The sequence below is a fragment of the Nitrospirota bacterium genome, assembly GCA_016195565.1.
Classification (GTDB): domain Bacteria; phylum Nitrospirota; class Thermodesulfovibrionia; order Thermodesulfovibrionales; family UBA1546; genus UBA1546.
The window spans coordinates 1-100,873 of the sequence record JACPZK010000011.1 but is presented as its reverse complement, the minus strand read 5'-3'; the positions used below and the strand labels follow the sequence as shown (position 1 = coordinate 100,873).

General features: G+C 43.8%; 98 protein-coding genes, 1 tRNA gene and 1 pseudogene. 39 read left to right on the top strand and 61 right to left on the bottom strand.

From position 1 onward, the window contains the following. From pilB to HY035_04905, 7 genes are all read left to right on the top strand, one after another. A partial coding sequence (gene pilB / locus HY035_04935) for a type IV-A pilus assembly ATPase PilB (protein ID MBI3377735.1) occupies nt 1-1,576 on the top strand: 1,576 nt, incomplete at its 5' end. A gap of 79 nt (nt 1,577-1,655) precedes the next feature. Beyond that, a complete protein-coding gene (locus HY035_04930; protein ID MBI3377734.1) occupies nt 1,656-2,747 on the top strand; it encodes a type IV pilus twitching motility protein PilT in 1,092 nt (363 codons plus the stop codon). A gap of 3 nt (nt 2,748-2,750) precedes the next feature. Further along, nucleotides 2,751-3,965 carry a type II secretion system F family protein gene (locus HY035_04925; protein MBI3377733.1) on the top strand — a complete coding sequence of 405 codons (1,215 nt, stop codon included), beginning with the start codon at nt 2,751-2,753 and terminating at the stop codon, nt 3,963-3,965. A gap of 196 nt (nt 3,966-4,161) precedes the next feature. Next, on the top strand, nt 4,162-5,907 hold the full coding sequence (locus HY035_04920) for a PAS domain-containing protein (GenBank protein ID MBI3377732.1): 1,746 nt from the start codon (nt 4,162-4,164) through the stop codon (nt 5,905-5,907). Beyond that, the gene (locus HY035_04915) at nt 5,894-7,261 is read left to right on the top strand and encodes a sigma-54-dependent Fis family transcriptional regulator (protein MBI3377731.1); all 1,368 of its coding nucleotides are present in this window, start codon (nt 5,894-5,896) and stop codon (nt 7,259-7,261) included. Before HY035_04920 ends, HY035_04915 begins: the two co-directional genes overlap by 14 nt. Before the next feature lie 4 nt (nt 7,262-7,265). Further along, entirely contained in the window at nt 7,266-8,237 is a 972-nt protein-coding gene (locus HY035_04910; protein MBI3377730.1) for a hypothetical protein, read from the top strand. 268 nt (nt 8,238-8,505) lie between these two features. Further along, entirely contained in the window at nt 8,506-8,778 is a 273-nt protein-coding gene (locus HY035_04905; protein MBI3377729.1) for an HU family DNA-binding protein, read from the top strand. 169 nt (nt 8,779-8,947) lie between these two features. On the opposite strand, the gene HY035_04900 is transcribed toward HY035_04905, so the two are convergent. Genes HY035_04900 through HY035_04870 form a run of 7 tightly spaced genes read right to left on the bottom strand, consistent with a single transcriptional unit; the run spans nt 8,948 to nt 17,589 of the window. After that, nucleotides 8,948-11,560, bottom strand: coding sequence for a CBS domain-containing protein (locus HY035_04900; protein ID MBI3377728.1), 2,613 nt, complete (start codon nt 11,558-11,560; stop codon nt 8,948-8,950). Nucleotides 11,561-11,613: 53 nt separating this feature from the next. Continuing rightward, nucleotides 11,614-13,020, bottom strand: a complete 1,407-nt coding sequence (locus HY035_04895) for a sensor domain-containing diguanylate cyclase (GenBank protein MBI3377727.1) — start codon at nt 13,018-13,020, stop codon at nt 11,614-11,616. Continuing rightward, entirely contained in the window at nt 13,017-13,865 is an 849-nt protein-coding gene (sppA, locus tag HY035_04890; GenBank protein ID MBI3377726.1) for a signal peptide peptidase SppA, read from the bottom strand. Before sppA ends, HY035_04895 begins: the two co-directional genes overlap by 4 nt. Next, entirely contained in the window at nt 13,862-15,433 is a 1,572-nt protein-coding gene (locus tag HY035_04885; GenBank protein MBI3377725.1) for a 30S ribosomal protein S1, read from the bottom strand. Before HY035_04885 ends, sppA begins: the two co-directional genes overlap by 4 nt. 7 nt (nt 15,434-15,440) lie before the next feature. Further along, complete coding sequence (gene ispH, locus HY035_04880; GenBank protein MBI3377724.1) at nt 15,441-16,274, bottom strand: 4-hydroxy-3-methylbut-2-enyl diphosphate reductase; 834 nt, start codon at nt 16,272-16,274, stop codon at nt 15,441-15,443. 5 nt (nt 16,275-16,279) lie between these two features. Then, nucleotides 16,280-16,894: a 1-acyl-sn-glycerol-3-phosphate acyltransferase gene (locus HY035_04875; GenBank protein ID MBI3377723.1), complete on the bottom strand. Its 615-nt coding sequence runs from the start codon at nt 16,892-16,894 to the stop codon at nt 16,280-16,282. After that, nucleotides 16,891-17,589: a (d)CMP kinase gene (locus HY035_04870; GenBank protein ID MBI3377722.1), complete on the bottom strand. Its 699-nt coding sequence runs from the start codon at nt 17,587-17,589 to the stop codon at nt 16,891-16,893. Before HY035_04870 ends, HY035_04875 begins: the two co-directional genes overlap by 4 nt. A gap of 150 nt (nt 17,590-17,739) precedes the next feature. Between HY035_04870 and ettA the strand changes: the two genes are divergently transcribed. The 3 genes from ettA (at nt 17,740) to HY035_04855 (ending at nt 20,397) form a co-directional block, all read left to right on the top strand. Beyond that, on the top strand, nt 17,740-19,425 hold the full coding sequence (gene ettA / locus HY035_04865; GenBank protein ID MBI3377721.1) for an energy-dependent translational throttle protein EttA: 1,686 nt from the start codon (nt 17,740-17,742) through the stop codon (nt 19,423-19,425). Nucleotides 19,426-19,880: 455 nt separating this feature from the next. Then, the gene (locus HY035_04860; protein ID MBI3377720.1) at nt 19,881-20,171 is read left to right on the top strand and encodes a BrnT family toxin; all 291 of its coding nucleotides are present in this window, start codon (nt 19,881-19,883) and stop codon (nt 20,169-20,171) included. Beyond that, nucleotides 20,158-20,397 (top strand): hypothetical protein, encoded by a 240-nt coding sequence (locus HY035_04855; GenBank protein ID MBI3377719.1) that lies wholly within the window; start codon nt 20,158-20,160, stop codon nt 20,395-20,397. The genes HY035_04860 and HY035_04855 overlap by 14 nt, the downstream gene beginning before the upstream one ends. 310 nt (nt 20,398-20,707) lie before the next feature. On the opposite strand, the gene HY035_04850 is transcribed toward HY035_04855, so the two are convergent. From HY035_04850 to HY035_04720, 27 genes are all read right to left on the bottom strand, one after another. After that, the gene (locus HY035_04850; GenBank protein ID MBI3377718.1) at nt 20,708-21,265 is read right to left on the bottom strand and encodes a hypothetical protein; all 558 of its coding nucleotides are present in this window, start codon (nt 21,263-21,265) and stop codon (nt 20,708-20,710) included. 105 nt (nt 21,266-21,370) lie between these two features. After that, nucleotides 21,371-21,751 (bottom strand): helix-turn-helix domain-containing protein, encoded by a 381-nt coding sequence (locus HY035_04845; GenBank protein ID MBI3377717.1) that lies wholly within the window; start codon nt 21,749-21,751, stop codon nt 21,371-21,373. Nucleotide 21,752: 1 nt separating this feature from the next. Beyond that, nucleotides 21,753-22,106, bottom strand: coding sequence for a type II toxin-antitoxin system RelE/ParE family toxin (locus HY035_04840; GenBank protein MBI3377716.1), 354 nt, complete (start codon nt 22,104-22,106; stop codon nt 21,753-21,755). Between the two features lie 213 nt (nt 22,107-22,319). After that, nucleotides 22,320-22,811 (bottom strand): ORF6N domain-containing protein, encoded by a 492-nt coding sequence (locus HY035_04835; protein MBI3377715.1) that lies wholly within the window; start codon nt 22,809-22,811, stop codon nt 22,320-22,322. Nucleotides 22,812-22,946: 135 nt separating this feature from the next. Further along, nucleotides 22,947-24,278: a 3-phosphoshikimate 1-carboxyvinyltransferase gene (gene aroA / locus HY035_04830; protein ID MBI3377714.1), complete on the bottom strand. Its 1,332-nt coding sequence runs from the start codon at nt 24,276-24,278 to the stop codon at nt 22,947-22,949. Next, nucleotides 24,268-25,125, bottom strand: coding sequence for a prephenate dehydrogenase/arogenate dehydrogenase family protein (locus HY035_04825; protein MBI3377713.1), 858 nt, complete (start codon nt 25,123-25,125; stop codon nt 24,268-24,270). The genes aroA and HY035_04825 overlap by 11 nt, the downstream gene beginning before the upstream one ends. Nucleotides 25,126-25,162: 37 nt before the next feature. After that, nucleotides 25,163-26,188 carry a 3-deoxy-7-phosphoheptulonate synthase gene (gene aroF, locus HY035_04820; protein MBI3377712.1) on the bottom strand — a complete coding sequence of 342 codons (1,026 nt, stop codon included), beginning with the start codon at nt 26,186-26,188 and terminating at the stop codon, nt 25,163-25,165. A gap of 65 nt (nt 26,189-26,253) precedes the next feature. Continuing rightward, a complete protein-coding gene (locus tag HY035_04815) occupies nt 26,254-27,333 on the bottom strand; it encodes a histidinol-phosphate transaminase (protein ID MBI3377711.1) in 1,080 nt (359 codons plus the stop codon). After that, entirely contained in the window at nt 27,333-28,403 is a 1,071-nt protein-coding gene (pheA, locus tag HY035_04810) for a prephenate dehydratase (protein MBI3377710.1), read from the bottom strand. Before pheA ends, HY035_04815 begins: the two co-directional genes overlap by 1 nt. A gap of 170 nt (nt 28,404-28,573) precedes the next feature. Next, nucleotides 28,574-29,059 carry a DUF3368 domain-containing protein gene (locus tag HY035_04805; protein ID MBI3377709.1) on the bottom strand — a complete coding sequence of 162 codons (486 nt, stop codon included), beginning with the start codon at nt 29,057-29,059 and terminating at the stop codon, nt 28,574-28,576. After that, nucleotides 29,046-29,288: a UPF0175 family protein gene (locus HY035_04800; GenBank protein ID MBI3377708.1), complete on the bottom strand. Its 243-nt coding sequence runs from the start codon at nt 29,286-29,288 to the stop codon at nt 29,046-29,048. The genes HY035_04805 and HY035_04800 overlap by 14 nt, the downstream gene beginning before the upstream one ends. A 103-nt stretch (nt 29,289-29,391) precedes the next feature. Further along, nucleotides 29,392-29,838, bottom strand: a complete 447-nt coding sequence (locus HY035_04795; protein MBI3377707.1) for a four helix bundle protein — start codon at nt 29,836-29,838, stop codon at nt 29,392-29,394. Nucleotides 29,839-29,899: 61 nt separating this feature from the next. Next, entirely contained in the window at nt 29,900-32,959 is a 3,060-nt protein-coding gene (locus tag HY035_04790; protein MBI3377706.1) for an Eco57I restriction-modification methylase domain-containing protein, read from the bottom strand. 109 nt (nt 32,960-33,068) lie between these two features. After that, nucleotides 33,069-33,371, bottom strand: coding sequence for a P-II family nitrogen regulator (locus tag HY035_04785; GenBank protein MBI3377705.1), 303 nt, complete (start codon nt 33,369-33,371; stop codon nt 33,069-33,071). A 28-nt stretch (nt 33,372-33,399) separates the two neighbouring features. Beyond that, nucleotides 33,400-36,603: an efflux RND transporter permease subunit gene (locus HY035_04780; GenBank protein ID MBI3377704.1), complete on the bottom strand. Its 3,204-nt coding sequence runs from the start codon at nt 36,601-36,603 to the stop codon at nt 33,400-33,402. Nucleotides 36,604-36,710: 107 nt separating this feature from the next. After that, nucleotides 36,711-37,946 (bottom strand): efflux RND transporter periplasmic adaptor subunit, encoded by a 1,236-nt coding sequence (locus tag HY035_04775; GenBank protein MBI3377703.1) that lies wholly within the window; start codon nt 37,944-37,946, stop codon nt 36,711-36,713. After that, nucleotides 37,943-39,307, bottom strand: a complete 1,365-nt coding sequence (locus HY035_04770; protein MBI3377702.1) for a TolC family protein — start codon at nt 39,305-39,307, stop codon at nt 37,943-37,945. Before HY035_04770 ends, HY035_04775 begins: the two co-directional genes overlap by 4 nt. 25 nt (nt 39,308-39,332) lie before the next feature. Next, nucleotides 39,333-39,725 carry a FixH family protein gene (locus tag HY035_04765; protein ID MBI3377701.1) on the bottom strand — a complete coding sequence of 131 codons (393 nt, stop codon included), beginning with the start codon at nt 39,723-39,725 and terminating at the stop codon, nt 39,333-39,335. Beyond that, the gene (locus HY035_04760; protein MBI3377700.1) at nt 39,722-39,997 is read right to left on the bottom strand and encodes a YHS domain-containing protein; all 276 of its coding nucleotides are present in this window, start codon (nt 39,995-39,997) and stop codon (nt 39,722-39,724) included. The genes HY035_04765 and HY035_04760 overlap by 4 nt, the downstream gene beginning before the upstream one ends. A 202-nt stretch (nt 39,998-40,199) precedes the next feature. Beyond that, nucleotides 40,200-40,502 carry a hypothetical protein gene (locus HY035_04755; protein ID MBI3377699.1) on the bottom strand — a complete coding sequence of 101 codons (303 nt, stop codon included), beginning with the start codon at nt 40,500-40,502 and terminating at the stop codon, nt 40,200-40,202. A gap of 13 nt (nt 40,503-40,515) precedes the next feature. Beyond that, nucleotides 40,516-40,842, bottom strand: a complete 327-nt coding sequence (locus tag HY035_04750) for a hypothetical protein (protein MBI3377698.1) — start codon at nt 40,840-40,842, stop codon at nt 40,516-40,518. 248 nt (nt 40,843-41,090) lie between these two features. After that, on the bottom strand, nt 41,091-42,449 hold the full coding sequence (locus HY035_04745) for a HAMP domain-containing histidine kinase (protein MBI3377697.1): 1,359 nt from the start codon (nt 42,447-42,449) through the stop codon (nt 41,091-41,093). Between the two features lie 100 nt (nt 42,450-42,549). After that, the gene (locus HY035_04740) at nt 42,550-43,239 is read right to left on the bottom strand and encodes a response regulator transcription factor (protein MBI3377696.1); all 690 of its coding nucleotides are present in this window, start codon (nt 43,237-43,239) and stop codon (nt 42,550-42,552) included. Nucleotides 43,240-43,449: 210 nt separating this feature from the next. Further along, nucleotides 43,450-44,835, bottom strand: coding sequence for a sigma-54-dependent Fis family transcriptional regulator (locus HY035_04735; GenBank protein MBI3377695.1), 1,386 nt, complete (start codon nt 44,833-44,835; stop codon nt 43,450-43,452). Between the two features lie 21 nt (nt 44,836-44,856). Then, nucleotides 44,857-45,900: a PAS domain S-box protein gene (locus HY035_04730; protein ID MBI3377694.1), complete on the bottom strand. Its 1,044-nt coding sequence runs from the start codon at nt 45,898-45,900 to the stop codon at nt 44,857-44,859. A 71-nt stretch (nt 45,901-45,971) separates the two neighbouring features. Continuing rightward, nucleotides 45,972-46,736, bottom strand: coding sequence for a formate dehydrogenase accessory sulfurtransferase FdhD (fdhD, locus tag HY035_04725; GenBank protein MBI3377693.1), 765 nt, complete (start codon nt 46,734-46,736; stop codon nt 45,972-45,974). 1,104 nt (nt 46,737-47,840) lie between these two features. Beyond that, nucleotides 47,841-48,746 carry a lipoate--protein ligase family protein gene (locus HY035_04720; GenBank protein MBI3377692.1) on the bottom strand — a complete coding sequence of 302 codons (906 nt, stop codon included), beginning with the start codon at nt 48,744-48,746 and terminating at the stop codon, nt 47,841-47,843. 161 nt (nt 48,747-48,907) lie between these two features. On the opposite strand from HY035_04720, the gene HY035_04715 reads away from it, so the two are divergent. The 9 genes from HY035_04715 to HY035_04675 all read left to right on the top strand — a co-directional run bounded on the left by HY035_04715 (nt 48,908) and on the right by HY035_04675 (nt 57,271). Continuing rightward, nucleotides 48,908-49,309, top strand: coding sequence for a YjbQ family protein (locus HY035_04715; GenBank protein MBI3377691.1), 402 nt, complete (start codon nt 48,908-48,910; stop codon nt 49,307-49,309). 10 nt (nt 49,310-49,319) lie between these two features. Continuing rightward, on the top strand, nt 49,320-50,156 hold the full coding sequence (locus HY035_04710; GenBank protein ID MBI3377690.1) for a hypothetical protein: 837 nt from the start codon (nt 49,320-49,322) through the stop codon (nt 50,154-50,156). 139 nt (nt 50,157-50,295) lie between these two features. Further along, nucleotides 50,296-50,463, top strand: coding sequence for a hypothetical protein (locus HY035_04705; GenBank protein ID MBI3377689.1), 168 nt, complete (start codon nt 50,296-50,298; stop codon nt 50,461-50,463). Further along, nucleotides 50,450-51,988 (top strand): AAA family ATPase, encoded by a 1,539-nt coding sequence (locus HY035_04700; protein ID MBI3377688.1) that lies wholly within the window; start codon nt 50,450-50,452, stop codon nt 51,986-51,988. The genes HY035_04705 and HY035_04700 overlap by 14 nt, the downstream gene beginning before the upstream one ends. A 56-nt stretch (nt 51,989-52,044) precedes the next feature. Next, nucleotides 52,045-53,406, top strand: coding sequence for a class II fructose-bisphosphate aldolase (locus tag HY035_04695; protein ID MBI3377687.1), 1,362 nt, complete (start codon nt 52,045-52,047; stop codon nt 53,404-53,406). A 259-nt stretch (nt 53,407-53,665) separates the two neighbouring features. Further along, nucleotides 53,666-54,901, top strand: coding sequence for a 6-phosphofructokinase (locus HY035_04690; protein MBI3377686.1), 1,236 nt, complete (start codon nt 53,666-53,668; stop codon nt 54,899-54,901). Between the two features lie 3 nt (nt 54,902-54,904). Then, the gene (locus HY035_04685) at nt 54,905-55,942 is read left to right on the top strand and encodes a deoxyguanosinetriphosphate triphosphohydrolase (protein MBI3377685.1); all 1,038 of its coding nucleotides are present in this window, start codon (nt 54,905-54,907) and stop codon (nt 55,940-55,942) included. Between the two features lie 29 nt (nt 55,943-55,971). Next, a complete protein-coding gene (locus HY035_04680; GenBank protein ID MBI3377684.1) occupies nt 55,972-56,241 on the top strand; it encodes a hypothetical protein in 270 nt (89 codons plus the stop codon). Continuing rightward, nucleotides 56,234-57,271, top strand: a complete 1,038-nt coding sequence (locus HY035_04675) for a Fic family protein (protein ID MBI3377683.1) — start codon at nt 56,234-56,236, stop codon at nt 57,269-57,271. The genes HY035_04680 and HY035_04675 overlap by 8 nt, the downstream gene beginning before the upstream one ends. 138 nt (nt 57,272-57,409) lie before the next feature. On the opposite strand, the gene HY035_04670 is transcribed toward HY035_04675, so the two are convergent. From HY035_04670 to HY035_04630, 9 genes are all read right to left on the bottom strand, one after another. Then, nucleotides 57,410-58,675: a glutamyl-tRNA reductase gene (locus tag HY035_04670; GenBank protein ID MBI3377682.1), complete on the bottom strand. Its 1,266-nt coding sequence runs from the start codon at nt 58,673-58,675 to the stop codon at nt 57,410-57,412. Beyond that, entirely contained in the window at nt 58,672-59,487 is an 816-nt protein-coding gene (gene ccsB / locus HY035_04665; protein ID MBI3377681.1) for a c-type cytochrome biogenesis protein CcsB, read from the bottom strand. The genes HY035_04670 and ccsB overlap by 4 nt, the downstream gene beginning before the upstream one ends. Continuing rightward, the gene (locus tag HY035_04660; GenBank protein ID MBI3377680.1) at nt 59,487-59,663 is read right to left on the bottom strand and encodes a hypothetical protein; all 177 of its coding nucleotides are present in this window, start codon (nt 59,661-59,663) and stop codon (nt 59,487-59,489) included. The genes ccsB and HY035_04660 overlap by 1 nt, the downstream gene beginning before the upstream one ends. A 7-nt stretch (nt 59,664-59,670) precedes the next feature. After that, nucleotides 59,671-60,216 (bottom strand): hypothetical protein, encoded by a 546-nt coding sequence (locus HY035_04655; protein ID MBI3377679.1) that lies wholly within the window; start codon nt 60,214-60,216, stop codon nt 59,671-59,673. Nucleotides 60,217-60,432: 216 nt separating this feature from the next. Then, nucleotides 60,433-62,940, bottom strand: a complete 2,508-nt coding sequence (gene topA / locus HY035_04650) for a type I DNA topoisomerase (GenBank protein ID MBI3377678.1) — start codon at nt 62,938-62,940, stop codon at nt 60,433-60,435. A gap of 156 nt (nt 62,941-63,096) precedes the next feature. After that, the gene (gene dprA, locus HY035_04645) at nt 63,097-64,182 is read right to left on the bottom strand and encodes a DNA-protecting protein DprA (GenBank protein ID MBI3377677.1); all 1,086 of its coding nucleotides are present in this window, start codon (nt 64,180-64,182) and stop codon (nt 63,097-63,099) included. Nucleotides 64,183-64,262: 80 nt separating this feature from the next. Beyond that, on the bottom strand, nt 64,263-65,456 hold the full coding sequence (locus tag HY035_04640; protein ID MBI3377676.1) for an argininosuccinate synthase: 1,194 nt from the start codon (nt 65,454-65,456) through the stop codon (nt 64,263-64,265). A 39-nt stretch (nt 65,457-65,495) separates the two neighbouring features. After that, the gene (locus tag HY035_04635) at nt 65,496-65,747 is read right to left on the bottom strand and encodes a hypothetical protein (GenBank protein MBI3377675.1); all 252 of its coding nucleotides are present in this window, start codon (nt 65,745-65,747) and stop codon (nt 65,496-65,498) included. A gap of 202 nt (nt 65,748-65,949) precedes the next feature. Then, nucleotides 65,950-66,025, bottom strand: a tRNA-Ala gene (locus tag HY035_04630). A gap of 448 nt (nt 66,026-66,473) precedes the next feature. On the opposite strand from HY035_04630, the gene HY035_04625 reads away from it, so the two are divergent. From HY035_04625 to HY035_04595, 7 genes are read left to right on the top strand one after another with little or no spacing between them, the layout of a single operon-like run. Continuing rightward, nucleotides 66,474-66,704 carry a hypothetical protein gene (locus HY035_04625; GenBank protein ID MBI3377674.1) on the top strand — a complete coding sequence of 77 codons (231 nt, stop codon included), beginning with the start codon at nt 66,474-66,476 and terminating at the stop codon, nt 66,702-66,704. After that, complete coding sequence (gene pilM / locus HY035_04620) at nt 66,704-67,657, top strand: pilus assembly protein PilM (GenBank protein MBI3377673.1); 954 nt, start codon at nt 66,704-66,706, stop codon at nt 67,655-67,657. The genes HY035_04625 and pilM overlap by 1 nt, the downstream gene beginning before the upstream one ends. After that, complete coding sequence (locus tag HY035_04615) at nt 67,654-68,193, top strand: PilN domain-containing protein (protein ID MBI3377672.1); 540 nt, start codon at nt 67,654-67,656, stop codon at nt 68,191-68,193. The genes pilM and HY035_04615 overlap by 4 nt, the downstream gene beginning before the upstream one ends. Nucleotides 68,194-68,222: 29 nt before the next feature. Further along, nucleotides 68,223-68,771, top strand: coding sequence for a type 4a pilus biogenesis protein PilO (gene pilO / locus HY035_04610; GenBank protein MBI3377671.1), 549 nt, complete (start codon nt 68,223-68,225; stop codon nt 68,769-68,771). After that, nucleotides 68,768-69,331 carry a hypothetical protein gene (locus HY035_04605; GenBank protein MBI3377670.1) on the top strand — a complete coding sequence of 188 codons (564 nt, stop codon included), beginning with the start codon at nt 68,768-68,770 and terminating at the stop codon, nt 69,329-69,331. Before pilO ends, HY035_04605 begins: the two co-directional genes overlap by 4 nt. Continuing rightward, nucleotides 69,328-70,755, top strand: a complete 1,428-nt coding sequence (gene pilQ / locus HY035_04600; protein ID MBI3377669.1) for a type IV pilus secretin PilQ — start codon at nt 69,328-69,330, stop codon at nt 70,753-70,755. The genes HY035_04605 and pilQ overlap by 4 nt, the downstream gene beginning before the upstream one ends. Then, the gene (locus HY035_04595; protein MBI3377668.1) at nt 70,752-71,885 is read left to right on the top strand and encodes an aminopeptidase; all 1,134 of its coding nucleotides are present in this window, start codon (nt 70,752-70,754) and stop codon (nt 71,883-71,885) included. Before pilQ ends, HY035_04595 begins: the two co-directional genes overlap by 4 nt. Nucleotides 71,886-72,176: 291 nt before the next feature. On the opposite strand, the gene HY035_04590 is transcribed toward HY035_04595, so the two are convergent. The 8 genes from HY035_04590 to HY035_04555 form a co-directional block, all read right to left on the bottom strand. Then, complete coding sequence (locus HY035_04590; protein MBI3377667.1) at nt 72,177-72,626, bottom strand: DUF86 domain-containing protein; 450 nt, start codon at nt 72,624-72,626, stop codon at nt 72,177-72,179. Further along, a complete protein-coding gene (locus tag HY035_04585) occupies nt 72,623-73,036 on the bottom strand; it encodes a nucleotidyltransferase domain-containing protein (protein MBI3377666.1) in 414 nt (137 codons plus the stop codon). The genes HY035_04590 and HY035_04585 overlap by 4 nt, the downstream gene beginning before the upstream one ends. A 44-nt stretch (nt 73,037-73,080) precedes the next feature. Continuing rightward, entirely contained in the window at nt 73,081-74,772 is a 1,692-nt protein-coding gene (locus HY035_04580; GenBank protein ID MBI3377665.1) for a hypothetical protein, read from the bottom strand. A gap of 148 nt (nt 74,773-74,920) precedes the next feature. After that, entirely contained in the window at nt 74,921-75,208 is a 288-nt protein-coding gene (locus HY035_04575; GenBank protein MBI3377664.1) for a GIY-YIG nuclease family protein, read from the bottom strand. Between the two features lie 124 nt (nt 75,209-75,332). Then, a complete protein-coding gene (locus HY035_04570) occupies nt 75,333-76,352 on the bottom strand; it encodes a hypothetical protein (protein MBI3377663.1) in 1,020 nt (339 codons plus the stop codon). 12 nt (nt 76,353-76,364) lie between these two features. Then, the gene (locus tag HY035_04565; GenBank protein MBI3377662.1) at nt 76,365-76,940 is read right to left on the bottom strand and encodes a prepilin-type N-terminal cleavage/methylation domain-containing protein; all 576 of its coding nucleotides are present in this window, start codon (nt 76,938-76,940) and stop codon (nt 76,365-76,367) included. Nucleotide 76,941: 1 nt separating this feature from the next. Continuing rightward, the gene (locus tag HY035_04560; protein MBI3377661.1) at nt 76,942-77,595 is read right to left on the bottom strand and encodes a hypothetical protein; all 654 of its coding nucleotides are present in this window, start codon (nt 77,593-77,595) and stop codon (nt 76,942-76,944) included. Then, nucleotides 77,595-78,194, bottom strand: coding sequence for a prepilin-type N-terminal cleavage/methylation domain-containing protein (locus HY035_04555; GenBank protein ID MBI3377660.1), 600 nt, complete (start codon nt 78,192-78,194; stop codon nt 77,595-77,597). The genes HY035_04560 and HY035_04555 overlap by 1 nt, the downstream gene beginning before the upstream one ends. A 269-nt stretch (nt 78,195-78,463) precedes the next feature. Here HY035_04555 and HY035_04550 point away from each other — a divergent pair, with 269 nt between their 5' ends. Together HY035_04550 and HY035_04545 are read left to right on the top strand one after the other, a co-directional pair. After that, nucleotides 78,464-78,778: a divalent-cation tolerance protein CutA gene (locus HY035_04550; GenBank protein ID MBI3377659.1), complete on the top strand. Its 315-nt coding sequence runs from the start codon at nt 78,464-78,466 to the stop codon at nt 78,776-78,778. 183 nt (nt 78,779-78,961) lie between these two features. Beyond that, nucleotides 78,962-79,882 (top strand): peptidoglycan endopeptidase, encoded by a 921-nt coding sequence (locus tag HY035_04545; protein MBI3377658.1) that lies wholly within the window; start codon nt 78,962-78,964, stop codon nt 79,880-79,882. Here HY035_04545 and HY035_04540 read toward each other — a convergent pair. From HY035_04540 to HY035_04525, 4 genes are all read right to left on the bottom strand, one after another. Continuing rightward, nucleotides 79,841-80,236, bottom strand: a complete 396-nt coding sequence (locus HY035_04540) for a polymer-forming cytoskeletal protein (GenBank protein ID MBI3377657.1) — start codon at nt 80,234-80,236, stop codon at nt 79,841-79,843. The two genes, HY035_04545 and HY035_04540, sit on opposite strands and share 42 nt — an antisense overlap. A gap of 3 nt (nt 80,237-80,239) precedes the next feature. Continuing rightward, a complete protein-coding gene (locus HY035_04535) occupies nt 80,240-81,076 on the bottom strand; it encodes a M23 family metallopeptidase (GenBank protein MBI3377656.1) in 837 nt (278 codons plus the stop codon). Next, nucleotides 81,069-82,100, bottom strand: a complete 1,032-nt coding sequence (locus HY035_04530) for a phosphoribosylformylglycinamidine cyclo-ligase (protein ID MBI3377655.1) — start codon at nt 82,098-82,100, stop codon at nt 81,069-81,071. The genes HY035_04535 and HY035_04530 overlap by 8 nt, the downstream gene beginning before the upstream one ends. Before the next feature lie 236 nt (nt 82,101-82,336). Then, nucleotides 82,337-83,953: an AMP-binding protein gene (locus HY035_04525; protein MBI3377654.1), complete on the bottom strand. Its 1,617-nt coding sequence runs from the start codon at nt 83,951-83,953 to the stop codon at nt 82,337-82,339. A 253-nt stretch (nt 83,954-84,206) separates the two neighbouring features. Here HY035_04525 and HY035_04520 point away from each other — a divergent pair, with 253 nt between their 5' ends. The 7 genes from HY035_04520 to nrfD (HY035_04490) all read left to right on the top strand — a co-directional run bounded on the left by HY035_04520 (nt 84,207) and on the right by nrfD (HY035_04490) (nt 90,922). After that, nucleotides 84,207-85,091, top strand: a complete 885-nt coding sequence (locus HY035_04520; protein ID MBI3377653.1) for a cytochrome c3 family protein — start codon at nt 84,207-84,209, stop codon at nt 85,089-85,091. A gap of 44 nt (nt 85,092-85,135) precedes the next feature. Beyond that, nucleotides 85,136-85,609, top strand: coding sequence for a cytochrome c3 family protein (locus HY035_04515; GenBank protein MBI3377652.1), 474 nt, complete (start codon nt 85,136-85,138; stop codon nt 85,607-85,609). Beyond that, entirely contained in the window at nt 85,606-86,394 is a 789-nt protein-coding gene (locus HY035_04510) for a 4Fe-4S dicluster domain-containing protein (GenBank protein MBI3377651.1), read from the top strand. The genes HY035_04515 and HY035_04510 overlap by 4 nt, the downstream gene beginning before the upstream one ends. A 2-nt stretch (nt 86,395-86,396) precedes the next feature. Continuing rightward, on the top strand, nt 86,397-87,653 hold the full coding sequence (gene nrfD / locus HY035_04505) for a polysulfide reductase NrfD (GenBank protein MBI3377650.1): 1,257 nt from the start codon (nt 86,397-86,399) through the stop codon (nt 87,651-87,653). Nucleotides 87,654-87,790: 137 nt separating this feature from the next. After that, on the top strand, nt 87,791-88,303 hold the full coding sequence (locus HY035_04500; GenBank protein ID MBI3377649.1) for a hypothetical protein: 513 nt from the start codon (nt 87,791-87,793) through the stop codon (nt 88,301-88,303). Nucleotides 88,304-88,312: 9 nt separating this feature from the next. Beyond that, on the top strand, nt 88,313-89,227 hold the full coding sequence (locus HY035_04495; protein MBI3377648.1) for a 4Fe-4S dicluster domain-containing protein: 915 nt from the start codon (nt 88,313-88,315) through the stop codon (nt 89,225-89,227). Between the two features lie 9 nt (nt 89,228-89,236). Next, complete coding sequence (gene nrfD, locus HY035_04490; protein ID MBI3377647.1) at nt 89,237-90,922, top strand: polysulfide reductase NrfD; 1,686 nt, start codon at nt 89,237-89,239, stop codon at nt 90,920-90,922. Between the two features lie 94 nt (nt 90,923-91,016). Here the strand turns inward: nrfD (HY035_04490) and HY035_04485 are convergent, their stop codons facing one another. From HY035_04485 to HY035_04475, 3 genes are read right to left on the bottom strand one after another with little or no spacing between them, the layout of a single operon-like run. Then, the gene (locus HY035_04485; GenBank protein ID MBI3377646.1) at nt 91,017-91,880 is read right to left on the bottom strand and encodes a cytochrome C; all 864 of its coding nucleotides are present in this window, start codon (nt 91,878-91,880) and stop codon (nt 91,017-91,019) included. After that, nucleotides 91,880-92,971, bottom strand: coding sequence for a cytochrome bc complex cytochrome b subunit (locus HY035_04480; protein MBI3377645.1), 1,092 nt, complete (start codon nt 92,969-92,971; stop codon nt 91,880-91,882). The genes HY035_04485 and HY035_04480 overlap by 1 nt, the downstream gene beginning before the upstream one ends. A 4-nt stretch (nt 92,972-92,975) precedes the next feature. Continuing rightward, entirely contained in the window at nt 92,976-93,386 is a 411-nt protein-coding gene (locus tag HY035_04475; GenBank protein ID MBI3377644.1) for a ubiquinol-cytochrome c reductase iron-sulfur subunit, read from the bottom strand. A 150-nt stretch (nt 93,387-93,536) separates the two neighbouring features. Between HY035_04475 and surE the strand changes: the two genes are divergently transcribed. The 4 genes from surE (at nt 93,537) to HY035_04455 (ending at nt 99,024) form a co-directional block, all read left to right on the top strand. Next, a complete protein-coding gene (surE, locus tag HY035_04470; protein MBI3377643.1) occupies nt 93,537-94,358 on the top strand; it encodes a 5'/3'-nucleotidase SurE in 822 nt (273 codons plus the stop codon). A 26-nt stretch (nt 94,359-94,384) separates the two neighbouring features. Beyond that, nucleotides 94,385-95,770, top strand: coding sequence for an NAD(P)/FAD-dependent oxidoreductase (locus HY035_04465; protein ID MBI3377642.1), 1,386 nt, complete (start codon nt 94,385-94,387; stop codon nt 95,768-95,770). A gap of 16 nt (nt 95,771-95,786) precedes the next feature. After that, entirely contained in the window at nt 95,787-96,446 is a 660-nt protein-coding gene (locus tag HY035_04460) for a protein-L-isoaspartate(D-aspartate) O-methyltransferase (GenBank protein MBI3377641.1), read from the top strand. 193 nt (nt 96,447-96,639) lie between these two features. After that, a complete protein-coding gene (locus tag HY035_04455; protein ID MBI3377640.1) occupies nt 96,640-99,024 on the top strand; it encodes a DEAD/DEAH box helicase in 2,385 nt (794 codons plus the stop codon). A gap of 36 nt (nt 99,025-99,060) precedes the next feature. Here HY035_04455 and HY035_04450 read toward each other — a convergent pair whose 3' ends face one another. The 3 genes and pseudogenes from HY035_04450 to HY035_04440 form a co-directional block, all read right to left on the bottom strand. Beyond that, entirely contained in the window at nt 99,061-99,513 is a 453-nt protein-coding gene (locus HY035_04450) for a HEPN domain-containing protein (GenBank protein MBI3377639.1), read from the bottom strand. Beyond that, nucleotides 99,494-100,081, bottom strand: a complete 588-nt coding sequence (locus HY035_04445; protein MBI3377638.1) for a nucleotidyltransferase domain-containing protein — start codon at nt 100,079-100,081, stop codon at nt 99,494-99,496. The genes HY035_04450 and HY035_04445 overlap by 20 nt, the downstream gene beginning before the upstream one ends. A gap of 402 nt (nt 100,082-100,483) precedes the next feature. Further along, nucleotides 100,484-100,732: pseudogene (locus tag HY035_04440) on the bottom strand (HNH endonuclease). Between the last annotated feature and the right edge of the window lie 141 nt (nt 100,733-100,873).

The following is a 100,873-nucleotide window of genomic DNA, read 5'->3' as shown; positions in this document are numbered from 1 at the left end:
TATGATAATGCCTCTTACGAGGATAGGCGCGACATTGACGGTAGCGATGGCAGACCCCTCAAATGTGTTTGCGGTGGATGACATAAAGTTTATGACCGGGTATAACGTTGAAGTTGTTATAGCAACGGAATCTGCGCTGATAAATGCCATAACAACTTCTTACGGAGGCAAAGTTGCCGGGGTTGTGCCTGCCCAGCCTCAGTCGCAGGCGGCACAAAAGGCGATGAAGTTTGAGGCGAAAGATTATACCCTGTCAGATACTGACATTACAGGAGAAGAAGAGGCGGGAGCTTTTGGTGAAGGTCCTACGGTTGATGTTGATGAATTCGACAGGATTGTCGGTGATGCGCTTGATGACGTTGAGCATGTCACTGAAGATGATATGCTGGGCGCAAGAGGTGAGATTGAAGAGCCGATTGTAAAACTTGTGAGTGGTATTCTTATAAACGCAATAAAAATAGGCGCAAGCGATATTCATATAGAGCCTTACGAGAACTCTGTGAGAGTTAGATACAGGGTTGACGGCGTTCTGGCCCTGGCAATGAATCTGCCTCTGAGGATTAAAAACTCCGTAGTCTCAAGGCTGAAGATAATGGCTAAACTTGATATCTCGGAGAGGCGGCTTCCGCAGGACGGCAGGATTAAGCTCAGGCTGGGCAAGAAGAAGGAGGTGGATTTCCGTGTTTCTATCCTCCCCTGTCTTTTCGGAGAAAAGACAGTTATGAGAATCCTGGATAAAGCATCATTGCAGGTAGACCTTACAAGGCTCGGCTTTGAAGAAGAGTCGCTGCAGAGATTTCTGGAGTGTCTTAATAAACCTTACGGCATGATACTGGTTACAGGGCCCACGGGAAGCGGAAAGACAACGACGCTCTATTCCGCATTAAATTATTTGAATAAACCCAATATAAACATAATGACCGCCGAAGACCCTATTGAATATAATTTCCTTGGGATAAATCAGGTGCAGATGAAAGAGGAAATAGGTCTCACATTTGCATCTGCCCTGCGCTCTTTTTTAAGGCAGAGCCCTGATATTATACTGGTCGGCGAGATACGTGATTTTGAGACCGCTGAAATAGCGGTTAAGGCTGCCTTAACAGGACATCTTGTTCTGAGCACCCTGCATACTAACGATGCTCCGAGCAGTGTAAGCAGATTGATGAATATGGGTATCGAGCCATTTTTAGTGTCATCATCTGTTATACTTATAATGGCTCAAAGATTGGCAAGAAAAATATGCAAGGAGTGCGAGAAGGAGGACGAGAAAATTCCTTTGCCGACGCTTATAAGCCTGGGGTTTTCGGAAGAAGATGCGAAGACTGTTAAGTGTTACAGGGGCAAGGGGTGCTCAGTATGCAGCAATTCAGGTTACAAGGGCAGGATAGCGCTTTATGAAATAATGGTTGTCAATGAGGAGATAAGAAAACTTATACTGGAAGGGGCGTCGGCGGTTGAACTTAAAAATGCTGCTGTAAGAGGAGGCATGAAGACTTTGAGGATGAGCGGGCTGACAAAAGTAAAAGAAGGCGTCACTACAATCGAAGAAGTGTTAAGAGTTACTTTCGGAGATTGAAGAAAATTTAAAATTCAAGATTCAAGATAAATCTCACGATTTTAAATTTTGAATTCTCACAGAGTGAGCGGAGGGATAGATGGCAACACTGTATGACTTGCTTAAGGTAATGATAGAAAAAGGGGCGTCTGATCTTCACATAACAACAGGAAGCCCGCCGCGTCTAAGGATTGACGGGAAACTCATCCTGCTGGATCAGCCGCAATTAGCCCCGGCCGAGACAAAAGCGCTCTGCTACAGCGTTCTTACAGACGCCCAGAAACATAAATTTGAAGAAAACAATGAACTGGACCTGTCATTCGGGGTGAAGGGGCTGAGCAGATTCAGGGGGAATGTCTTTATGCAGAGGGGAGCTGTTGCCGGCGCGTTCAGGACCATTCCTTTTCAGATAAAGACCTTTCAGGAGTTAGGACTGCCTGAAATTGTTAACGATCTTGTCAAGAAGCCGCGCGGCCTGATTCTTGTTACCGGGCCGACAGGAAGCGGTAAGTCTACGACTCTTGCCAGTATGGTTGACAGGATAAATTCCGAGAGGCAGGATCATATAATAACAGTAGAAGACCCGATAGAATATCTTCACCCTCACAAAAAAAGTCTTGTCAACCAGAGAGAGGTAAATGCTGATACATCATCTTTCAAAAATGCATTGAAGTATGTTCTCAGACAGGACCCTAATGTCGTGCTGATAGGCGAGATGCGTGACCTTGAAACAATAGAAGCAGCGCTTACCGTGTCGGAGACAGGGCACTTAACGCTTGCAACACTCCATACAAATTCTGCTGTCCAGACGATAAACCGTGTAATAGATGTATTCCCGCCGCATCAGCAGGAACAGATAAGAACTCAGTTGTCCTTTGTCCTGGAAGGGATACTGGCGCAGCAGCTTATAGCCAGGAAATTCGGGCAGGGAAGGGTTCTTGCAATGGAGCTGCTTGTGCCAAACCCCGCTATAAGAAACCTGATAAGAGAAGACAAGGTGCATCAGATATATTCCATGATGCAGACCGGACAGGCGAGATTCGGAATGCAGACGATGAATCAGTCTTTATTTGATCTCTACACCAGGGGACTTTTATCCTATGAGGATGCAATAGGGCGTTCGTCGGTTCCAGAGGAGTTAATAACAATGATACAGAGGGTGCCGGGAACTGCGGCAAAAGGAAGGGGGTAACAAATGGCAACAGTGTTTCAGTGGTCAGGCAAGACTACAAGAGGCGTTATAGAATCAGGCGAGATTACTGCGGCTGCTAAAGAAGAAGTTGCAGCTCAGCTCAGAAGAAGAAATATAACACCAACTTTGATTACTGAAAAAAAGGCCGGGAAGAAATTATTCGGCGGCTTTGGCGAGGGTAAAGTAAATGACAAGGACATAGTTGTATTTACAAGGCAATTTTCTACGATGATAGATGCAGGGCTTCCGCTTGTGCAGGCGCTTGATATTCTTTCAACTCAGGTTGAAAATAAGACACTTTCCAGAGTGCTGGGAGAGATTAAGGAGAGTGTTGAGGCCGGTTCTACTTATGCTGATGCGTTGAAAAAACATCCGAGGGTCTTTTCAGAACTGTATGCAAATATGGTGGCGGCAGGCGAGGCAGGCGGTATCCTGGATACAATCCTTAACAGGCTTGCAGCGTATATCGAAAAGGCAATGAAATTAAAGAAGAAGGTTAAAGGCGCAATGGTATATCCGATAGTTGTTACAACTGTTGCTGTTTTGGTAATTGCGGTCATAATGATATTTGTGGTCCCGACATTTTCTAAGATGTTTGCACAGCTTGGCGGAACACTGCCGCTTCCCACGCTGATGATTATCGGCCTGAGTCATTTTCTGGCGGGAATAGGCGGCCTTCTGACAGGAGTCGCAATAGTCGGGTTTGTTGTTGCTCTAAAGCAGTTCAGGCGCACGGAAAAGGGTACGCATATAACAGACAAGATACTATTGAAACTGCCGATATTCGGGGTTCTTTTGAATAAAGTTGCCGTGGCAAAGTTTACGCGGACACTCGGAACGCTTGTCAGCAGCGGGGTGCCGATACTGGATGGGCTTGAGATAACAGCGAAGACTTCAGGGAATAAGGTGATTGAATATGCAATCATGGAGGTAAGAAAGCAGGTTACAGGAGGAAAGACCCTTGCTGATCCATTGACCAAAGCCAAGGTATTCCCTCCAATGGTTACCCACATGATTTCTGTAGGTGAAACAACAGGCGCGCTGGATACAATGCTCAATAAGATAGCTGATTTTTATGATGATGAGGTTGACGCGGCAGTCAACGCCCTGACATCTATGATGGAGCCTATGTTGATGGTATTCCTCGGTGGGTCGGTAGGTTTTATAGTAATTGCAATGTATCTGCCGATATTTAAACTCATTACGCTAATAAAGTAGTTATGAGTTAAAAGTTAGAAGTTAAGAGTGGAGGATTTTAAAATTTTAACTTTTAACTTCTAATACAAACACAATAAATGTTGTTACACTGTCATTGCGAGCGACCGAAGGGAGCGTGGCAATCTCAAAGCAGAGATTGCTTCGGCTACGCCTCGCAATGACACCTTACTTAATGCGTTTGTATTAACTTTGTAGAATGAATGATATCCTGCTTAAAAAGGTAAAAGCCCTTATTTCCATAAGGGTTGTTTTTATCACACTCCTTCTGGGTTCGTTTTTCTTGCTTCAGGTCGGATACAGGAGTTTTCCTTATCCACGCGCCACTTCAAATCTTATAGTAGCGCTCTATTCCCTGACAATAATTTATTCTTTTCTCATTGACAGGATAAAAACGTATTTTACATTTGCATACTTCCAGATTTTTATGGATGTTGCGGCCGTAAATGTCCTTATATATCTTACAGGCGGGATTGAAAGCTGGTTTTCGTTCATTATGCTTCTGGCAGTAATATCAGCAAGCGCAGTCCTTAACAGGAAAGCAGGTTATGTTATTGCCACATTCAGCAGTATTCTCTATGGAGTCATGATAGATCTTCAGTATTATAAACTCCTTCCGATAAAGTACGACCCTGCGCTTAATGAAAAAGATTTTCTTTACAATATTTTTGTGCACATAGCTGCTTTTTATATGATGGCCTTCCTGAGCGGTTATCTCTCTTCAAGGCTTGAGAAGACAACGATAGCCCTTGAACAGACTGATTCTGACCTGAAGGAGCTTTCGCTTTTCAACAAAGAGCTTATTGAGAGCATTCCGAGCGGGATATTTACAACTGATATTGATGGCAGTATTCTGATATTTAATAAAGCGGCAGAGGATATAACGGGCATTCCGAGAGAAACAGCGGTGAGCCGAAAGATAACTGCGATATTCCCTTTTATTAATCCCCCCATCCCCCCTCACCCTAACCCTCTCCCACAAGGGGAGAGGGCATATAAGAATTACCCCTCTTTCAAGGAGATGGAGGACCTTCAAATTTCCCCCCCTCCCTTGATGGGAGGGGGCGAGGGGGAGGGTGTTATAAAAGCATTTTCGGAGCAATTGCTTGAAATAGAACGTATAGAGGGTGTGATAAGTCATCCAAGGGAAGGCAGCAGGATTATTAACCTGACCATCTCGCCGCATATGGATGTTACCCGCAGAAGAACAGGTTTTACCGGTATATTTCATGACATCACCATGCTTAAAAAAATGGAGATGGATATAAAGCATAAGGAAAAATGGGCTGCCATAGGCGAACTTTCTGCGAATATAGCGCATGAGATAAGAAATCCGTTAGCCTCTCTTAAAGGAGCGATAGAAATGCTGAGAGAGGACAGGGCGGCAAAGGAACAAAAAGAAAGGCTGACAGAAATAGCATTGAAAGAGATGGAGAGGCTGAATGAGATAATCACAGATTTTCTTATGTATTCAACCCCGAGGGCTGCCGAGTTCAGCGCTTTTGACCTCAATCTTGTGCTTGATGACACGCTTGAATTGCTAAAAAATACAGCATCCGCAAGGAAGGATATTTCTATTATAAAGGATTTCGACATGCCGCTTTTTGTTAATGCCGACCATCAGAAAATGCATCAGGTCTTCTTGAATCTTGGGATGAACGCCATAGAGGCAATGCCTGACGGAGGAGAACTTTCTGTCAGCGCAAAGCGGTCGGGCAATTCTTTTGAGGTTGTTTTTAAAGATACAGGCATCGGTGTCTCTCAGAAAAATCTTGAAAAAATATTTTATCCTTTTTTTACTACGAAAGATGAGGGCACTGGCCTCGGACTGGCTATTGCATACAGAATCATTGAAGAGCATAAAGGGAAGATAGATGTTATCAGTAATCCCGGCGAGGGCACGGCCTTTAAAGTTATAATACCTGACGGCAATGGAAAATCTTAATAAAGGTAAAATTCTGATTGTAGAAGATGAAAAAAGCATGCGGGAGGTGCTTGGAATCCTCCTTGAAGGGGAGGGTTACGATGTTACTCTTGCGGCAGGCGGCATTGACGGCATAAGCCTTCTCAATAAAGACATATTTGACATGGTAATCACAGACATCAACATGCCGAAGGTTAACGGCTTTGAAATACTCAAAAAAGTGCGTGAGACTTCTCCTGATACCCTTGTAATCATGATAACGGCATTCGGCACAACAGAATCTGCGGTAGAGGCCATGCAGCTTGGCGCTTATGATTATATACACAAGCCGTTCAAGATAGATGAAATAAGGCTTGTAGTAAAAAAAGCGCTTGAAAAGCGCAAGCTGAGCGAAGAGGTTTCGATACTCCGCGAAAAGATAAAGACAACATACGAATTCGGCAATATTTTCTGGAAGAACCCTAAGATGCAGGAACTGCTTAACATCATACCGAGGATTGCGCAGAGCAATTCCAATGTCATAATAACAGGTGAAAGCGGCACAGGCAAGGAATTAGTTGCGACAGCTGTTCATAACCTCAGCCCAAGAAAAGGGAAAAAGTTTATTGATATAAACTGCGCTGCATTTCCTGAAGGTCTTTTGGAGAGCGAACTCTTCGGGCATATGAAAGGCGCATTCACAGGCGCGGCATATAATAAACAGGGCCTTTTTGAAATAGCTGACGGCGGGAGTGTTTTTCTTGACGAGATATGCGAGATGTCAATTAACCTTCAGGCGAAACTCCTGAGAGTGCTTGAGAACAGTACGTTCAGGAGGGTAGGCGGCACTGCTGATATAAAGGTGGACGTGAGAATAATATCCGCTACAAATCAGGACATTAAAGAAGAAATTTCCGCAGGCAGATTCAGAGAGGATTTATATTACAGGTTGAATGTTGTCCCCCTGCATATTCCCCCTTTGAGAGAGAGAAAAGAAGACATTCCGATGCTTGTGGAGCATTTTCTGAAAAAGTTCTCATTTGCAGAGCGGAAGGTCTCTCCCCAGGTCATGAAGCTTTTCATGGAATACCCTTGGAAAGGAAACGTAAGAGAGCTTGAAAATGTCATAGAGAGAATAGCGCTTTTAACGGATAGGGATGAGATAACCGTTGAGGATGTGCCTCATGAGATACTGATGTTTTCGGAAGGCGCTGAATATACGTCGGATATCACTAAGGAAGGTGTAGACCTTGACAGCATTATTGAAGATGTTGAAAAAAAATATCTTTTGAATGCGCTGAAGATTACAGGCGGAAATAAGACAGAAGCGGCAAGGCTGTTGAGCCTTTCTTTTCGTTCGTTCAGGCACAGGCTGTCAAAGTATGGTATAAAATAAGTATATGAAACTTGGCGAAGTATTAGTTAAAGAAGGACTTATTACAAAGGAGCACCTGAGGCTTGCGCTTGAAAGACAGGTTATTTTCGGAGGCAGGATAGGGACCAATATTGTTGAACTCGGCATTCTTAAAGAAGACGAATTCGCAAAATTCCTTAGCCGCCATCTCAAGATTCCGGTTGCTGAGCCTTCGCAACTAACGAATATAGATGAAGAGACTATATCTGCAATAAGCAAGGAGCTGGCTGAAAAATACAAAGCAATTCCGTTTAAGAAAGATAAAAACAGGCTGCATATGGCAATGCTGGATCCTAAGGATATGAAGGCGGTGGATGAGTTCAGGTTTATCAGCGGCTATGACATAATACCTTATGCCGCCTCGGAACTGAGGATTCTCTATGCGCTCGAGAAATACTACGGGATAAAAAGAGACCTCAGATATATAAGCATTTTTGACCGCATTGAGGAAGAAAAACAGGTTGTTGTCACGGATTCAGAGGAACTCAAGAAAATAAAAGAGGCGTTTGCAAATGTGGCCGAAAAAGAAGAGCTTGCAGGAATTCTCATAAGTGAGGCACAGAAGGCTGCAAAAAGAGTGGCGCTGTTTATAGTGAAGGGCAATGGTGTTTCAGGGTGGAAGGCTAAGGGCTTAACAGTTGAAGGAGTTGATATCAACGCATCTTCTTCAAAGGGGGCCGCAATATTTAACGATGTTCTTGTGAAGAAGGCTTATTACAGGGGCCCTGTACTCAATGTCCCGGGCAATGAAGAGCTTATAAAAATACTGTCAGGAACACCGCAGGACAGCCTCACAATTCCGATAAGCATAAGAGACAGGGCCGTGGCTCTGCTTTATGCGGACAACGGGGTCGATGCGGTTCTTGATGCTAATGTGAATTATCTCAACACACTGGGTTCACTGGCTTCCATTGCTTTTGAGATATTGATACTGAGAAAGAAGATGATGGATATGTAGAAATCAAAAGAAAATGAACTGTATCCCAAATCCCGATATTGAAATTGTCATTGCGAGCGAAACGAAGCAATCTCAAGCTTTTGCAGAAAGATTACCACGAACCCTTCGGGTTCTCGCAATGACAGAAAAGGCGAGACGTTAGCAAGTCTATATCGGGATTTGGGTGCATTTCTTGGCTTGACAAAATATATTCTTCTTGATAGTGTTACTGCATTCAGTTATTAATCATCATATGGCCATAACCAGTTAAGAGAAAGGGGGGAAGTTAATGACAAAGGCGGAGCTTATTGACAAGATAGCTTCGGGTGCGGGGCTGAGCAAGGCAGATGCTTCAAAGGCGCTCGATTCAACTTTAAACGCAATAAAGTTATCATTAAAAAAAGGACAGAAGGTTACGCTTGTCGGCTTCGGAGCATTCTCAACCGTGAAGCGTAAAGCCAGAAAAGGGCGTAATCCTAAAACAGGGCAGGTTATCAATATTCCGGCTGCAAGAGCGCCGAAATTTATATCAGGCAAAGCGCTTAAAGATGCAGTAAAATAATTTGAGAGTGCTGAAAAACCACACATTCTAATGTCATTGCGAGGAGCGGTAGCGACGTGGCAATCTCTAACATATTGATTTATATAAAAGTGAGATTGCGGAGTTTATCCCGAGCGGCAAAATTGAGATTGCTTCGCCTTCAGCTCGCAATGACAGTTTTTAAGGGGTCTTAAATTAGATATTTCTCTGTGACAAACCTTTCTTCATCTTCTTTGGTTTTCAGTCTGCCGTTTAGTTTTTCGTCAAGCAGCTCTGAAAAAAGTTTAGAGTAAACAGGGCCTGGCTTAATGCCTATCTTTTGCAGGTCTTTACCCTTCAGAAGCGGCTTTATTTTTCTTAATTCAATCAGGTATTGAGATATTGCTTTCTGTTTCTGTTTGCTTTTGCTCTGAGCCATTGAGAACAGAAGGATTTCAAGGTTAACGCCATTCAGAAGATGGTATAGGCCGGCGGGATCGTTTGAGGGAAGTTTATTCAGCATATCCTTTGACTGTGTTATGCCTTTTGTTATCAGCTCTCTTACCCTGGGCGGCGGCGCCAGTCTTTCAATTGCAGTGTTCCTTTCTTCCTCTTTGAGAGTGGACAGCAGAGCCATCAGGTACAGCGCTCCTCTGTCAGGACTTTCCTCAAGGAAAAGCAGATTGAACCATGCGAAAGTCTCAAACATGGATTGCAATGCTGACTCGAGCTCATTATTGAATAAGAGGCCCGGATGTATCACCTTTAACAGCCCGAATTCAGAAAGTGTTTTAAGAGTCTTGACAGGTTCTGTTTCGTTGAATGCAAGCAGAAGTTCCTCATAGAGCCTTGCTCCGGAAAGCCTGCTGAAGAGATCCAATTTGAGAGTTGACTTTATAAGGGTTTCCGTATGTTTGCTGAGCTTAAAGCCGAATCTTTCTGAAAATCTTATGGCCCTGAAGGCCCTTGTGGGATCCTCGATGAAACTCAGATTGTGTATAACCCTTATGATTTTCTCTCTCAGGTCACGCTGCCCTCCAAAGAAGTCTATAAGAAGTCCGAAGTCCTTCAGGTTAAGTTTCACGGCAAGTGTGTTGATTGTGAAATCCCTCCTGTAAAGGTCTTTTTTTATTGAGGAAGTTTCCACCGTAGGAAGGGATGCCGGGGATTCATAATACTCTGTCCTTGCAGTTGCCACATCAAGTTTCAGATTGTCTGTGATTATTTTTGCCGTGCCGAACCTCTCATGCGTTCTTATCTTTGCATTCAGTTTCCTGCCAAATGTTTTTGCAAAGGCAATTCCGTCTCCCTCAACAACAATGTCAATGTCAAGATTTTCCTCGCCCCTGAGCAAATCTCTTACCGAACCGCCGACAAGATATGCGTTAATCCCGAGCTGATCCGCAATCTCTCCTGCAAGTTTGAGGATGGCGTATATTTCAGCCGGAAATTTTTCTTTTAGAAGTACGGCTATGTTTCTCCCTATGGATGGCGTCTCTCTTGCATCTGATTTATCAAGCCTGCGCCGTTTTAAAAATTCCTCATAGATGGTTCTTAAAAGGTCTGTTCTTGTTATTGCTCCGGCGATAATGTCTTTCTCTATTACTGGCATAAATCTTTGGTTATGTTCTATCATCATCTGTTCTATTTGCCTGATAGATGTGTCAGGGCTGACGGTTGCCGCATCAGTTGTGCAGAAATCTATGGCTTTGCTTTTGCCAAATCCGTGAAAAAGCGCTTTTTCAACAATTTCCCTTGATATTAAGCCTGTATACTTTGTGTCCTTCATAACAGGGAGAACGTTCACGCCGTATTTGATCATTATTGTTTCTATTTCCTTTACAGTGCTGTCCCAGTTTATGCTTACGACAGGGCTTGTCATAATATCCGATGCAACCTTGCCCGGCTTTACATTGGCAAGTATAACTCTCGTCAGCCTCTCTTCAACTATCTCAAGAGATTCCTCTTTTACAGTAGCCGCGGCTGCCGTAGAATGGCCTCCGCCGCGGCCGTTGAGCTCTCTCATTACGTCTGCGACATTGAGTTCAGGCGCACGGCTTCTTGCCACTATAAGTATTTTCCCTTCCATCCTGAGGAGTACGAATAATGCATCAATGTCTTCCATGTCCATTATCCTGTGTGCGAGATGCGCAGCGTCGCCAAGATAACTCTCATTGGAAGCCTTTGCTACTTTTATCCTTATCCCGCTGCTGACTATTTCTTTTGCCGACTGGAGCAGTTCATTAAGGATGTCAAGTTCTTCACGGCTCATTTCCAATCTGAGAAAACTCGAGACTATATTCAGATTAGCACCGCGTTTGATAAGATATGCGGCGGCAAGGAGGTCCCGCTCTGTCGTGGATGGGAACAGCAGCGAGCCTGTCTCTTCATATATGCCGAGACACAGGATGGTTGCCTCCATTGGCGAGGGGTGCAGCTTTTTGTCTTTCAATATCTCAGAAAATATAGTCGCTGTAGCGCCGACTTCCTCAATAGCCTCGACGCTGCCTTGTATATCCCCTTTTGCAAAAGGGTGATGGTCGTATACATGTATGACTATTCCTGGTTTGGAGATTAATTCTGCAAACTGTCCTATTCTCTGCGGATTCTTTGTATCAACAATAATCAGGCGGGTAATCTTTGACAGGGCAATGTCTTTAATGCGTTTGATCTCAACAGGCTCAAATGCCTCTATGAAATCCCTGAGTTTTTTTTCCTGAGAGCCTGCAAAGACGAGCTCTGCCTCAGGGTAGAGTTTCTTTGCAGCGACCATTGAAGCGAGGGAATCAAAATCAGCGTTTATGTGGGAAGTTATTATATCCATCTGAGAATACCTCTTTCACCCTCCCCCTCGCCCCCTCCCATCAAGGGCGGGGATTACATACGGCTGTTGTAGAGAGCTACCGTATCTCTGCCCATGGCTTTTGCTTTGTAAAGGGCTGTGTCTGCAAGTGTTATAATATCATCTTTGTCCTTTATAGTATGGGTGGGATATGATGATACGCCGATACTGACGGTAAGGCTGCTCTTTCCTTGAATACTGCGAAATTTGTGTTTTTTGATAAAGTCTCCCAATACCGCAGCTTTTAAAACAGCCGCCTGTGGTGACGTCTGCGGGAGAAGCACGATGAACTCTTCGCCTCCATATCTTGCAAGCACGTCGCTTTTTCTTGTATGTTTTTTCAACAGTTGTGCAAATTCGGTAAGGACAACATCTCCGGTTCTGTGCCCGTAGGTATCGTTTATTTTCTTGAAGTAGTCAAGATCAATCATAAGGCAGCTCAAATGGAATTTATACCTCTGGGCGCGGCTGAACTCTTCAGCCAGACGGTGAGAGAAGTATCTGACATTATGAAGTCCTGTCAGGTAATCGGTTATGGCAAGCTTTTCAAAAAGTGATTTTTCGTTTTCTATCTTCTCATGGAGAAAAGCGTTACAGAGGAAATTTGTGGATGCGTTTGCGATTGCCGTGCAGAGCCTTATCTCCCTCTCCGTAAAGGTATGATTGGACCTTGAAGTTCTCAAGAATAAGGTGCCGATAACCTCATTCCTGAAGATTATGGGAATAACAACAATGGATCGGATATTGAGAGGCGCAATAATATTCCTGACTTCTTTCAGCAATGGGTCTTTTGATGCGTCTCTTATAACAACTGTCTTTTTGGTGCGGAGTGATTTTCTTATCTCAGGGTATTTCTTTAGATCTAATTTCAGATTTACTATCGTAGGGTCTTCAAATGTTGAGATAACATAAGCATGGTTTCTTTCTTCGGGAGGAATGCTTATCATAGAACATCTTGTAACATTTATGATTTCTGCTATCTTGCTTACGACAAAATACAATACTTCTTTAGGGTCCAGCGTTGAAGAAATAAGGTGCATCAATTCAAGCATTGTTTCAAGGTCTCTTTTCTCTCCGTGGATGGTTTCAAAAAAGTCTTTTTTGCTGATTGTTGTTTTAAGTTTATACTCAAAATCTTCTCTGTGAAAAGGGCTGATGAGGTAGCACTCAATCTTGCGCTTCATAACAGAACGGAGGCCCTTACTTATATCGCCGGATAGCATTGATATTACAGGGCAGCCTATTTTTGAACGGCTGATTCCTTTAAGTTCATCAGGGTTTCCTGTGATAAGAACATCAGGCTTCTTTTTGTTGAGTCTATTCAGGAGAGCTTGCTTATCTTTTATGAATATTGCGGAGTACTCATTATTCTCTCTAAAAAACTCTCTCAGGAATTGAAGAGTTTCCTTGTTTTTGTCATATATAAATAGCTCTTTTTTCATGGCGCCAGCATATATTTTATTTTTACCGTAGGAAATAGTTCGGAGAGTTCTTTGGGAAATTTGCCTCTGAGCATGTCAACTATGGAAAATCTCTCTTTTTTGGTTACTACCTCCGGCTCTCCTTTTATGCCGGCAAGCCTGCCTGCTGCTGCTATAGCGTCTTCAAGGGTGCCGAGTTCATCAACGAGCCGCACTTCCAGTGCCTGTTTGCCTGTGAATATCCTGCCGTCAGCAAGTTTTTTAGCTTCCTCAAATGGAATCTTTCTGCCTTCGGATACAGCCTTGATAAATTGTTCGTGCACATCATCAAGCACATTCTGCAGTATCAGCCTTTCCTCTTTTTCCATTTTTCTGAACGCAGATGCAATATCCTTGTGCCTGCCGCTTTTGATTACCTCTGTTTTCACGCCGATTTTATTCATAAGCCCCTCTATGTTGGGGATCTCCATTATCACGCCGATAGAACCCGTTAAGGTTCCTGGATTTGCGATAATCCTGTCAGCAGGCGCTGAGATGTAATAGCCGCCTGATGCCGCAACAGAGCCCATTGATACAATGACCTTCTTTTTCAGCGTTGCTTTTTTAACCTCTTCGTATATTTCCTGTGACGGCGCAACAGCCCCGCCGGGACTGTCCACCCGCAAGACAAGAGCTTTTATTGACGGGTCTTTAAGGTAGCCCTTTATTTCATCGGTAGCGCTTTTTGAATCCATTATCGGGCCCTCAATGCGCACAACAGCAACCTTATCTCCCATGGGGACATTCTTCTGAAATACGGCAAATATCACGCTTATCACTATCAGCAGTATCAGAAACCCGGTGATAACGAGACAGGCTTTTTTCATTCCCCCCCCCTTTTAACATTCTTCATGCTGAGCCCTATTTTTCTCTCTTCAAGGTCAATCTTTATTATCCTGGTCCACACAATGTCACCCTCTTTTAGAGGTTTTTCTGCTTTTACTATCTCGGATGTGTAAATCAGCCCCTCAACTTCGTCTTCTATTTCCACGAATATCCCAAAGTCGGTCAGTCTCAGCACCTTGCTTTTTACTTCATCTCCGAGCTTGAATCTCGCCGGGATATCGGTTAACCAAGGGTCAGGTGTGAGTTGTTTTATGCCTAACGCTATTCTCTCCTTCTCAGGCTCTATGCTCAGAACAACAGCATCTATTTTCTGTCCTTTTCTGATGACCTCTGATGGATGTTTGATGTGCTTGGTCCATGAGATATCAGATATATGCACAAGCCCGTCCACGCCTTCCGGAAGGCCGACAAATACCCCGAAATCAGTAATGCTTTTTACCTTGCCTGTTATCTGCTGTCCGGCGCTGTACCGCTGTGAAATAAGCTCCCACGGGCTTGGTTTAAGCTGCTTTATGCTTAATGAAAGACGGCGCTCATTTTTATCAGCCTTCAGAATAACTGCCTCTACTGTTTCTCCTATGGAAAGGTATTTTGACGGATGTTTGGGTTTCGGCAGCCAGTCAATCTCTGATATGTGGACCAGCCCTTCAAGCCCCTTTTCAAGCTCTATAAATACGCCGTATTCCGTTATGTTCACAACATTCCCCTTTATTTTTTGGCCTGCAGGGTATTTTTCGTCTATGGTGCTCCAAGGGTCGGTTTTTTTCTGCTTGTAACCGAGGGTAACTCTTTTTTGTTCTTCATCGAACTTGAGCACAAGGACTTCAATCTCGTCTCCTACCGCAAAGAATTCCGACGGATGAGTTATTCGTCCCCAGGATATGTCTGATATGTGAAGGAGGCCGTCGAGCCCGCCGAGATCAATGAAAACTCCGTAGTCTGTGATATTTTTTACAGCGCCCGTAAGGAGAACTCCCTCCTTTAGTTTTTCAAGCGTCTCTGTCTTTTTCTTCTCTCTTTCTTCTTCCATGACAGCCCTGTGTGATACTATGACGTTTGACCGCTTGTTATTCAGTTTCAGCACCTTAAAAAGCATTCTCTTGCTGATAAGGCTGTCCATGTCCCTGACTACCCTTACATCTATCTGAGATCCCGGCAGGAAAGCAGTGACCCCGAGTATATCTACTGAAAGCCCGCCTTTTGTTTTCCCTGAGATTACGCCTTCAAGAGCGGCGCCTTTTCCCATAGCAGATTCAATAATATCCCATGCCTTTATCTTGTTTGCCGCTTTCCTTGACAGATTAACCATGCCATTGGAATACTTCATTGTGTCTACGTACACTTCAATAGCAGTTCCCTCATGCAAGTTTGAAAACTCTTCAGGAGAAAACTCTTCAGCCGGAACAAAGCCGTCGGCTTTATATCCTATGTCAATTATGACTCCTTCCTGTTTTACGGCTATAACCTTTCCTTTTAATATTGAGCCTTCTTCAATGCGATGAAAAGTCTCAGCATAAAGTCTTTCCATCTCATTGTTTTTGATTTCCATCACCCTTTTATCCTCCTATTTCTTTTACTTTCTTTATGATATCCTCAATTATCCAGTCAGGCGTTGAGGCCCCTGCTGTTATGCCCACGCTTTTTACGCCGTTCATCCACCCGGGAATTAGTTCGGCGGCTGTCTCAACATGATAAGTCGGAACAGAAAGCGACTTGCACAATTTAGCAAGCTGGGTCGTGTTTGCGCTGTTTTTGCCTCCTACAACAAGCATGATATCCACCTTTTTAGCCATAGCCGCTGTTTCTTTTAACCGCAGCGCCGTGGAACTGCATATTGTATTATATACCTTTACGTTCTTTGCCTGCTCTATGACCTTTCCGAAAAGCTTTTTAAGCGCTTCAACCGGCTGGGTAGTCTGAACAACAATCCCGACATTATGCTTTATTTTCGGAAGCGCGCTTTCACTGTCAACAACTATTGCATCATCTCCTGCATAGCTCATCAGGCCCTGCACCTCCGGATGTTCCCTGTCTCCGAGTATTATTACCTGATACCCTTCTTCTCTGAGCAGTTTAGCATAATGCTGGGCTTTTTTCACAAAAGGGCAGGTTGCGTCAATTATATTGAATCCTGCCTGGGAAATCCTGTTCATAATCTGTAAAGGAATACCGTGCGTCCGGATTATAATATCTTTTATCCCGGGAGTAGTTATGTCCTCAATCGGCAGAATCCCTTCTTGTTTGAGTTTTTCTATGACCTGGGGATTATGTATTATAGGCCCGAGAGTGAAAATGCCTTTCTGTTTTTTCTTTGCAGTCTTAAAAGCCATGTCAACGGCTCTCTTTACTCCGAAACAGAATCCGGCTGTCTTAGCTGCTATTATTTTCATAACTTTTAACTCTTCACTTTTAATTTTAAATTTCTTACTGCTTCCATTATATCATTACCGATTCTTTCCTGAAAATCCCTGCCTGATTCTCTGTCTTTTGTTTCTATCGGGTTGCCGAATATAATTCTAATCTTTGAGAGGCTTATGAACTTAGCGCCGGCAGGAAGAGCCGTGTCCGTGCCGTCAATATAAGCAGGGATAACTTTTGCCCCTGAAAGCGCTGCTATTAATCCCGTTCCTCTCTTTGCATCAAGAAGACTGCCGTCTTTGCTTCTGCCGCCTTCAGGGAACATAACAATGAGTTCGCCATTTTTTAACCGTCTTACCGCTTCTTTTATCGTAGACGGCTGCGGAGTATCTCTGTCAACAGGAAATGAGAATGTTTTTACAAAGGCGCCGACAAGCGGTATCTTAAAAAGCCCTCTTTTCGCCATGAAAGTTGCCTGCCTGTGCCTTATTGCAGCGCCTATCACCAGAGGGTCTAAATGGCTGACGTGGTTTGACACGACAATAACACCGCCTTTTTCAGGGACTTTTTCGATATTTACAATCTTAAACCTGAAAAAGATCTTAAAAAGTACGAAGCACAGAGTTGCAGTAAACCGGTAAGCTAAGGTCAAGGGCTCGTCCTTACGACTTTCAGGATATTTTCTAAGACTTTGTTTATTGTCATCTGTGAGGAATCAATGAGGACGGCATCATCAGTTTTCCTGAGCGGGGCAAGGTCTCTGCCTGAATCCCTCGCGTCTCTTTCAACAACGTCTTTCTTTGCCTCTGCTTCGGTTATGTTGATTCCCTTTTCTTTTATCTGGAGATAGCGCCTTTTTGCCCGCTCTTCAACGGAGGCGTCAAGATAAAATTTTTTCCATGCGTCAGGGAATACAACTGTTGTCATATCCCTTCCCTCTGCAACAAGGTCGGCATTAAGCGAGGCGCTTCTCTGAATATCAAGAAGAAAATCCCTTACAACCTTTCTTGCGGAAAATACAGAAGAGTAATGTCCCATTTCAGTAGTGCGTATCTCCTCTGAGACATCTTTGCCATCAGGAAGTTGAGAGTTGAGAGTTGAGAGTTGAGAATTTTCTTTCAAAAATACTTTCCCGTCTTTGAAAGCAATGCCGATACCCTTTAAAGCGCTTGCAATTTTATCATCGCTGTCTTCAGGATTTATTCCTTTTCCCCTCAAGGCCAATGCAACCGCCCTGTAAAGCGCCCCTGTGTCAAGGTAGCTGAATCCAAGTTTTCCGGCAAGGAGTTTGGCAATGGTCCCCTTGCCCGCGCCCGAAGGGCCGTCTATGGCGATTACTTTTCCCATGAATTAATAATTGATATTCTAACCTAAGTTGAGCGATTTAGAAAAGGCAACAGGTATACGCTGGAAATTTCTCCATTGCCCTGATTATGCTATACTTCAAAACCGCGTAATTCCAAACCGCGATGACTTGATGAAAGGATACGAAAGAAGATGAGCAGCGAGCCGAATAAGGTAATTTACTCCATGGTCGGGGTCAGCAGGCATTATGATAACAAAACGGTTTTAAAAGATATCTATCTCTCCTATTTCTACGGGGCCAAGATAGGCGTCCTCGGCCTGAACGGATCAGGGAAGAGCTCGCTTCTCCGCATCCTTGCAGGAGTTGATAAAGAGTTCAATGGCGAGACAGTCCTGTCGCCCGGACACACCATAGGTTTCCTTGAGCAGGAGCCACGACTTGATAACAGCAAGACAGTGCGTGAGATAGTGGAAGAAGGCGTGCAGGAGACAGTTGATGCTCTCAAAGAATATAACCTGATTAATGAGAAATTCGCAGAGCCTATGTCCGACGATGAGATGAGCAAGCTTATTGAACGTCAGGGAAAAGTACAGGAGAAACTCGATGCAATGGATGCATGGGATATGGATTCGCGTCTTGAGATGGCAATGGAGGCCCTGCGCTGTCCTTATGGAGATACGCCGGTTAAAGTGCTGTCAGGAGGAGAAAGGCGGCGCGTGGCGCTTTGCAGGCTCCTTTTGAAAAAGCCCGATATCCTGCTGTTGGATGAACCGACCAACCACCTTGACGCCGAGACAGTGGCGTGGCTGGAGCATCATCTGCAAAGTTATCCCGGCACTATTATTGCGGTGACCCATGACCGATATTTCCTTGATAATGTTGCGGGATGGATTCTTGAACTCGACAGGGGACAGGGGATTCCATGGAAAGGCAATTACTCATCGTGGCTGGAACAGAAGAAGAACCGTCTGGAGCAAGAGGAGAAGTCCGAAAGCGAAAGGCAGAAGACGCTGCAGCGCGAGCTTGAGTGGATACGGATGTCTCCCAAAGGACGCCATGCAAAAGCCAGGGCTCGCATCACTTCCTATGAGAGGCTTCTCAGTCAGGATATTGAAAAAAGTTCAAAGGATCTCGAAATCTATATCCCGCCGGGTCCCCGCCTTGGCGATGTCGTCATTAAGGCTGATAACGTGAGCAAGGCATACGGCGATAATATCCTTATGGAGGGCATGACTTTCTCCCTTCCACCCGGGGGAATTGTCGGCATAATCGGGCCGAACGGAGCGGGGAAGACCACCCTTTTCCGTATGATAACCGGGAAGGAAAAGCCTGATTCAGGCACATTTAAAATCGGAGAAACCGTAAAGCTGGCATACGTGGATCAGAGCCGTGACGACCTCGACCCAAAGAAGACCATATGGGAGATTATCTCCGAGGGGCTGGATGTCGTTCAGCTCGGCAAGAGGCAGGTCAACTCGCGCGCCTATGTTGCGCGCTTCAACTTCTCCGGCAGTGACCAGCAGAAAAAAGCTTCCATGCTGTCAGGCGGAGAGAGAAACCGCGTGCATCTTGCGCGTATGCTTAAGGAAGAAGCCAATGTGCTTTTGCTTGATGAACCTACCAATGATCTGGATGTGAATACAATGCGTGCGCTTGAAGAGGCTTTGGAATATTTTGCGGGCTGCGCAGTTGTCATCAGCCATGACAGATGGTTTCTCGACCGTATCGCTACACACATCCTCGCCTTTGAAGGCGACAGCAAAGTAGTCTGGTTTGATGGGAATTATTCAGAATACGAAGCGGACAAAAAGGCGCGACTCGGCGCAGCCGCAGACCAGCTGCATCGCATCAAATACAGGCATTTGACGAGAGGGTAAGATTTCTTCATTTCAATTTTTAAGTCACACTATCTATACTCTCGTCGTCCTTCTATTTCAAGAATCAAGACCTGACCCTGGACATTTACGATATGCGCGGATATAAATCAATATAAATCATAAAGGTTTCAGATTTTTTAAAGATGTTTAGGTGATACTTTATTCTTCTGCGCTTCTCGAAGCGTTAGCGAAAAGTCGCCCGAGGCGACTGCACTATTGCACTAACGCGCCAAGCGCGTTCCCGCTTGCCTTTTTTGATTAGTGAAGGATAAGATAAAGATGAAAATTTATAAAAAAGCATTATTTAATTATGGGCAAAGTCTATAAGGATAAAAAATCAAAGGGTTGTGCATTGTGCAAACCCCATAAGCATGGCTGGGCTCCTAAAAAGAAGGTTAAGGTTGTTGCAGTTGAGACGGATATGGACAGAGAAATAAACAATTGGAGGTCTCGCTCTGTCATTCATTATTGATGATATAATATGGTTAGACACAATTGTTGAAAAACTTGCATGGAAGCATAATGTATTGCCGCATGAGGTGGAAGATGTTTTATCAGGCAAATGCAGGATTTTCAAACGAGAGAGCGGCGACGTTGAAGGGGAAGATTTATATAATGCCCTTGGCAGGACAGAAAGTGGACGATATCTCTCAGTATTTTTTATCAAGAAGCTCAATAACAGAGCATTGATTATAACTGCGAGGGACATGCACAGGAGGGAGAGATTGAGATATGAAAAAAAGTGAATTGAAATCAATGACCATAGCAGAGGCGAGCGATTTTTTTGATGTGCACGACTTATTTGAAATAGGAGATGTAAAAGAAGTAACAGATATTAAGTTTAGCCTAAAAAAGAAGAAATATGTCGGCCTTGATACTGAGCTATTTAAGAAAATCAGGAGCAAGGCTAAAAGACTCCATAAAAGTGAAGATGCATTAATTAAGGAGTGGCTGACAGAAAAGGTAGGATAACCGTTTGCCTTCTGCTATTCTGCTCTGACCCTTTGACACTCTGATACTTTTCCCGGTGCTTCAGCAAGCATCGGCAAGCCGAGTTTTTAGTAAATAATGAAATATCAAGAATCACGACCTGACCCCGGACATTTACGATATGCGCGGATATAAATCAATAAAAATCATGAAGGTTTCAGATTTTTTGAAGATGTTTAGGTGATACTTTATTCTTCAGCGCTTCTGAGCTATTGAAAACCGGTCGCTGTCCCTGTTTATATTTGCACTATGAAACTATTGAATCTCTGCACTTTCTCAGTTTCACTTTTGATCATTGGAATATGTCTCGTTCTTTTTCCTTTTTCTGTTTTTTAGCCAAAAATCTCTTTATCGCCTCAAGCGGATCTTTCGCTCCTTTCAGATATTCCTTATCAAAAAGGAAAAGCATATCGCCTATACCTGCAACCTTATCCTTTTTCTTTTTATGGCGGCCTTGTTCAAACCACTCGACCACATTTCTCAGAAACCTAAGGACCCCCTCATTTTCTCTAACTTCTCCGTCATATCTCTTATACAAATCGTGATACCAGAGAAGCATTTTCTCCAAATTCATGTCATTAAGCATGTGCCGAGCCTCTTGCAATGAATCCGCCACACCAACAAGAATACCTCTGAATACAGCGATATAAACATACCGTCCAGTAAATTCCGAACATTTATTACAAAATAGTTCTTCTTTAACAACTCTAATTTCCTCTGCATGAGATATGCAGTCCTTTATATGAAAATTCGTCAACGTCCGCTCAAATGCCTTTGTCTGGGTAAAGTCTATCTTTGCCCTGCAGTTTGGACAGAGATACGGTTTATCAAAATAGATAGTATCAAACATTCCCATACATATACCTCACTTTTTGATTTAAGATAATTAAATCAGTCTTCTTTTTTAAAATTCCCATTGCTCAAAGCCGGCAATCCTTCGCACTTGCGGAAAGGGCTACTTTTTGGAATGCCTGCCATACCGCTTCCGGGCCTCTTCAATCGTAAGAGGCTTTTCACTTTCTGACGCAAGCATGTACTTACCGATATGGCCTTTAGGCTCAAGCTTTATTACCAGTTTAGCGTCAAGGGCTTCCGCTATTTTTTTGAGAGTGACCAGCTTGGGAAGCCCATGGGTAAGCCTTTCTATCCGTGATACCGTTGACTGCGGAATTCCGGCTTTATGCGCAATATCTTCCTGCGTCATTTTCTTCCTTAACCTTTGGTCAATGATGCTTTTTGCAAGCCCATATTCAGGAAGAAGTTTTTCGTATTCTTCCCTGACTCTTTTCTTTTTAAGCAATTCCCTTACATGCGCTTCATAAGTAAACTTTTTCATATCACACCTCCCTAAAAACGTAATCTGTCATTCTCTTTTCGGCTATTTCTATTTCCTTTGAAGGAGTTTTGTCTGTCTTTTTTATAAAACCATGCAGCAATATGAATTCCCTTCCGGTATGAGCGAAATACAGTATCCTGCTGATACTTGTTTTGTCCTTTATTCTTATCGCGTAAAGTTTCTTATGCCCTGTGATTTGTCTAACATATGGCTCCTTTACTTGAATGCCATATTCCTTTAGTAATTTAGTGATAAAAATATACTTTGCCTGCCCTTCTTCGGAAAGAGAATCAATAAATTCTTTTACAGGACATCTGCCTTCAACTGTTACGTAATATTCAATTGTCCAATTCACAGTTTAATTATATAGCATGTGTGCTATAAAGTAAAGATGGTTTCAAAGGGGTAGAGAATTTTAACTTTAGATATGGTTCTATGGGACTATGGAACTTCTGAGCTTTGGCACTATGGAACTATCGAAAACCGGTCGCTGTACCTGTTTATTTATTTATTTCCGCGAATCTCTAACAGGGCAAGCCCCATTTTCTTCTCCCTCTTGATTTCCCGTCTATTTGTCAGCCTCTCTCCGAAAGCCGATTTTAGTGCTCTTTGTCGCCGGAGGCGCCATGAGTTGACGGATTGCGTTGAAAATCGCTTTTATCTCCCCATCATGCTTTTCAATCCTGTTTTCAAGCAACGTCAACTTATGAGCAAGTTCCTTGTTTGAAGAAAGCATTTCACGAAGCTTCACAAAAGTCCTCATAATGGCTATGTTCACCTGAACTGCTCTTTCGCTGTTAAGAACACTGGATAGCATTGCTACACCCTGTTCGGTGAAGACCATCACACTTTTGGAGAACTTCAGCGTATCGCTCTTAGAATGCTCGGAGGATATCACAAATTGTGATATCCTCATGATCTCTTCACGTGACAAAGAAAACATAAAGTCGGCCGGAAACCTGTTGATATTTCTTCTAACTGCTTGGTTCAAAACTCTTGTTTCCACGCCATACAGGTCAGCCAACTCCCTATCAAGCATGACCTTCTGGCCCCGAATCATATAGATTTTTTTCTCGATTATCTCAACTGGAATAAGTTCTTTCACTTCCCCTCCAATTTAAGGTGCCAATATTACCCTGTTAAAATAGTTATTACCAACTGCAAGGTTTTCAGCACCCCCATATCATATCAATGCTCAGCGTGTTAACTTTTTCAATATCTCAAAAAATCCGGGGAATGATATATTCACAGACGATATGCCGTTTATTACAGTTTTACCGCGGGCAATCAATGCCGCAATTGAAAATGCCATTGCAATCCTGTGGTCTCCATAGCTGTTTATGGATGCGCCCTTAAGATTAGCATTTCCTTTTATGCTTAAGCCGTCTTTGAATTCTTTTACTTCAGCGCCCATCTTCCTGAGCCCTTCTGCCATAGCCTTTATTCTGTCGGATTCTTTAAACCTTAATTCTTCTGCTCCTCTTATTTCCGTTACGCCGTCTGCCTGAGTCCCAAGAACGCACAGTATGGGAAACTCGTCAATAAGAGAAGGCATAATCTCTCTGCCTATCTTTACTGCTCTTAGACTGCCCGCAGTCTTACAATAAATATCTGCCACAGGTTCTCCTGAGACATCTCTAATGTCGGTCAATCCTATATCTGCGCCCATTGTCTCTAATACATCAAGCAAACCTGTTCTTGTAGGATTTATGCCAACGCCTTTTATCGTTATCTCAGATTCAGGTATCAGCAGTGTAGCGGCAATGAAAAATGCCGCGGATGAAAAATCACCGGGCACGTCAATATTTCTTGCTTTTAATTCCTGTCCGCCTTTAACCTTTATTTTGAACCCTTCAAATTTAATCTTTGCCCCGTAAGACGGCAGCATCCGCTCTGTATGGTCGCGGGATTTTATTGGCTCTGATATCTCTGTTTCTCCGTCCGCATAGAGGCCTGCAAGAAGCAGCGCTGATTTTACCTGCGCGCTTGCAACTGGCATGGCGTATTTTATTGCCTTGAGTTTTCGTCCCTTTATTGCCATCGGAAGATATTTATCACCGTCTCTTCCGGAAATCTCTGCGCCCATCTCTTTAAGGGGATTTATAACCCTTGCCATGGGTCTTTGCCTTAAAGAATCATCTCCAGTAAGCACGGAAAAAAACTGATTCCCTGCAAGTATGCCTGACATCAGCCTTGCTGTCGTGCCTGAATTGCCGCAGTCGATTACATCTTCAGGTTCTTTTAACCCATGTATGCCGTTGCCGTGAATTACCATGTCATTTTCTTTCTCTTGACCCCTTGACCCCTTGACCCCTTGACCCCTGCCTTCATCTATCTTCACTCCGAGTTTTCTGAATGCATTAACCGTGCTCATTGTATCTTCAGCCCTGAGGAAATTTCTGACAATGCTTCTGCCTTTTGCCAAAGAGGAGAGGATGACTGCCCTGTGAGATATGGATTTATCAGGAGGAGGAATAATTTCGCCTTTTAATCTTTTTGCCCTTCTTAATTCAATCCTATCTGACATCTTCCCTCAGCGCCCTGGCTTTTTTAAATTCCTTTTCAATAGCCTCAGAATCTGATTTCTTTAAGTAACCGCTGAGGCCGTCGAGATTTTTTTTAAAAAGCTCTATGAACTCAAGAATATTCTCTCTGTTCATCAGGGATATATCGCGCCATAGTTCAGGGGAGCTCGCCGCAATCCGGGTTGTGTCTTTAAATCCGTTGCCTGCATATCCGAGATACGAGCTGTTTATGTCAGCTACTGTATTGACGATTGCATAGGCAATAATATGTGGGAGGTGGCTTACGGCAGCGTATATCCTGTCATGCTCCTCTGCATCCATAGCAGAAACTGCTGCGCCGAGCGACTCCCATAATGCGGTGATTTTTTTCAGAGCAGCCTTATCCGTTTTTTCCGTTGGTGTTAATATGCACCTTGCGCCTGAAAATAAATCCGCTGTTGCTGTGGCTATCCCGGTCCTGTCGCTTCCTGCTATCGGATGCCCGCCTACGAAACTTACACCTTCAGGCATCAGGGCTTCCATATACCTGACAAGTTTTCCTTTGACGCTTCCGACATCTGTTACAATTGCGCCTTTTTTAAATGAGCCGTTTATTCTTTTTGCCGTCTCTGTAAAACAGCCCACAGGAATAGCGAATAAAACGAGGTCAGAGTCAGCGCATGCCTTTGATGCGTCAACCTCAAAAGAATCAATTATTTTCATCTCCATTGCTATCTTGAGGTTGTTTTCTCTTCTGCCGCAGCCTGTGATGTGACTGCATAGCCCTCTTTTCTTCATGGCAAGGGCAAATGATGCGCCGATTAAGCCCACGCCGATAATAGTGACTTTATTGAACTTTATATCCTTCATTAACTTTTAATTTTAAACTTTCAACTTTCAATTTGTTCTATATCTCTCGTCCAACAGCCCTTGCTATCAGTTTTAATTCAGACATCAATTTTTTGAATGCATCGGGTTTTAAGGACTGCTCTCCGTCTGACATTGCATTTTCAGGGTTCGTATGCACTTCTATGAGAAGGCCGTCTGCGCCGACTGCAACAGCAGCCTTTGCCATAGGAGCAACCAGATCCCATTTGCCGACGCCGTGGCTCGGGTCCACTACAACAGGCAGATGCGTTTTTTGTTTCAGCACAGGCACAGCGCTGAGGTCAAGGGTGTTCCTTGTTGCTGTCTCAAAGGTCCTTATGCCTCTTTCGCAGAGGATAACCTCCTGATTGCCTTTTGACATTACATACTCTGCTGCCATAAGCCATTCCTGGATTGTGGCTGAAAGCCCTCTCTTGAGAAGAACCGGTTTATTGCACATCCCGACCTCAAGGAGCAGCCTGAAATTCTGCATATTCCTTGCCCCTATCTGAATTATGTCTGTATATTGAAGTATTGTATCCAGATCTCTCGGATCCATTATCTCTGTGACAACGGGGAGCCCTGTTTTCCTGCTCGCCTCGGCAAGGTACTGAAGCCCTTCCTCTCCAAGGCCCTGAAATGAATAAGGCGAGGTCCTTGGTTTATAAGCGCCTCCTCTTATAAACGACGCCCCTGCTGCTTTAACCTTCTCGGCTATGTTTATCATTATAGTTCTGTTTTCAACAGCACACGGCCCTGCAATAACAGGTATTTTTTTGCCTCCGATAACTTTCCCTTTGACTTTTATTATCGTGTTCTGGGCCTTGAAATCCCTGCTTGCAAGTTTATACGGCTTGAGGATTCTCACCACATCCTCAACACCTTTCATAACCCGAACAGCATTCTCTTCTTCCTCTGTTATCCGTGATGTATCGCCTATGACGCCTATAACTGTTTTTTCGGTGCCTCGTGAGATAGTTGCCTTCAGCCCTTTGCCTTCAAGTTTTTTGAGCAGGTGGTCGATGTTTTTTTCAGTAGCCTTCCGGTTTAAAACTATTATGTCCATTTATTCCTCCAGCATTAAGTGAAGAGTTAAAAGTTTAAAGTTAAAAATTACAAAGCTGCTCACTCTTAACTCTCAACTTTTAACTTCTTTAATGCGTTTATAAATCTTTTATTTTCCTCAGGCAGACCAATGGTCACCCGTATTGCATCAGGCCCCATGGGCCTGACAATAACTCCGGCATGAAGAAGTTTTTTATAAATATTCATTGAATCGGCAACAGGCATGTAGATGAAATTTGCCTCTGTGGGCACAGGCCTTATTCCGAGTGAAGAAAGTTCTTTGTAGAGATATTTTTTGCCTTTGTCGTTTATTCCTTTTGATTTTTTGATATGGCCTTTGTCCTTTAAGGCCTCTATTGCGGCTTTCTGCGCAATAGAGTTTGTGTTGAACGGCGCGCGCACCTTGTTCATTTCAGTAATTATTTCCTGAGGTGCAATGCCATAGCCGATCCTGAGTCCCGCAAGTCCGTAAATCTTGGAGAAGGTCCTAAGAATTAATATATCCCTGCTGTCCCTGAAGTATTTAAAGCTGTCGGCGTATCCGGTATCTGTAACATATTCATAGTATGCCTCATCAACAACTACAAGTATGCCGTCCCTGATTTTGCTCATCAACCTGTCAAATTCTTCCTTTGTATTCATTGTGCCTGTCGGATTATTCGGATTTGCTATAAACAACATCTTTGTCTTTGGCGTTACAGCGCTCAACATTGCGTCCAGGTCATGCTTGTAATCCCTGAGCGGCACGTGAATTGCCTTTCCGCCTGCTGCCTGAACGGCCATAGAGTAAACAACAAAAGAAGGGTGTGCCATAACAGCCTCATCACCCGGAGCTAAGAAGGTCCTTACCGCTATGTCAAGAAGTTCATTTGAGCCGTTTCCGATTATAATCTCTTCAGGTTTAACAGAGAGTTTTTCTGCCAGTGTATTTTTGAGATAATACCCGTTTCCATCAGGGTATCTGTTCAGTGTTTTTTTAAACCCTGCTGTTATGGCCCTGACAGCCGCGGGAGAAGGGCCTATAGGGTTTTCATTTGAGGCAAGCTTTATGGAGTTTTTTATCCCAAGTTCCCTTTCAAGTTCTTCTATGGGTTTGCCGGGGATGTAGGGCCTGAGCGCACTGATATGTTCCGGAGCCTTTATCACTACTGGCCACCATGCGGATAAGAGCCGAGGAATTTAAGATAGAGACATCCATCTTTTATATTCTCTATGGCTTTTTTGACTTTTTTGTCTTCTATATGTCCTTCCATATCCACAAAAAATATGTATTCCCATGCCTTTCTTCTGGAAGGCCTGGATTCAAGTTTCGTAAGATTTATCTTCGCCTTCTTAATTGGTTGAAGGATATCATAAAGGGCGCCCGGCTTATCCTTAATGGAGAACATAATTGATGTCTTGTCTTTTCCTGTTTTCGGGGCGATGTTTTTCGAGATTATAAGGAACCGTGTGTAGTTGTGCTTATTGTCTTCTATATTTCGCTCCACAAAATTAAGGCTGTATATCTTTGCGGCAAGTTCGCTTGCAATTGCGGCCGATGACTGGTCTTTCGATGCAAGCTCTGCGGCTTTGGCTGTGCTTGTAGCTTCAACTATCTCTACATTCGGAAGATTTCTTTCAAGCCAGCACCTGCACTGCGCTGTCGGCTGCGGGTGCGAATATATTTTTTTAATGTCTTTTTTGCTGCCTGTCAAAGAAAGCAGATTATGCGATATCTCAAGCATAACCTCGGCTGTTATCATGAGGTCATAATCTATGAACATATCAAGGGTGTAACTCACCACTCCTTCCGTGGAGTTTTCTATGGGCACAACTCCGAATTCTGCTTTCCCTGAATCAACCGCTTCAAATACGTTTTTTATGCTCTCAACAGGCACAAAGTCGGCTGAAGAGCCGAAATGCCTTAACGCTGCAAGGTGTGTGAATGTGGCAACCGGGCCAAAATAAGCTATCTTTAGAAGTTCTTCAAGCGATAAAGAGGCTGAGAGTATCTCCCTGTAAATTGACTTCAGCGCATCATTGGGGAAAGGCCCTTTATTCAGGGATGTCAGTCTTTCAAGTATCTGCCGCTCGCGTTCAGGCGAGTAAAACTTTGACTTGGTGTTGCGTTTTATATTTGCAATGTCAAGGACAATCCGCGACCGTTTATTGAGAAGTTTAAGTGTCTCTTCGTCAACAGCGTCAATCTCATTTCTTAGCTTTTCAATCTCTCCCATAAGTCTCCTGTCGGAAAATCGCTCTGAATACGAGTAATTCTACTAATTTTCCCCTTGTTTTTGCAAGGTTTAGTTATAATCTCCTTGATTATCTTCCTTCCTCATCTGCAACTGTAATTTCTCTTTCTACTGATGGAGGGATTGAGTTTTTTTGTAGCGTTCAAGCACTTTTATATTTCTTCAACCGTATTAATCGCTTTCTGCAAAATATCAGGATGAATCCTGAAGTTCTTAGCCTTCATTTTTTCAAACAGAGATTTTGCCTCCGTCTTATCTATTATTCTGTCCTTCACTGCCTTTAAAATAATACCTATTGTACCGGCAACAGCAAATCCTTCTTCTTTTGCAGCTTTTCTTACCTTTTTCTCATTGGATAGAAATAAAGTTGCCTTCAACTCCTCTCCGAGAGCTTTTACATGGGCTTCTCCGGCATGGATATGGTGCCTTTTTGCAATATCACGCGCCTTGTCCTTTGAGATTACAAATACTTTGAGAAAAGAATTCAAAGCTTTTTGCAGTTCGAAATCCTCTTTGATAAGGATTTCAGATTTTATATATTCGGGGATAGCAACTTCTCTGTAAAGAGATCGAAGGAGAGAGAGTTTTTCGAGTTTTAAAAGGTGGATCAAAACATCGGAGTCGCTAACTACGCGCATAGGATATATCTTCGTCAAGCTCTTCCGTGCCGTAGTTTATGTATGTCTTCCTCTTTGTCAGGATAGAGAGCATCTCCTTTAGCCCGATACCCAACGCCTCAGCCGCCTGCCTGAGGGTAAATGAACCCTCCCTGTATAGCTCAACCACAAGGGTTTCACTGACAAACCTGTCATAAGGCTCCTTCATATGCTCGGTTATTTTTTCTGGTATCTTGACCGATATTTCCATTGGATGCCTCCTTTTGATTGATTATAGCATAAGGGCTGCAAAGCAGATTCAATATTCAAAATTCAATATTCAATTTTTGATTTTTAAATTTTGAATGTTGAATTTATTTCCTTTCGTAGAATTCACGCACAACTTCCGCTGCTTCGTCACGAAAACTCTTATGCTCTGTCCTGAATTTCTCGCCTTTAAGCCTTGAGCCTTTCAGATATTGAATTAACCCCGAAAGCTGGCCGGAAATATCAATGCAGAGGTCTCTCCCTTCTTGAAATTCCTCTTTTGTTATGTAGCCTTGATCAAGAGAAGCATACAGCTGTGTCCTGACTTCTCCTGCAGAACCTTTGGCGATATAAAGGAATTGGATAAATTCAGTATTTGAGCCCCTCTCAAAACCTTCCGCGATGTTCGACATGACGGAAACAGCCGCTCTTCTGATTTGGTCTGTAAGGCTGAAATCTTTTGAGAATTCTTTATTCTTAGTGAGGCGATAGATGAAATTAACCAACTCTCTTGCCTTCTTCCATACATCAATCTCCTCAAAAGACCTCGCCATGTTTTTCTCCTTTCTTGAATCTTGAATTTTAAATTTATTTTGAACCTTGAATTCTTAATCTTTAATTTTGAATTTTCAATCTTGAATCTTGAATTATCCTTTTTCCCTCCTCCGTCACCCCATAAAGACCATACACAATATCATCAATTTTCTCATCGGTAATTGCAATCTCACGCTCTATCTTTTCGCGCTCTGAGGACGGCGGAAGGGCGTTTTTCTTTTTGTGCAGGTCGAGCATACGGTCAACGAGGGAGACGAGTTTGTCGTGAATGGCTTTTTCAGTGAGGTTATTGAAGTCAATGGTGCGGATGGGAAGGTGCTCTATGTACTGACGATTTAGAGCAATGTAGCCACCTCTAAAAGTCGTACTAATCGATTTTAAATAGTTGCTTAAGAGGGCAGAGTTTAGGAGACCTAATAGATAAGAATAAGATATGTTCTGTGTAGCTGCCAAGGAAATGCCATAGCCGCCACCGCCACCGCCTCCGCTCCCGACAAAATAGTATTCTCCACTTATGTCGGCTGCAAAACAACTACCTGTTCCAATTGAAGGCACAAGGAGCTTAGGTGTTGCCAATCGCGTGTGATTTTTCTTATAAACGTATCCATACCATTCAGTGCGCTGAATTTTCCCTTTATTCCGCCGTATGAGCAGCGGTTTATTATCGACTAAGTATTGCCACGTCAATGGAAAGTCCTTTCCATATTGAACAGCATCGATAAGCTGGGATTTCCCATCAACTATTTTGTATGGAAATATTAGGCGCTTATTAACATTAACAAGCTCATACCTTCTTACATTCAACGATCCTTTGACAAACATTTTCAAGTGATTGTCTTCAAGCCAATGGGTTTGTCCGGTTGCCTTGGAATAACACAACACCTGTCCGTCTTTTCTTTGTCTTTCTTCTAAGATGTACACATCATCTGCATCCGTCTGAAGCCCGACAAATATATCTGCAATGTCTTTTAGTTTTACGGGCATTTTCTTTAAACGGTTGAATATCGTAGCTGCATCCCCTATCGCAAGATTCCACTCCGATGCACCGATATCAGCGGAAGGAATGGTTCCTCTAATGGCTTGACCAGTAACACGCCAGAGTGACAGGTCTTGAACCTTCACAAAATTCAACTTTTTGGTGGGTGATTTATCGAGAAGAAGCAGACAGGTATAGGTCGTTGCACCCTCAAATACTTGTTGATCGCCGAAATGAACGACCTCTGATAAATGCTTTCCTTTAGAAATGATGCCTCTCAGAGGCTCTCCATATTGAGTTTGGAAAAACTTGTGCGGCAAGATAAAGCCGAAGCGGCCTTTCGGATTGAGAAGACTTAATCCCTTCTCGACAAAAATCACATAAATATCATAGTTCCCTTTGCTTGCTGAAACATAATGCTGTTTATAATGTGCGACTTCATCCGGTGCCCATTCTTTCATTGCCTGAATTCTTACATACGGCGGATTGCCGATAATCACATCGAACCCTCCGCTCTCCATTATCTCCCCAAACCCAACTGACTTTGAATTCCAGTCAAAGGGATTAATCCTGCTCTTTGTTTCATCGTCAAAAAGATTTCCCTGATCCAATATGTCATAACCGATAAGACTGTTCCCGCATTTGATATTGTTGCTCAAAGGAGGAAGAAGGTGCTGCTTTTTTGGAAGCATTCCACGCTCGCCTTCGAGGGCTTTCAGGTATAGGCTCATCATTGTTATCTCTACAGCCTGCGGGTCAATATCAACTCCGAAGATGTTGTTTCTTAAAATCATCGCCTTTGTGCGTAAGGGAAGCGCCAGGTCCTCCGGCCCTACTTTATGGTAAAAGTCAAAGAATTGTGTCTGTGCCTCTTTGGTATGCTTACGATAATATTCAAGATGATAATCCAGCAGGTATTGATATGCGCCAAGCAAAAAAGAACCTGAGCCGCAAGCAGGGTCAAGTATCTTAATCTTTTCTATCTGTTTCGGTGTCTTGCCCTCGATGAGTTTTCCGACTGTATTTTTGACAATGTAATCAACAATGTATTTCGGAGTATAATAAACGCCGCCTGCCTTTCTTACCTCAGGCTTTTCCTCAACCTTTACCCTCTGCGGAGTTACCCTTATCGTGCTTCCAAGATAACGCTCATATATGCTTCCCAAGAGTTCAACGCCGATGGCGTCAAACCTGTATCTGCTCTTCGGGAAATAGAGGTTCTCTATAATCTCTGCAATGAGGTTTGAATCAACATCTGCTCTCTCACATGCGTGAGGTTTAAAAATATCGCCGTTTAAATCATCGTTCACTTCATGGAAGAGGTCAAGGAGATGGCTCATTATGGATTTTCTCTTGCCTTCTTCTTTCCAGAGGGCCACAATCTCCATTAATTCCTTATCAGGCCGTATCCTTCTGTCCTCTGCAATCCTTATGAAGATAATCCTGTCGAGGAGTTTCTGGACCACATCATTCAATAACTTCACATCGAATTCTGGATTCCTCTTATGAAGGTCCTTTGCGAGTTCTGTCCTCCATTCTGTTAAATCTTCAAGGAATGATTTGTCAGGCGGAATCCTGAGCCTCTTGCTCTTTGTGTCTTTTGGCAATAGGGCTTCCAAAGAACCCTGTTCAATGCGCTCTTTTGAAAGCTCCCAAAGTTTTTCTATGTTATTGAGGTAATCAGTATGTTTGAGGCCGAGGATTAATCCTTCATCAGGGAATTTCGGATTTGGCTTTAAAGATGCGTCATAAAGCCTGAACTCTTCAAAATCAGTGAGGACTACGAAATAGACCTCTTTTGTGGACCACGCATAGCTCTTTGCCTGAAGTATGTGGTTTATGTCATCAAGGGCCACAGACGGGGCCTTTGCCTCGACAAAAAATTTTGTTGCCCCGTTAATCCTGAAATTATAATCCGGCCTTCCTGTTGTTTCAGGAGAAAGCTCAACTATAACATCCCTTTCATGCGGAGGCTTCTGCGCCTTGTTTTCTATGTCCCAGCCGAGGGCTTTGAAAAATGGATTAAGGAAATCCAGCCTTACTTGAGCTTCGGGGTAGCCTTTCGAGACATAGTGGGCTTTGTCCTTCTCGAACTTTGCGATCAAGGACTGGAGTTTTTCTCTAAAAGAATTAATGTCTGCCATATTTAACAGAACCGGATATTTCAGACATTATAGAGTGTAGAAAACAGTGAGGTCAACAGGAAAGACGGGTGGATTTAAAGAAGATATGCACTTTGATGGCTTATTGTTGTTATTTTATCTTCTCCATAGTCCTTATTTTTATGAGATGGTCAACAGGGCAGACAGCTATTATGCCGTCGCCTGCAAGCCCTGTATGGGCATTTTTTAGAATTATATCCGAGACTTCGGCGGCCTTTTCCTGCGGAACAATAATCTCAAGCCTCTTGTGAACGGCATACTGTTTGAATGCTTCAACCTGTTCACCTATGCCTTTGACCTCTGAAAGAGATATGTTTTTAATGCCGATATGTTCAAGGTCTTTTATAACCTTTTCTGCGGATGTTGTCTTTATAATCGCTATAATTAATTTCATGGTTGCCCCCTTATTTCTACCTTTAGATTTATTTTTTCTCTCTAAACTCCCTTCCTTTCCATATCATATAGATCGCGGGATAGATAACCAGTTCCAGAATTGTTGAAGTGATAACTCCGCCTACCATCGGGGCTGCAATGCGTTTCATAACGTCCGCGCCTGTTCCGTGGCTGAACATGATAGGGATAAGGCCTGCAAGGATTACGCTTACAGTCATTATCTTCGGACGTATTCTTTTTACTGCGCCGTACATTACTGCTTCTTTTAAATCAATAATGGAATTAAGCTTGCCTTCCTTTTTCCATTTTTCGTATGCAAGCTCAAGATACAGGAGCATGACAACGCCTGTCTCTGCATCAAGCCCGGCAAGAGCGATGATGCCGACCCATACGGCAATGCTCATGTTGTAATTTAAAAGATAAAGAAGCCAGAATGAGCCTACAAGGGAGAATGGAACCGCAAGAAGCACTATAAATGTCTTAGTCACTGACTTTGTGTTCAGGTATATAAGCACAAAGATTATCAGCGCTGTAAGCGGGATGACAAGTTTGAGCCTTTCATGTGTTTTTACGAGGTGCTCGTATTCACCGCTCCATTCAAGGCGGTAGCCTTCCGGGATTTTCATAGAGGCGACTTTCTTTTTTGCCTCATTGACATAACCTCCGATATCCCTTCCTGTGAAATCTATATATACATAGGCGGTCAAAAGCCCTTCTTCACTCTTTATCTGTGTGGGGCCTTTTACAATTTTTATGTCAACAAGCTCGCCGAGAGGAACCTGAAGTGTTTTCATGGATACGGGCTGCACTGCTCCCATACCTGACTGTTGGCCGCCGAATCCGCCTGAGGAGGGGAATGCTGAAGGCTGATTCATAACAGGCACGAGAACCCTTTTGAGTTTATCAATGTCATTTCTCAATTCCCTTGAATAGCGGACATTCACAGGATAGCGTTCCCTGCCTTCAACAGTAATTGTCAGGTTCATGCCTCCTACAGCAGTCTGCACTACTTCCTGAATGTCATCAACATTTATTCCATACCTTGCGGCTTCCTCACGCTTGATATTAAAGTCCAGAAAATATCCTGTTGTCACTCTTTCCGCATAGACGCTTCTTGTGCCCGGAATATCTTTAATGAGGTTCTCCAACTCCAGTCCGAGTTTCTCTATTTCCTCAAGCTTTGGGCCTAAAACCTTGATTCCTACAGGAGTTCTTATGCCTGTAGAGAGCATGTCAATGCGGGCTTTTATCGGCATTGTGAAGGAATTTGCAACTCCCGGAATGCTCAATGCGTCGTTCATCTCATTCTTTAACCCTTCAACTGTCATCCCCTTTCGCCATTCTTTTTCGGGTTTAAGATTTATAACTGTCTCGAACATCTCTAATGGTGCAGGGTCTGTTGCCGTCTCTGCGCGGCCTGCTTTTCCGAATACCTGCTCAACTTCGGGAATCTTCTTCAGAATCTTATCCTGCAGTTGAAGGAGTTTTGACACTTCAGTTATTGAAGCCGCCGGCACTGTGACAGGCATATAAAACAATGTCCCCTCATAAAGCGGAGGCATGAATTCCGAGCCGAGTTTTATAAATGGATAGACAGTAATCGCCATGATGATTATTGCAATGACAATAACGCTTTTTTTGAATCTGAGCGCGAGGGCCGCGACAGGCTCATAGATTTTGTGGAGGATAATGCTTATAGGATTTTTATCTTCCGGCTTTATCTTCCCGCGTATGAAGAGCGTCATCAACACAGGCGTCAACGTAATCGCAAGGAAAGATGAGAAAAGCATTGCAAAGGTCTTTGTGTATGCCAGTGGTTTAAATAATCTTCCTGCCTGTGCCTGAAGCGTAAATACAGGCAGAAATCCTACGGTGATTACAAGCAGCGCAAAGAAGAGAGAAGGGCCGACCTCCTTCGCTGCATCGATAATCACTTCCACCCTGCTGCCATGGCTGCCGTGCAGTTCCCACTCTTCAAGTTTTTTATGCGCATTCTCAACCATTATTATTGATGCATCCACCATTGCGCCGATTGCAATTGCAATGCCGCTCAGGCTCATGATATTTGAAGTGACGCCGAGATAATACATGCATATAAATGAGATGATGATTGCAATAGGCAGAGTGAGAATGACAACGAGCGCGCTCGGAAGATGGAATAAAAATACTATGCATACGACGCTGACTGCTATGGAGAGCTTTATGATTTCTTCTTTGAGTGTGTCAATGGAGCGGTGTATAAGGTCAGTCCTGTCATAGGTTGTGATAATCTTCATTCCCTTCGGAAGGCTCGGCTCAATATCATTCTTAATCCTTTCTTTAACCCTGTCTATGACATTGAGGACATTTTCGCCGAATCTTATAACTACAATGCCTCCTGCCACCTCGCCTTTTCCGTCAAGCTCAGCAAGCCCTCTTCGTATCTCAGGCCCGAGCTGTATGTTCGCTATGTCTCTCAGGAATACAGGCGTTCCCGCGCCGCCTGTACCAACAGGAATGTTTTTGAGGTCGTCAAGTGTTTTGATATAACCTCTTCCTCTTACCATATATTCAATGCCCGAGAATTCAAGCACTCTGCCTTCCACATCTTTATTGCTTTTCCTTATTGCATCCATAACTGTGGTTATCGGAAGGTTATATGCAAGAAGCTTGTTAGGGTCTATTGTTATCTGATACTGCTTTACGAACCCGCCAATGCTTGCAACCTGAGAGACACCCGGCACACCCTCAAGTGCAAGTTTTATGTTGTAATCCTGCACAGAGCGAAGTTCTGAGAGGTCGTGCCTGCCTGTCTCATCAACTACAGCATAAGAGAATCCCCATCCCACGCTTGTTGCGTCAGGCCCCAAAACAGGATTGACTTCAGCAGGGATTTTATTTTTTACTGACTGAAGGTATTCAAGCACCCTGCTGCGTGCCCAGTAGATATCTGTCCCTTCTTCAAAGATTACATAGATAAACGAGCTTCCGAGATAAGAGAACCCTCTTACAACCTGAACCTTTGGCGCTGCAAGGAGCGTTGATGTTATCGGATAAGTTATCTGGTCTTCAACAAGGTCAGGGCTTTTTCCGGGCCACTCCGTATAGATGATTACCTGAGTGTCGCTTAAATCAGGTATTGCATCAAGCGGAGTATTCTTAAGCGCCCAGTATCCCCATGCTAAGAGGAAAAATACCAGCAGAAAGATTATGAATTTGTTCCTTGCGCTTAGTTCTATTATTTTAGCAATCATTGTTGTTTAGTATCAGTGTCAGTGATTAGTGTCAGTTTTTTCCGTGTCAATGTTCAGTTTTCTGAGTCTGTTCACTGGCACTGTACACTGTCACTCTTCACTTTCTTTCAATGTTTATGCCCTTCAAGCGGCTTTATCCCTTTTAACTGAGCCTCTGAGTCAATAAGGAAGTTGCCTGACGACGCCACTTTTTCCCCTGCCTTTATTCCTTTGAGAACTTCTGCCATGCCCTCTGCCTTAAGCCCTAACATAACCTCTCTCGGCTCAAAATACCCTTCTCCCTTATCAACGTAAACTATCTGCCTTATTCCGGTATCAATCACAGCGCTTTCAGGTATAACAAGTTTACTGCCTAAGTTGATTTTTACCTCTACGTTGGTAAACATCTGTGGTTTGAGCTGTCCGCCCGGGTTTGCTATTGTGAACCTTATCTTTGCTGTTCTTGTTTCTCCTGCAAGTGAAGGGTAGATGTAGTCAATTGTTGATGAAAATTCCCTGCCGGGGAAATAGCTCAGGCTTATCTTTGCGGTCTGCCCTGTTTTCATTAAATGCACTTCATATTCGTATATATCCGATACTATCCAGACCGTGGAAAGGTCTGCAATATCAAATAGCTTTTCACCTGACATAACGCGCATTCCCTGCAATGCTGTTTTCTGCACGACATAGCCGCTTGCAGGGCTGTATATGGTTAATGTTCTTATAGGTTTTCCTGCCTCTTCAATTTTTTTAATCTGCGCATCGTTTATGTCCCATAACCTCAGCCTCTGTTTTGCCGCTTCAATTATTGCCTCAGCATCCTTTGAAAGCATTTTGCCTAAGGCGCTGTCTTTGTCTGCGCCCGGTTTTGCCCACTTAAGCGCGTTTAAGAATTCCTGCTGAGTTGCGACAAGCTCAGGGCTATAAATCTCTGCAAGCGGCTCGCCTTTTTTGACATACTTTCCTGTGTAGTTCACATAAAGTTTTTCAATCCAGCCTTCGAACTTTGTATTGACAGTCGCAAGCCTTCTTTCATCGTATTCAATACGGCCAACTGTTCTGATAATTTTCTGCAGCGGCTTCACAGACGCCGCAACTGTTTTTACGCCTATCAACTGCTGTTTTTCAAGAGGAATCTCGACAGTTGGGGCTTCCTCTGTCTGCTCTTTCTGCTGCGTTTCAACCCGAGCCTGCGGCTCTTTACTCTCTGCGGTATGTCCCTGATGTGCAGGAGCCGCTGATTGCACAGATGCCGGCGGTTTGTTTTTTACAGGGCTTTTCAGGAACTCCGGCTTTAAGAGATAGAATATTAATCCTGCTGTCAAAATCAGTCCGATTATAATTATGAGATTTATTTTTTTCATTTTTCTTTTTCTCCCTGAATGACGCTCGCCTCAATTTTATTCTGAAGAGCAGGGCGTACTGAGTGCTGATTGCTGACTGCTGTTATCGCCTCAAGCCTCGCTGTTGCCTTCTCTCTTTCCGTAAACTGCCCCCAGTATAAAAGCTCATAGTCAATAAGTGATTTCAGCCTTGTTATGACAGTTATTGCCTCGACTTTTCCTGTTACATATCCGGCAATTGCGAGTTCAAAATCCTGATATGCCTTGGGTATAAGTCCATTCCTGTACAGCTCCGTTAATTTTTCCGCAGCCTTAATCATAGAGTAGTTTTCTCTTATATTGGATGACAGCATTAACTTAACCGCCTCAAGTTCGTGTTTTGCCTCTGAAAGGGCTGATTCTGCCTCAAGCACAGCCATTTTCTGTTTTGTTTTATAAAAAATAGGTATGTTGATTGTGGTTGTGAGGCTCCACATATCTTTGAACTCTCCCCTCCGCTCAAAGACTGAGCCGGCAATGGTGAAATCAGGATAATATTCCTTCTCAGCCATATTAACCTTTGCCTTTGCCGAGGCAATCATCTTTTCTCTGGATTTTATCAGAGGAGAATTTGAGTATGACATTTTAAGAAGTTCATCCATGCTTGGGTTATACGAAACATAAACAGGTTCAACAGGCCTTCCGAGAGGCGAATTAACATCCCGGCCAACGGTTGTGTTTAGCATCGCCTCTATGGATCGCAGCTTTTGTTTCAGCATCTCCTCTTTTTCAAGCAGCATGTATTTTTCTGTTTGAGCCATTAATACTTCCTGCTGCGGCGCCATGCCTGATGAGTATCTTGCAATGGCTGCATCCTCTATCCTTGAGAAAAGCGAATTCTTGTCTTTAATGATGTCAATGTCTCTATAGGTGAGGAACAGGTCATAGTAAAGTTCTTTTATTCTCGCTATTGTTGTGAGCTTTGCGGATTCGTATAATGCCTTTAGGCTTTCAGAATCTCTAAGAGCCATCTCTCCCTTTAACGATAGCTTCCCGGGGAATGGGAACATCTGAGATGCAGAGAACATCCACTGTGCGCCCTGCATCTCGCCATAAGTGTATCTGTCGTATCCTTCATTCTGATAGCCGAACATGAACATGGGGTCAGGAAGGCTCTGTACCTGAGGTATCTTGTATTTTGAAGTGGATACCTTTAATCCTGATACAATGAGGTCATGATTGCTCTTCAGCGCCTCGTCTATCAGGGGCTGAAGTTTCAGTTCTTCGGCAAAAGCATTTTCAGTAGACAGTAAACAGTAGACAGTAAACAGTAAAAGAATTAGAAATTGAGAAGTTGAGAAGTTGAGAAGTTGTGCATTGGAGGTAATATTCTTATCTTCCAAACTTCTTATCCTCTTATCTTCTATCTTAGTGCGCATCCGCATTGAATTTTACCGTTGTGGTTTTACCGCTCCTTGTTATTTTTACTGCGACATTCCACGCACCTGACATGGAGAGATTCATCTTTGCCTTGTATTCATAGCCTTTGAGTTCTGTGTCTGTCTTGTAGTTCGAGGCAGGCATACCAGGCATGGCAGGCATGGAATATTCAACCTTCACCTTTGCATCGGTCACATATTTACCCGATGCATCTTTAATTTCTACTGTGATATTATTGTCGCCCACTACAGGCGGGTTTTTGTCGATTTTTATCTCCACATCGTATTCCCCTGCCTTTTTCTTTACTTCATAATCTTTTGCATAAGCAATGCCCGCTATTAAAAGCATGATTAAACTGAATACAGCAAACTTTTTCATCATTTTACCTCCAATTGTTTATTTTTACCATTATATTTCTCAGGGTCTTTTTTGAACTCTTCAACGCACATCGGACAGCAGAAATTGTAGATTTTGCCATTGTATTCGTATGTTGCTTTCGTCTTTTCATCAATTTTTTCGCCGCTTACAGGACAGATTTTATTCCCAACTGCTTCTGCCTTTTTTACCTGCTCAGTGGTATTTGCCTGTTCCGCTGCATAAGTAACTCCTGCAACCAAAAGTAGCGCCAATGTAAATACAGCCAATCTTTTCATATTTTTCCTCCTATAATTTGTCATTCCCGCGAAAGCGGGAATCCAGTATCTTTCCATGTCTGGATTCCGTGTCAAGCACGGAATGACAGACTTTTCTCCTTTATCTCTTGTATTCCTTTTCAACTATTTCCTTTATCTTTTTAACAGAATAGCCTTTTTTGTAAAGTTCGGAAGCCCGCAGGGCCTCCCCCATGCAAATGTCTCACATCGCTGCATGGTTGTCAACATAACAGCTTAAAAGGCTCTTATGTTTGAATGCCGGAGACTCCTCGTAATAGCAATAGCAGTAAATGCTGTCAAGAACCCATGGGATCTCTTTCGCAATCTGATACGCCTTTTTTATTTTAGCGTTATCGGAAAAGATGTTTGGATCAAGGGTGGGTCTTTTTTCCCCCATTCTCAGAGATTCGTCTTTCTTGATGGTCTGGGCTGCCGCTATATCAGAACCGAGCAGCAAAGTCATTGCGATAATAATCACCCACGCTGTTAATACATTCCACTTCATAAACTCACCTCCTCTAATATATTGATCTTATCTTTCCTGTTTTACAGTCAAGGACAACCCTGTCAACTAAATCCTTGTCTTTGTAAATCTCTGCCTCTATGAACCGTCCTTCTTTTTTCGTTATGGCAATAGTCATCCCTTTTTCTTTGTAATATTTTTCAAGCGCTTTGACTGCCTCTTCATGCTTTACCTCTTTTTTACAATACCCGTATTCACCGCAGATGGGGCATGAAACGCCATAGGGTGTAACGCCTTTCTCCGGCTCCTCTTTTTTCGTTTCTGCATGGATATTGGCTGTTAGAATTCCACTCAGGGCAACTATGAATAACCATTTTGTCATGGTTAAAACATAGCATTCAATAATGAAGGAATTATGAAGAGAAAAGAAAAATTATGGAGAGATTTTTTGAAACGAAAACTTACAAGGAGGCTGGGGCTCCTTATTTCTGTCATTCCGCACTTGATGCGGAATCCAGTTTTTTCTTTTTCTGGATTCCTGCTTTCGCAGGAATGACGACATATGACTAAAGTTGTTTTGATTTAGATACCCTGCGGTCTTGCCGCTGGGTAGTTCATTGGGCGCTGTTCTCAGGCGCCTTTTATCGGCAGGAACACCCTGAATGTCGTTCCTTTATCTATCGTGCTTTTTACCTCAATCCTGCCAGCCATCACTTCAACGAGCTCCTTGACTATTGCAAGGCCAAGCCCCAGACTCTCGGTATCTGATTTGGCCCCTCTGTAAAAACGGTTGAATATCAAAGGAATCTCGTTTTCAGGTATTCCCCTGCCTGAATCTCTTATCTCAATAAAGAACATTTCTCCTTCGGTTCCGTAGTCAATACGGACACCGCCTTTTTCCATGAACTTCAGGGAATTGGAGATTATGTTTCTTGTTATCCTTTCAAGTTTTTCAATATCTGTGGAAATAAGAAGGCCGTCTGCCCTTAGAATCTTTATCCCAAGTCCTTTTTGTTTAAATGCAGGAAGCATCTCATCGCAGATTCCAGAGAGAAATTCCATGAGGTTTATCTCTGCGGTCTCTCCTTTAGTAAAAAAACTCGCCTCTGCCATCGTAATATCTTCTATGCCTTTGACGAGCTTTATCAGCCTGTCAATCTCGTTTTTGATGTTCTCCAGTCCTTTTTCTCTTTCTATCACTCCATCAGCTATAGCCTCTGCATGGGTCTTAAGGATTGTCAGGGGTGTTCTTAGTTCATGCGCAATATTGGAAAAAAGATGTTTCCTGAGTTCCTCTTCCCTCTGAAGAGACTCTGCCATTTTGTTGAAAGCTGCTGACAATTTTCCTATCTCATCATGGGATGAGGCGCTTGTCCTTACCATGAAATCTCCGTCTGCAATCTTCTCTGCTGCCATTTTTAAGTTCATTATCGGCTTTGAAAGATAGCGGCTCAGAAGGAAGGCTATAAGCAGCGAGCCTCCGCCTGCAATCAGAAACGATACATAAAGGAAATTTTTTGTCCTTTTTTTGAATATGGATTCCTTTTCCTGTATCTCCTGTTTTTGAAATGGCTGTGAAAGAAGCGTCCCGATTTTTTTGCCCTTTGCATAAAGCGGGTAGTCAGTGAATTTTCCCTCTGCTTCGTGCGCGTGAACATGGAAGTGCTCATCCATTCTTCGCTTCATGGATTCAGAAAGGGATTCCATCACCTCGTGAGATGAGATGATTTCTTTCCCTGCATTATCAAGAACCTTCACGTTAAGTCCGAGCATCATGGCCCAGTGTATGGATTCAGAGAGAGAGCCCTTGTTCCATTTCCCGTCAGAATAGCTTCCCTCAACAGATGCAAGGGTCCAGTAAAACTGGTCTTCCCTCACTCCGCTGACATAATTGTCAAAATCCCTGATTATCAGCCATTCAAAGATGAAGTTTGAAAAAAGCGCTGCCAGGATTATTGCTATGAAGGCGAGAAATATTTTTGTTTTCAAGTTAGCATGCCCTTTCTGTCATTGCGAACGGAGTGAAGCAATCCCATCCCTTTGAGATTGCCACGGGACTCTGTCCCTCGCAATGACACCGAAAATGTCTTCAATCCCGCACCCCTATAAATTTATATCCAGCCCCATAAACAGTTTTTATGAAAACAGGCTTCTGGATGTTATCCTCTATCTTGTGCCTGATATTCTTTATATGTGCGTCAATGACCCTGTCATAGCCTTCAAAATCATATCCCTGAACCGTATTCGTAAGCTGGAGCCTGTTCAGGACAGCGCCGGGCCTTTCTGCAAGGCAGAGCAGTATCCTGAATTCAGTTGTGGTAAGGGAAACAGGCGCTTCTCGTTTTTTAACCTCCATTGAAGTGGTGTCTACTATAAGGATGCCTTTGTTAAAAGAGAGAACCTTTTTCTCTCCTTTCTTTGTTCTCCTCAGATGTGCCTTTACCCTTGCAACGAGTTCTCTCGGACTGAAAGGTTTGATAACGTAGTCGTCGGCGCCGATTCCAAGCCCTTTCACTCTTTCGTCTTCTGAGCTTTTTGCAGTGAGCATGATTATCGGGACATCGGATATTCCTCTTATTGAACGGCAGATTTCTTCTCCTTCAATGTCAGGGAGTTTAAGGTCCAGGATTATGAGGTCAAATCTGTCTTTAATTAACTTAAGCGCTTCCCTGCCTGTTTCGGCAGTAGTGACATCGAAGCCCTCTCTTTCAAGATAGGACTTTACGATGTCAGATATTTTCTTTTCGTCTTCAACTATGAGAATCTTTTCGTTGTTCATAAATCAGTGTCCCTTGTCATTACGAGCCCTTCGCTTTCTGTCATTGCGAGCCGAAGGCGAAGCAATCTTGCCTTTACGCTCAGGATAAACTCCGCGTGGCAATCTTTCTGCTCTGAGATTGCTTCGTCATTTTATTCCTCGCAATGACCTGTGCGCATCATTGTTTTCATTATAAGTGCTGAGGCAGGTTTGGGCAAGGGGGAATGTTTGCTATTTTATCTTATACTCTTTTATCTTTGTCCTCAGCGTGTTTCTGTTAATGCCGAGAGTTTTTGCTGCTTTGAGCTGATTGCCCTTTGTCTCTTTCAGGACAATACTTATCACAGCCTTTTCAACCTCGGACATTACAGTTGTGTGCAAGTTCGCTGTCTCAAGCTGTGTTATGTCTTTCAGGTATCTCTTTAATTTATCCTCAAGGAATTCCTTTATTGAATAAGAATTCCCTTCCTCCACATGGAGGTCGCGCTTTTCTATTGTCGTCCCGTTTGACAGGATACAGGCGCTTTTTATTGTGTTTTCCAGCTCTCTGACATTGCCGGGCCAGTCATACTTGGCTATGAAATCTTTTGCCTCTTTTGAGAGGTCTTTTTGGCCTGTATTGAATTTTTTCTGCGCCTCTTTGAGGAAATGCTTTGCGAGGAGAAGGACATCTTCCCTGCGGTCTCTTAATGAAGGCAGTTTAATCTGCACAACATTAAATCTATAATAAAGGTCTTCCCTGAATAACCCCTTGCTTACGGCATCTTTCAGGTTTTTGTTTGTTGCGCCTATTATCCTTGCGTCTGCCTTTGTCACCTTGTTGCTCCCAAGAGGACTGAATTCATTGTCCTGCAAAAACCGCAGAAGTTTTGCCTGAAGGTTCATGTCAAGTTCCGATATCTCATCGAGGAACAATGTGCCGCCGCTTGCTGATTCTATTTTTCCGATGCGTTTGTCTTTGGCCCCTGTGAATGCGCCTTTCTCCCATCCGAAAAGCTCTGCCTCAATGAGGTCTTTTGGCATTGAGGCGCAGTTTATGGCAATGAAAGGGCCGGAACTTCTTTTGCTGTTGTGGTGTATTGCCTTTGCAACAAGCTCTTTGCCTGTTCCGCTTTCGCCTGTGACGAGAACTGTGATGTCCTTTGCTGCAACCCTTCCTATTTCTTTGAATACCTTAAGTATCTTTTCGCTTCTTCCCACTATCTCAGGCGCTTCTGCCTCTGTCTCCTTGAACTTTTTGAGTTCTTCCCTCAGAGCCATGTCCTTAAATGCCTTTTCAACGACTATCTTGAGTTCCTCAATATCAAAGGGCTTTTCAATATAGTCATAAGCGCCTTCTTTCATCGCATCTATTGTGCTTTCCATTTTCCCGTGAGCTGTTATCATTATCACTGTTGCCTCGGGATTTGATGATTTAATTTCGCGGAGTCCGTCAAGGCCGTTTCCGTCAGGAAGGATAAGGTCAAGCAATACGACCTGCGGCCCGTCTTTTACGGCTTTCATGCCTGAAGAGAGTTTTGTATGCGAGACGATCTTGTAGCCCTGCGGTTCAAGAGCCTTCTCTATGACCCACGCTATGCTTTCATCATCGTCAATTATCAGAACTTCTTTGCTCATTAGCGTTTCTTATTCCCCTCTCTACGAGTCTGCGACAAAAGGTATATAAACATTAAATGTGGTTCCTTTGTCAAGATGGCTTTCAACCTTAATGAATCCCTTGTGGTCAAGGATAATTTTTTTTGACAGGGCAAGCCCTATGCCTGTTCCGTGCTTCTTCTTAGTATAGAACGGAAGAAATATTTTTGGTATATCTTCGGAAGGAATTCCCCCGCCGGTGTCCTTTACGGAAGTGACAGCCCAGCGTTTTGGTTTGCCCTTCTGCCGCACATATTCTCTTGATACGCCTGTCAGGACTGTCAGGCTTCCTCCTTTTTTCATCGCCTCTATGGCATTTTTGGTTATATTCAGAAATGCCTGAAGCAGTTTCCCTTCATCTCCCATAACCTTTGGAAGACTCAGGTCATACATTTTCTGCAAGACGATGCCCTTGTCTTTCATTGGAAGGTCCATGATAGATAATGCCTTTTCTAAGACCTCATGGATATTAAGCGAGTGGAATGACGGTTTTTTGCAAATTGTCAGATAATTCTGCAGTACTGAATTCAACCTGTCCGTCTCTTTGATTATAAGATTAGTGTATTCAGCAATACCTTCTGTTTGTGTCCTTTCACGCAGGAGCTGCGCCGCTCCTTTTATGCCTCCGAGAGGGTTTTTAATCTCATGGGCTAAAGTGCCGAGAAGGTATATCAGGGAATCAAACTGATAATCTTCTCTCTCGACGATGGCGGTGTTTTCCTTAAGCGAAAGGACCGCGCCCTGAGTTTCTCCCTGAACAAAAAATGGTGAGATGTTAAAGTCAGCGTTTATCATTTTGCCGATGTTTATATTTACCCCCCTGCCGCTGAAAGAACGTTCTTCAGATATGGACTTCCTTATCAATCCTGCTATGGTTTTTTCTTCCGAAAATAATTCTAATTCTTTTAGCTTTTTCCCGGTTACTTCTTTCAGGCTTTTCCCTAAAAGCTCCTCACCGGTTCTGTTCACGAATTTTATCACAGCCTTTCTGTCAAACAGAACAATGGCGTCTTCAATACTGTTTATTAGCGCCTCAAATGAAAACATGTTATATAAAGTTAAGAGTTAAAAGTTGAGAGTGTGAAGTTTTAAAACTTTTAACTTTTAATTTTGAACTATTAACTTTTAACTCGTTGCGGATGTGTATAAACATTGAGCCTGTCCCCCCGGACAAATCCGACAAGCGTAATCCCCCTTAATTCTGCGATCTCAATCGCAAGATGCGTTGGCGCGGTCCTGCTTGCAACTATCGGGATGCCCCATCTTGAGCATTTTGACGCAATCTCAGATGAAAGCCTTCCGCTTGCGAGCATCAGTTTTCCTGCGAGCCCTATGTTTTCAAGCACGGAGTATCCTATGACCTTGTCAACCGCATTATGCCTTCCTATATCCTCTGCGAATGCAATAATATGCCTGCCGTCTGAAAGCGCAGCGCTGTGAACACAGCCTGTAAGCCTGTAAAGATCAGAGCGGAGCTGAAATTCCTTGAAGATGCTGAGAAGACTCTTTGCCTCGATTGAAAATTCATCTGTTATCTTTTCATTCTCCATTTTTTTTACGAATGTGATACCGCCTATACAGCCTGATGTTATAACCCTGTTCTCTTTAGGGATGACTGCGTCTGCTGAATTTATGTTGACAACAATATCATCACCGTATTCTATGCTCATCCTGTCAGCGCACCATTCACCTTTAATAATACCCTCTGTCATGAGTATGCCGACCACGAGCTCTCTTATCATAAAAGGAGTGCAGTAAAGGCTTATAACCTCTTCCCTGTTTATAAGTATTCTCAGCCTCTTTTCAACGGCTACCGCGTCATCTGCCTTTGTGACAGAATTTCCGCTAATCTTGAGTATTGTCTTTTTTGTTGATGCATTCATCTTAAAAAACCCCTAACGGCATTCATTAAGAGCCGTTTATTCTCTGTCATTGCGAGCCCCTTCACTTTTGTCATTGCGAGCGTCGCGAAGCAATCTCGTTTTATCGTTCAGGGCAGGCTCCAGCGTGGCAATCTTATATTGTTAAAAGTATAATTGTTTGTAAACTATTTCGTCAATTAGTGTAAAATATAAAAATCATGACCTACAGCGATGCGATAAAAAACGGATTTAAACTTATAAACAAGAACTGGCAGCTTGTGCTTATTCAATTTGGCATGATGCTTGTAAACTGCATAGGGTTTTTTGTATTTGTCGGTATCCCGCTTGCAGTCGCCTTTGTGATATTCGGACTTGACTTTACAGAGATGACAGAGCTAAAAAATCTCCTCGGGACGATGAAGGATGTCTCGGAAATCATAACAAAATATCTCGGATTCATTATTGTGCTGGTGGTGAGTTTTGTTGTCTATTTATTTGTTGCGGCTTCGGTAGGACTTTATGTTTTTGGAGGTTCCGCGGGCATGATAGGCAGGGCTGTAAGGAACAGCGCCGCCAGATTTAATATGAATACCTTTTTTTCCGAGGGTAAACGGCTTTTTTGGCCGCTGGCCGGATTCACTGCGATAATAGGAATTATATTTTTAGGGGTTGCCTTTGTTCTTGGTGTTTTTGCAGGAGGAATAGGAGTTATCATATCTATCGCCAAAGGGTATGAAACGACACTGGCTGTTGTCTTGGGGATATTCCTTTCACTTTTGTTGTTCTGCATAGGACTTGCTCTTATTATTTCCTCAATTGCCCTTACATTGTATGGGATTGCCGCTATTGTCCTTAAGGGAACAGGGCCGTGGCAGGCTACAAAAGACACCATAAAATATCTATATCGCAACCCTGCCGCATTATGGCTTTATTGTCTTGTTTTTGGAGGATACTTCCTTGCAACTTTTTTTCTTCTCCTTCTTGGAACGCCGTTTAGCCTGATACCTCTAATCGGCGCTATAATAGCTATCCCATATCAGATTGTTTCTTATGCGGTTCAGAGCTATTTAGGGCTGGTTATAGTTGCCGTAATATTTATATATTATTGTCATACAGAGGCTGAGGTTAAGCTCTCTGAAACGCCTCCGCCTCAGGCGGAAGGGACTGAACCTGTTTCCGGAAATTCCATTCCTCTGTCCGATACTTCTCAGAATCAAGCTTCTGAGCCAGGATATCCTCTTCCTGAGAAGGAATAGATGAGATAAATTCTATATTGAATGCCTCTTCAAAAGAAATCTTTACTATATTCCTGAACTTTTCATCGCTTAAATCCGGGACCGCCTCAATAAGTCCTGCCATTGTGTCTTTTATATCCCGAATAGAGCGAAGCCTGAAGATTTTTAATACTTCGGGCTCGTCAATGCAATACGGTATTGAGCCCTGCTGCAAAAGTCCGTCAGTCCAGCGTTTCTGCGCGGAGCCTATCACTTTTTTGCTGTTAATGGTTATCTCGCCATAAGATGCCGATTGAAAGCATAGCGGGCTTTTTGAGTGACGAGTGATGAGTGACAAGTGACGAGTTTTCCTGATTAATTTTAATTCTGGCAAAAGACCTATCTTTGAGAGGGCAAGATAAAAAGCCGCACTTATTTTTTTATAGCTGTCAAAGATGCCTTTCGAAAATAAATCATTATCAGTTTTTACAGAGAAGCTGTAAGTAAGTTCTTTATTGTGAAGTATTGCCCTTCCGCCGGTGGGCCTTCTTACAACCGGGATTGATGCATCACGGCAGTATTCGGTGTCTATGTCACTGATTTTCTGGAAGCAGCCAAGAGTTACGGAGGGCCTGTCCCAGGAATACAGCCTCAGTGCAGGCGGCGAACTGCCTTTTCTGACAGAAATAGCAATTGCCTCATCCAGCGCCATGTTGCAGGATGCGCTGCCCGGACCCGAATTGATAAGACGCCATGTTTTGTGGTAATTTACCATAGTTTTTTGTGCTGTTGTTTCAGGTATAATTATAACAGACATCTGCACTTTGCTAATACGACCATAAGTAAAGCCGCTTGCATGTCATTCCCGCTTGTCGGGAATCCTTCTTTAAGAAAGATGCCGGACAAGCCGGCATGACAGAAACGGGCGTTTAATTGGGGTTTTTATGAACTCCTTAGTAATTGTTGAGTGGAGGATAGGTGCTTAGATATATAAATGTAAGAAGCAGCCAGAGAAGCGAATTTATTGACATAACTGAAAAGGTTAATGAGGTCATTAAAGAGGCAGGAATTGTCAGCGGAATATGCTATGTCTATGTGCCTCATACAACAGCGGCGGTAACAATAAATGAAGGCGCAGACCCCTCAGTGCACCGCGACATACAGAATGCATTGACCAGACTTGTCCCGCAGGAGATGAATTACTCCCACAGGGAAGGAAACGCCGATGCGCATATAAAATCGAGCATTATCGGGACATCACAGCTTGTTATTATTGACGAGGGCAGGCTCGTTCTCGGCACATGGCAGGCAGTTTACTTCTGCGAGTTTGACGGCCCCCGCCACAGAAGAGTAACACTCAAGCTTATAGCTGATAAATAGAGCAGATAGAATGGATGATGAAGAAATCCATGCCCTGCGCAGCGAGGTAAAGAGATTAAGGAAGACACTTTCCAAACTTACGCCGTCACTTGAGGCGCTTCTTAAGCGCCGCGGATTCCGAATATACAAAAAAGAGCCGTCAGCAGACCTTGTGCTTCCCGCAAAGAGATTCCTTGATGATTTCTATGAAATGCTGAAAAAATACTCTTTCCGCCTTTTTATCAGAGATGTGATAAAGCATCAGGAATATTTTACGAAAGAGCAGGTCACAAGATATGCGGCGTCCGGCGTAACGGAGGCCTATGTTGGTTTTCTTCTTTCTGTGAAGGTGGTTGAACCGGCAGGCGATGGCTTCAGGCTGATAAAAAGGCGCATAAAGAGTTTTGGCGAGACGCTTGAATGGTTCCTTTGCGAAATCTTCAGAAGGGAATTTGCCGCTGAGGCAGTATGGGGAGTAAAATTCAAAAGGCCGGGAGTAGGCGGTGATTATGACGTCATTGCGAAGATTGACGGCTCAATCCTGTATATGGAGGTGAAGTCTTCTCCTCCCAAACAGATTTATAACAGTGAGATTGCCGCCTTTCTTGACAGGACCTTGGACCTTTCCCCTGAAATAGCGGTATTTTTCATGGATACGGAACTGAGAATGAAAGATAAGATTGTGCCGATGTTTGAGGAGGAATTGAGAAAAAGGTTCCCCTCTCCCCCTCCTGTTACGAGGATTGAAAAAGAACTCTTCCAGATATGGAATAAAACCTTTATAATAAACTCTAAAGACAGCGTTGCAGGCAACATAGAAAAGGTGTTAAGCTGGCATTTCAGGACAAGCATAAAAGAGAGGGCTTGAAGGCTGTAAATAATAAAGATTTGCTTTATGTCATTCCTGCCCCGTATCAAGGTACGGGATAAACTCCAGCAGGAATCCATGAAAACAGAGAATCTGGATTCCGCATCAAGTGCGGAATGACAGAAAATGAGGAGCGGTAATGGATGTATGTGCAGTCTGTGCATGGAGGGAAACATGCAAGAAAAAATTTTCCATCTCAGGCAAAGATCTACGGTGTCCTGACTTTGCAAGGGATGTAACTATTAAAGAAAAGACAGAGGAAGATAAGGAAAAGAAAAGGAAGGAGAGCAGGGTTGATATACAATAAATTCTTCGGTTTCAGGGAAGAGCCGTTCGGCCTGACGCCTAATCCTAAGTTTCTCTACATGAGCAAGAAGCATGAGGAAGCAATTGCTCATCTGAATTTCGGCATCTCAGAGAATAAAGGTTTTATTATGCTCACGGGAGAAGTGGGCTCCGGAAAGACGACATTGATAAGGTATCTCCTTAATACCCTGGGCCATGATACTCATACCTCTCTGATAATCAATCCCAAGGTTGACCCTCTTGAGCTTCTCAAACTTATAAATAATGACTTTGGCGTCACTGCCGCAGGCAGTACAGAAAAGGACCATCTTGAGGCGCTGAACAATTTCCTGCTGGACGTATTTTCAAAAAATGAGAAGGCAGTCCTCATAATAGACGAGGCGCAGGAATTGAGCCTTGAAAGCCTTGAGTTTATCAGGCTTCTATCAAACTTTGAGACCAATACAAAAAAACTGCTTCAGGTGATTCTTGTCGGCCAGCCGGAGTTAAAGAGGATTGTTGCGAGCGAGCCGCTGAAACAACTGGACCAGAGGATTGCCGTCAGATACCATCTTGAGCCGTTAAGCCGCGATGATACAACTATATACATAAATCACAGGCTGAGGCTTGCAGGCGGCGGAATGATAACATTCCCTCCTAAAGGCATAAGACGTATTTATAAATACAGCCGCGGTATCTCGCGGCTTATTAACCTTGCTTGTGACAGGACGCTGCTGTTTTCCTATTCAGAAGGAAATATCAATATTGATAACAGCATGGTGAGAAAGGCTGTAAGGGATTTGAGCTCCCCTGACAGCAAAGGAACAACAGATTTTTTAAAGCCTGTAATAATAGGAGTATCCATATTCCTTCTTATTGTAATACTTGCATACGGCAGTGTATCCAGAGAGGACAGTTATTTTGAGAAGATTAGCAGTATGTTAAAAGGGGTGAAAATAGAGGGTGGTTTTTTCATAAGCGATGGTATATATATGGTATCCAATGAAGAACTTTTTGAGGCAGCCTGCACATTAAATCTCCTGAACATCTGGGGAGAAAAGGATTTAAAAGGCAGCGTTGAGGCTGATAAGGAGCCGGCGAAGAGAGGTTTTTCTGTTTATAAATTCGGCAGCGACATTGATAAGGCGGTGAAATTCAATATGCCGTCTATCCTCTATATGAAGCATGGGAAGACAAACAAGTGCGTGGTTCTCAGATGGGTTGTGGGAAATGATGCAATGCTGATAGACCCAAGGGAAGGAAAGAATATCCTGCCGCTAAAAACATTCAAGAATATGATTACAGGTGGAGTGGTATTTTACAAAAATCGATATAGAGGCAATAACAGGATTTTATTGCTCCAGCAGGAGTTAAAGGCGCGCGGCCTGTACGATTATCCTGCGACAGGGGAATTAGGGCCGAGGACGAAACAGGCCTTGATGAAATTTCAGGAAAGGGAAGGGCTCGGGAAGACAGGGGAACTTGATGAAGAAACGGCGATTATACTTTCAAATATTGAAGGCGTACCGAAACTGGCTCCGGAATGATCTGCTGACTTTTAACGTAGTTAATAATTTATTTCATAAATCCACAGGAGGATAAAATGAATCTAAAAGAACTGAAGGGCATTCTCTCTGTCAATAATGGCATTCTGGAATTGAAAGATAAAGCAGGGCTGAAAAAAGTAATGGATGAGCTTATATATGAAGCGGTATTCACCGAAGATAAAGACAGGCAGATTGCGCTTTTTCTTCTAATAAAAGAGGCTGCAAAGGCAGCAGGCTCTTTTCCCGCATCAATACAGGGACTCTATGAAGAAATGGGAAGAAGCTATCCGGGTTTTACCGTGCCTGCAATCAATATCAGGGGGCTTACCTATGACACTGCGAAGGCAATATTCAGAAAGGCAAATGCAATGAATGTCGGCGCAGTCATACTTGAGATTGCTCGTTCAGAGATAGGCTATACAAAACAAAGGCCGCTTGAATATTCCACTGTTGTGCTTGCCGCTGCCGTAAACGAAGGATTCAGCGGGCCTGTGTTTATACAGGGCGACCATTTCCAGCTTGTAAGAAAAAACTACCTTGCTGACCCGAAACCTGAAACAGACTATGTGAAAGGCTTGATAAAAGAGGCGATAGAAGCGGAGTTTTATAACATTGATATTGACTCTTCAACGCTTGTTGACCTTGAAAGGCCGACGACCAAAGAACAGCAGAGGCCGAATTTTGAAAAGACAGCAGAGCTTGGGGCGTATATCAGGGGAATTCAACCGAAGGGTTTTGATATTTCAATCGGAGGAGAGATAGGAGAGATAGGAGGGAAGAACAGCAACCCTGATGAACTCAGGGCATATCTTGAAGGATTTAAGGAAACATTTAAGGCGGGCAAGGGATTGAGCAAGCTCAGTGTTCAGACAGGCACAGCCCATGGTGGAGTTGTGCTTCCTGACGGCACACTCGCAAAGGTAAAGATTGATTTTGAAACTCTGAGAACGTTGTCTGACATGGCAAGGAAAGAATACAGACTTTCAGGATGTGTTCAGCACGGAGCATCAACACTGCCTGAAGAGGCGTTCCACATGTTTCCGGAGACAGGCACATCAGAGGTGCATCTTGCAACAGGGTTTCAAAATATCATGTATGACAGCAAGTCAATGCCTTCAGAATTCAGGGATGAAATATATCAGTTCATAAAAACAGAATACGCAAAGGAATGGAAAGAAGGCCAGACAGAAGAGCAGTTTATATACAGTACAAGGAAGAAAGGATTCGGCCCTTTAAAGAAAAAGTGGTGGAACTTGCCGTCAGAAGTAAAAGGCCCGATAATAAAGGAGCTTGAGGACAGGTTCGGGCTTTTGTTTGATAAGCTGAAAGTCGGGAATACAAAGGAGATAGTCAACAGGACGGTAAAACCTATGAATGTAAGGAAAGAGATTCCTGAGTTTTTATGGAAAGAACTATAGAAATGAAAGTGTGCCTATTGCTGAACCCCTTTCGCTATCTGCAGAGACTTTTTGACAAATCTATGGCTCGTTGCAGGCAATTTCAAAACTCGCCTTTTTCGCCCCAGCGAATCAGCCGAGGGGCTGACAGGCTCAAACAGTTGAAATTGCTTATCTTCCACTTCGCCGAGATTTGTTATCAAAAATTCTCTAATATCGCTCAAAGGGTTCAGCAACAGCGTAGTAATATGGACACGATTAATTCTGCAAGGCATATCACATGAAAGAGACAATTGCAATAATCGTAGGCGGAGGTCCGGCGCCGGGCATTAACGGCGTTATCAGCGCTGCTACGATTGAGGCTATAAAGAAAGGCAAGAAGGTCATCGGCATAGTCGGAGGATTCAAGAGCCTTTTTGCAGGAGATAAGAAGAAGGCTTTAGAGCTTACTTTTGATAATGTAAGCAAGATTCACATCACAGGCGGTTCAATCCTTAGAACATCAAGAGATTTTCCTGAAAAAGCTAAAGAGCGTTTCAGGGTTCTCATGTCAACGCTGAAATCACTAAAGACAAGGTATCTTATTACAATCGGCGGCGAAGGAACTCTCTACATGGCAAGATGGATAGAAAAAGAGGCAAAGGGGAGCATTGCGGTTGTCCATGTTCCAAAGACAATAGACAATGACCTGCCTATGCCCGGCGGAATCCAGACATTCGGCTATGAGACTGCGAGGCACTGGGGAGTTGAAATCGTAGAAAACATCCTTGAAGATGCAAGGGCAACAGGAAGATGGTATTTTGTGACAACGATGGGCAGGTACACCGGACATCTTGCGCTCGGCATAGGGAAGGCGGCAGGAGCAACAGTCACGTTAATCCCCGAGGAATTTAAGGAAGAAAAGCTTTCATTTAAAAAAGTCGCTGACATACTTGAAGGCTCTATCATCAAGAGGCTTTCGATAGGCAAAGATTACGGTGTTGCAGTGCTCGCAGAGGGGATTGCAAACAAGTTTGCTCCTGAAGAGCTTCTGAGGCATGAATGCGTTGAGAAGGATGAGACAGGCAGGGTGAGGCTATCAGAGATTCAGCTTGGAAGGGTGATGAAGATGCTTGTGAATAAAAGTCTTGAAAGCCGGGGTATAAAAGTCACAATTGTTGATAAAAACATAGGGTATGAACTCAGGGCTGCAAACCCGATTCCGTTTGATGCTGAATATACAAGAAACCTCGGATACGGCGCCGTGAAATTTCTTTTAATGGGAGGCACAGGCTCCATGATAGTGTTTTACGAGGGCAAACTTAAATCAGTGCCTTTCTGTGAGATGTTTGAGCCTGAGACAGGAAAGCCGAAGATGAGATACGTTGACATAACCTCTGAACCGTATCTTGTCGGAAGGGAATATATGATGAGGCTGGAGAAGGAAGATTTCAAGCCTGAGAATATAAAGAAAATAGCAGCCGCGGCAAATATGAGAGTGATGGAGTTTAAGCAGAGGTTTTTGTATATTGTGTGAGTTATGACCATTCGTGAGCAGACAGAGGAGATTGAGCGAAAGACCCTTCATCCAAAGGCATGTCTTAGCGCAAACAGCAAAGGCAGAATGAAGCCTGAAAAAGAAGGCGAGATACGGACCTGCTTTCAGAGAGACCGTGACAGGATTATCCATTCAAAGGCATTCAGAAGATTAAAACACAAGACACAGGTCTTTCTTGCGCCTAAAGGCGACCACTACAGGACACGGCTCACCCATGTGCTTGAGGTGTCGCAGATTGCAAGGACTATTTCACGCGCATTGAGATTAAACGAAGATTTAACGGAGGCGATTGCGCTCGGCCACGACCTCGGTCATACACCTTTCGGACATGCAGGCGAGGCAATACTGAGGGAAATACATCCCGAAGGTTTTGACCATTATAAACAGAGCCTGAGGGTAGTGGATTTTCTTGAGCAGAACGGGAAAGGACTGAATCTCACTTATGAGGTAAGGAACGGCATTGTAAAACATTCAAAGGGCAAGGGAATGATTATTCCTGAAACAAAGGCAGACAGGGCAGAGACGCTTGAAGGGCAGGTAGTGCGCGTCTCGGATATCATTGCCTATGTCAACCACGACCTTGACGATGCGATAAGGGCAGGGGTTATAAAAAGAACCGACATTCCCAAAAAGATTGCAACTATTCTCGGAGATACACATTCCGGAAGAATAGACAGAATGGTAAAGGACTTCATATATCAATCCCTCGAAACAGACTTTGAAAAGCTCTCTATGAGCTCTGAGGTATCATCAGCAACATATATGCTCAGGGATTTTCTTTATGAGCGTGTGTATGAGAGCGATACTACGAAAGTAGAGTTCAGGAAAGCAAAAAAGATACTTGGCGATTTGTATGAATATTACCTTGAACATATTGAAGAGGTCTTTAAGGATATTCCAGCTGAAAAGAAGCTGAACAAGCACAGGATGGTTTGTGACTTTGTTGCAGGGATGACCGACAGGTTTGCGATGATGACCTACGAAAGATTATTTTTGCCCCAGCAGTGGATGGTGGTGTAGGGAGACTGTGGGGAGATGAAATAAGGATTATGGATAATTCTTTTCATCAATATAGGGATGCTGTTACAACTGCAAAAGGCAGTCCTGTGCCGACCGATATTTTTATGAATAAGGATTATGCAGGAATCAGTGCCGTTCTTTACTCATATATGAATGTTGTTAATCGTCCTAATAAAATTGGTGTTGAGGTTAATATTGTTCATAATCCCCTTGCAGACAATAAGATGCCTTTAAAATCAGTTGAATCACAAAATGTGGAGTTCAAACCCAACTGGCAGGATGAGGCGGGAGATGTTTAAACCAAACTTTAAATATACCAATAAAATTGTCGGTGCTCTTACTCAGATAGCCGCTGCAAGGGAACTCGTGCTGAATTCTCCTTTTATTCCGAAATGGGAGGTCTCGCTCCGGCGGGATGCTATTATCAGGTCTGCCCATTCATCTACTGCTATTGAAGGAAACAGGCTGTCTCTTGAACAGGTCAGCGATCTCGCACAGGGCCGTGAAATCATGGCAACGCGAAAAGACAAGCAGGAGGTTTTGAATTATCTCAAAGTTCTTCAGGCCATTGATAAGTTGACAGACGGCAAAAAAATAACTGAAAAAGACATTCTCAAGATTCATAAAATGGTAACGAGAGATACACTTGAAAATCCTTCTGATTGCGGCGTGTATCGGAGCCGCTATGTCATAGTCGGAAACAGATTGACAGGGGAGGTCTTTTTCAGGCCGCCTTCAAATGAAGATGTCCCAAAATTAATGAAGGCTTTGATTATGTGGCTGAATTTTTCTGAGGCACAGGTTCTTGACCCTGTTATTGAAGCCGGAATATCTCATTATGAATTTGTGAGAATTCATCCATTTATAGATGGCAATGGGAGAACTGCCCGTGTCCTTGCCACACTGATACTTTATTTGAGGGGTTTTGACGCAAAACAATTCTTCTGTCTGGATGATTATTATGATTCTGACAGGCCATCGTATTACCGTGCCCTTCAAAGCGTGAATCAAAAAACCCTTGATTTAACCGCATGGCTTGAGTATTTTGTTGAAGGCGTTAAGGTGAGCATCGCTGCTGTCAAGGAGAGCGTTGTCCGCCTCAGCAGTGAAAGACTGAGAAAGGCTAAGAAAGGGCAGATTGCTCTGACTGAAAGGCAGATGAAGATTGTGGAGAGAATAATCCGGGATAAAAAAATTACTATTGGTGACGTTGCGAAAGAATTTGAGATTTCAAGACAGGCTGCTTTAAAGGAGATGAACAAACTGGTCGGATTGAAGGTTGTTAGTCTCAGGGGAAAAGGCAGGGGGGCGTATTATGAGCTTGTCTAACTGGTTGTCAATTAGGTTGTCAATTAGGTTGTCAATTGTAAGGACGGGCAGTCTATTATGTACTTGTATAATGGTTGGTGATTAGGTTGGCGATTAGAAAGGTACACAGACTGCCGGTTTGATAAATGACATAGAGTCTTACTCCTCCTTATCCAACCCGTAAAGTTTTCTGATTGCTGCGATGAGGATGTCTTTGTCCTCGGAGTCTTCTTTTAGAGCGGCAGTGGGTGGATGAATGAGCTTGTTAATGATTGCATTTGCCATGTATTCAACAGCCTCTTTTTCTTTTTCTCCAAGTGCAGGCAGTTTGTTCAGAAGTTTTTCAATCTCTTCTTTTTTGACGGCGTCCGCCCTGTTGCGCAGGGCAACGACTGTCGGAACAGAGTCAAGCGATGCCAGCCATTTTTGAAAGGTTTCTATCTCCTCAGCTATTATGCCTTCGGCCTTCTCAGCCTCTTTCTGCCGCTCAAGCTTGTTTGTATCAACAATCCCATGCAGGTCATCAACATCATAAAGATAGACATTGTCTATGTCATTTATGGAAGGGTCTATGTTTCTTGGCACAGAGATGTCAATTATAAAAACGGGCTTATGCCTTCTTTCTTTCATGACCTTCTGCATCTGTTCTTTCATGAGCACGTATTTTGATGCGCCTGTTGAACATATGACAATATCCGTATGGACCATCTCATGTATAAAATCGTCAAATCTTACAGCCCGGCCATTGAATTCTTTGGCAAGTTTCTCTCCACTCTCATAAGTCCTGTTTGCAACGAGGACATCCTTAACTCCGCTGCTCATGAGGTGTCTTGCCGCAAGTTCTGCCATGTCACCGGCTCCGAGGAGCATAAAAGATTTTGTTGAGAGGTCTGTAAAAATCTTTTTTGCGAGTTCAACGGCAGCAAAGCTTATTGACACTGCATTTTCAGCAATCTTTGTCTCTGTGCGTATCCGCTTGGCTACAGAGATTGTCTTTTTCATGAGTTTATTGAGCAGTATCCCTGTTGTTTTTTTCTGGAGTGAAAAATCAAACGCATCTTTAATCTGACCGAGTATCTGAGGTTCGCCGACAATCATTGAATCAAGGCTTGATGCAACCCTGAAGACATGCCTGACAGCGTTTATGTCTTCGTATGCGTAAAGTGATGTTTCAAGTGCGCTCCTGTCAATCCCATGAAACTCAGAGATGAAATTTTTTATTGCCTCATGCGCAGCTGCAGCGTTGGTTACAGCAGCATAGATTTCAACCCTGTTGCATGTTGACAGGATGACAGCCTCTTTTACATCAGGAAGGGTTTTAATCCTCTGCAGGCCTTCCTCAAGTTTTTGTCCGTTAAAGGCAAGCCTTTCCCTGATGTCTACATCAGCAGTCTTATGATTAAGCCCTACAATAAGAATATTCATAGGAAGACATGAAGACCTTTTTTGATTAATTTAATCCCGAAGAATGCGATAAGGATTGTAATGAACCCGATGATAGACAGTATTGCAGCCCTTTTCCCTCTCCATCCTGCTAAAAGCCGTGTGTGCAGAACTACGGCGTATATAAGCCAGGTGATAATGGCCCATACCACGCGGAAGTCTCCTTTCAGGTAGCTTCCCCATGCGCTCTGCGCCCAGAGCGCTCCGGTTATAATTGCAAGTGTAAGCAGAGGGAAGCCGATTGTTATCAGCCTGTAGTTTATCTCATCAAGGATTTGAAGGCTCGGCAGCCTCTGAAACAGCCCGCTTGGATGTTTTGATTTTACATATCGCTCCTGAATCAGATACATGACTCCTATGCCTGCTGCCATTGCGAATGCTGCATTGCCTATGAATGCGAGTATCGTATGAATGCTGAGCCAGTAGCTCTGGAGTTCAGGGCTTAAAGGCTTGATCTCTCTTGGCAGCATTGCAGATGAAAGCATCAGGACAAAGACGAGAGGCATAATAAATGAACCGAGGAGCCCGATCTTGTATCTGAATTCAAGGATGAGGAATATAAGTACGGTACACCACGAAAAAAAAGATGTTGCTTCGTGCGGATTCACTGCCGGCATACGGCCTGCATCAGCATAACGCAGGACGATGCTTATAGTGTGCAGAACAAAACCGGCTGCAACAAAGAGCAGCATTATTTTTGTTGTTGTCTTTGAACTCCTGAAGAGTTCAACAATGCTGATTATCGTTGCTGTAAAATAAAATGTCAGTGCAAGTTCAAAGAAAAGTGTAATCATCAAAAACAACCAAGCTGGCAGTTTGTGATTTTTATCTTGAGCCTGTCAGCGGCATTACCGACAATTTTATAGGACACTCCGGCCTCCTCTGCGATTTTCCTTGCAGAGCTGCATGAAAGCCTGCCTTTGACAGCCTTTCTCTTAATCTCTTCTTCTATTGCTATCCTGTTTTTCACTCGCTCCTCATTTCAGCAATTTCTGTATGTAATCCAGGCATTCACCAAATCCTGACATCGGTGTAAAAACAACCTTAAATCTCTTTGCCTTTTCAGGCAATTTCATGGAAGGTTCATCCTCAAATAAAATTATGTCTGCAGTTTCAAGAACTCTTTCAGCGCTTTTCTTTAAAGAGCCGCCATGTCTTCCAGATACAAATATTACAATATCAGGTTTCAAAAACTCAATTGCGCTGTTGCCTTCCACTATTATCCCTCTGAGATTAGAAAGCCTGTCAACAGCCATGGGAAGAACCTCTTTGAGTTCTTCGGGAGGCGATTGAACCCACAGCACTTTTTCGGCGCCTGCGTTGATGAGCCTTGCAGTATCTTTGCTTTCCTGCGTTAATGTCTCAGGGTCCTCAATTATTGAGGCGTAAATGGCAGTTTTTGTATATTTGATTGCGCCCCATTTATCAGTGACGAGTGATGAATTTTTATTTTTTCCCTCTGAACGCTGAACGCTGAACGCTGAACGCTCTTTTGTCAGGTGTTTAAGCAGCGCTTCTGCCACCGTTGTCTTGCCGGCTCCGCTGTGGCTGCTGCCGATGCCTATAATCAGCGGTCTTTTATCAGTTATGCCTCTGTCTCTTCTAATTGATGGACCTCTTCTCGTTGCGAGTCGATTCTGACTTTATGTCCGCAATCTTTTTTATGGCACTGGATTACCTTGCCTGTCTTTTTGGAATATTTTTCACAAGGGGGAAAAGCGCTCAGCAGGCTGTTTTTCTTATCCCGCCTTGCGGGTTTTGGCTTTCGTTTTTCCCTTTGCGCTTGCAACTTTGGGTTTTTTCTTTCCCTCGTTTAATCCCGCCAGGTCAAGACATTCATCCAGCGTAATATCCTGCGGCTTTTTGCTCGTAGGGATGCGGAAGAATTTTTTCCCGGACTGAATACACGGGCCGTATCTGCCGTTCACCACGCGCACCCGCGCATCCTCATCCCACGATTTAATGATTTTATCCAGCTCTTTCTTCTCCTTCGCTGTCACCAGTTCAATGGCGCGCTCCAGCGTTACACAAAGCGGGTCTTCCCCTTTGCCGAGGGATGCAAAGATGTTTTTGTATTTCACATACGGGCCGAATCTCCCTTTGGCCGCGATGATGTCTTCATCCCGAAACTTGCCCAATATCTTGGGCAGACGGGGTTCGTTCAGGATTTCCTTTACCCTTTTCATAGAAATCGTGTGCGGGTCTTCGCCTTTCGGGAGGGACACATATCCGCCCTGATATTTTATGTATGGGCCGAAACGGCCGATATTCACGATCACCTCATCGCCTTCATGCGTGCCGAGGCTGCGCGGCAGATTAAATAGCTCCATGGCCTGTTCAAAGGTGATGGTATCCATGCGCTGACCATTGCGAAGCGAAGCATAGCGCGGTTTCTCCTCGTCATCCTGATGCCCGATTTGAACTATAGGCCCAAACTTTCCGAGCCGCACAAGCACCTGTTTTCCCGTCACAGGGTCTTTGCCGAGTACGCGCTCGCCGCTCTGGCGCGCGGATGTTTCCGCTGTATGCTCGACGGTTTTATGAAAGGGCTTGTAAAACTCCGCAAGCATCTTGGTCCACACTAATTTTCCCCCGGCAATTTCGTCAAACTCCTCCTCCACCTTTGCCGTGAAATTAAAGTCCATAATGGCTTTGAAATTATCCATCAAAAAATCATTTACCACCATACCGATGTCCGTGGGAAAGAGCTTTGATTTCTCAGCGCCTGTGTTTTCGGATTTTTCTTCTGCAATGATATTCCCGTTCTTCAACGTGAGACAACTGAAATGCCTTTTCACGCCGTCGCGGTCTTCTTTCACCGCATAATTTCTCTTTTGAATGGTGAAGATGGTTGGAGCATAGGTGGAAGGCCTGCCGATGCCGAGTTCCTCCAGTTTGCGCACCAGCGTGGCTTCGGTGTAGCGGGGCGGATGATAAGTGAACCGTTCCGTGGCAGTTATTTCTCTGTTTGAGAGCTTCTCGCCAATCTTCAAAGGAGGCAGGATGCCTTCCGCATTTTCCTCGTCTTCCTCGTCTTTTCCTTCGAGATACACCTTGAGAAATCCCTCGAACTTCAGAACCTCTCCCTGGGCAACGAACTTTTCTTCAGTTGTTGACACGCGGATGGTTGCTGTGGTTTTCTCCAGCAGCGCATCGCTCATCTGCGAGGCGACGGTTCTTTTCCAGATCAGATCATAGATGCGCCGCTCCTGCGCATCGCCTTCAATTTCGTAAACGCTTAGATATGCCGGGCGGATGGCCTCGTGCGCCTCCTGAGCGCCTTTGCTCCTGGTTTTGTAACGGCGGATATTCACAAAGTCTTTGCCGTACAATCGTTCAACCTCTGTTTTCGCCTGGCCCAGCGCAGTGTCGGAGAGATTTACCGAATCCGTGCGCATGTAGGTTATCTTTCCGCTCTCGTAAAGCCCCTGCGCGATCCGCATGGTTTGCGCAACCGAGTATCCGAATTTTCTTCCCGCCTCCTGCTGAAGCGTTGAAGTGGTAAAAGGAGCAGATGGAGATTTCTTTGCGGGTTTTGTCTCTATGCCGGCGATGGAGAACTCCGCACCTTTGCATTTTTCGAGGAATGATTTCGCCTCTTCTTTGGTTTGGAACTTTTTCGGCAGTTCCGCTTTCACCATCTCGTTTTTCTCATTCAGAAAAACAGCCGACACTTTGTAAGATGAAACGGATTTGAAATTTTGTATCTCTCTTTCCCGCTCCACAATCAATCTCACGGCAACGCTCTGCACCCTTCCTGCCGATAGCGCAGGCTTCACTTTCTTCCAAAGGATCGGCGAAATCTCATAGCCAACCAATCTGTCCAAAACTCTGCGCGCTTGTTGAGCGTCAACTAAATTTTTATCAATTGTTCTCGGATTTTCAATCGCTTTTTGAATTGCGTCTTTCGTAATTTCAGAGTAAGTAATGCGTCTCGTTTTATTCTCGCTCAAATCCAGCACTTCCGACAAATGCCACGCGATGGCCTCGCCTTCGCGGTCTTCATCTGTTGCGAGCCACACCACATCCGCGCCTTTGGCGATTTTTTTCAATTCGGCTACCACTTTTTTTTTCTCGGCGGGAACCTCATACTTGGGCCGAAAATTGTTGTTCACATCCACTCCAAGTTCTCCCTCCACCAAATCGCGGATATGACCAATGGAAGACTTCACCGTGAAATCCTTTCCAAGAAATTTATTTATTGTCTTTGCCTTCGCAGGCGACTCAACAATAACTACGGAATTCATTTATTCAATTACCTCCTAATTTACTGCTTAATTCTGTCATTCTGGCTTGTCCGGAATCTTTCAGAAGGATTCCCGGCAAGCGGGAATGACAAATGAGAGATTTCGCACATGAGAAAATAAGCAAAAATATTATATTTGGCTTATTTTCCACAATATTCATGCAAGAAAAAATTTCTTTCCTTCCGCTTGCTTCACAATCCCTTTTAATTCAAGGCTGAGAAGGATTCCAAGCACTTTTTGCGCAGGCATCTTGCTTTCCCTTGAAAGCATATCAACATGCTTAGGTTCTGCTGTCATTATATCACAAAGTCTTTTTTCTTCAACCGGAAGCTCTATGTTTGCCTTTTCTCTTGTCCGTATGTAACCCTTCAGGACAGGCGCAAGTTCTTCTATTACATCCTCTGCGCTCTGCGCGAGTTTTGCCCCTTTCTTAATCAGCTCATTTGTGCCGTTTGAGTTTACAGAGTTTATATTGCCCGGCACTGCAAAAATCTCCTTCCCCTGTTCCAGTGCGCAGCTTGCCGTTATCAGTGAGCCGCTGTCAGCAGTTGCTTCCACAACAAGCACACCCAGGGACAATCCGCTTATTATCCTGTTCCTTTTCGGGAAATTTTCTCTTTCAGGCGATGTGCCGGGCGGAAATTCGCTTATAACATATCCTGAAGCTGCTAATTTTTCCATTAACCCTCTGTTCTCAGGAGGATATGGCACGTCAATCCCTGAGCCCAGAACAGCAATGCTTCTGCCGCCTGAATTAATAGCGGCAGTGTGCGCCAGAGTATCAATTCCTCTTGCCATACCGCTCACAATGGTAAATCCCATAGAGGAAAGCTCAGAGGATAATTTTTCAGCGGCAAGCTTTCCATACGAACTGTATTTTCTTGAACCGACAATCGCAACAGCGTATCTGTCTTCTTTCTGGATGGTCCCTTTGATGTAAAGTACAATCGGAGCGTCCACTATATTCTTCAGCGTTTCAGGATAATCCTTATTGCTGAAAGTAACTATTTTTATTCCGCCGGCGTCAAGTTTTTTAAGCTGAACATCTATCTTTCCCCATTCTGAATATCCTTTTATGTTTTTTGCTTTTGCAGGGCCTATGCCGCGGATATTGGCCAGTTCTTTATACGGAGCTTTAAAGACGGCCTCGGGTTTTTTATAGATAGCAAGCAGTTTTCTTGCCGTCACAGGCCCGATATCAGGCACATCACTCAGCGCAATCCAGAATTTAGGGTCGGACATAATTTTATAAGTACTCACTTCATGAGAATTCAATATTCAAAACTCAAAATTCTTGAATCTTGAATCTTGAATCTTGAATTTTATTTTAAACCTCTCACCTTTGAATTTATTTTCAGTCTTAATGCGTTCAACTTTATAAATCCCTCGGCATCCCTCTGGTTATAAACCTTCTCTGCCTCAAAAGTCGCAAGTTCGGGCTGATAAAGGGATTCCGGCGATTTTCTTCCGACAACCTGACAGTTTCCCTTATAGAGCTTAAGCCTCACCGCGCCTGTGACAGCTTCCTGAGCTTCATCTATCATCGTCTGGAGTATCTTTCTCTCCGGAGAAAACCAGTATCCGTAATATACAAGCTCGGCATACTTGGGCGTCAATGAATCCCTGAGATGCATAACTTCCCTGTCGAGCGTTATTGATTCAATGGCCCTGTGTGCGATATGAAGGACTGTGCCGCCGGGTGTTTCATAAACCCCGCGTGATTTTATTCCGACGTATCTGTTTTCAACTATATCAGCCCTGCCTATTCCATTCTTTCCTGCTATTGAATTAAGTTTTTCAAGAAGTTTTGCCGGAGACATTTTTTTGCCGTTTATGGCAACCGGGTTTCCTTTCTCATAACTTATCTCAATATACGTAACTTTATCCGGCGCCTTTTCAGGAGGGACAAGCATGGTAAACATATCCTTTGGAGGCTCTGCCCCTGGATCTTCAAGAATTCCTCCCTCATAGCTTATATGAAAGAGATTTCTGTCAGTGCTGTAAGGTTTAGCCTTTGTCACAGGAACAGGAATATTTTGCTTTGCTGCATATTTGATTAACGACTGCCTTGAATTAAAAGGCCATTCACGCCACGGAGCTATTACTTTTATATCAGGTTTCAGCGCATAGTAGGTGAGTTCAAACCTCACCTGATCGTTGCCCTTTCCTGTGGCGCCGTGGGATACCGCATCCGCCTTTTCTTTTTTTGCAATCTCTATTTGTTTTTTAGCAATTAACGGCCTTGCTATTGATGTGCCAAGCAGATAGGCCCCTTCATAAACTGCATTTGCCCGTAACATTGGGAAGACATAATTTCTGACGAATTCTTCTTTCAGGTCTTCAACGTATACTTTTGAGGCTCCGGTTCTCAATGCTTTCTTTTTTACGGCATTAAGGTCTTCTCCCTGTCCGAGGTCCGCGCAGAAGGCAATGACTTCTGCATTGTATGTCTCCTTAAGCCATTTTATGGCAACAGAAGTATCAAGCCCTCCGGAATATGCAAGAACTATTTTCATAAAACCTCCACGAATGTGAATATAACATAATTACGTGTTTCATTCTATCTTCAACAATTTTCTCAGCCTCTTATCCGCCCGCACAAGTTCATCAGTATCATCTCCTGAAAGCTCCCACGAATATTTACCTTCGGCAGAGCGCTTCAGTTTTATCTTAACAGGCTTCTTCGGTTTTACCTGCTGTATCTCGGGCTGTTTCTTTATCTGGAAGCTGTCTTTGTCTGCGGAGAAGGCAGGACTAAAGACAAGAAGAATAGACAGGACTGCTAATAGAAAGAATTTTTTTTGCATGAATAGCGCCTCCATTCTGTCTGATAATTTTAACCCCCAAAATGCATTATTCGGGTTAAGACATTATAGAGTTTAAGATGAGAGAGGTCAACCCCGTTAGAAAATTGGGGCGGAGCTTGAACCCCGTCCAAGTATATTTTTATACCCCGCCATATAATGACAGGACTTGTTTTCTAACGGGGTCAATAGGCGCAAGAAAAAATGGTGGACGGTAGGGGATTCGAACCCCCGACTTCCACGTTGCGAACGTGGCGCTCTCCCAGCTGAGCTAACCGCCCTTTAGTGTTGTTTTGTAATAGCGAGATTAGATACTATAGTCAACGCCAAAAGAAAGTTGTCATTGCGAGGAGCGCAGCGACGCGGCAATCTATTGAGATTGCTTCACTTCGTTCGCAATGACACGCTGTCATTGTCAACTTATCTAAGTCGTTCACTCTAAACTCTATTGCATGGACGAAGGGATATCTTTTCCCATGTCTCTTCGTCTATCTCGTCAAGATACTCTTTTAGCGGGTATTCTTTGCCGCATTCCATGCAGCGAAGAGCCACTGTTCTTCAGTATGTATGCAGTTTTAAATCGCTTTCACATTCTCTGCATTTCATTTTTACATTATATACAATCCGCCGCAGTTTTGTCTTGACTGGCAAAACTTGGGGAATACCTTGACATTCTATGCGGTAATAGCTATACTTTTAAAGTAAAACTTTAGGTGGGAGGGTGAAGGTATGAAAATGGGTGATTTTTCTACGATTATTGCTATTCTTGCCGGAGTAATGGGGCTCTTGCTGCTGTTTGCTCCCGGGGTTTTAAGAAAATTCAATGAGTACTCTAAGAAGATGATAGCCCAGATTGACACTGCTACGTTTTCCTACAGGATTGGATTTGGCGTATCACTCATCCTCATTTCGCTCTTTATGTTTTTCATGGCGCATTATTTTAAGGTTAAGGGGCGTTAATGTTTGAATTGTTCAAGCCTGCTCCCTTAGGGGTGGATCTTGGCGACGGTTCGGTTAAAGTTATTGGACTTAACGGTAAAAAAATTTCTCTCGCCGCATTTATGGATATCCCCTTCTCTGATTGGGAAGAAGAAGCTCTTCTGATAAACAAACTGAAAAATTTCTTCAAAGAAATAAATATTGTTGGCAAAGATACAGTAGTTAATATTCCGGGACACCTTTCATTTATAAGGACGATAAACCTGCCTCCTATGCCCAAGGGCGAATTAAAAGAAGCTGTTAAGTGGGAGATAAAACGGCAGCTGCCTTATCCGCAGGAAGAAGCTGTCTATGATTATATAGCAGCCCCGGCTGCGGATGGCATTGTTGTTACCTTTGCCTCTGCCGAGAGGAAAAATGTCCGGCGCTATATATCTCCTTTTAAGGAAGCCGGCCTTAAGGTTGTGGCAGTTGATGTAAATCCTTTGTGCCTTATAAGGGCGCTTCCATTGCACGGTTCAGGCAACATAATAGTGCTTGACATAGGGGCGCGAAGCATGGAGATAGACATAATGAGGTCGGAATCCGTACGGCTGACAAGGACGGTTGAACTGGGAGGCGAACAAATAAAAAACCAGCTTATAAGCGAAGGGTTCCCTGAAGGAGAGATTGATGATATCATGATGAACGGCCCTGCAGAGAGAATGAAAGAGGCGCTGAATCAGTTTTTGAGAGAGATTTTCCTTTCAATAGATTATTACAAGGCAACTTTTAAAGAGAAGGTATTTTCTGAGGTTATTCTCACAGGCGGTGTTGCGATCAATCATGCTGTTCGGGATTATTTTTCTCAAATGCTTGATATCCCTGTTAGTGTTCCAAACCCGTTTGATAACCTTATTATGAAGGACGAAAGCCTGAGGCCGCTTGGCCCCCGATTCTCTGTGGCAATCGGCCTTGCGAAGAGGGCTTCATGAAAGAAACATTAAATCTTCTGCAGGTTGAGGTGAAGGCAGGCGCTCCTGCAAAGAAAGGCTGGTTTTATTATCTGCTTGCAGGGCTTTCAGTTTATATAGTTGTAATTATGGGACTCTGGCTTTTGAATATTATTAACGCCAGGAAGCTTGGCGCTGAGATGGACAAGCTGAATAAACAGAAAATAGGACTGCAGCAGCAGATAAAGCCCCTCTCTGCTGTTACTGTTGCCCCGTCTTTGTTGGTGGACAAGGAAATATTGATTGCAATGGAGAAGGCTCCAAAATGGAGTCAGACACTCAGCGCTATCTCAGTTGTTGTGCCGGAGGATGTATGGCTTTCCTCCATTGAATCGCGGGAAGAAAAAGGTGTAAAGCATATGAACATAAAAGGATTTTCAGCGGCACAACTCGGCGTTGCAAATTTTATATCCGCGCTTGAGCTGTCTCATTATTTCTATGATGTTGAGATAGTTTTTGTGCAGAAAGGCGCCAAGGATATTTCTTTTGAACTGAAGGCAAAGATGAGATGGACATGAAAAAGAGTTGAGAGTTAAGAATTAGAGATATGGACATAAAAGCTATTAAAAGTAAGATAGAAAGCCTTTCGCAGAGGGAAAGGCTGATTGCTATAGTAACGCTTACAGTAATAATCGTTATTGTTCCATACATGCTGCTTTATTCGCCTTCATCCGTAAGTGTTAAGAACAAAAAACAGGCGATTCAGAATTTAAAGAAAGAGATAGAGGCAGCAAATGCAGCATTGGCATCACAGGCCGCTTTCCCGAAGGAACCTGTCGCAGAAAAGATTACGCTTCCGGAGGCGGAAGATCTTTCAGGAATGTTAGCGGCTATAAGCAGGGAGGCTACTATTGCAAATGTTGATTTTGTATCCATAGCGCCTGAAGGTTTTGAGCATAAAAATAAATTTATAGAATTAAGGGTAAAGATCGAACTGAGGGTAAAGTTTAGGGAGTTGTATGATTTCATTAAGATTCTTGAAACAAGGCATAAATTATTTCTTATACAGGAACTTAAATTTGAGACAAACGCTGCACTGTATCCTTCAGGCGTAGCTTTGCTGAAAGCAGTGACGTATCTGAGGAAAAAGGAATGAAGGGGTTGATAGAGCAACAGAGCAGTAGAGCAATAGAGCAGCAGGAAGATACAACTGCAAAGACTTTCTCTTTAACTGCTGCCCTACTGAGCTACTGGGCTACTGGGCTCATCTTACTCTTAACTTTTCACTTCTCACTTGCACATGCTGAGAGCCTCTCGGATATAAAACTTGACGCGCTGGAACAACCGATAAAAGAAAAGTGGGGCAGGGACCCATTTATCCGGTATGAAGACAAGATAGCAAAACTAAAAGGCAAGACGTTTAGAGAAGATATGCTTGTAGGCTTGAAGATTACCGGTATAATTTCTGACGGAAAGAAGGCGGTGGCAATAATAAACGGCGGATTTTACAGGAAGAATGAAAGGGTCAATGATTTTCTGATAGTGGATATAGCGAAAGACAGGGTCTCGCTTGAAAAAAATGGCAAAAGGTTTTATCTTGGAGTAGAGAAGTTTGCGCTGGATACCCGTAGAGATAGCGCCATGGATGATGAGGTGAAAGATAAAAAGGATGACAAAGGTAAAGATAAAAAAGAGGATAAGGAGGCGAAGGAATGAGAATGCAGAAAGAGGGGTCAAGGGTGCAACAGAGCAATAGAGCAATAGAGCAGCAGTCTTTAGTGAAGGAATCTTTTACTGCTGCGCTTCTGCGCTTCTGCGCTACTGCTCTTATTTTGCTGTTTACTTCTTACTTCTCACCTTCTTACGCCAATGAAAAAGGCGCTCCTATCTCAATGGAATTAAGGGACGTTGAACTGAGCGATGTTTTGAGGGCGCTGGGACAGGAGCACGGCATAAACATAATTATTGACGAAAAAGTTACGGGCAAGGTGACAGTCAGCCTCAGGAATGTCCCTCTATGGGATGCTATTGATTCTATATTAAAGGGCAAGGGCTTTGCATACATAAAGGATGGGAATGTTGTGAGAGTGATTTCTTCGGGAGCAGACGAAGACCTTGCGACCTATACGGCAACCGTTAAATACGCTAATGCTAAAGACATTGAGGGAATTATTACAAAGGTCTTAAGCAAGAGGGGTTCCATTGCCTCTGACCTGAAGAGCAATATGGTAGTTATAAGGGATATTCCGTCTGCAATAGAGAGGGTTACGCAGCTTTTGAAACAGGTGGATGTAAAGACAAAGCAGATTATGATAGAGGCAAAGATTGTTGAGGTCAGCACAAATGCAAGCAGGGAATTGGGCATACAGTGGGGCACGATGTACCGGAACGGTGATGCATATATATTTGGTGGCGGCACATCCGGTGGCGGCACAACAGGTACTACCGGCACTGTAGGGGTGCTGCCATCAAGCACTACAGGTCCCGGCACGACAACTACAGGGACAATCCCATTAACAGGAGGCGCTGGTTTTGGAGGGAGCGCTTTGAATGTAAATCTGCCGGCTGCGGTTGGGTTTGGTTCCGGCGGAGCAATAGGCATAGGTATTCTTACAAAAAATGCGATACTTGACCTCCAGATATCAGCCCTTGAAACTCAGGGGAGTGCAAGGACGCTGTCAAGCCCGAAGGTGATGGTTCTTGACAATCAGGAGGCTTATATCAAGAGCGGCACAGGCATACTTATTCCTACATCGAGTACGTCTGGAACGACTACTACTACGAGTGTTACGGAAAAAGAAGCTCTGTTGCAGTTAAAAGTTACTCCAAGGGTGATAAATGACGACCAGATATCTCTGAAGATTTTGACATCCAGGGATGTATTTGACTTTAGCCGCAGTGTTCAGGGAAGTCCGCCTAAGAACACACGTGAGACGCAGACCAATCTCATTGTTAAAAACGGCGAGACAATAGTTATCGGCGGCATCTATACAGAGACAGAAACAGAGGGAGAGGCTGGAGTACCATTACTTTCCAGGATTCCTCTGATTGGATGGCTGTTCAAGAAAGAGACTAAAACAAAGGATAAAACAGAACTTCTCATATTCATAACCCCGCGGATTAAAGCAGAAGAGATTTGACGACAAAGACGCTAAGGAACATATTCAGCGTTAACCTAAGAGTCAAAAAATCAGAGAGTGTTCTTGTATTCACAGATGTGCCATTTAATGAAGAGTTCATAGAGGATTCAGACAGATGCAGAAGGGAAAGACTGCGCGACATAGCCATCCTTATCGCTGAGACAGGGAAAGGTTTCTGCAAAAAGATTCTTTATCATGAATATCCTGCCACAGGCAGCCACGGCGCAGAGCCTCCTAAAGAACTATGGGCAATGGCATTCGGCGAAAAGGCATTCAATGAGCTGAAGGCGCAAAAGCTGTCAGCCCGCCTCATAAATAAAAAAGCTGATGATTCGGATATGAGAAGGGCAGAAGAAATTATAGCCCGCCATAAAAAGTATGCTGTGAATGCTGTCATTGCGCTTTCAAATTATTCTACAAGCCATACGAGGTTCAGGGACCTTCTGACAAGGATATGCAAAACACGTTATGCCAGCATGCCGTTGTTTGATGCGGCGATGCTTGAGGGCGCAATGAACGTAAACTGGAGACTGATTGACAGAAGGACCAGGGGCATTGCGAGAATTGTAGATAAGGCTGAGGCTGTAGAGATAGAGACGCCTAACGGCACCTCTATTTCATTTTCAAAAAAAGGCAGGAAGGCAGAATCAGACACCGGGCTTCTCACAGCGCCGGGTTCATTCGGAAATCTTCCGGCAGGCGAGGTATATCTTGCGCCGTTGGAAGGCACGGCAGAAGGTCGGCTGGTCCTTGAGTTTGCGCCTACGAGGCAATTAAAATCACCTGTGACATTAACAGTAAAAAACGGATTTGTTAAAGAGGTATCAGGTGATGAGGAATACGCCGGTTATCTGAGAGCAAAACTGTCAGAGCGCATTGAAAATGCAAATATAGCGGAACTCGGCATAGGCACCAATGATATGGCGAAAAGGCCTGACAATATTCTTGAATCGGAAAAAATCCTCGGCACGATTCATATTGCGCTTGGTGACAACAGTTCATTCGGAGGAAATGTCAGCACGCCGTTTCATCAGGACTTTGTGTTCTTCAGGCCCACCGTGACATTGATTCATAAAGGCGGCATCAGGACAGCGCTTATAAAAGGCGGCAGATTTGTCAATGCAGGATAAACTCTGTTAGAAATAAAAGATTTCTAACAGAGTAAAGGTATCAATAAGGAGTTCATAAGTAAGATGACATTTTTATATTCTGTCATTCCGTGCTTGACACGGAATCCAGTGTATTTGTTCTGGATTCCCGCCTTTGCGGGAATGACATTGCAGTGTCATTGCCCTTTATGTCTTTTTGAGGCATGTTTGTTTCATGTCAAATGAGAATGCCTTACTGAAAGACCTCGCGCCATCTCAGAAAGCGTTTTTGGCCTGTGGCTGTAATTCTGGAGGAGCATGTGACAGTTACTTTTACTTCTTTTTCTTTGCTGTTTTGTTTCTTTCAAGAAACTTGACGATATAGGCGAGATATATATCAAAATCTCTTAGATGCCTTTTCAGAATTCCGTAAACCTTTGCAATGTCCACCTTTGCGTAATTATGGACCATCAGGTTTCTGAAACTTGCCATGTCTTTCAGTTTATTGAAGAAGGCTGTCGGAATTATCTTATTTTCACAAAGCACATAGAAAGCATCGGCATTGCTTGAAGGCTCCCGGAAACCCTCTGCTGAAATAATATGATTGGCAAGGTCAAGACACGCCTCAATGCCTATCTGGAGTGTCCGTTCAGCGTATCTCTGGGTTTTTTTGTCAGCCCTGAAATCTGAAAATTTCCTGTATGACCCTGCGGCCTCTTTTAAATCAGCCGTATATTCCGAAATCAGAGAAATCAGCCTGTCTGTAATTTCTTTATCTGTCATCGTGAAACCTGCAAAATCCTGTTTTTCAGGATTTTCATATAGTTGTTGTGCCTGTATATAAAATCAAAGTATTTTTTCCTTGCCTCTAACTCATAAGTCATTCTGATTTTCGGATTTTTATCAATGAGGACTTTGCTATGTTTGCGTATCTGGTGTTCAAGTATAGGGTCTGCGCTGTTCAGCAGAACAACATCAATGCGTTTCTTTAAAAGCAATTCAAGGTCTGACATTATTTTTAACTGGATGTCCGGCTTGTATGGATTAACCCCGCGCTTTAGCAATATAGCAATGTCAATATCACTTGAAGCGGTTTCACTTCCGGTTGCCGTGGAGCCAAACAGATAAACAGCGGAAACCTCTTCTCTGTCCTTAAAATAATCTTTTATTTGTTTTAAGAAATCTGTTTTCACACAAAAATTATAACACAAATTACTTTGAAGTACGCTGATTCCTTCTACTGAATAACCTCGCGCCATCTCAGAAAGCGTTTTGCGCCTGTGGCTCCCGACACTGATGTTACGGCAAGCTCGCACAAAGGGCCGTAGGTATATGTAGCGCGCGCCTGTGTGGTATTGCCGGTCTCATCAACATATTTTGCTGTGGTTCCGTTGGACGCCGGGGTGCCGGTGACAGGGATGCGAGTGCCGTCGGCATTCGGAGCTGCCTTTACCGTGTAAGTGAGAGAAGCAGAGGCGCCGGCTAAAAGCGTTCCGGGGTTCCATGTTATGTTCCCTGTTGCCCCGTCAGCGGGCTGGGAATTAACAGCCCCCTGAGTTACGGAAGCGGAATTTCCCACATAACAGGCTGAATTTGTAGCCGCCGGACATGTAGGGCCGGGCACATTCGCGGTAACAAGGTTTGCTGCAGAGAATGTAATATTATAAGGAGTCGGGTTGGTTATCGTCACCTGAATATTGACCTGGGTAGTCTTGCCTGTAATAACCGTCGGGATGTCTGGTAATATCTGGCTAAGATACGGCTTCACAGGCGCGGCGGTTGCTGAACCGCTGACAGAGTAATTCTGCGGTGTGGCCGTAAAAATATCAACCGCAAGTCCAAGCTGTGTGGCGCTGTCTATTGACGTTACCGTTGTTTCGGTGCCCAGTGATATATTTTTTACAATATCACCTATAATTACCGGAGAGGCAGGATCCGAAAAGTTTGCTGTGGCGTCTATCAGCTTCCCGGCTGAGAGCGCGGTATTTACTCCTAAAAGGGCGTCAGTCGGAAAATACATACGAAAGGTGTTTGCCTGAGGCTGTGTTGTTGGCGGAGTTGCCCCTGAATTATAGGTTCCAAGGTAAATAGTTGTATAATTAGCGCCTAAACTTACTGTCATATTGGAACTCCAGATGCCGTAATCACCCGCTGAATCATCCGTAGTCCATCCGGAGCCTGTTTCAGGCACAGTTGTAGTTAACCATACAGTACTGCCTGAAACCGCAGAATTAGTCTGCGTGAATGCGCCGGTTCTGCTTGTCACTGAAATTGATCCTGCTCCGTCCATATCCCAATCTCTGGTTGAAAAGTTACAGCCTGAGGTGATAAATGGAAATATATTTGTATAGACGCCGCTTCCGCCCGCGGTATGGACGCCAATGTCAATAAACGAGTCCGCATATATATTGTATTCTGTTCCGCGTGATGTTTTGTCGCCGTCATGCGCCCTTATCGCAAAACCGTTCAGGTCGTCACCCGCGCCCATGTCAACCCGAAGCTCCCAGTGCCCTGCAGCCGGATTAACAACTGTAGCCAAGTTTGTCCATGTGCCGTTCTCAAGAATGCATAGATTAAGAAGGGAATCGCATGTTTTTGTAACCTGTGTTGCCCCGGCAGGTGTTAAAAGGGTGTAAGTGACGGATGTATTATATGCAGTACGGACCCTGTCGCCTATATCGCTTGGGACTAAATTCCCTACATCTGCGTCATACAGGTCAACAACCAGAGTGGTTGAACTCGGCGGGACTTCAATAAAATAAGAGAGATACGTGTTAAGGCCTCCGGTTGAGCTTACATAATCGCCTTGTCCTGTTGTGCCGTCCTGTCCTGAAGGCATCTGAAGTTCTGTGAATGGAATTTGCCCGGCAGAGGCGCCGTCAGGGAGTAAAAACACAAGAGAGACAGCTATCAGTAAACTTATGAGCAAATGTTTTCGGTTCCTTACGGAATTTTGGATAGCAATACATTTGTCATTGTGAGGAGAGACACTCCGCCTATCTGTCATTGCGAGGGATGAAGTCCCGAAGCAATCTTGTCCGTTCGGGGCAATCCCTTGCTTGTTTTCGGGACAAACCTTACAAGTCTTCATACAAGTCTTTCCATTGATGATTTATTTTATTAATCAATGCAATCTTCTTTGCTCTTGGTCCGCCTTTAATCTGTTTCTCTCTTAAAATAGCATACTCTATATTACTAAATATCTCGTAATAAACTAATTTTGTAATGTTATATTTTTTTGTAAATCCCTCAACCAGTTTCTCCTTATGTTCATAAGCCCTTCTTTTTAAATTGTTAGTGACACCTGTATAAATTACTGTATTTTTCTGATTTGTCATAATGTATAGATAGTATTGTCTGTCCATATTTTACCGGTTATTGCGAGCGAAACAATCTCGTCTTTTGCAATGAGATTGCCACGCACCTTTCAGGTGCTCGCAATGACAGCGAGAAATTCTGCCCTTGCAATGACAGGCCATTTCCCATCCCTCACTGCAGCGGCATTATTTTTCCCTGCACAACCCTCTGTATGTTGCCTGTAAGTATGGCACCAGGAACTACGCCCGTTGATGTGGCAAGAACAGAGATTTCAGACTGATAGATTGGAGCGCCCACCACCCCGTAGGCGCCGCCGGCGTCGGAACTGTCGTGATTGATGGTTCCAGTGGTGTTGTTATTATCATCATACGCCCTTCTTATGCAGTTGCCCGCCGCGGGAAAAGGATTAGTATAACCCAGACACGCCGCGCACCCCGCGCCGCATTGGGCTGCGCCAATGCCAATGCCGTTATAAAAAACATCCTCTCTGTTGTTTTGGTTGTTGTCATCTATTCTGACAAAGCCTGAGGTTGCAAAATTCGCTGTTGAGGCGACACATAAAGTTGTGGCAATACTGGTGCATCGATTACCCGTGGTGAAATCACGGGTTGATATCGTCGTTGTTTTTGCCGGGTCCCACGAATAGCCAAGAACAACTGCGCCCAGTTGATGGGTGTCTGCGGTGCTGCTGTCCCTTCCCCTTGTGCCTCCTATAAATGTTGTTGCTGTTTTGCCTGTAAAGCTTATTTTTTCACAGTTTGCCGTTGCCGCGTCAAGATTCGGATTCGGCGTCGCAGTCGGGTTGTCAGCGCCGTTATTATCACACAGCATTATCCAATAACTGGTTGCGTCTCCGGGGTTAAGAATAAACCCGTCTGTTGAAGACACAGTGATTGTTAACACAGCATTATCTATAGCTGCTAAAAGCGTAGGCACTGTTGTGGTAAATGAGCCTTCTCCGAGAGGCTTGGGAGTAACAACAAAATTTGGAAAGTTATATGTCTTTATTGCGTATTGAAGCCCTCCGTCTGCAATGTAAAACGCCTCAAGCCCGCGCTCTTCCTGAACCGCAACATTGCTTCCGGTTGTTACAAGCGAAACTCCGATAGCGGCGAAAAGCGCAAGTATCATCATAATCATGACAGTTGCAATGATGGACATGCCGGAATTGCCTGAATGTTTATGTTTCATATAAAAATTATATCACAAATTCCGCGGCCAGACCTCTGTCTGAAGCTGAACGCTTTCGCCTGAGATGTTAGCGGTCAAAATTATTCTTATAAGCTTTGTGGTTGCAGCGGAGAATGGTGAATCAACAGTAACTCCATCTGCCCTGAGATAAACGAATGAAAACGCAGTTATACTCGTTGAAAGCGTTGCCCCGCCTCCGGCAGCACAATTGCCAGTGTCGCGGGTGATATTAGGACTTGAATAACTGTAATCTATCAGCAATGATTCCGTGTCCGTAAAACAGAATTGTGTTGCGATTCCTGTGGTTACGCTCGCGCTATTATTCAGATTCCTTATTTCTCTCCTCATCCTCTCCATCGCAACCCTTGCCTGATCAAGCGCCTCTTTGCGGTAGTCTGTCACAAGGTTTCCCTTAACCCCCGTTGACAGGGCATTAGCCACAACAACGGCAACAATGGCTGCCAGAACCATTACTATGACAAGCTCAATAAGCGTAACGCCATTTTTACAAGTGAAGAGTGAAGAGTGAGGAGTGAAGAGTTTCTTCAAAGAACTTTTAACTTTAAACTTTAAACTTTTAACTCTCATCTTAGTAATTCGTCATCACTGTTGTCAGCGTGACAGAGCCGCCCCCGGAGTCAGAAGGCGCGGTGACTGTTACGGTTATATTTTTGTAATCTGTTTGGCTTCCGCTTGCAATGGTCCTATTGCAGCTTCCCGCCACAGGGGCAGTATCCACGCATCTGTTGAGATTGCCGGGATTCACATAGCAGGCCACAGCCTGCCTTGTGAATCCAATACCATTGACAGTAACTGTGTCGGTGCACGGAGTAGTTCCTAAACTTGCCGGCGCCAAATCATTGAAGTCGTCAACATCGTCGTATAAGGATAACGCTGTCTCTCCTGCCTCAGGCCCGAGCGTTGTTGAAGCGGCTGCGGTCTGTATGCATGTTGTTCCGGACACGGAAGTCTCATCAAAGCATTTTGCCTTTATCTCTTCAAGCAATTGCTGTGCAACATTTGTTGCGGTGACTCTTATCTCAGCATCTACCCCGAACTTAGCTTCCTGCCCCACCATAATTAAAAGTGTGGGTATTGCGATTGAAACAACTATGATTATCAGCAATATCTCAATGAGGGTAAAACCTCTTTTAGAAGTTAAAAGTGAAAAGTTAAAAGTGAAAAGTTTTCTGAGGATGTCTTTAACTTTTAACTCTAAACTCATAACTCTTAACTTTTTCATTAGTAACTCACCCTTCCTGTGCCTGCGTCTATGGTTATATCCCTGCTGCCATTAAAAGTGACTGTTACAGTCTGGTTGCCTGCAATCGCTGTTCCTGCGGCGTCAACAGGCGTGCCGAGAGAGTTGAAGTATATTGTATTTGCTACGGACGTGGTGAATGTGGTTGTAACTCCGCTGTAATCACTGCATCTGCCTGCGCTAAAATCAACAACAAAATTATTTGATGCATCTGTGGAGCATCCATCCCCTGAACTTGGCGCAGGGTCAGCGGTGCTGCCTTGTTCAAATACTGTGTAAGCTGTTGCGCTGTTCCTGAAAACTCCGCACCTCTGCTGTGATGAGATTGCAAGTTTCTGGGAGTATCTTATGTCAGCGGCGACTTTTCGCTTTGCATTGTAGAGTTTTATTGTGTCAAAAGGACTCCATCCGACGGCAACCACGGCAGCGAGGATAACTGCAATGACCATTACGATTACTGTTTCTATGAGGGTGAAACCTTTGTTGCCCCCCCCTCGCCCCCCCTTAGTAAGGGGGGGATGGGGAGGTGAAAAGTTAAAAGTGAAAAGTTTTTTTAATAATCCGATACCTGACACTTTCATTATGTTTAGATTTTATCACAAGCAGTTAAATTTGACAAAAGGGCAAGAGCTTTTATTCTATACCCGAGCTTGCTTTAAGCTTGCTTCGGCTGCGCCTCGCAATGACAGGCGAGGGGCCTTCGCTCACAATGACACCTTTTCAGCAGTCTCAATTTGATTTTTTTGTTTAAAGGCGTTAACTATTGGAAGCATGGGGCCTTAAGATGTTATAGTTTAAGGGGCACGGATTAAGTAACGTAGGGACTGTCCCCGATAATGAAAGGGAATTCATGGAAAACATAGTGGTCTTCATAACTGTTTCTAATGAGGATGAGGCAGCAAATATCGCAAGGGCGCTTGTTGAAGGAAGGCTTGCAGCTTGTGTAAATATAGTAAGGAATTTAAGGTCCATATATAGCTGGCAGGGCCAGGTAGAGGATGAATCAGAAGTCCTGATGATTGTTAAAACGCAGAAGAAACTTTTTAACAGCCTTTCTCAAAAAGTAAGGGAACTGCACAGTTACTCTGTGCCGGAGATTATTGCCCTGCCGATTGTTGAAGGGTCGGAGGATTATCTGAAGTGGCTGAAAGAGGTTACAGAATAAGGTTTTAAAGGACGGGGTATAGCACTTTCGCTCATTCTCGCCCCGATAAAATCGGGACTCCGAGGTATTTTGCCTCTTTATTTATCTGATATAATTTACTATATGAATATCGGCAAAATAAAACCGCTCAAATACTATACCCCGTCCTTTTTATGCCAATGCATTGTTGACCTATTAATTGTAATGCTTTTTTTATTTGCAGCGTGTGATGGAAAAGTCGATGATAAGCAGCCCCTGCAAAAGAAAGATTTGCGCTACGCTGTTGCAGTTCTGCCGACTCCTGTTTTGAACACGCCTGATTTCAGTTCCGTATTCGGAGGCAGTGACGGAAGGACCTTAAAGCTCACCGCAAAAAATCTCATAGAAGAGGTTGAATTTATTGCCATGCCGCATACAGTCTTTATTATAGAAGAGGAAATTATAAAGGGCCGCCGTGAGATACTCAAAGTAAGCACAAAGGATTATCCGCATCATGCAGTGAGCGGCTACTATATAGACAGCCGGTTTGTTGAGAAGAGGCTTGAAAAACCGCAGGAGCGCCGAAGGAAACTTCCTGACAAAAACACGATAATAAAGAGATTGCTTTCTGCTGATGGCGCTATATATGTGTGGGGAGGCAACTATTCAAAAGGAATTCCTGAGATGCTTGAGTTTTATAAACCGTCAGGGACCCTGCCCGATGACGTATTGAAGAGGTGGACCTTGAAAGGCGTTGATTGTTCAGGGCTTCTTTATGAAGCAACCGGAGGCTATACCCCCCGCAATACAGATTCCCTTTTTTCTTTCGGGAGGCCTGTTGATGTAAAAGGACTGTCTCCTGATGAAATAGCAAAGAAGCTCAAGCCGCTGGATATTATTGTATATAAAAGGCATGTGTTAATAGTCCTTAACAGCAGAGAGGTGATTGAGAGCGCTATCTCACGAGGGGTGCATGTCAAAAATCTGCTAAGCGCAGTCAGGGCTGTCAGCGAAATAATGCAGCCTGCCAATGATTATAAGGGCGCTGGCAAAGGAGAAAAATTCGTTGTAAGGAGATGGTTCCTGAATAGCAGAATAAAATCCCTAAGACGCCTTTTCCTTGGCCTGCAGTTCAATCACGTTTGATTCTTCCCTGAGCATTGAAGAACGGCCGTCAAACATTGCGCCTTCTGCAATGTTGAGTTTGTTTGTCGCAAGCTCGCCTGTAACCTGTCCCTTAGTTTTAATCTCTATAATTTCTCTGGCGGTTAGATTGCCGTCAACCCTGCCTCCGACAATAATGCCTCTCGATGTAGCATCGCCCTTAAGATGCGATGTTTCTCCAAGTATGAGCCAGTCAGTTTCAATATTGCCTTCAACTGTGCCGTCAACCCGCAGGGTCCCCTGTGTTTTTATATCGCCTTTAAAGTGGCTGTTGATGCCGATAAATGATTCGAGCTTTTCTGTGTTTTTTGAAAACATTGAATTAATTGAACCCATTTGTTAACTCCTCCCTTCGATAAAAGATTTAGGATTAACAGGGCTGCCGTTTTTCCATACCTCGTAATGAAGATGGGGCCCTGTTGTATTTCCTGTCGAGCCGACATAGGATACGACCTCTCCCTTCTTTACACGCTGGCCTACCTTAACCGCAGTCATCTTGTTATGAGCATAAAACGTTGAATATCCAAAACCGTGCTCAACAACCACAAGATTGCCGCTGCCGCCGTTCCATCCGGAAAAACTCACTATGCCGTCAGCAGTGGCTGTAACAGGATTGCCCGGAGCTGCGCTTATATCTATTCCGTTGTGAAAATCTTCTTCGCCGGTTATAGGATGTTTTCTTTTGCCATAGGATGAAGTTACATTCCCTATGAGAGGCCAGCCTTTGGGTGTTGCCATGAAGAGGTCTCTTTGCTGGCTCAGATAATCTCTTATATCACCAACGTCTTCAACGGTTTTTTTAATTTGCTGTTTCAGAGCCTCCATGTCAATTGCGCCGCTGTCTGATGTATCCACGTTTTCAAGGACCTTCTCTTTGGACTTCAGAGAAAAGAGTTTTCTGAACTCAGCCTCCGCCTTTTGAAGCGCTGACATTGTTGACTTCATTTCCATAAACTGGCCGGAATAGTATTGGAGCTTATCCTGCATCCTGTAATATTCAAGCGTATCAATAGCTATTGAAAAGACATATCCTGTTCCAATGAGCCAGAGGAGTATTGAAATGAATATGCCTATAGAAGGTATCTTGAGATTGAACGGTTTTCTGCTGCTGTGAGGTATTACCATTATAGTTAAAGGAGTAAACGCCTTTTTAAGTAAAATTCTTATCTTATGCATAGCTTACGCCTTGACCTCCTTTCTCAATATTGCCTATCACAAAAGAAGCAACCCCAGCCGCATTTAAAATAGATATTGCCTTCTTTGATTCAGCCTCGGGGATGGCAATAATATACCCTATTCCCATATTAAAAGTCATCCTCATGTCGTCAAGGGGCACTTGGCCCATCTCTTTTATAATGTGAAATATAGGGGGGGGACTCCATGAGCGTTCATTGATGACGGCGCTTACTCCCTCAGGGAATATCCTCGGCAGATTCCCTGAAATGCCTCCGCCTGTAATGTGAGCCATGCCTTTTACCAAGATTTTATCTTTGATAGTGTTAAATGCCTTCACATAAATTTTTGTCGGTTTAAGGAGTTCTTCCCCAAGAGAGGTTCCGAGTTCTGAGATGTAAGTATCAGCATCCATTTTCTTTACGTCAAAAAACAGTTTTCTTACAAGGGAATATCCATTGCTGTGAAGCCCGCTTGACGCAAGCCCTATGAGAACATCGCCCTCCTTTATATCAGAGCCGTTTATTATTTTATCCTTATCAACCACTCCGACAGCAAAGCCTGCAAGGTCATATTCGCCTTCAGGGTAGAATCCCGGCATCTCAGCAGTCTCTCCGCCTATTAAAGAGCAGCCTGCCTGTTTACATCCTTCAGCTATCCCCTTGATGACCTCTGCTGCTTTTTCAGGTTTAAGTTTGCCTGTTGCAAAATAATCAAGGAAGAACAAAGGCTCTGAGCCGCTTGTAAGGATGTCGTTGACGCACATGGCAACAAGGTCAATACCGACTGTGTCGTGTTTGTCCGTCATGAACGCTATCTTCAGCTTTGTTCCAACACCGTCTGTGCCGCTGACAAGCACGGGCTGTTTGTATTTATCAGTGTCAAGTTTAAAGAGCGCATTGAAGGAGCCGATGTTTGTAATGACCTCGGGCCTGAATGTCTTTTTTGCCAAGGGAGAAATCAGGCTTATAAATCTGTCTCCCTCATCAATATCAACACCGGCCTTTTTGTAGGTAAGTCCATTCATTAAATGTAAAGCCCTCCGGGTTTTGAATTAAGCAGGAAAAGTATTTTTAATGCTATCACATTTACAATGATTTTGGAAGAGGAAAATTTAAGTCAAATCCCGATTTAGAAAATTGTCATTGCGAGTGAAGCGAAGCAATCTCGCCTTTGACGATAAGATTGCCACGCCCCGATTTTATCGGGACTCGCAATGACAGACAAAACAAGGTATTGAAAAGCCTATATCGGGATTTGGGTTTAAATCCTTCCGAATTCTTTCATTTTCAGTTCTTTTCTCTTTATTTTTCCACTTATGGTTTTAGGCAGGTCCTCAACGAATTCAATCTTGCGCGGATACTTATACGGCGCTGTGCGGTTCTTCACAAATTCCTGTAGTTCTTTTATGAGGGCATCCGAGGGGCTGAATCCCTGCGTTAAGACGATAAATGCTTTCACAACCTCGCCCCTTATTTTGTCAGGGCTTGCAACAACCGCAGATTCCTTTACAGCAGGATGTTCTATCAGGATGCTCTCTATCTCAAAAGGCCCTATCCTGTATCCTGATGCGAGTATAACATCATCCGACCTGCCGACAAACCAGAAGTATCCGTCTTTGTCTTTATAGGCCCTGTCGCCTGTTATATACCATTGGCCCCTTACTGTTTTAGCTGTCGCCTCAGGGTTTCCGAGATATTCCCTGAATAATCCTACAGGCCTTTCAGGCTTTATTTTTATTGCTATATCGCCCTCGGTATTTAAAGAAGTCGGATTTCCGCTGTCATCAATAATATCAACAGAAAATCCAGGGACCGGCACTCCCATCGAACCCGGCTTTACTGGAAGACATCTGAAATTTGCCAGAATATTCACTGTCTCTGTCTGCCCGTAACCGTCATAAATATACAGCCCTGTTCTCTCTTTCCATATCCCAATTATCTCTTTGTTAAGAGGCTCACCGGCTGCAACGAAATGCCGGGCAGATTTAAACTTGAATTTTGTCCCGAATAAGTTTCGGGATTGAATCTCTTTAACAATTATCCTGTAAGCTGTCGGAGGCCCGCAGAATGTTGTTATAGGGTATTTCTGCAGGATTTCCATTGTCAGTGAAGGATCAAATTTCCCCTTTCTGTAAAATGAAAATATTACCGCTCCCATATGCCACGGGCCAAACAGGCTGGACCACGCCGCCTTTGCCCATCCGGGGTCTGAGAGATTCCAGTGGATATCGCCGGGCTTAAGGTCAAGCCAGTACTTTCCTGTTATCAGGTGTGCGAAAGGGTAGGATGCCTGCGTATGGAGCGCCATTTTCGGCGGGCCTGTTGTGCCTGATGTGAAATAGATTAATGCAGGCTCTGATGAAAACGCCCTCTCGCCTTCAAAGGCGTCTGCGCTGTTTCTTTCTTCTATGTAGTTATGCCAGTTCTGTCTTTCGCCAATAATGATAAGAGAGGGTTGCGCAGAGGATTTATTTACAGCGATTTCCACTTTGTCTGCATCTTCATCTGATGCGATGATTGCCTTTATGTCTGCTGATGCAAGCCTGTATTCTATGTCCTTAGATGTCAGCAGGGTTGTGGCAGGTATCGGAATGGCGTTTATCCTCATAAGCGCGAGCATTATCTCCCACCACTCCGGAATGCCGGGGAGCATAACAAGGACTTTATCGCCCTTTACAATTCTCCTGTTTTTGAGAGCGCCTGCGCCTTTTGATGAGAGGAGTTTTAATTCAGCGAATGAAAGTGTTCTGTCATTAACGCCGTCTGTCCAGTAAAGCGCCGGCCTGTTTTCCCATTTATCAAAGACGTCAAGCGGAAAAGAAAACTTTTCAGGCGCTGAGAGGGAAAAATTTTTGTATTCTGACGGATAATCTCTCATATTTATACCAATGCTACCATAATTTATTCCCCCTTTCCATCTTTTGACATTTGTGCATTTCTTGTGTTAAGTTTAAAAGCCTTTAAGCTGTAAAAAATTTAATATCCTATGTAGAGCGGAGGTTTTTTTTTGGGTGTTGAATCCATTCAAATTGTTTGATAAGTTAATTAAATGGTATTTGGAGAGGTTTTCGCGGAAGGCGAAAATAATTACTGTCCTGTCTGTTTTATTTATTTTAATAGGGATGGGTTTTGTGGGATATAAAATAAACGCTTATTTTGAGCAGGACCCAAATGCATGTATGTTCTGCCATGTTCATGACGACGCTAACAAGGCGTGGGCAAGGAGCAAACATAACATAGTCAACTGTCATGAGTGCCATCATTCCACTAAGAAAGATCAGGTTGTTCAGCTTTTCAGATTTACTGTTTTAGGGCAGAAAACAGTTGAACCGAGACACGGCAAGGTTATTGTGCCGTGGAAACTCTGTGTTAACTGCCACTGGGAGACAAGCGCTAAGTATCCTAAAGCGCAGAAAATCAACCGTTCCCGCTTCCATGCAAAACATATGTTTACCGAGCAGATAGAATGTTCTAAGTGTCACGGTTATAAAATACATCAGTTTTTGCCTGAGGAGAGATTCTGCATCTCATGTCATAAGGATAAACTGGTTCATGGCACAGGCATGGAAAAACTTCCATGTCTTAACTGTCACACAGACCGCACGAAGGATTTAAAGCCCGGAAGGAAGAAATGCCTTTTCTGCCATGGAGACGAATCCATTAGAAAAGAGCTTATCGCTGACGGAACCATGGATGTTAAGTTTTTCCAGCCGTCACCCGCAACAATCAAAAAAGCTATAAAGATAAAGGTGTCTGCTGATGCTCCTATGCAGTTCCACTGTTACGAGTGTCACAAACCGCATAAAAAAGTAAGGCCTGACTGGGGCGACTGTCTTACAAAGTGTCACAGCGACCAGCTTCAGGTCGGCAGGCATGAACTACACGTAAAGACGTTGAGCATGAAATGCACAGACTGCCATAAGCCGCATTTGTGGAGAGTATCCGAAGCGCAGGCGAAAAAAGAATGCACAAAGTGTCATGAATATAAGTCTCCGGCAAAATTTATTGGCATATAAAGACAGAGATTAACAAATAAAGACGTTTGGAGGACTGGCGGTAAATGAGGAGTCATATTTGGCGGCCGCTTTATGTTGTAATCGGCATAATTTTATTAGCGCTGGTTATCAGAGTATTTGTCGTGCCTGATAGCTTTGGCATACATGAGAGGGGCTATATGTATGGCTGGCACAATAAAGCCAATGAGAATTTCTGGAAGGAAGTTAAAGTAAAATACAGGTCTTCAGAGTATTGCAAGGACTGCCACAGCGATAAGGTTTCTTTAATAAAACAAACGCCTCATGCAATTATACAGTGCGAAAACTGTCATGGCCCGGCAATAGACCATCCATCAGACCCACCTAAGTTAGCAATAGACAGATCCATGCAGCAGTGCCTCAGATGCCATTTCCCACTGGCATATCCGACAAGCGGAAGGGCGAAGATAAGAGGGATAGACCCTGAGAAGCATAATCCTGATATCGAATGCGTTATGTGCCACAATCCTCATAAGCCTTCTCTGGAGGGGATGAAATGATAAACAGAAGGGAATTTTTAAAGAATACAGTCAAAGGTATAGCCGGATTGGCAGTGCCTCTCGCAGCCATCGAGATTATAAATCCGGGGAAGCTCCGTGCAGCAAAGTCATCAGAAAAGTCCAAGGTAAGATGGGTGTTCCTTGTTGATACATACAAATGCGTTGGCTGCGGTCTCTGCGTTAAAGCTTGCAAGAACGAAAATGAGATTCCTTACGATGCCAATGTTACGAGGACATGGGTTGAAAGATATGTTCTGACCAAGGAGGGAAGATTATTTGCCGATTCACCGAAGGGCGCACGGGATGGTTTTATAACCACTAAGATTGATCTCGGTTTAGGGAACTATCAGGATATTAAAAAAGAGGACATAAAAAAGGCTTTCTTTGTCCCGAAACTCTGCAACCAGTGCGAGAACCCTCCCTGTGTTCAGGTCTGCCCTGTCGGAGCTACATATCAGACAGAGGACGGCGTTGTGCTCGTTGACAGGAAGTGGTGCATTGGATGCGGGTACTGCATTATGGCATGTCCTTATGGCGTCAGGTTCTTTCATCCTGTGCATCATACTGCTGAGAAATGCAATTTCTGCTATCACAGGATAACAAAGGGGATGAAGACAGCCTGTGTGCAGGCATGTCCCTTTGGCGCAAGGATGATAGGGAATATAAAGGATCCGAACGACCCTGTCACCAGGATAATCACGACCGAGAGGGTAGGGGTGTTGAAGAGTGAGTACGGAACAAAACCGCAGGTCTATTACATAGGTCTGGATGAGGAGGTAAGATAGCCATGGTTCACGGAGAAGTCTGGACTTTAAAGGAGTTGTTCGTCACTCCGAATGAATATATTTACTGGAGTATTCAGATTGTCATGTATCCTTTTATGACGGGGCTCGTTGCCGGGGCTTTTGTCCTTTCATCCCTCTATCATGTTTTCGGCATAAAGGAACTGAAGGATATTGCACGGTTTGCGCTTGTCTTTTCCTTTGCCCTTCTTTTTGCCGCGCCTATGCCCATTGTTCTGCATCTCCAGCACCCGTTTAGGGGCATCAATGTCATGATGACCCCGCATTTTACCTCCGCCATCGCCGCTTTCGGCATCGTGTTTTTTTCATACGGCGCCATTGTTGCCTCTGAACTTTGGTTTTTATACAGAAAGCACTTTGTTGAAGTAGCGCTTCCGCTTAAGGAAAAGAAAGACAAGACGCTGCTTGAGTGGATAAAATTTGTGATATTCTGCACTCTCACTCTCGGAGTCTATGACATAAGCGAGGAGTCACTTAAAAGAGATGAAAAGGCAATAAAAATACTTGCCGGGATAGGAATACCTGTTGCCTGTTTCCTTCACGGCTATGCAGGTTTTATATTCGGCTCTGTTAAAGCAAATGCGCTCTGGATGACGCCGCTCATGCCTGTTATATTCATTATGTCTGCAATTGTTTCAGGGATTGCCCTCTGTATGCTTACTTATATTGTTACTATGGAATTGAGAAAGCGCTTTGCGTCCCGCAACAAGGCGCCTTATGCAATGCATCATCAGTCCAGGGAGGAGATAAAGAGCGTCGAAATCCATGTAATAAAAATGACAGCAAAATATCTGCTGTTCTTTCTGATCTTTGCCATAAGCCTTGAGCTTCTTGACCTTATCTTCAGGGGATATACAGCAGTGAAGTCATGGGATGTCTTGAGAAGCGTTATTTACGGGAGGGACTTTACCGATATATTCATCCTACAGTACGGTCTCGGAAACCTTGTGCCCTTTATCCTCTTCCTGACGCCATGGCTCACGTTGAGAAGAGCCGTCATCGGCGTCATCCTCGTGCTTTTCGGCGTCTTCATGATGAGGTATAATGTCGTTATCGGCGGTCAGGCATTCTCTTTAACTTTCGCAGGATATATGCACTATCATATGCCAATAATTCCGCATGACTGGGAAACGTTTAAGGAAGGGCTGGGCGGAGCTGTCAGTATTTTTATCATGCCGTTTGTGCTTTTCTGGGTATTTGCCAAGATATTCCCTGTCTTCAACGTAAAAGAATCACATTAATGCTCTCTGACAGGGATTTTCTATTGAAGGTATATGAGAGCTATAACACCGATAGACTTGATGACTTGTAATTCTTCACAGGATTATTGTATTATTAGACCAATTAACATCCTGTTAAACACGATAAACGAGGAGATATGAAGGGTAAAATTGCAGGTTTTACTTTGTTTGTTGTTCTTATCGGATCCATTTTTTTTCCTGCAATATCAGAATCTGCAGAACATGAAGTTCAGAAGAAATTCCTCGTCCCTCCACCTCCATTCACACCGGGAATCTTCCCCTGCTCGCAGTGCCATCAGGGCATGCCTGCGAACAAGACCCCGAGGAAACTTGAGGCAATGCATGATAACATCGTTCTAAGACATATGCCTGGCGGCTGGTGTTTCGACTGCCATAATCCGGATAACAGGGACAGGCTAAGACTTGCAAATGGCAAGCTTGTGAGTTTTGATGAGTCGTACAACCTCTGTGGGCAATGCCACGGTTTCATACTCCGTGAATGGAAGGCAGGGCTGCATGGTAAAAGAACAGGTATGTGGAATGGGGAGAAGCAGTATCTCCTCTGCGTACATTGCCATTGGCCTCATGACCCTGAATTCAAAGCGATTGCACCATTACCACCGCCGGTAAGGCCTGCAGATATAAAATAAGAGGTACTTATGAAGCAAGACAGAAAAAGATGTATAGGCAGACGGACATTCCTTCAGGGCGCTGCTCTCGGGCTTGCGAGTGTTGCGCTTCCTCTTGATAAGGCAAACGCCTCATTCTGGGAGGCATTCTTCCAGAAGCATTTCAGGGAGATGAACGAGGCAGAGATAAAGAAGGTTCTCAGCCGCCTTGAAAAAGATTATGAGGATAAATACAGGAAAGAGATAAAGGTAGGCAATGAAAAACCAATGCCGGGTGTCTTATTCGGATACGGACTTGACCTCTCCAGATGCATTGGCTGCAGAAGGTGTGTTTATGCATGTGTGGAAGAAAACAACCAGTCTCTTGACCCGCAGATACACTGGATAACAGTGCTCAGGTTCAGGAAGGGCGAGAAATGGGTGGATCTCGAAAATTCAGAGAAATATTACAATCCGGCTCAGGTACCTGAAAAGGAATATTTTTATATGCCAGTCCAATGCCAGCAGTGCGAAAACCCGCCCTGTGTCAGGGTATGTCCTACGAAGGCTACATGGAAAGAGCCTGACGGTATCGTGGTGATAGACTACAACTGGTGCATAGGCTGCAGATACTGTATGGCAGCCTGTCCATACGGTGCGCGGCGTTTTAACTGGGGGGAGCCCGGCAGGCCCGCCGAGAAGATAAATCCAAAGACACATTACCTCGGGAACCGTCCACGCTATAAAGGGGTTGTAGAGAAGTGCACGTTCTGCATACAGAGGACGAGGAACGGCAGATATCCCGCTTGTGTTGAGGCGTGCCCTGTAGGTGCGAGAAAGTTCGGGAACCTCCTCGACCCCCAGAGCGAGATTAGATATGCGATAGAGCACAAAAGGGTCTTCAGGCTGAAGGAAGATCTTAACACCAACCCGAAGTTCTACTACTTCTTCGCCTACGGGAAATAGGAGGTTTCAATGATCCAGATAATGATAATAAAGAACTTCTTCATAGCCCTGAGACAGATAGCGATAGGGAATAAGAAATATTATATGTGGATTTCCTTCCTTTCCTTCCTTGTTCTTCTTGGTATAAGCGCATATGCAGGACAGATAAACAGGGGACTGATAGCAACCGCAATGAGGGATCAGGTATCCTGGGGCCTGTACATCTCGAATTTCACATTCCTTGTCGGCGTTGCGGCAGCAGCAGTTCTTCTCGTAATCCCTGCGTATATATATAATTTCAAGCCCATAAAGGAGATAGTGCTCTTTGGTGAACTGCTCGCAGTAACAGCAATAGTCATGTGCATACTCTTCATTATGGTAGACATGGGTCAGCCTCTGCGGGTCTGGCATATCCTGCCTGCGATAGGCGCCATGAACTTCCCGTCATCCCTGCTTGCGTGGGACGTTGTGGCGCTGAACGGTTATCTCATAATAAATACTGCCATTGTCTTTTATGTCTTATACAGGCTTTCAATCGGCAAGGAATACAAGATGTCTGTGATAGGCCCCTTGATAATCCTTTCCATACCATGGGCTGTCAGCATTCATACAGTAACCGCATTTCTTTATAACGGGCTTTCGTCCCGGCCTTTCTGGAATGCCTCAATTCTTGCTCCGCGCTTTTTAGCTTCGGCTTTCTGTTCAGGTCCCGCGATAATGATTGTCCTTTTCCAGATCATAAGGAAACTTTCGGATGTTGAGATTGAAAACAAGGCAATCTTTAAAATTGCCGAACTGATCGCTTACGCCATAGGTCTTAATCTGTTCCTCCTTGGAGCAGAGGTATTCAAGGAATTCTACTCAGGGAGCATACATTCAGAGCCTGTAAAATATCTTTACTTCGGTCTGCATGGACACAACAACCTTGTTCCCTGGATATGGTTTGCTACTGCCATGAACATCACTGCTTTCTTCATGTTTCTTTTCCCAAGGACACGCGAGAACTTCGTAACGCTGAATATGGCCTGTGTCTTTGTTATCACGGGCGTGTATATAGAAAAAGGCATGGGCCTTATAATCCCGGGGTTCGTCCCTGATACTCTGGGAGAGATATACGAATATATCCCTACCATGCAGGAGATACTCGTTACCATAGGGATATGGGCTTCAGGCGCAATGTTATATACCTTCTTGCTTAAATTCGCAGTTCCGGTCTATACCGGTAAGCTGCGCTTCGGGCTTAGAGCCAAAGGGATTGTTGCGCGTGATATTATGACCAGGCACCTGATAACAGTTTCTCCCGAGACTGAAGTAGATGAAATAGGCAAACTGCTTATCTCCAGACGTATAAGCGCTGTCCCGGTAGTGGATGCCGATAATAAAGTGATAGGTGTTGTCTCAGAGTCGGACATTATCTTTCAGGAGATAAGACATGAGCCGGAAGTTGCAGAGAGGCTTGGGAAGCTGGTCCTTCCTGAAGCGCAAAAGGGCAAAAAGTTCGGTGATACCGCATCGGAAATAATGACCTCTCCTGCAATAACAGCCCTTGAAGATACTTCTATGAAGGAACTGATTAGAAGTATTGCCGACAGAAAGATAAAAAGAGTAATTATAGTAGATGGGGAAGGCCATCCGGTTGGCATAGTTTCAAGAGTGGATATTCTGAGGACGCTGGATAATATAAAATTGGATAGCCTGAAAGAAGGAAAAGCTTAAAAGGGAATGACAAAAACAAAACTCACTCAAATTTTATTTTTAATATCCTGCAGTCTTGCCGCAGAGTTCTTCATTGAAAAAGCGGATTAGAGTTTTATTCCTTGGGTGTTTTTGATATCAGAAAAAGTACGACGCCCATCCCAGTGAAAAGAAGCAAAATGAATGCTGAGAAGTTCTTCCTGAAACGGAGTTCGCCGAATGTGTCCTGGATATTTTTTTCTATGATGTCTATCCTCTTTCTGAACTCATCGGTTCTTTCCTTGACAAGAGACACATCGACTGTGTGAAAGAGGGCGCGAAATTCCGCCTGAGTGCTAAAGAGCGGCTTTTCATCATCCGCTGTGAATACGCCTTCTTTTTTTAAACTCTTAAAATTATCTTCCAGTTCTCCTATTTTCTTTTCTGTGAAGAAGAGGGCCTGTTTCATTATCATGGCCCTTTCGTATGAGTGACATTTTGTACAACGCTGTTCATTTATGATGTCGATATTTGCCTTCTGTATAAATTGCTCTTCTTTATGAGAACCATGACAGGTAACACAATTAGGCCCTTTTCCTGTTTTTTTCAGCGCCTTCCCATGACCGCTTTCAAGGTAATTCTTCAATATTCCTATATGACACTTACCACAGAACTCAGGCACCTCGGTATATTTCGGGGCTCCGATAAAACCCCTCTGGCGTGACATTGACATGGCGGCATCCATCGGGTCACCGCCGTGGCAGTCATGGCATGACACATTATTTTCATAATGGATGCTCATCTGCCAGTTCTGAGGTATATTCTTTAGTTTAGGCTCCATTTTATCAGAGACATGACATGCAATACAGGCATTCTCTTCAGCCTGTTCGCCTGCCCAGGGTTGGGACATGAATTCCCGTTCAAATTCCTCTTTGTACCCTCCCACGGCGAACGAGGGCAAGATGAAAATTACCAGCAACGAAATAAAAAGGTATCTCATCAGTATTTCCCCCAGAACATTAAGACAACCCAGAGAGCAAGAAGAAAGGTAAATACGCCGCGCAGTACAGGTCTTTTGAATACGTTTTTTTCTTTCTGACTATCAAGAAAGGGCCATAAGAGAAAGATGCCGACAAGGATTATCTGTATGCTTATGCCGAGAAACTTGTTGGGTATCAGTTTCAGCATCTGGTACGGAGCTAAAAAATACCATTCCGGCCTTATATGGAAAGGCGTCTTTAAAGGGTTAGCAGGCGTATTTGCCTCATCAGGGGAGAACATTGCCGGCATAAATGTGATCAGGAAGAACATGACAGCAACATATATCATGACCATTAACAGCTGCTTCCGGAAGAAGTATGGGTAATAAGGAGAACCGTCAGGGTATGTCTTCTTTTTGTATTCGGTGAGCGGCCTTTTCTCTTCATCTGATGTGCCGAATGGCGTTGCAGAGATTCCGATGCGCCTTATGAGAAATAGATGCAGTGCGATAAGAGATAAAAATACCGGAGGCAGAATTGCAATATGCAGGGCAAAGAACCTTCCGAGTGTTATGCCTGATATATAGTCGCCGCCCCTCAATAAGCGCGCTATGAAGTCTCCTACATACGGGAAGGCTGTAGGCATTGAAGTTACAACGGTAGTAGCCCAGTAACTTAACTGGGTCCATGGCAGCAGATAACCGCTGAGCCCGAATGTAAGGGTCACCAGGAGCATCAGGCCTCCTCCAACCCATGTCAGCTCTCTGGGTCTCTTATAATTCCCCATCAGGAAAACAGTAACCATATGGAGCATTACAACAGCGATCAGGATGTTGCTGCCCATGACATGCATCTGCCTGAACAGCCAGCCATAAGGGACTCTGGTCATTATGTCCTGTACGCTTCTGAACGCGTGGTCAGGATGGGGCGTATAGTATATGAGGAGAAATATCCCTGAAATAACCTCGAGCGCATATCCGGCAAGCGCAACAAAACCGAGGGTTGCAAATATATTGACGTTTTTGGGCACCCTGTATTCTGTTAATTGTGTCCTGGTAAGGTCGTCAAGCCCTATTCTTACTTCAAGCCATTTTTTTATTTTGTTAAACATTATTTTATCCTATCACAATGGTTTCGCCCTCAACCTTCAGAGGAAGCTTCTGCAATGGCCTGGGCGGCGGTCCTGATAAGACGTTTCCTTCAAGGTCGTATACCCCTGCATGACATGGGCATAGCAACCTGTTCTTATCCCTGTTGTATTCGACTATACATCCGAGGTGGGTACATATCTTCGAAAGGGCCACAAGTCCCTTATCAGTTCTGTTGATGATTATTGCAGGTGTATTGTTGAAGACAATATTTTTTGCGCTCCCTACAGGTATCTCGCCTTTACTGAGCGACAGCTTTTTAGTTTTTGCTTCGAGGCCCGGCGGAGCAAGAAACCTGATCAGAGGATAAGCAAAAGATGCAAAACTGATTGAACCAAGAAAGGCAAGTAGTAATTTAAAGAAATTGCGCCGCTTCATTAAGCCCCTTTAAAGAGAGAAGTTATTTTATTTTGGTTTTAATTCTAAACAAAAAGAGCGTATATGTCAAGCATAACATCCTCTCTCCACGACCTCCGACCGTCACTCATAATCTCCCGATAAACCTGATATTCTGATACAATACCTCTGATGGCTGTAATCCTCGTAACAAACGATGACGGAGTGCATTCTGAGGGGATTATTGCGCTTTTCAGGGCCATGCAGGAACTTGGAGACGCCTATATTGTTGCGCCTGACAGGGAAAGAAGCGCTGTAAGCCACGCATTAACATTGCACAGGCCGCTGAAGGCTGAAGAACGAAGTGAGCATATTTATGCAGTCAACGGAACTCCGACGGACTGTGTTGCAATCGGCGTTAATAAAATACTGCCTGAAAAGCCCGCGCTGATTGTCTCAGGCATCAACAAAGGCGGGAATGTCGGTGATGATATTACCTACTCAGGCACTGTCTCGGCGGCGATAGAGGGCACTATCATGGGAATACCGTCATTTGCTGTCTCAATAGCAGGCGAAAAGAATTTTAACTTTGATACAGCGGCTTACTATTCCATTGAAATCGCAAAGTATGCGCTTGAAAAATCGCTTCCTTACGATACCCTTCTTAATGTCAATCTGCCGAATGTAAAAAAAGAAAACATTCACGGGGTGAAATTCACAAGGCAGGGGAAACGCATATATGACAATGCTATACAGGAGACATATGACCCGAAGGGAGAGAAGCATTTCTGGATAGGGGGAGGAACTCCTTACTGGGAGCACGGAGAGGACACGGATATTAATGCTGTCCAGAAAGGCTATGTCTCCATAACGCCCATACACCTGGATCTGACGAATTACAGCGCGCTGGAGTTTTTGGAGAAAAGTTTGGGTTCAACAATGTCACCCCGAACTCGTTTCGGGGTCTCAACTGACATATCAAAAACCGGAGATGCTGAATCAAGTTCAGCATGACAATACTGAATAATGGGTATTTCCAGATGAAGAAATACGATGTCATAATAGTCGGCGCAGGCCCGGCAGGTATTTTTTCTGCGCTGGAACTTGTCAGTAAAAAAAAGAATGCAAAGATACTCATTGTAGAAAAGGGCAGGGATATAGACCAGAGAAAATGCCCGATGATGATAAAAGATGTATCCTGCAAGGCATGCCCTGAGTGCGCTCTTCTCAGCGGATGGGGCGGAGCCGGGGCCTTCAGCGACGGCAAGTTGAACCTCTCGCCTGAAATCGGAGGATTCCTTCTAAGATATACAGACAAGGATACGCTTCAGTCGTTGATAGACTATGCCGACAGCATCTACATTAAATACGGCGCCCCTAAAAAGGCTTACGGAGGAAGCAGAGAGGAAATCCAGAAGATAGAGAGGCTTGCATCCAAAAACGATATTGTATTCGTGCCTTCAAGGATAAGGCATATAGGCACGGACAGGTGCAGGGTTTTGCTTAAGAAGATTAAAAAATCGCTGAATGGCAAGGTCGAAACGTTATTCGAGACGGATGTTGAAAGTGTTCTTGTAGAAAAGGGAAGGGCTGCTGGAATAAGACTCAAAAACGGAGATAAAATCTATTCTGATTATGTGATACTGGCTCCCGGCAGAGAAGGTTCAAAATGGCTTGAAAAAGAATCAAGGCGTCTTCATCTTACCCTGCTTCAGAACCCTGTTGACATAGGAGTAAGGGTTGAAATCCCGGCCTCTGTTTTTGAACATCTTACCAGCATTACATACGAGCCGAAATTGATCTTCCATTCAAAAAAATTTGACGATAAGGTAAGAACCTTCTGCGTTAACCCTTACGGCGAGGTTGTAAAAGAATATCTGAAGGGCCTCTGGACAGTGAACGGGCACAGCTATGCTGACAGAAAAACCGGCAACACAAATTTTGCCCTCCTCGTAAGCACAGTATTTACAGAGCCGTTTGATGAGCCCATTTCTTACGGAAGATATATTGCGAGGCTGGCTAACTTCATCGGCAAGGGCGTTATTGTGCAGCGGCTTGGAGACCTGCAGGCAGGCAGGCGTTCAACGCCTGAGAGAATAGCAAAAGGAAGGGTACAGCCCACTTTGAAAGATGCAACTCCTGGAGATCTAAGTTTCGTCATACCTTACCGTTATCTCTCGGATATCATGGAGATGATTGACGCCCTTGATAAAATTGCGCCCGGAGTGAATTCAAAACATACGCTTCTTTACGGAGTGGAGGTCAAGTTTTATTCAATGCAGTTAACCCTGACCAGAAACCTTGAGACAGAGGTTAAAAATCTCTTTGCTGTCGGAGACGGCGCAGGGGTGAGCAGAGGCCTGATTCAGGCGTCGGCGTCAGGGGTGATGGCGGCAAGGGAAATTGCAAAGCGTTTAGCGTTATAACGCAACAAACGCAAACATGGAAGATTTTAAACGATTAAGAGATTTGATGGTGGATACCCAGCTTATTCCGAGGGGAATAAAGGATGAACGCGTTCTCTCTGCAATGAGAAAGGCGCCGAGGCATCTTTTTGTTGATGATTATATGCGGCACAATGCTTATGACGACATGGCCCTTCCAATCGGCGATGACCAGACAATCTCACAGCCATATATGGTTGCGATAATGACAGAACTCCTGGAGCTTAAAGGAGATGAAAAAGTCCTGGAGATAGGGACCGGTTCGGGTTATCAGGCGGCAATCCTTGGAGAGCTTTCCAGAGAGGTTTTTACAATAGAGCGAAAAGCTTTGCTTGCTAAAAAGGCAGAGGAGAGATTTCAGGCGCTGGGATATAATAATATCCATGTCATAACAGGCGACGGCACGCTCGGCTTGCCTGAAGAATCTCCTTTTGACAGGATACTTATAACAGCAGGTTCACCTAAGATTCCTGAGCCTTTGATAGAACAATTATCTGACGGAGGAATAATTATTGCCCCTGTTGGAATACGGTTTTCGCAGCAGCTTTTAATTGTAAAAAAATCCAAAGGCGCTTTGTCAGAACAATTGCATGTGCCGTGTGTGTTTGTGCCTTTGATCGGTGAATATGGTTGGTCAGGCGATGAAGAAGACTCTTAGCCCAGAAAATTCATAAACTATGCTTAACCAGATAGGACATAGTACTCTCGCTCATTCTCGGTTTTCGACCTCCGAGGTATTTTGCCTCTTTATTTATCAAAATACTAACTGTATGAATATCGGCAAAATAAAACCGCTCAAATACTATGTCCTATCTGTATTTTAGAAATTATTTATGGAATAGAAGATAGGAATGTCAGTTATTAATCTTATTGAGTCGCTTGAAAAAGACGACAGGTTTATCTCCTCAATAACAGAGCACAGGTATATTCATCCAGTAGAACCGTTGTATAAAAAGATTGACCTTGATGAGAGATTAAGAAGGGTTTTTAAGAATCAGGGGATTGAACTGTTCTGGAGCCACCAGGTTGAGGCCGTAGATTTAATCAGGCAGGGCGAAAATGTTGTTGTAATGACTCCGACTGCAAGCGGAAAAAGCCTCATCTATAACATACCTGTTATTGAATCCATAATTGAAAATCCTGAAGCCACAGCCCTGTATATCTTTCCGCTGAAAGGGCTTGAGCAGGATCAGGTTAAGAACCTTAATGAGATCTTTGATGAAGTGGGTATTAATCCCCCCATGCCCCCCTTTAGCAAAGGGGGGCATGGGGGGATTTTAAAAGGCGATGAGGATGGATTGCTGAAAGAAAAAACTGCAAGAGGCACGAAATCCCCCTTACGCTGTGCTGAGGTCTATGACGGAGATACAGCAGCATATAGAAGGGGAAAGATACGAAAGGTTTTTCAAAGGGGGATCGCGGGGGAAACAGAATTGCCCTCGCGCGTTAATGTCATATTCACAAACCCTGATATGCTCCATCTTGCAATAAACCCCTTTCATGCAAAATGGGAAGAGTTCTTTAAGAATCTTAAATATGTTGTTGTTGATGAGATACACACATATAAGGGGGTGTTCGGTTCTAATGTTGCCCATGTATTGAGGAGGCTCAGAAGGATATGCAATTACTGGGGTTCAAGCCCCCAGTTCATCGCCTGTTCAGCTACGATTGCGAATCCGAAGAGCCTTGCAGAGGAACTCATCGGACTGCCTTTTAAGACTGTGACAGAAGACGGAGCGCCGAGGGGAGGGAAGCACTTCATGTTCATAAACCCGGTGCTTGAAAGCCCTTATACAGAGGCAACCGCTCTATTCATCAAATGCCTTGAGGCAGGCTTGAAGACCATTGTGTTCACAAAGGCGAGAAAGATTACAGAGCTTATATATAAGTGGACTGTTGACAGGGCTCCTCAGTTTGCCGAAAAAATCAGCCCCTATCGCGCGGGTTTCCTTCCAAAGGAAAGGAGAGAGATAGAGCAGAGACTCTTCAGCGGTGAACTGCTCGGTGTTGTCTCAACAAGCGCCCTTGAACTCGGTGTTGATATAGGAGGACTTGATGCATGCATCCTTGCAGGTTATCCGGGTTCAATATCAAGCACATGGCAGAGGGCAGGACGGGTTGGAAGAGAGGGGCAGGAATCTTTGATAGCGATGATTGCGATTCAGGATGCGCTGGACCAGTATTTTATGAGGCATCCCGATGCGTTCTTTGAAAAATCACATGAGGCCGGAGTCATAGACCCGGAGAATAAAAATATCATTAAAAAGCATCTTCCCTGCGCCTCATCCGAGATATACCTGAAAGCCGGAGACAGCATTTATGACACTGAAAAACTTAGGCCCCTGATAGAAGAGCTTGTTCAGGAAGGCATGTTGAATCCCGGCAAAAGAGGCGGCATCTGGTTTTCACGAAGCAGGACGCCGCACAGAGAGGTTGAGATAAGGGCTATCGGAAGGCCTTTTGATATAGTGGCTGAATCCGGAAGGCATATCGGAGATTTAAGCGGCGCAAGGATATTCAGAGAGGCGTTTCCGGGCGCAATCTATCTCCACCGCGGAAGGCATTACAGGGTATCCGAACTCATGATTGAAGAAAGAAAGGTTATCTGCAAGGAGGTTGATGTCCTGTATTACACTCAGGCGCGCACAAAGGATGAGACAGAGGTGATAGAAGAGATGGAAGTCAGGAAGATGGGAAACATGGAAGTTTTCAGAGGCAGATTAAGAATGAAAAACAGGGTGACAGGGTATGACAGGAAAAATATATTTGACAGGACAAGGCTCTCAAGGCATGACCTTGATATGCCTGAATATATTTTTGATACAGAGGGATTGTGGTTAAGGATAGATAAAGACACAGAGAATGATATGGAATCTCTCGGCTATAACCTTGCAGGGAGCCTTCATGCATTTGAACATGCCTCAATAGCGTGCATGCCCCTCTTTGCCTTATGCGATAAGGGTGACATTGGCGGCCTGAGTTATCCGTTTTATCCGGCATTTAAAGAACCGGCAATCTTTATATATGACGGGTATGAAGGCGGAATCGGGCTGACGAAAAGGGCGTTTGATGTTATGGATGAGTGGTTTAAGGCAGCGCTGACAGTTATATCGGAATGTTCCTGCGAGGAAGGATGCCCCTCCTGCATTCAAGACCCGCAATGCGGCGCAGGAAATCAGCCGTTGGATAAAGAAGGAGCGAAGTTTTTATTGGAGAGATGGGGATGGGGAGGATAAAATATCTGACTGAGATTTTATCCGGTCTATATTGCATCATTTAAATAATCCTTTCTGCGGATGTGATTTTTGTATCTTATCTGTTATTTCTTTAACAAACCTCTCAGCGCTTTCAAAGGAATTTACAGCCTCTGTTTGAGAGATAGGCCTTTCAGGCTCATATATGAAGTCGTGCCTTTTTACTCTCATCCTGTTAAACCTGTCTGTTAGAGTCTTGAAATCTTCCCCGAGTATATCCGCACAAAAATCAACTACTGTTTTATGCTGATCTTTCCCCTTAGGGCGATAACCCATAGAGAACATCAAAGCCCTGCCTGCTCTTAGCATTGCATGGTATGAAATTGTATAAGCCCATTCCTCGTCTATCTCAAGATTGGCTTTTGCAGTTAAAAGGTCTTTGCCTGCTCGCTTAAGATTCGAGAGAATCTGTTTATCGCTGAATTTTATCTTCTCTATCAAGCCTTGAGACTCAAGCCCTTTTAAGCCCATTCTCATCTCCTATCAGCATTATCTTTTTATCTTTTAAGACATCAATGATAAAGCCGTCTTTCTTCTTTTTTTTATATAAGAATTCACTGTTGCTGTATATTATATAGTTTATTGACCTGCCGACCCTCTTTTCAATACTGCTTGCAAGCGAATCAAGTTTATCAATCTCGGTATCTCCTATAATCATTAAGTCTATATCGCTTTCTGCCTTTTCCTCGCCCTTTGCATATGAGCCATATATAAAGGCATATTTAATGGCCGGCATTTTTTCAAGGGAGGATTTGAGTTCTCCGATTAAGCCAACGGTCTTAAGAATAAGGCCTTTAAGCTCATCGGAAAAAGGACATTTCCTGTTTACCTTGAAATATTTAAGATTCCCCTGCCGCATTGATGATAAGATTCCAACCTTTTCGAGACTTGAAAGTTCACGGCTGAGATTGGTGGAGTCTTCCTCTAAGATATTTGCAAGCTGGCGAACAAAAAAGCTCTCGTCTGTATGCATATAAAACCACCCGAGCGCCTTTGCCCTGATTCTTGAACTAAATATCTTTTCTAATGGTTGTCTCATTGGTTTGCAGTGAATATTACTACAATTGCAGTTAATTTTACTGCAATAGGTAATTTGCTGTCAAGAGGCTCTGCGCTATGGCACTGAGGACTTTTGCACTATTGGATTTGTGTGAGGAAAACATATATTTCACTCCATTCACCTATTAGGTATTAAACTGATATTTTTCAAGAAAATTGTAAACCCAATAATCTTTTAAGTATTCTTTCAAAATTCTGAATTCATTATTATTTAAAAATTTTGTGAGTTCTATTACGTTATCAAAAACCCTGTAATGATAGCCTTCATAATTATAAACATAAACAATTTTCTGACGAGAACTGTTGCTTAAGTCTGTTAGTAAAATTGTTTCTACTGTTCTATTCGAACGTAAATAACTCTCTTCAATTTGTTCAACGCTGTTCATTTAATGAAAATGTCCTTATAATGATAATCCAAGAATTCTTTCGACGGTAGAAATTTGTCAGGTAAAATGATGGATTGATTATTGTATTTGAAAAACAAATCTTTTACTGCACCATCTTTTTTGAAATCGTCAAAACATTTCGACAATTTGATTTTATATTCTGGAGTTACAGTTAGAAATCCTCTCTCAAATGCTTTATCGTGAATTGAATTCAAGCATAGCCCATTATGAGGATTTAATCTGTTCTTGTCCTGCTCGACTTTTTCGGAACAACTATTTCGAGTTTAAAGTTAGTCCCACCAGATTTTCAAGTTTATAATAATTAGCCGGGATATCATATCCCAGCGCCTCATGCGGCCTATAGGTATTGTATTTTATCCTGTAGG

Coding starts and splice junctions, on each gene's coding strand:
- nrfD (MBI3377650.1), top strand. CDS start 86,397: ATGGTTCACGGAGAAGTCTGGACTTTAAAGGAGTTGTTCGTCACTCCG.
- HY035_04870 (MBI3377722.1), bottom strand. CDS start 17,589: ATGGGAAAAGTAATCGCCATAGACGGCCCTTCGGGCGCGGGCAAGGGG.
- HY035_04735 (MBI3377695.1), bottom strand. CDS start 44,835: ATGAGCAAAGAAGTTCTGATAATTGACGATGATGAAAGCATAGCGTGG.
- ccsB (MBI3377681.1), bottom strand. CDS start 59,487: ATGATTACACTTTTCTTTGAACTTGCACTGACATTTTATTTTACAGCA.
- HY035_04575 (MBI3377664.1), bottom strand. CDS start 75,208: ATGGACAGACAATACTATCTATACATTATGACAAATCAGAAAAATACA.
- HY035_04465 (MBI3377642.1), top strand. CDS start 94,385: ATGAAGAAATACGATGTCATAATAGTCGGCGCAGGCCCGGCAGGTATT.
- HY035_04495 (MBI3377648.1), top strand. CDS start 88,313: ATGAAGCAAGACAGAAAAAGATGTATAGGCAGACGGACATTCCTTCAG.
- HY035_04555 (MBI3377660.1), bottom strand. CDS start 78,194: ATGAAAGTGTCAGGTATCGGATTATTAAAAAAACTTTTCACTTTTAAC.
- sppA (MBI3377726.1), bottom strand. CDS start 13,865: ATGAAAAAAGCCTGTCTCGTTATCACCGGGTTTCTGATACTGCTGATA.
- HY035_04690 (MBI3377686.1), top strand. CDS start 53,666: ATGAAAGAGACAATTGCAATAATCGTAGGCGGAGGTCCGGCGCCGGGC.
- HY035_04730 (MBI3377694.1), bottom strand. CDS start 45,900: ATGTTTTCATTTGAGGCGCTAATAAACAGTATTGAAGACGCCATTGTT.
- aroA (MBI3377714.1), bottom strand. CDS start 24,278: ATGTCAGATAGGATTGAATTAAGAAGGGCAAAAAGATTAAAAGGCGAA.
- HY035_04925 (MBI3377733.1), top strand. CDS start 2,751: ATGGCAACAGTGTTTCAGTGGTCAGGCAAGACTACAAGAGGCGTTATA.
- HY035_04710 (MBI3377690.1), top strand. CDS start 49,320: ATGGATGATGAAGAAATCCATGCCCTGCGCAGCGAGGTAAAGAGATTA.
- HY035_04915 (MBI3377731.1), top strand. CDS start 5,894: ATGGAAAATCTTAATAAAGGTAAAATTCTGATTGTAGAAGATGAAAAA.
- HY035_04475 (MBI3377644.1), bottom strand. CDS start 93,386: ATGAAGCGGCGCAATTTCTTTAAATTACTACTTGCCTTTCTTGGTTCA.
- HY035_04670 (MBI3377682.1), bottom strand. CDS start 58,675: ATGAATATTCTTATTGTAGGGCTTAATCATAAGACTGCTGATGTAGAC.
- HY035_04845 (MBI3377717.1), bottom strand. CDS start 21,751: ATGAAAAAGTTTACTTATGAAGCGCATGTAAGGGAATTGCTTAAAAAG.
- HY035_04480 (MBI3377645.1), bottom strand. CDS start 92,971: ATGTTTAACAAAATAAAAAAATGGCTTGAAGTAAGAATAGGGCTTGAC.
- HY035_04800 (MBI3377708.1), bottom strand. CDS start 29,288: ATGGAAATATCGGTCAAGATACCAGAAAAAATAACCGAGCATATGAAG.
- ispH (MBI3377724.1), bottom strand. CDS start 16,274: ATGAAAATAATAGCAGCTAAGACAGCCGGATTCTGTTTCGGAGTAAAG.
- HY035_04920 (MBI3377732.1), top strand. CDS start 4,162: ATGAATGATATCCTGCTTAAAAAGGTAAAAGCCCTTATTTCCATAAGG.
- surE (MBI3377643.1), top strand. CDS start 93,537: ATGGCTGTAATCCTCGTAACAAACGATGACGGAGTGCATTCTGAGGGG.
- HY035_04515 (MBI3377652.1), top strand. CDS start 85,136: ATGAGGAGTCATATTTGGCGGCCGCTTTATGTTGTAATCGGCATAATT.
- HY035_04930 (MBI3377734.1), top strand. CDS start 1,656: ATGGCAACACTGTATGACTTGCTTAAGGTAATGATAGAAAAAGGGGCG.
- HY035_04795 (MBI3377707.1), bottom strand. CDS start 29,838: ATGGCGAGGTCTTTTGAGGAGATTGATGTATGGAAGAAGGCAAGAGAG.
- HY035_04900 (MBI3377728.1), bottom strand. CDS start 11,560: ATGGATATAATAACTTCCCACATAAACGCTGATTTTGATTCCCTCGCT.
- HY035_04755 (MBI3377699.1), bottom strand. CDS start 40,502: ATGAAGTGGAATGTATTAACAGCGTGGGTGATTATTATCGCAATGACT.
- HY035_04625 (MBI3377674.1), top strand. CDS start 66,474: ATGAAAATGGGTGATTTTTCTACGATTATTGCTATTCTTGCCGGAGTA.
- HY035_04765 (MBI3377701.1), bottom strand. CDS start 39,725: ATGATGAAAAAGTTTGCTGTATTCAGTTTAATCATGCTTTTAATAGCG.
- HY035_04640 (MBI3377676.1), bottom strand. CDS start 65,456: ATGAAAATAGTTCTTGCATATTCCGGAGGGCTTGATACTTCTGTTGCC.
- HY035_04550 (MBI3377659.1), top strand. CDS start 78,464: ATGGAAAACATAGTGGTCTTCATAACTGTTTCTAATGAGGATGAGGCA.
- HY035_04460 (MBI3377641.1), top strand. CDS start 95,787: ATGGAAGATTTTAAACGATTAAGAGATTTGATGGTGGATACCCAGCTT.
- dprA (MBI3377677.1), bottom strand. CDS start 64,182: ATGTCCGACCCTAAATTCTGGATTGCGCTGAGTGATGTGCCTGATATC.
- HY035_04905 (MBI3377729.1), top strand. CDS start 8,506: ATGACAAAGGCGGAGCTTATTGACAAGATAGCTTCGGGTGCGGGGCTG.
- HY035_04635 (MBI3377675.1), bottom strand. CDS start 65,747: ATGCAAAAAAAATTCTTTCTATTAGCAGTCCTGTCTATTCTTCTTGTC.
- HY035_04835 (MBI3377715.1), bottom strand. CDS start 22,811: ATGATTCGGGGCCAGAAGGTCATGCTTGATAGGGAGTTGGCTGACCTG.
- HY035_04540 (MBI3377657.1), bottom strand. CDS start 80,236: ATGGGTTCAATTAATTCAATGTTTTCAAAAAACACAGAAAAGCTCGAA.
- HY035_04885 (MBI3377725.1), bottom strand. CDS start 15,433: ATGGAAATCAAAAACAATGAGATGGAAAGACTTTATGCTGAGACTTTT.
- HY035_04565 (MBI3377662.1), bottom strand. CDS start 76,940: ATGAGAGTTAAAAGTTTAAAGTTTAAAGTTAAAAGTTCTTTGAAGAAA.
- HY035_04450 (MBI3377639.1), bottom strand. CDS start 99,513: ATGGGCTTAAAAGGGCTTGAGTCTCAAGGCTTGATAGAGAAGATAAAA.
- HY035_04760 (MBI3377700.1), bottom strand. CDS start 39,997: ATGAAAAGATTGGCTGTATTTACATTGGCGCTACTTTTGGTTGCAGGA.
- HY035_04510 (MBI3377651.1), top strand. CDS start 85,606: ATGATAAACAGAAGGGAATTTTTAAAGAATACAGTCAAAGGTATAGCC.
- HY035_04590 (MBI3377667.1), bottom strand. CDS start 72,626: ATGACAGATAAAGAAATTACAGACAGGCTGATTTCTCTGATTTCGGAA.
- HY035_04485 (MBI3377646.1), bottom strand. CDS start 91,880: ATGAGATACCTTTTTATTTCGTTGCTGGTAATTTTCATCTTGCCCTCG.
- fdhD (MBI3377693.1), bottom strand. CDS start 46,736: ATGAATGCATCAACAAAAAAGACAATACTCAAGATTAGCGGAAATTCT.
- HY035_04605 (MBI3377670.1), top strand. CDS start 68,768: ATGAAGGGGTTGATAGAGCAACAGAGCAGTAGAGCAATAGAGCAGCAG.
- HY035_04675 (MBI3377683.1), top strand. CDS start 56,234: ATGTTTAAACCAAACTTTAAATATACCAATAAAATTGTCGGTGCTCTT.
- HY035_04750 (MBI3377698.1), bottom strand. CDS start 40,842: ATGACAAAATGGTTATTCATAGTTGCCCTGAGTGGAATTCTAACAGCC.
- HY035_04560 (MBI3377661.1), bottom strand. CDS start 77,595: ATGAAAAAGTTAAGAGTTATGAGTTTAGAGTTAAAAGTTAAAGACATC.
- aroF (MBI3377712.1), bottom strand. CDS start 26,188: ATGGACATAATAGTTTTAAACCGGAAGGCTACTGAAAAAAACATCGAC.
- HY035_04685 (MBI3377685.1), top strand. CDS start 54,905: ATGACCATTCGTGAGCAGACAGAGGAGATTGAGCGAAAGACCCTTCAT.
- HY035_04825 (MBI3377713.1), bottom strand. CDS start 25,125: ATGAAGGATATAAAGTTCAATAAAGTCACTATTATCGGCGTGGGCTTA.
- HY035_04535 (MBI3377656.1), bottom strand. CDS start 81,076: ATGCATAAGATAAGAATTTTACTTAAAAAGGCGTTTACTCCTTTAACT.
- pilM (MBI3377673.1), top strand. CDS start 66,704: ATGTTTGAATTGTTCAAGCCTGCTCCCTTAGGGGTGGATCTTGGCGAC.
- HY035_04740 (MBI3377696.1), bottom strand. CDS start 43,239: ATGAACAACGAAAAGATTCTCATAGTTGAAGACGAAAAGAAAATATCT.
- HY035_04785 (MBI3377705.1), bottom strand. CDS start 33,371: ATGAAATTAATTATAGCGATTATAAAGACAACATCCGCAGAAAAGGTT.
- HY035_04895 (MBI3377727.1), bottom strand. CDS start 13,020: ATGAAAAAAGAGCTATTTATATATGACAAAAACAAGGAAACTCTTCAA.
- HY035_04790 (MBI3377706.1), bottom strand. CDS start 32,959: ATGGCAGACATTAATTCTTTTAGAGAAAAACTCCAGTCCTTGATCGCA.
- HY035_04445 (MBI3377638.1), bottom strand. CDS start 100,081: ATGAGACAACCATTAGAAAAGATATTTAGTTCAAGAATCAGGGCAAAG.
- nrfD (MBI3377647.1), top strand. CDS start 89,237: ATGATCCAGATAATGATAATAAAGAACTTCTTCATAGCCCTGAGACAG.
- HY035_04775 (MBI3377703.1), bottom strand. CDS start 37,946: ATGAAAAAAATAAATCTCATAATTATAATCGGACTGATTTTGACAGCA.
- pilO (MBI3377671.1), top strand. CDS start 68,223: ATGGACATAAAAGCTATTAAAAGTAAGATAGAAAGCCTTTCGCAGAGG.
- HY035_04780 (MBI3377704.1), bottom strand. CDS start 36,603: ATGATTGCTAAAATAATAGAACTAAGCGCAAGGAACAAATTCATAATC.
- ettA (MBI3377721.1), top strand. CDS start 17,740: ATGAGCAGCGAGCCGAATAAGGTAATTTACTCCATGGTCGGGGTCAGC.
- HY035_04455 (MBI3377640.1), top strand. CDS start 96,640: ATGTCAGTTATTAATCTTATTGAGTCGCTTGAAAAAGACGACAGGTTT.
- HY035_04910 (MBI3377730.1), top strand. CDS start 7,266: ATGAAACTTGGCGAAGTATTAGTTAAAGAAGGACTTATTACAAAGGAG.
- HY035_04525 (MBI3377654.1), bottom strand. CDS start 83,953: ATGAGAGATTATCCGTCAGAATACAAAAATTTTTCCCTCTCAGCGCCT.
- HY035_04680 (MBI3377684.1), top strand. CDS start 55,972: ATGGATAATTCTTTTCATCAATATAGGGATGCTGTTACAACTGCAAAA.
- pheA (MBI3377710.1), bottom strand. CDS start 28,403: ATGGGAGAGATTGAAAAGCTAAGAAATGAGATTGACGCTGTTGACGAA.
- HY035_04615 (MBI3377672.1), top strand. CDS start 67,654: ATGAAAGAAACATTAAATCTTCTGCAGGTTGAGGTGAAGGCAGGCGCT.
- HY035_04695 (MBI3377687.1), top strand. CDS start 52,045: ATGAATCTAAAAGAACTGAAGGGCATTCTCTCTGTCAATAATGGCATT.
- HY035_04530 (MBI3377655.1), bottom strand. CDS start 82,100: ATGAATGGACTTACCTACAAAAAGGCCGGTGTTGATATTGATGAGGGA.
- HY035_04855 (MBI3377719.1), top strand. CDS start 20,158: ATGAAAAAAAGTGAATTGAAATCAATGACCATAGCAGAGGCGAGCGAT.
- HY035_04720 (MBI3377692.1), bottom strand. CDS start 48,746: ATGTCTGTTATAATTATACCTGAAACAACAGCACAAAAAACTATGGTA.
- HY035_04705 (MBI3377689.1), top strand. CDS start 50,296: ATGGATGTATGTGCAGTCTGTGCATGGAGGGAAACATGCAAGAAAAAA.
- pilQ (MBI3377669.1), top strand. CDS start 69,328: ATGAGAATGCAGAAAGAGGGGTCAAGGGTGCAACAGAGCAATAGAGCA.
- HY035_04570 (MBI3377663.1), bottom strand. CDS start 76,352: ATGAAACATAAACATTCAGGCAATTCCGGCATGTCCATCATTGCAACT.
- HY035_04850 (MBI3377718.1), bottom strand. CDS start 21,265: ATGTTTGATACTATCTATTTTGATAAACCGTATCTCTGTCCAAACTGC.
- topA (MBI3377678.1), bottom strand. CDS start 62,940: ATGAATTCCGTAGTTATTGTTGAGTCGCCTGCGAAGGCAAAGACAATA.
- HY035_04805 (MBI3377709.1), bottom strand. CDS start 29,059: ATGCGCGTAGTTAGCGACTCCGATGTTTTGATCCACCTTTTAAAACTC.
- HY035_04545 (MBI3377658.1), top strand. CDS start 78,962: ATGCTTTTTTTATTTGCAGCGTGTGATGGAAAAGTCGATGATAAGCAG.
- HY035_04500 (MBI3377649.1), top strand. CDS start 87,791: ATGAAGGGTAAAATTGCAGGTTTTACTTTGTTTGTTGTTCTTATCGGA.